Origin of the sequence: Virgibacillus siamensis (genome assembly GCF_039522605.1) — a bacterium.
GTDB lineage: Bacteria > Bacillota > Bacilli > Bacillales > Amphibacillaceae > Lentibacillus > Lentibacillus siamensis.
This window is the reverse complement of the sequence record NZ_BAAADS010000018.1, coordinates 282,135-380,611: the sequence shown is the minus strand read 5'-3', so window position 1 is coordinate 380,611 and position 98,477 is coordinate 282,135. Positions and strand designations below refer to the sequence as shown.

100 protein-coding genes, 4 tRNA genes, 1 other RNA gene, 2 pseudogenes and 1 other annotated feature (1 of these 108 only partly in view) are annotated in these 98,477 nt (G+C 41.2%); of the genes and pseudogenes, 24 read left to right on the top strand and 83 right to left on the bottom strand.

What is annotated here, in order from left to right; translation table 11 throughout:
- Positions 1–628: 628 nt before the first annotated feature.
- From lysS to spoIIE, 18 genes are all read right to left on the bottom strand, one after another.
- A complete protein-coding gene (gene lysS, locus ABD010_RS14305) occupies positions 629–2,110 on the bottom strand; it encodes a lysine--tRNA ligase (protein ID WP_343814476.1) in 1,482 nt (493 codons plus the stop codon).
- Between the two features lie 265 nt (positions 2,111–2,375).
- Positions 2,376–2,597, bottom strand: a complete 222-nt coding sequence (locus ABD010_RS14300) for a helix-turn-helix domain-containing protein (protein ID WP_343814473.1) — start codon at positions 2,595–2,597, stop codon at positions 2,376–2,378.
- On the bottom strand, positions 2,567–3,079 hold the full coding sequence (gene folK / locus ABD010_RS14295) for a 2-amino-4-hydroxy-6-hydroxymethyldihydropteridine diphosphokinase (RefSeq protein ID WP_343814471.1): 513 nt from the start codon (positions 3,077–3,079) through the stop codon (positions 2,567–2,569). Before folK ends, ABD010_RS14300 begins: the two co-directional genes overlap by 31 nt.
- Positions 3,079–3,441: a dihydroneopterin aldolase gene (folB, locus tag ABD010_RS14290; RefSeq protein ID WP_343814469.1), complete on the bottom strand. Its 363-nt coding sequence runs from the start codon at positions 3,439–3,441 to the stop codon at positions 3,079–3,081. Before folB ends, folK begins: the two co-directional genes overlap by 1 nt.
- Positions 3,434–4,267 carry a dihydropteroate synthase gene (folP, locus tag ABD010_RS14285; protein WP_343814466.1) on the bottom strand — a complete coding sequence of 278 codons (834 nt, stop codon included), beginning with the start codon at positions 4,265–4,267 and terminating at the stop codon, positions 3,434–3,436. The genes folB and folP overlap by 8 nt, the downstream gene beginning before the upstream one ends.
- Before the next feature lie 149 nt (positions 4,268–4,416).
- Positions 4,417–5,343 (bottom strand): cysteine synthase A, encoded by a 927-nt coding sequence (gene cysK / locus ABD010_RS14280; protein ID WP_343814519.1) that lies wholly within the window; start codon positions 5,341–5,343, stop codon positions 4,417–4,419.
- A gap of 153 nt (positions 5,344–5,496) precedes the next feature.
- On the bottom strand, positions 5,497–6,396 hold the full coding sequence (locus ABD010_RS14275) for a peptidylprolyl isomerase (RefSeq protein ID WP_343814463.1): 900 nt from the start codon (positions 6,394–6,396) through the stop codon (positions 5,497–5,499).
- A 13-nt stretch (positions 6,397–6,409) separates the two neighbouring features.
- Positions 6,410–7,294 carry an Hsp33 family molecular chaperone HslO gene (hslO, locus tag ABD010_RS14270; RefSeq protein WP_343814516.1) on the bottom strand — a complete coding sequence of 295 codons (885 nt, stop codon included), beginning with the start codon at positions 7,292–7,294 and terminating at the stop codon, positions 6,410–6,412.
- 4 nt (positions 7,295–7,298) lie between these two features.
- The gene (locus ABD010_RS14265) at positions 7,299–8,093 is read right to left on the bottom strand and encodes a type III pantothenate kinase (protein ID WP_343814461.1); all 795 of its coding nucleotides are present in this window, start codon (positions 8,091–8,093) and stop codon (positions 7,299–7,301) included.
- A 244-nt stretch (positions 8,094–8,337) separates the two neighbouring features.
- Positions 8,338–9,264, bottom strand: a complete 927-nt coding sequence (locus tag ABD010_RS14260) for a glycine betaine ABC transporter substrate-binding protein (RefSeq protein WP_343814459.1) — start codon at positions 9,262–9,264, stop codon at positions 8,338–8,340.
- A 39-nt stretch (positions 9,265–9,303) separates the two neighbouring features.
- A complete protein-coding gene (locus ABD010_RS14255) occupies positions 9,304–9,981 on the bottom strand; it encodes a cysteine hydrolase family protein (protein WP_343814458.1) in 678 nt (225 codons plus the stop codon).
- Positions 9,959–10,525, bottom strand: coding sequence for a GbsR/MarR family transcriptional regulator (locus ABD010_RS14250; protein ID WP_343814456.1), 567 nt, complete (start codon positions 10,523–10,525; stop codon positions 9,959–9,961). Before ABD010_RS14250 ends, ABD010_RS14255 begins: the two co-directional genes overlap by 23 nt.
- 271 nt (positions 10,526–10,796) lie before the next feature.
- Positions 10,797–12,848, bottom strand: coding sequence for an ATP-dependent zinc metalloprotease FtsH (ftsH, locus tag ABD010_RS14245; protein WP_343814455.1), 2,052 nt, complete (start codon positions 12,846–12,848; stop codon positions 10,797–10,799).
- 180 nt (positions 12,849–13,028) lie between these two features.
- Complete coding sequence (gene hpt / locus ABD010_RS14240; protein ID WP_343814452.1) at positions 13,029–13,574, bottom strand: hypoxanthine phosphoribosyltransferase; 546 nt, start codon at positions 13,572–13,574, stop codon at positions 13,029–13,031.
- Positions 13,575–13,649: 75 nt separating this feature from the next.
- Entirely contained in the window at positions 13,650–15,035 is a 1,386-nt protein-coding gene (gene tilS / locus ABD010_RS14235) for a tRNA lysidine(34) synthetase TilS (RefSeq protein WP_343814449.1), read from the bottom strand.
- A 216-nt stretch (positions 15,036–15,251) separates the two neighbouring features.
- Positions 15,252–16,172, bottom strand: coding sequence for a protein kinase domain-containing protein (locus ABD010_RS14230; protein ID WP_343814446.1), 921 nt, complete (start codon positions 16,170–16,172; stop codon positions 15,252–15,254).
- A complete protein-coding gene (locus ABD010_RS14225; protein WP_343814443.1) occupies positions 16,135–16,875 on the bottom strand; it encodes a hypothetical protein in 741 nt (246 codons plus the stop codon). The genes ABD010_RS14230 and ABD010_RS14225 overlap by 38 nt, the downstream gene beginning before the upstream one ends.
- A 93-nt stretch (positions 16,876–16,968) precedes the next feature.
- Positions 16,969–19,419: a stage II sporulation protein E gene (gene spoIIE, locus ABD010_RS14220; protein ID WP_343814440.1), complete on the bottom strand. Its 2,451-nt coding sequence runs from the start codon at positions 19,417–19,419 to the stop codon at positions 16,969–16,971.
- A 255-nt stretch (positions 19,420–19,674) separates the two neighbouring features.
- Between spoIIE and ABD010_RS14215 the strand changes: the two genes are divergently transcribed.
- A tRNA-Met gene (locus ABD010_RS14215) sits at positions 19,675–19,748 on the top strand.
- Positions 19,749–20,141: 393 nt separating this feature from the next.
- Here the strand turns inward: ABD010_RS14215 and ABD010_RS14210 are convergent.
- The 27 genes from ABD010_RS14210 to metG form a co-directional block, all read right to left on the bottom strand.
- On the bottom strand, positions 20,142–20,525 hold the full coding sequence (locus ABD010_RS14210) for a S1 domain-containing RNA-binding protein (RefSeq protein ID WP_343814437.1): 384 nt from the start codon (positions 20,523–20,525) through the stop codon (positions 20,142–20,144).
- A gap of 73 nt (positions 20,526–20,598) precedes the next feature.
- Entirely contained in the window at positions 20,599–20,979 is a 381-nt protein-coding gene (locus tag ABD010_RS14205; RefSeq protein ID WP_343814434.1) for an FtsB family cell division protein, read from the bottom strand.
- A gap of 6 nt (positions 20,980–20,985) precedes the next feature.
- Positions 20,986–21,585: a spore cortex biosynthesis protein YabQ gene (gene yabQ, locus ABD010_RS14200; protein ID WP_343814431.1), complete on the bottom strand. Its 600-nt coding sequence runs from the start codon at positions 21,583–21,585 to the stop codon at positions 20,986–20,988.
- A complete protein-coding gene (yabP, locus tag ABD010_RS14195; protein WP_343814427.1) occupies positions 21,582–21,884 on the bottom strand; it encodes a sporulation protein YabP in 303 nt (100 codons plus the stop codon). Before yabP ends, yabQ begins: the two co-directional genes overlap by 4 nt.
- 56 nt (positions 21,885–21,940) lie before the next feature.
- Entirely contained in the window at positions 21,941–22,201 is a 261-nt protein-coding gene (locus ABD010_RS14190) for an RNA-binding S4 domain-containing protein (RefSeq protein WP_343814424.1), read from the bottom strand.
- A 4-nt stretch (positions 22,202–22,205) separates the two neighbouring features.
- Positions 22,206–23,654, bottom strand: a complete 1,449-nt coding sequence (gene yabN, locus ABD010_RS14185; protein ID WP_343814422.1) for a bifunctional methyltransferase/pyrophosphohydrolase YabN — start codon at positions 23,652–23,654, stop codon at positions 22,206–22,208.
- Positions 23,651–25,231 carry a putative polysaccharide biosynthesis protein gene (locus ABD010_RS14180; protein WP_343814420.1) on the bottom strand — a complete coding sequence of 527 codons (1,581 nt, stop codon included), beginning with the start codon at positions 25,229–25,231 and terminating at the stop codon, positions 23,651–23,653. The genes yabN and ABD010_RS14180 overlap by 4 nt, the downstream gene beginning before the upstream one ends.
- 52 nt (positions 25,232–25,283) lie before the next feature.
- Positions 25,284–25,655: a hypothetical protein gene (locus ABD010_RS14175; RefSeq protein WP_343814417.1), complete on the bottom strand. Its 372-nt coding sequence runs from the start codon at positions 25,653–25,655 to the stop codon at positions 25,284–25,286.
- 11 nt (positions 25,656–25,666) lie between these two features.
- Positions 25,667–26,203: a stage V sporulation protein T gene (gene spoVT, locus ABD010_RS14170; RefSeq protein WP_343814414.1), complete on the bottom strand. Its 537-nt coding sequence runs from the start codon at positions 26,201–26,203 to the stop codon at positions 25,667–25,669.
- Between the two features lie 131 nt (positions 26,204–26,334).
- A complete protein-coding gene (gene mfd, locus ABD010_RS14165; RefSeq protein ID WP_343814412.1) occupies positions 26,335–29,859 on the bottom strand; it encodes a transcription-repair coupling factor in 3,525 nt (1,174 codons plus the stop codon).
- Between the two features lie 116 nt (positions 29,860–29,975).
- Positions 29,976–30,206: an anti-sigma-F factor Fin gene (fin, locus tag ABD010_RS14160; RefSeq protein ID WP_343814410.1), complete on the bottom strand. Its 231-nt coding sequence runs from the start codon at positions 30,204–30,206 to the stop codon at positions 29,976–29,978.
- A gap of 76 nt (positions 30,207–30,282) precedes the next feature.
- Positions 30,283–30,846, bottom strand: coding sequence for an aminoacyl-tRNA hydrolase (gene pth / locus ABD010_RS14155; RefSeq protein WP_343814407.1), 564 nt, complete (start codon positions 30,844–30,846; stop codon positions 30,283–30,285).
- A gap of 128 nt (positions 30,847–30,974) precedes the next feature.
- On the bottom strand, positions 30,975–31,610 hold the full coding sequence (locus tag ABD010_RS14150; RefSeq protein WP_343814404.1) for a 50S ribosomal protein L25/general stress protein Ctc: 636 nt from the start codon (positions 31,608–31,610) through the stop codon (positions 30,975–30,977).
- A 331-nt stretch (positions 31,611–31,941) separates the two neighbouring features.
- A complete protein-coding gene (locus tag ABD010_RS14145) occupies positions 31,942–32,895 on the bottom strand; it encodes a ribose-phosphate diphosphokinase (protein ID WP_343814402.1) in 954 nt (317 codons plus the stop codon).
- Between the two features lie 19 nt (positions 32,896–32,914).
- The gene (gene glmU / locus ABD010_RS14140; protein WP_343814400.1) at positions 32,915–34,288 is read right to left on the bottom strand and encodes a bifunctional UDP-N-acetylglucosamine diphosphorylase/glucosamine-1-phosphate N-acetyltransferase GlmU; all 1,374 of its coding nucleotides are present in this window, start codon (positions 34,286–34,288) and stop codon (positions 32,915–32,917) included.
- Between the two features lie 92 nt (positions 34,289–34,380).
- A complete protein-coding gene (locus ABD010_RS14135; RefSeq protein ID WP_343814398.1) occupies positions 34,381–34,734 on the bottom strand; it encodes a hypothetical protein in 354 nt (117 codons plus the stop codon).
- A gap of 68 nt (positions 34,735–34,802) precedes the next feature.
- The gene (spoVG, locus tag ABD010_RS14130) at positions 34,803–35,093 is read right to left on the bottom strand and encodes a septation regulator SpoVG (protein ID WP_174615338.1); all 291 of its coding nucleotides are present in this window, start codon (positions 35,091–35,093) and stop codon (positions 34,803–34,805) included.
- 132 nt (positions 35,094–35,225) lie between these two features.
- Entirely contained in the window at positions 35,226–36,038 is an 813-nt protein-coding gene (purR, locus tag ABD010_RS14125; RefSeq protein WP_343814393.1) for a pur operon repressor, read from the bottom strand.
- Positions 36,039–36,103: 65 nt separating this feature from the next.
- Complete coding sequence (gene ispE / locus ABD010_RS14120) at positions 36,104–36,961, bottom strand: 4-(cytidine 5'-diphospho)-2-C-methyl-D-erythritol kinase (RefSeq protein ID WP_343814390.1); 858 nt, start codon at positions 36,959–36,961, stop codon at positions 36,104–36,106.
- Positions 36,962–37,099: 138 nt separating this feature from the next.
- A complete protein-coding gene (locus tag ABD010_RS14115; RefSeq protein WP_343814387.1) occupies positions 37,100–37,276 on the bottom strand; it encodes a small, acid-soluble spore protein, alpha/beta type in 177 nt (58 codons plus the stop codon).
- Positions 37,277–37,468: 192 nt separating this feature from the next.
- Positions 37,469–37,726, bottom strand: a complete 258-nt coding sequence (gene veg, locus ABD010_RS14110; protein WP_174615334.1) for a biofilm formation stimulator Veg — start codon at positions 37,724–37,726, stop codon at positions 37,469–37,471.
- Positions 37,727–37,908: 182 nt separating this feature from the next.
- Positions 37,909–38,787, bottom strand: coding sequence for a sporulation peptidase YabG (yabG, locus tag ABD010_RS14105; protein WP_343814383.1), 879 nt, complete (start codon positions 38,785–38,787; stop codon positions 37,909–37,911).
- Between the two features lie 219 nt (positions 38,788–39,006).
- Entirely contained in the window at positions 39,007–39,888 is an 882-nt protein-coding gene (gene rsmA, locus ABD010_RS14100) for a 16S rRNA (adenine(1518)-N(6)/adenine(1519)-N(6))-dimethyltransferase RsmA (RefSeq protein WP_343814379.1), read from the bottom strand.
- Positions 39,878–40,447 carry a ribonuclease M5 gene (rnmV, locus tag ABD010_RS14095; RefSeq protein WP_343814377.1) on the bottom strand — a complete coding sequence of 190 codons (570 nt, stop codon included), beginning with the start codon at positions 40,445–40,447 and terminating at the stop codon, positions 39,878–39,880. The genes rsmA and rnmV overlap by 11 nt, the downstream gene beginning before the upstream one ends.
- An 89-nt stretch (positions 40,448–40,536) precedes the next feature.
- On the bottom strand, positions 40,537–41,811 hold the full coding sequence (locus tag ABD010_RS14090; protein WP_343814375.1) for a resuscitation-promoting factor: 1,275 nt from the start codon (positions 41,809–41,811) through the stop codon (positions 40,537–40,539).
- A gap of 249 nt (positions 41,812–42,060) precedes the next feature.
- On the bottom strand, positions 42,061–42,828 hold the full coding sequence (locus ABD010_RS14085; protein ID WP_343814372.1) for a TatD family hydrolase: 768 nt from the start codon (positions 42,826–42,828) through the stop codon (positions 42,061–42,063).
- A gap of 66 nt (positions 42,829–42,894) precedes the next feature.
- Complete coding sequence (metG, locus tag ABD010_RS14080; RefSeq protein ID WP_343814368.1) at positions 42,895–44,856, bottom strand: methionine--tRNA ligase; 1,962 nt, start codon at positions 44,854–44,856, stop codon at positions 42,895–42,897.
- Between the two features lie 301 nt (positions 44,857–45,157).
- Between metG and abrB the strand changes: the two genes are divergently transcribed.
- Positions 45,158–45,442, top strand: coding sequence for a transition state genes transcriptional regulator AbrB (abrB, locus tag ABD010_RS14075; protein ID WP_343814366.1), 285 nt, complete (start codon positions 45,158–45,160; stop codon positions 45,440–45,442).
- A gap of 220 nt (positions 45,443–45,662) precedes the next feature.
- On the opposite strand, the gene rsmI is transcribed toward abrB, so the two are convergent.
- The 17 genes and pseudogenes from rsmI to tadA form a co-directional block, all read right to left on the bottom strand.
- Complete coding sequence (gene rsmI / locus ABD010_RS14070; RefSeq protein WP_343814365.1) at positions 45,663–46,538, bottom strand: 16S rRNA (cytidine(1402)-2'-O)-methyltransferase; 876 nt, start codon at positions 46,536–46,538, stop codon at positions 45,663–45,665.
- On the bottom strand, positions 46,516–46,809 hold the full coding sequence (locus ABD010_RS14065) for a GIY-YIG nuclease family protein (protein WP_343814363.1): 294 nt from the start codon (positions 46,807–46,809) through the stop codon (positions 46,516–46,518). The genes rsmI and ABD010_RS14065 overlap by 23 nt, the downstream gene beginning before the upstream one ends.
- Positions 46,799–47,542: a tRNA1(Val) (adenine(37)-N6)-methyltransferase gene (locus tag ABD010_RS14060; RefSeq protein WP_343814362.1), complete on the bottom strand. Its 744-nt coding sequence runs from the start codon at positions 47,540–47,542 to the stop codon at positions 46,799–46,801. The genes ABD010_RS14065 and ABD010_RS14060 overlap by 11 nt, the downstream gene beginning before the upstream one ends.
- Before the next feature lie 374 nt (positions 47,543–47,916).
- Complete coding sequence (yabA, locus tag ABD010_RS14055) at positions 47,917–48,261, bottom strand: DNA replication initiation control protein YabA (protein WP_343814360.1); 345 nt, start codon at positions 48,259–48,261, stop codon at positions 47,917–47,919.
- Positions 48,262–48,275: 14 nt separating this feature from the next.
- Positions 48,276–49,103, bottom strand: a complete 828-nt coding sequence (locus tag ABD010_RS14050; protein ID WP_343814358.1) for a PSP1 domain-containing protein — start codon at positions 49,101–49,103, stop codon at positions 48,276–48,278.
- Between the two features lie 5 nt (positions 49,104–49,108).
- The gene (gene holB / locus ABD010_RS14045) at positions 49,109–50,104 is read right to left on the bottom strand and encodes a DNA polymerase III subunit delta' (protein ID WP_343814356.1); all 996 of its coding nucleotides are present in this window, start codon (positions 50,102–50,104) and stop codon (positions 49,109–49,111) included.
- Positions 50,105–50,392: 288 nt separating this feature from the next.
- A complete protein-coding gene (locus tag ABD010_RS14040; protein ID WP_077329907.1) occupies positions 50,393–50,722 on the bottom strand; it encodes a cyclic-di-AMP receptor in 330 nt (109 codons plus the stop codon).
- Positions 50,709–51,372, bottom strand: a pseudogene (tmk, locus tag ABD010_RS14035) (dTMP kinase); the annotation flags it as partial. The gene ABD010_RS14040 and the pseudogene tmk, both read right to left, overlap by 14 nt.
- 14 nt (positions 51,373–51,386) lie before the next feature.
- The gene (locus tag ABD010_RS14030; protein ID WP_343814352.1) at positions 51,387–52,805 is read right to left on the bottom strand and encodes an aminotransferase class I/II-fold pyridoxal phosphate-dependent enzyme; all 1,419 of its coding nucleotides are present in this window, start codon (positions 52,803–52,805) and stop codon (positions 51,387–51,389) included.
- A 215-nt stretch (positions 52,806–53,020) separates the two neighbouring features.
- Entirely contained in the window at positions 53,021–53,212 is a 192-nt protein-coding gene (locus ABD010_RS14025) for a sigma factor G inhibitor Gin (RefSeq protein WP_174615319.1), read from the bottom strand.
- 246 nt (positions 53,213–53,458) lie between these two features.
- Positions 53,459–53,722 (bottom strand): pro-sigmaK processing inhibitor BofA family protein, encoded by a 264-nt coding sequence (locus tag ABD010_RS14020; protein ID WP_343814347.1) that lies wholly within the window; start codon positions 53,720–53,722, stop codon positions 53,459–53,461.
- 70 nt (positions 53,723–53,792) lie between these two features.
- A complete protein-coding gene (locus ABD010_RS14015; RefSeq protein ID WP_343814345.1) occupies positions 53,793–54,011 on the bottom strand; it encodes a YaaL family protein in 219 nt (72 codons plus the stop codon).
- A 224-nt stretch (positions 54,012–54,235) separates the two neighbouring features.
- On the bottom strand, positions 54,236–54,832 hold the full coding sequence (gene recR / locus ABD010_RS14010; protein WP_343814342.1) for a recombination mediator RecR: 597 nt from the start codon (positions 54,830–54,832) through the stop codon (positions 54,236–54,238).
- 102 nt (positions 54,833–54,934) lie between these two features.
- Positions 54,935–55,255: a YbaB/EbfC family nucleoid-associated protein gene (locus ABD010_RS14005; RefSeq protein WP_343814339.1), complete on the bottom strand. Its 321-nt coding sequence runs from the start codon at positions 55,253–55,255 to the stop codon at positions 54,935–54,937.
- 30 nt (positions 55,256–55,285) lie between these two features.
- Positions 55,286–56,977 (bottom strand): DNA polymerase III subunit gamma/tau, encoded by a 1,692-nt coding sequence (gene dnaX, locus ABD010_RS14000; protein ID WP_343814336.1) that lies wholly within the window; start codon positions 56,975–56,977, stop codon positions 55,286–55,288.
- 199 nt (positions 56,978–57,176) lie between these two features.
- An RNA gene (gene ffs, locus ABD010_RS13995) (signal recognition particle sRNA large type) lies at positions 57,177–57,442 on the bottom strand.
- A gap of 66 nt (positions 57,443–57,508) precedes the next feature.
- The gene (gene tadA, locus ABD010_RS13990) at positions 57,509–57,973 is read right to left on the bottom strand and encodes a tRNA adenosine(34) deaminase TadA (protein WP_343814333.1); all 465 of its coding nucleotides are present in this window, start codon (positions 57,971–57,973) and stop codon (positions 57,509–57,511) included.
- Positions 57,974–58,043: 70 nt separating this feature from the next.
- On the opposite strand from tadA, the gene ABD010_RS13985 reads away from it, so the two are divergent.
- Complete coding sequence (locus tag ABD010_RS13985) at positions 58,044–58,577, top strand: cysteine hydrolase family protein (RefSeq protein ID WP_343814330.1); 534 nt, start codon at positions 58,044–58,046, stop codon at positions 58,575–58,577.
- Positions 58,578–58,690: 113 nt separating this feature from the next.
- Here ABD010_RS13985 and ABD010_RS13980 read toward each other — a convergent pair whose 3' ends face one another.
- Positions 58,691–59,209, bottom strand: coding sequence for a type 1 glutamine amidotransferase domain-containing protein (locus ABD010_RS13980; RefSeq protein WP_343814327.1), 519 nt, complete (start codon positions 59,207–59,209; stop codon positions 58,691–58,693).
- Between the two features lie 234 nt (positions 59,210–59,443).
- Here ABD010_RS13980 and hmpA point away from each other — a divergent pair, with 234 nt between their 5' ends.
- Positions 59,444–60,679, top strand: coding sequence for an NO-inducible flavohemoprotein (gene hmpA / locus ABD010_RS13975; protein ID WP_343814324.1), 1,236 nt, complete (start codon positions 59,444–59,446; stop codon positions 60,677–60,679).
- A 51-nt stretch (positions 60,680–60,730) separates the two neighbouring features.
- On the opposite strand, the gene acsA is transcribed toward hmpA, so the two are convergent.
- Positions 60,731–62,446: an acetate--CoA ligase gene (gene acsA, locus ABD010_RS13970; protein WP_343814321.1), complete on the bottom strand. Its 1,716-nt coding sequence runs from the start codon at positions 62,444–62,446 to the stop codon at positions 60,731–60,733.
- A 363-nt stretch (positions 62,447–62,809) separates the two neighbouring features.
- Here acsA and ABD010_RS13965 point away from each other — a divergent pair, with 363 nt between their 5' ends.
- Positions 62,810–64,306, top strand: a complete 1,497-nt coding sequence (locus ABD010_RS13965; RefSeq protein ID WP_343814318.1) for an MFS transporter — start codon at positions 62,810–62,812, stop codon at positions 64,304–64,306.
- A gap of 130 nt (positions 64,307–64,436) precedes the next feature.
- On the opposite strand, the gene ABD010_RS13960 is transcribed toward ABD010_RS13965, so the two are convergent.
- Positions 64,437–64,538, bottom strand: a tRNA-OTHER gene (locus ABD010_RS13960).
- 315 nt (positions 64,539–64,853) lie between these two features.
- Here ABD010_RS13960 and ABD010_RS13955 point away from each other — a divergent pair.
- Positions 64,854–65,921: a protein kinase family protein gene (locus ABD010_RS13955; protein WP_343814315.1), complete on the top strand. Its 1,068-nt coding sequence runs from the start codon at positions 64,854–64,856 to the stop codon at positions 65,919–65,921.
- Between the two features lie 148 nt (positions 65,922–66,069).
- Here the strand turns inward: ABD010_RS13955 and arr are convergent, their stop codons facing one another.
- Positions 66,070–66,486, bottom strand: coding sequence for an NAD(+)--rifampin ADP-ribosyltransferase (gene arr, locus ABD010_RS13950; RefSeq protein ID WP_343814312.1), 417 nt, complete (start codon positions 66,484–66,486; stop codon positions 66,070–66,072).
- A 277-nt stretch (positions 66,487–66,763) separates the two neighbouring features.
- Here arr and ABD010_RS13945 point away from each other — a divergent pair, with 277 nt between their 5' ends.
- Both ABD010_RS13945 and ABD010_RS13940 read left to right on the top strand, forming a co-directional pair.
- Positions 66,764–67,240: a putative immunity protein gene (locus ABD010_RS13945; protein WP_343814309.1), complete on the top strand. Its 477-nt coding sequence runs from the start codon at positions 66,764–66,766 to the stop codon at positions 67,238–67,240.
- 112 nt (positions 67,241–67,352) lie between these two features.
- Complete coding sequence (locus tag ABD010_RS13940; protein WP_343814307.1) at positions 67,353–67,715, top strand: hypothetical protein; 363 nt, start codon at positions 67,353–67,355, stop codon at positions 67,713–67,715.
- 162 nt (positions 67,716–67,877) lie between these two features.
- On the opposite strand, the gene ABD010_RS13935 is transcribed toward ABD010_RS13940, so the two are convergent.
- On the bottom strand, positions 67,878–68,237 hold the full coding sequence (locus ABD010_RS13935; RefSeq protein WP_343814305.1) for a MerR family transcriptional regulator: 360 nt from the start codon (positions 68,235–68,237) through the stop codon (positions 67,878–67,880).
- 1,008 nt (positions 68,238–69,245) lie between these two features.
- On the opposite strand from ABD010_RS13935, the gene ABD010_RS13930 reads away from it, so the two are divergent.
- Both ABD010_RS13930 and ABD010_RS13925 read left to right on the top strand, forming a co-directional pair.
- Positions 69,246–70,988 (top strand): IS1634 family transposase, encoded by a 1,743-nt coding sequence (locus ABD010_RS13930; protein WP_343814302.1) that lies wholly within the window; start codon positions 69,246–69,248, stop codon positions 70,986–70,988.
- Between the two features lie 282 nt (positions 70,989–71,270).
- Entirely contained in the window at positions 71,271–71,597 is a 327-nt protein-coding gene (locus ABD010_RS13925; protein ID WP_343814300.1) for a YflT domain-containing protein, read from the top strand.
- A gap of 97 nt (positions 71,598–71,694) precedes the next feature.
- Here ABD010_RS13925 and ABD010_RS13920 read toward each other — a convergent pair whose 3' ends face one another.
- Positions 71,695–72,117: an anti-sigma regulatory factor gene (locus ABD010_RS13920; RefSeq protein ID WP_343814297.1), complete on the bottom strand. Its 423-nt coding sequence runs from the start codon at positions 72,115–72,117 to the stop codon at positions 71,695–71,697.
- A 220-nt stretch (positions 72,118–72,337) separates the two neighbouring features.
- On the bottom strand, positions 72,338–72,529 hold the full coding sequence (locus ABD010_RS18395; protein WP_390351385.1) for a YrhK family protein: 192 nt from the start codon (positions 72,527–72,529) through the stop codon (positions 72,338–72,340).
- A gap of 199 nt (positions 72,530–72,728) precedes the next feature.
- On the opposite strand from ABD010_RS18395, the gene ABD010_RS13915 reads away from it, so the two are divergent.
- From ABD010_RS13915 to ABD010_RS18390, 7 genes and pseudogenes are all read left to right on the top strand, one after another.
- Positions 72,729–72,875, top strand: coding sequence for a lmo0937 family membrane protein (locus ABD010_RS13915; RefSeq protein WP_343814294.1), 147 nt, complete (start codon positions 72,729–72,731; stop codon positions 72,873–72,875).
- Positions 72,876–72,896: 21 nt separating this feature from the next.
- Entirely contained in the window at positions 72,897–74,936 is a 2,040-nt protein-coding gene (locus ABD010_RS13910; RefSeq protein WP_343814291.1) for a catalase, read from the top strand.
- 31 nt (positions 74,937–74,967) lie between these two features.
- Positions 74,968–75,219 (top strand): hypothetical protein, encoded by a 252-nt coding sequence (locus ABD010_RS13905; protein WP_343814288.1) that lies wholly within the window; start codon positions 74,968–74,970, stop codon positions 75,217–75,219.
- Positions 75,188–76,126, top strand: a complete 939-nt coding sequence (locus ABD010_RS13900; RefSeq protein ID WP_343814286.1) for a hypothetical protein — start codon at positions 75,188–75,190, stop codon at positions 76,124–76,126. Before ABD010_RS13905 ends, ABD010_RS13900 begins: the two co-directional genes overlap by 32 nt.
- Positions 76,127–76,221: 95 nt before the next feature.
- The gene (locus ABD010_RS13895; RefSeq protein WP_343814283.1) at positions 76,222–77,940 is read left to right on the top strand and encodes a pyruvate oxidase; all 1,719 of its coding nucleotides are present in this window, start codon (positions 76,222–76,224) and stop codon (positions 77,938–77,940) included.
- A 28-nt stretch (positions 77,941–77,968) separates the two neighbouring features.
- Positions 77,969–78,169: a pyrimidine dimer DNA glycosylase/endonuclease V gene (locus ABD010_RS13890; protein ID WP_343814280.1), complete on the top strand. Its 201-nt coding sequence runs from the start codon at positions 77,969–77,971 to the stop codon at positions 78,167–78,169.
- Between the two features lie 338 nt (positions 78,170–78,507).
- Positions 78,508–79,571, top strand: a pseudogene (locus tag ABD010_RS18390) (AI-2E family transporter).
- A 124-nt stretch (positions 79,572–79,695) separates the two neighbouring features.
- Here the strand turns inward: ABD010_RS18390 and ABD010_RS13875 are convergent.
- The 3 genes from ABD010_RS13875 to ABD010_RS13865 form a co-directional block, all read right to left on the bottom strand.
- Positions 79,696–80,583, bottom strand: a complete 888-nt coding sequence (locus ABD010_RS13875; protein WP_343814272.1) for a diacylglycerol/lipid kinase family protein — start codon at positions 80,581–80,583, stop codon at positions 79,696–79,698.
- Between the two features lie 53 nt (positions 80,584–80,636).
- The gene (cls, locus tag ABD010_RS13870) at positions 80,637–82,139 is read right to left on the bottom strand and encodes a cardiolipin synthase (protein WP_343814269.1); all 1,503 of its coding nucleotides are present in this window, start codon (positions 82,137–82,139) and stop codon (positions 80,637–80,639) included.
- 394 nt (positions 82,140–82,533) lie between these two features.
- Positions 82,534–84,102, bottom strand: coding sequence for a BCCT family transporter (locus tag ABD010_RS13865; RefSeq protein WP_343814265.1), 1,569 nt, complete (start codon positions 84,100–84,102; stop codon positions 82,534–82,536).
- A gap of 604 nt (positions 84,103–84,706) precedes the next feature.
- Here ABD010_RS13865 and ABD010_RS13860 point away from each other — a divergent pair.
- The 5 genes from ABD010_RS13860 (at position 84,707) to ABD010_RS13840 (ending at position 87,726) form a co-directional block, all read left to right on the top strand.
- Positions 84,707–84,925, top strand: coding sequence for an NAD(P)H-binding protein (locus ABD010_RS13860; protein WP_343814263.1), 219 nt, complete (start codon positions 84,707–84,709; stop codon positions 84,923–84,925).
- Between the two features lie 126 nt (positions 84,926–85,051).
- The gene (locus ABD010_RS13855) at positions 85,052–85,330 is read left to right on the top strand and encodes an NAD(P)-dependent oxidoreductase (RefSeq protein WP_343814260.1); all 279 of its coding nucleotides are present in this window, start codon (positions 85,052–85,054) and stop codon (positions 85,328–85,330) included.
- A gap of 42 nt (positions 85,331–85,372) precedes the next feature.
- Entirely contained in the window at positions 85,373–85,831 is a 459-nt protein-coding gene (locus ABD010_RS13850) for an antibiotic biosynthesis monooxygenase family protein (RefSeq protein WP_343814257.1), read from the top strand.
- A 269-nt stretch (positions 85,832–86,100) separates the two neighbouring features.
- Positions 86,101–87,267, top strand: a complete 1,167-nt coding sequence (locus ABD010_RS13845) for a hypothetical protein (RefSeq protein WP_343814254.1) — start codon at positions 86,101–86,103, stop codon at positions 87,265–87,267.
- Positions 87,268–87,516: 249 nt separating this feature from the next.
- A complete protein-coding gene (locus ABD010_RS13840; RefSeq protein WP_343814252.1) occupies positions 87,517–87,726 on the top strand; it encodes a hypothetical protein in 210 nt (69 codons plus the stop codon).
- Positions 87,727–87,736: 10 nt separating this feature from the next.
- Here ABD010_RS13840 and ABD010_RS13835 read toward each other — a convergent pair.
- Positions 87,737–87,809 (bottom strand) — tRNA-Arg (locus tag ABD010_RS13835).
- 359 nt (positions 87,810–88,168) lie between these two features.
- On the opposite strand from ABD010_RS13835, the gene ABD010_RS13830 reads away from it, so the two are divergent.
- Positions 88,169–88,813: a deoxynucleoside kinase gene (locus ABD010_RS13830; RefSeq protein WP_343814249.1), complete on the top strand. Its 645-nt coding sequence runs from the start codon at positions 88,169–88,171 to the stop codon at positions 88,811–88,813.
- A gap of 17 nt (positions 88,814–88,830) precedes the next feature.
- Entirely contained in the window at positions 88,831–89,514 is a 684-nt protein-coding gene (locus tag ABD010_RS13825) for a deoxynucleoside kinase (RefSeq protein ID WP_174615243.1), read from the top strand.
- Positions 89,515–89,558: 44 nt separating this feature from the next.
- Here ABD010_RS13825 and ABD010_RS13820 read toward each other — a convergent pair whose 3' ends face one another.
- From ABD010_RS13820 to pdxS, 10 genes are all read right to left on the bottom strand, one after another.
- Entirely contained in the window at positions 89,559–90,494 is a 936-nt protein-coding gene (locus tag ABD010_RS13820) for an aldo/keto reductase (RefSeq protein ID WP_343814244.1), read from the bottom strand.
- A 67-nt stretch (positions 90,495–90,561) separates the two neighbouring features.
- Complete coding sequence (locus ABD010_RS13815; protein ID WP_343814241.1) at positions 90,562–90,750, bottom strand: hypothetical protein; 189 nt, start codon at positions 90,748–90,750, stop codon at positions 90,562–90,564.
- A gap of 444 nt (positions 90,751–91,194) precedes the next feature.
- A complete protein-coding gene (locus tag ABD010_RS13810) occupies positions 91,195–91,917 on the bottom strand; it encodes an amino acid ABC transporter ATP-binding protein (RefSeq protein WP_343814238.1) in 723 nt (240 codons plus the stop codon).
- Complete coding sequence (locus ABD010_RS13805) at positions 91,917–92,576, bottom strand: amino acid ABC transporter permease (protein WP_343814235.1); 660 nt, start codon at positions 92,574–92,576, stop codon at positions 91,917–91,919. The genes ABD010_RS13810 and ABD010_RS13805 overlap by 1 nt, the downstream gene beginning before the upstream one ends.
- A gap of 79 nt (positions 92,577–92,655) precedes the next feature.
- Positions 92,656–93,468: a transporter substrate-binding domain-containing protein gene (locus tag ABD010_RS13800; protein ID WP_343814232.1), complete on the bottom strand. Its 813-nt coding sequence runs from the start codon at positions 93,466–93,468 to the stop codon at positions 92,656–92,658.
- Between the two features lie 495 nt (positions 93,469–93,963).
- Positions 93,964–94,785 carry a pyrroline-5-carboxylate reductase gene (proC, locus tag ABD010_RS13795; RefSeq protein ID WP_390351350.1) on the bottom strand — a complete coding sequence of 274 codons (822 nt, stop codon included), beginning with the start codon at positions 94,783–94,785 and terminating at the stop codon, positions 93,964–93,966.
- 211 nt (positions 94,786–94,996) lie between these two features.
- A tRNA-Ser gene (locus ABD010_RS13790) sits at positions 94,997–95,089 on the bottom strand.
- A 118-nt stretch (positions 95,090–95,207) separates the two neighbouring features.
- The gene (gene serS, locus ABD010_RS13785; protein WP_343814226.1) at positions 95,208–96,482 is read right to left on the bottom strand and encodes a serine--tRNA ligase; all 1,275 of its coding nucleotides are present in this window, start codon (positions 96,480–96,482) and stop codon (positions 95,208–95,210) included.
- 265 nt (positions 96,483–96,747) lie between these two features.
- Positions 96,748–96,967 (bottom strand) — a binding site (T-box leader).
- 31 nt (positions 96,968–96,998) lie between these two features.
- Entirely contained in the window at positions 96,999–97,589 is a 591-nt protein-coding gene (gene pdxT / locus ABD010_RS13780; RefSeq protein WP_343814223.1) for a pyridoxal 5'-phosphate synthase glutaminase subunit PdxT, read from the bottom strand.
- Between the two features lie 15 nt (positions 97,590–97,604).
- Positions 97,605–98,477: the 3' portion of a pyridoxal 5'-phosphate synthase lyase subunit PdxS gene (pdxS, locus tag ABD010_RS13775; protein ID WP_174615234.1), read on the bottom strand. The gene runs 12 nt beyond the window's last position; only the last 873 of its 885 coding nucleotides appear in the window; the start codon falls outside the window, past its right edge; it ends in the stop codon at positions 97,605–97,607.

Sequence of the window (98,477 nt, the reverse complement as noted above, 5' to 3'; positions counted from 1 at the left end):
GCAAATTTGTTGCGCCGCTTCAAAACAGCGACCTAATTAATATACCATCTCCCAAAAATAATGTCAATAACTTTATTGAAATAATTTTTAGAAGGTGTTCGTTGCTGCCTTTGTTAGCGCAACGTTTTCTAATGTACCATGATTATTCCCCGAAATCAATAGAAAATAAACTTAAATTTTTTGGGTATTTTATCCAAATTATCATAGTACATTCTGGATGGTCCTGTTTTAGCATACCCATAGTAAAAGATTCGATTTATATGAATCAAAACGAATCGCTATATTAAACAATATCCATAAAGCGCGACATGCACTCAAGCAAGCTTGCCCAATGTCCTCTCCGCCCCCAGTAAAGAAGACACAGCAAAAGTAATTTTCTTAAGCTGATATCACACTTGCACCGAAAGAAAAAGCAAAGTGTGATTCCAGAGCGTCAGTACACCGCCGTAATACACCGAAATTTATTTCAACCCCTGAACAAAAACTCTATTCACGAACAGCCCAACTTAAAAGCAGACCCCGCACCATTATTAATGTGGCACAGGGTCTGCATACTGGACGGACGCACTCAATCGGGCACGAAGGCCGCCTGAACTTTTTTACGGTTCACGTATTTAACCATAGTCTACTATTTATTACGCATTTGCGGGAATAATAATACATCCCGAATGGACGGTGAATTGGTTAACAGCATGACTAGCCGATCAATGCCGATTCCTAACCCGCCTGTTGGGGGCATACCATATTCCAGTGCTTCGAGAAAGTCCTCATCCATCAATTGGGCTTCATCATTACCCTGTTCCCGTTCTTTAACCTGGAGTTCGAAACGTTCACGCTGATCAATCGGGTCATTCAATTCACTAAATGCATTTGCATGCTCCCGTCCAACAATAAACAATTCAAAACGGTCCGTAAACCGATCATCGTCACTATTCCTTTTGGCAAGCGGCGAAATTTCCACCGGATGTCCGTAAACAAATGTCGGTTGAATTAACTCTTCCTCCACTCTTTGCTCAAAGAATTCATTGACGATATGGCCAAATGTCATCGTATCCTGGATTTCAATATCATGTTCTTCAGCAAGCTTTCTTGCATCCTGATCACTCATAGTTTGCCAGAAATCCACGCCTGTATATTCTTTAACTGCATCAACCATGTGCACTCTCTTCCATTCCGGGTCCAGGTTCACTTCATAGTCACCATACGTAACGACGGGACTTCCCAGCACTTCTTGAGCAATATGTGCAATCAGGTTCTCGGTCAGTGTCATGACATCATGAAAATCGGCATATGCTTCATAAAGCTCCATCATCGTAAACTCAGGATTGTGACGGGTAGACACTCCTTCATTTCGGAATACACGGCCAATCTCATAAACCTTTTCCATTCCGCCGACAATAAGCCGCTTCAAATGCAGTTCGATGGCAATTCGCATATACAACGGAATGTCCAGTGCATTGTGATGTGTTTCAAACGGACGAGCCGATGCTCCACCCGGAATGCCGTGCATCATTGGGGTTTCCACTTCAAGAAAGCCAATCTGATCCAAGTAACGGCGCATTGACTGAATAATTTTACTGCGCAGAACAAAGGTTTCTTTACTGTCCATGTTCGTAATCAAATCCAAATAACGCTGACGATAGCGTTGCTCAACATCTTTCAGACCGTGATATTTTTCCGGCAACGGACGAAGCGATTTGCTTAATAAGGTGAATTCAGTCGCTTTAACAGACAGTTCCCCGACCTTCGTCTTGAACATGACACCGGTCACACCGACAATATCCCCCATATCAACGGACTTGAAGATATCATAGGATTCTTCCCCAATCATATCTTTCCGTACGTATATTTGGATTTGCCCGCTCAAATCCTGTAAATGCGCAAATCCGGCTTTGCCTTTTCCCCGTTTCGTCATGACACGTCCGGCGATGGTTACTTTATCTGTTTTTTCCTCCAGCTCCTCTTTGGAAAACTGGTCATATTTTGCAATTAAATCCTCGGCCAGGTGGGTACGATTGAATTTACCGCCGAAAGGATCTATTCCCTGTTCACGGTAATTATCCATTTTCTCCCGACGCACCCGCATATGTTCGTTCAATTCTTCAGACACTTTTATCACTCCATTACTTTTTAAAATGACCGGTCACCGATCCAATTAATCCAATTGTATATCAGTATATAGAAAAATAAACGTTCTTTCATCTAAGAGGGCTTTACATTGTGCAGAAATAAGAAAACTGCCAGCAGCAAACTGGCAGATTCCTGTTTACAGCACCTTATCCCCGGGCGCAAAAAGAAACAAAGCCTCCTCTGATAGTTGATACGTCAGAGGGGGACATTGTTGGATACCTCTGCCATTGGCACCGGAAACACATTTACTGCTTCTCCTTCTCCTCATTCAATGTTAATTCACGTTTGGATATATTTAATTTTTTCGCAATCGCGTCAAGGAGCTGATCAGTAGCCTCTTGTTTACCCCTTTCAACATTACCAAGTGTAATAATAGGGATTTCCAATGAATTAGCCAGTCGTACCTGCGTATATCCTTTCAATTTTCTGAATGCCCTTATTCGTTTTCCAAGTCGTTGTGTGTCCATCGTCTTACATCCTTTATGTCGCTGTCTGGAAGTTCTGCCACCAATTCCGATACAGTTCTGTGTCTGTCCGATAGTGGCATATCTGCTGCAATTTCATTCAATGGAATAAGCACAAATGCACGCTCCTGCATTCGTGGGTGTGGAATAATCAGCCGTTCTGATTTTTTATTTTCTTGATTATACAATAAAATGTCAAGATCAATTGTACGTGGACCAAAACGGATGTCCCGCTTTCTGCCAAGCTGATGTTCAATTGACTGACAAACATCCAGCAATTTTTCCGGCGAAAGTATTGTATTTATCTCTATCACCATATTTAAAAAATCAGCCTGATTGGTATATCCAACAGGGGCAGTCTTATAAATCGATGACTGCTTCACGATTACAAGTTCTTCATGGGAATGCAATCGATGCAATGCCTCTCTCAAATGCTGCTGACGGGGTTCAATGTTGGTTCCCAATCCCAAGAAAGCCTGTTTCATTACTTCCGCTCCCGGTACAGTTCAACACCGACCGAACGATAATGCCCGGGTATTGGCGGATCAGGCTTCGTTACCCTGATTGTACATGCTTCAAGCTGAGTAAATTGTTGAAACAATTCAATTGAAATCTGCTCAGCAACTGCTTCAATCAATTTTCTTGGCGTTCCCTCCATTACGCCCCTGACACATTCGTAGACCTCACCATAGTCAATGGAATCGCCCATTTCGTCGGTTTTAGCGGATTTTGATAAATGAAGCATCAGTTCCGTATCCGCATAAAAACGCTGACCCAGTTTATTTTCTTCCGGGTACAGGCCATGATATCCGTAAAACTCCATCCGGTTGAGCAGAATTTTATCCAACTTCGACCGCTCCCTTCTTCCCGAGGATGGCATCTGTCATTTTTGCCAGCTCCACATTTAATTCCACATTATGAACCCTGATAATTTGTGCACCTTTGGCTATACCCAGACATGTTGTTGCACCTGTGCCATTGTCTCGTTCAGCAGGTGGTACATCAAGAATTTTCCCGATAAACCCTTTCCGTGACGTACCTAACAGAACCGGAAATCCCAAGTCGGCAAATTTCTCCAAGTTATTCATTACGACAAGGTTATCTTCTGCTGTTTTGGCAAAACCCACTCCAGGATCAAGAATGATATTTTTATCATGGACACCTGCCCCCCTCGCAATCGCAATACTTTCCTGAAGATCCTGTTTCATATCATCAATAATTGACTTATAATCTTTATTTGTTCGATTATGCATCAAAATAATCGGAACATTATGTTCTGCCGCGACCTTGGCAATTTCCGGTTCTCGTTTAGCTCCCCATACATCATTAATGATTGCCGCACCAGCCATAACTGCCTGCCTGGCCGTTTCCGCTTTATATGTGTCAACAGAAATGGGTATTCTTACATTTTCTTTCACCTTGCGAATCACCGGCACAATCCGGGCAATTTCTTCTTCCTGTGGTACCGGTTCATGATTCGGGCGGGTGGACTCGCCGCCAATATCGATGATATCTGCACCGGCACGCTCCATGGCAATGGCATGATTCACGGCCTGCTCCAGTGATGAATAATTTCCCCCATCAGAAAAGGAATCCGGCGTCACATTCAGGATTCCCATAATATATGTCCGCTCCAATAGGTCATATGTTTTAGCGTCTGTCACCAGCTTCATTCCGAAACCCTCTTTCATAACCGAATTCGTTCGACTACTATCGTATCACAGCAGCATCGAAAGCGAAAGCGCACGTTTTTGTATGCTATTTTCTACATTAAAACGGACTGGTACCCAAAATGGATACCAGTCCTATGCAGTCACTCCTATTATTGGTCATCCTGCTGGAATAATGGAGTGGACAAGTAACGTTCGCCATTATCAGGAAGAACGGCAAGCACCTTTTTACCTTTACCAAGCTTTTTGGCAACTTTTTTCGCAGCTGCGACAGCGGCTCCTGATGAAATGCCGCCAAGAATTCCATCACGTTTTGCCGTTTCGCGTGTTGCTTCAAATGCTTCATCATTGGTAATCCGGATAACGTCATCATAGATATCGGTGTCAAGGACTTTAGGCACAAAGCCGGCGCCAAGACCCTGAAGCTTGTGCGGACCTGGTGAGCCTCCTGAAAGAACTGCCGAATCTTCCGGCTCAACCGCATAAATTTTTACATCCTTAAAATTATCCTTCAGCACTTCTCCTGCTCCTGTAATCGTACCGCCAGTACCAATGCCGGATACAAATCCATCCAGCCCGTCGCTCATTTGTTTAACAATCTCATTTCCAGTTGTGCGGGCATGTACTTCTGGATTTGCTTCATTGTTAAATTGCTGCGGCATAAAATAACCATTTTCATTTTTTAGTTCCTCTGCCTTTTTGATCGCACCATTCATACCATCTGATCCGGGAGTAAGGACCAGTTCAGCTCCATAAGCCCGTAACAGATTGCGGCGTTCTTTACTCATCGTGTCGGGCATTACCAATACCGCTTTATAACCTTTTGCCGCTGCAACCATTGCCAGGCCAATACCGGTATTTCCGCTTGTCGGTTCAATGATTGTATCGCCGGCTTTGAGCGTGCCTTCCTGTTCAGCTGCCTCAATCATTGCAAGTGCAATCCTGTCTTTTACCGAACTCCCGGGATTCATCGCCTCCAGCTTCAAATAAACATCTGCACTGTCTTTGTCAGCATAACCATTCAATTTGACAATCGGTGTTTCCCCAATCAGCCCAGTAATATTCTCAGCAACTCGCATCATAACTCCTCCTAAATCCCTACTATTTTTATGGGTTTTATCTATAATGTATGTTCATCACCCAAAAATGTCAAGCATTTGCATTTTCAGCATCAGCCGTGTCCAGCCCCAGCGTCCAGTTTATACGTTGCTAAACGGCGCTTCCGCTTTTTCTTATTCGTATACCCATTCTACATCAAGTTTATTCCAAAGCGGTTTTGCATCGAGATTTTTATTGGTTTTTGTAAGCGCCAGTTCTCTTTTTATGTACGGCTTTATCTCTTTATATGAAAACTTAATATCGGGAAGCTTGCGGTGCAGATAAATGATTGCGACATTTTTGCCGCTTTTAAATGGCTCACTGAAGGATCGCTCGTTCATCTTGCTTGCCCGCTTTGCATAGCCATCTGGCAAGAACTTACTGTAATCCACGAAAAAACCAAGATAACCGCCATCTTCTCTTGTTTCTTCATCAATGGAATATTCTTTTGCAAGAAGTGAGAATGTTGCACCATTTTCGAGCTCTTTGGTCACTTTTTCAGCTGTTTTCATATCGGACACCACCATATGGGACAGCTGTATCGATGCCTTGAAATTGTACTGCTCATGGTAGTCTTTGTAGTAATTCCGAATTTTCTTCTCCGGAATGGTGATATCTGCAGTCAATAATGCTCCAAGTCGATACCGGTACAGAATATCCTCACGCCATTTCGCTTCTTTTTTCGCTGTTTCCTCCTGCGTCATTACCCCTTGCATCGTTGTCAGCAGTGCTATTTCCCGGGCAATGACTTTTTCGCTGATTTCAATATTCTGCTCTTCGGCAAGCTGCTGCACGACCTCCCTGTCTATCATGCGCTGCAGCTGCTCCTGTCCCTGATTTGCCCGTAAAGCATTTATCCAGGTTTCATAAGCAATGTTTTCCTCACCAATCGTTGCTACTGGCTCCCTGCTGTCAATTTTTTTATTGCTACTGTCCAGTACAACATTTTCATCATTTCTGTTCCAAAAAATTAATGTGGCAATATTGGTAATGAGCAGAACAACAATAATCCCAAAAAGATAGTTCCTTTTCACAGGGGTCACCCTCTCACTGCTCGTTGGCAGAATCCTTCAGCGCTTCAAGTTCTTCTTCGGTAAACTGATATTTTTCATTACAAAAATGACACGTTGCTTCAGCACCATGATCTTCTTCAATCATTTTCTGGATTTCGTCAGATCCCAGCCCAATAATTGCATTCTCCAATCGTTCTTTCGAGCATTTGCATTTAAATTCCACCGGCAGCGTCTCATGAATCTTCACTTCTTCCTGTCCAAACAAACGCTCCAATATTTGCTCCGGTGAGTTTCCTTCCCTGATCAGATTCGAAATGGCAGGGAAGTTTTGGATCTTATCTTCCAATGCCGCAATCGAATCTTCGGATGCTCCCGGCATTACCTGAACAATAAATCCACCGGAAGAAAGTATCGACTGATCCGGGTTTACAAGTACACCGGCGCCGACTGCAGAAGGTATTTGCTCTGAGTTTGCAAAATAATAAGTGAAATCCTCACCAATTTCTCCGGAAACAATTGGTACAGAACCGGTGAAGTAATCTTTCAGTCCCAAATCTTTAACGACACTGATATTTCCCTCGGTACCAACTGCCCTTGCAACATCGAGCTTACCGTTATCATTCAAATCAAAATCGACATGCGGGTTGGTTACATATCCGCGGACCGTACCGACTGCATTTCCGTCTGCAACAATCGCACCCATCGGCCCGTTCCCCTCAACTTTTACAGTCAGCGTATCATCACCTTTCAACATCGCTCCCATCATGGCAGTGATGGTTACAGCCCGTCCGAGCGCGGCTGACGCGGTCGCCCATGTATCCTGGCGTCTTTGTGTTTCTCCAACTGTATTTGTTGTGGTGGCAGCATAGGCGCGCACCATTCCATTGAGTGCGGTCGCTTTAACAATATAATCATTCACGGTATTATTCATCCTCCTTTTGCTGATTTTCCTGGATATTTTTTTGATATATTAAATATAATCCTTTTAATGTCAAATACTTATCGACATGGTCAATTGTTTCCGAAGCATCGGAAATCAGTGCGGCTAGACCGCCCGTCGCAATGACAACCGGTTCTTTCGATGCCTGTGCTTTTAAACGGTTTACAATACCATCAACCTGGGCGACATACCCGTAGAAAACACCAGATTGCATCGCTTCCACTGTTGAGCTGCCCACTATATTTTCCGGTGCCTGAATTTCTATCTTGGGCAGTTTGGAAGCTTTTTTATACAGTGCTTCCATGGAAATATGGATCCCTGGTGCTATCAGCCCGCCTTGATATTCTTTTCGTTCATTAATATAACAGTATGTCGTCGCTGTGCCAAAGTCGATGATGATAAGCGGTGCATCGTATTCATGCAATGCGCCTACCGCATTTACAATCCTGTCAGCCCCAATTTCTTTCGGGTTCGGATATGCCATTCCCAAATAGGCGTGCACCGATTCCCTTCCGATAACCAGAGCCTCGGTATGGAAGTATTTTTTTGTCATCTTTTCCAATGAAAACATGATTGGCGGCACGACCGATGAAATAATGACTCCGGTAATATCAGCCAACGCTATACCTTCATGTTCAAGCAGTGATTTCAGCAGCATGGCAAACTCATCTTCTGTTTTATACCGGTCTGTCTTGATCCGCCACTCATGAATCAGTTTATCATCATGGAACACACCGAGCACCGTATTCGTATTTCCGACATCAAGCACAAAAAGCATTCTTAACCAAACCTTCCCGCCGTTATATATTTTTCTGTCTCTTAATATACCACAAATGAAATGTGATTAGAAAAGACCCGTTTTGACAGTATCGGAAAGTCTATTAGAAAAACTCGGCATTCGTCTAGTCTTATACCGAGTGCCGAAGTTTTTCTTATAAGGTCAACCAAACTTATACTTTCTGACGTTAAAATTAAAAGAGCATTGCCTGTTTATGCAGACAATGCCCTTTTAATTTTTATAGTTAATTAATCCCTTTTGTCCATTCACTGACGAATTCCTGGTTGTTTTTAACCCACTCTTTTGCCGCGTCAGCTGGATCCATTCCCCTATTTATTTTCACCATGACTTCTCCGATATCCTCTTTTGTCCAACTAAACTGATCCAGAATTTTATATGCCTTTGGAGCATCTTTTTTCAGCCCTTCCCGGACAAGTGTATTGATATTATCAGGGTCACCAAAAATGTTTTTCGGATCTTTGAGGTATTTCAAGTCCCATTTAGAGAATGCCCAATGTGGAGACCAAAGTGTTACTATAATAGGCTCTTTGTTTGCAATAGCATCACCCAAAGATGCAGCCATTGCACCAGATGAGCTGGCCTGTAACTTCCAATCATCCAATCCGTACTTCGGCATAACCTTTTCTTCGGTTAGCTTCATTTGACCTGCTCCAGGTTCAATTCCCGTAATGTTCCATTCCGTTTTATCCCCGATGGAATGCTTATTCCCGGCCAAATCCTTGATAGAGTCAATTTTCATATACTTTGGAACAACAAGTCCAAGCGGTGCACCCTTTAAATTTGGACCAAGATGTACAAGATTTTCCTTGTATTCTTCCCAGTAAGCTGCATCAGTATGTGGCAGCCAAACACTTATCGTTGCATCAGCTGACCCATCAGCTACCCCCGAATACATAGCACCTGAATTAACCTGCATTAGTTCAACATCATAGCCTTTCTGTTCAAGTACAACTTCAATCACATGGTTGCTGGCAATAGCAGACGCCCATGCAACATAAGGTATTTTTAATTCTTTCTGACCAAGATTGTTATTTCCGTTGTCTGAATTCCCACTTTTCTCATTACTGCTTTCATCGCTACCACATGCTGACAACACAACCAAACACATTATTAGGAAAGCTGTTCCAATTCGTTTTAATTTTTTCTGCACTGCTGTGACCTCCTTATCTTGATTATTTAAGATTTACGTTCAAAACGATTTAATATTTAATTTATCGAATATCTGCCGCATATTTTCGGGTGTGAATTGGAGTTGGTCCGGATAATCTGACTGCCAGCAATTATATGGCTCGCCTGAGAGTCTATTTAACATTTCAGCGGTATCATAAATGGCAAGGTCATAAATCCAGTTTGCCATTATTAAAATGGATGATATGTGTGCTCCTTCATTTGTCGCTCCGCATATATCTTTTACTAAATTTACCTGGTAGTCACGGAAATAAGCATCAAAAACAGTAGTCATTAAACAGCCATCTGTAACAAATCCCCCAATTATGAGATGTTTTATTCCCATACTTTTTAACATCAAGTCCAAACTTGTGTCATAAAAGCTGCTCCACCGGTACTTATCAATAACAATATCCTGCTTTCCCGGCTTGATTTTATCAACGATATCCGCTGCATCAGTTCCATTATTGTAAAATATCGGCTTCCCTTCATCAGTTAATGGTTCCCCATTTGACAAACCAATTCTATCTTCACGGTTAATCTGCCTGGTGTAAATAACCGGGATACCCAATTTCCGGCATTGTACAATAAGTTCTTTGGTATTATCTACAGCTTCCTCAATACCCTTAATACCGAATTCACTTTCTTTTTGTACATCAATCAATACTAAGGCTGTTTTAGTCGTTTCCAGTTTCGTCACCCTCTTTACTGTTTATGGGAAAGGATTTAAATATATCTCCTGTCTCCATTGCATTTGCTAACTTAAGTGTCCAATCAAAGTAGACCTTTGTTTGATCAATATCCTCCAGATCCCCCTGGGCCATTTTTCTGGCTTCTTCTGATTGACTATTTGAAGCCACATCCTCAAGAACCCCTTCCACTTGCTGATTTGCCCTTGAAATAATACTTCTTTCCTGTCTCAGCTTTTTAACAAAGAAAGCAAAAAAATTTTTAAAAAAATCCTTTTCAGCAATATAGTGGTCTTTCCGGTTTCCTTTTTTCCATACTTTAATGACCATTTCGGTATCAAGAAGGTCCCGCAATCCCGTGCTTACACTGCCTTTACTCATTGCTACCTGTTCTTTTATTTCATCAAGATTAAGCGGCCTGTCCGCATAATAAAGAACACCGTAAATCCGTCCAACAGAAGGAGTAACCCCGTATATCACCATCGTTTGTGCAATCGCACTAATCAAAATATCCCTTGATTCTTCTACCCTTTGAATATCCTGATTTTTATCCATTCTCCGCCTTCCTTTCCAGCTCAGTTTCAAACACCATTTTGTTCAATTTGTTCAATTAATACTGAACAATTTATTTATATCATATTAACTAAACGAATTTTTGTCAAATGTTTTTTAAGTAGAAAAACAAAAGTGTCCCTTCAAGCAGACTTGGTTTTCCATGCTTGTATTAAGTGGGGGGGTACTGCCAAGTCAACATTCCGCCAAATTTCTGGACAAAATAAAGAGCCCTCCATTTTCATGGAGAGCTCCTATGATACTTCAAAAATAATTATTGTTTTGTGTTATCATCATCGGAATTATCGTCGTTCTGATTCTGCTCTTTGTCTGCTTCTTCCTTCTCTGCTTCACGTTCTTCCTGACGTTTTTCTTCTGCTTTTTGTTTGGCCTCTTCATAGGTTTCTGGCTCGGCGTCAGCATCTTTTTTGGAATTGATGTTGACTTTTACATCGTCTGCGTCATCATCGGAAACGTTTCTTTGTTCCGTTTGATCGACGGCAGGCTCCGGAAGAACACCATCTTCAAATAGACTTCTGATTTGCTTGGCATCCAGCGTTTCCACTTCAAGCAGTGTTTGAGCCATCAGTTCCAGCTTATCTTTATTTTCCGTAAGAATTTTCTTGCCTCGCTCATAACAATAATTAATAAAGTTTTGCATTTCTTTATCAATTTCATAAGCAATGGTATCACTGTAATTCTGGTCATTTTGGATATCACGGCCAAGGAAGACCTCGCCGCCGCCGCTGGTAAACTGCAACGGCCCAATTTTATCACTCATACCAAACTCAGTAATCATTTTACGGGCAATGCCTGTTGAACGCTGGAAGTCATTCGAGGCACCTGTACTTACCTCTCCAAACATGATTTCCTCAGCAATACGACCACCCAGCAGACCGGTGATCTTATCGAAGAGCTCTGGCTTCGTCATAAAGTAACGATCCTCTTTTGGCAGCATGACAGCGTAACCGCCTGCCTGGCCGCGAGGTACAATAGTAACCTTATGTACCATATCAGCTTCCTCAAGAACTAACCCGATAATTGTATGACCACTTTCATGGTGTGCAACAATATTACGCTCTTTCTCGGAAATAACCTTACTTTTCTTAGAAGGACCGGCAATCACGCGGTCAATTGCTTCATCAACGTCCAGCATGTCAATTTTTGTCTTATCAAAACGTGCCGCAACCAGTGCAGCTTCATTCAGCAGGTTTTCCAAATCTGCGCCGGAAAAGCCTGGTGTACGCATTGCGATTGTTTTCAGATCTACTGTATTGTCCAGCGGCTTATCTTGGGCATGGACTTTCAGAACTTCTTGACGACCTTTAACATCAGGCCGGTTAACGGTAATCTGTCTGTCAAAACGTCCCGGACGGAGCAGTGCCGGATCCAGAATATCTGGACGGTTTGTCGCTGCAATCATAATGATACCTTCATTGGCACCAAATCCATCCATTTCAACAAGCAATTGATTCAATGTCTGTTCACGCTCATCGTGGCCGCCGCCAAGACCGGCACCACGCTGACGCCCTACCGCATCAATCTCATCGATAAATACGATACATGGCGCATTCTTTTTCGCATTTTCGAACAGGTCACGCACACGGGAAGCACCTACACCAACAAACATCTCCACAAAGTCAGAACCACTGATGGAGAAAAACGGTGTTCCAGCTTCACCGGCAACTGCACGGGCAAGTAATGTTTTACCTGTTCCGGGTGGTCCTACCAGCAGAACCCCTTTTGGAATACGTGCTCCGACAGAGGAAAATTTACGCGGATCCTTCAGAAATTCAACAACTTCCACAAGTTCCTGCTTCTCCTCATCTGCACCTGCCACATCTTTAAAGCGAACTTTTTTCTTATCATCACTGACCATTTTGGCCTTACTCTTCCCGAAATTCATGACACGGCCGCCACCGCCGCCTTGTGCCTGACTGAGAATAAAGAAGAAAAATAAGCCCAGTATCAGAAATGGAATCATAGTCGTCAGGAACGTGACCCAGCCACTTGGCTGCTCTTCTTCCTTAACATCGAGCACACTTTGTTCCCTTGCTTTATCATATATATTCGATACAACATTCGTATTTTCCGGAACCTGCGTGACAAATGACTTGTCATCTCCCACTTTACCGGTAATACGGATTATTCCATTTGATGGCTGCATCGTCATTTCTTCGATGTCACCATTATTTAAAGCTTGCATGAATTCTTGCACATCATATTGTTCTGCTTCTTCATTTTGTCCATTAAATACTCCAATGACGCCAATTACTACGAGAAAAATGAGTAAATAAAAGACAACATTGCGAAATATACGATTCATTCCTTACCTCCTCCCAAACGGGAAAAACTACAAACATAGTACCATAGAATAGTACCATAGAAAAAAGTGCTAATACAACTAATTCCTCTTACAATTTCGTGATGTTTTCAGACTGTTTAGGCTTTCCCGGATTAATGGGTTTTATTGTGTTTCAAGAATTTATAGATAGGTCTGCTGCTCTTATTCCTCACCGCCGTAGATCTTCGGCTTCAGTACTCCGATATATGGGAGGTTGCGGTATTTTTCCTCATAATCCAGTCCATAACCTACAACAAATTCATTGGGCACTTCAAAACCGACAATGTCCGCCTTAATATGGGCAGTGCGCCCGGATGGCTTATCAAGCAAGGTAACGATTTTGATGGAGTTTGCTTTACGGTATTTGAACAAATCCACCAGATAACTCAGTGTCAGTCCGCTGTCGATAATATCTTCAATGATTAACAAATCACGGCCTTCCACCTTCGTATCCAAGTCTTTTACAATCTTGACCTCACCAGAGGATCGCATTTTGCCACCGTAGCTGGACACATCCATAAAATCCATTTCCAGATGCGTTTCCATACGACGCAGAATATCTGACATGAAAGGCATTGCCCCTTTTAGAACGCCAATCGCCAGTGGGAATCTCCCATCGTATTCCTCCGTTAGCTGCTTGCCAAGTTCCGCACATTTTTGCGCAATCTCTTCCTCTGTAATTAATATTTTTTCAATATCATGATGCATGCTGTCCCTCCTCCGAATTACTTTAGAAACCCGGTTGTAACCAAGGCTTTAGTTGCGGTGATCAGTAAGTAAGTTTTATCTGCCAAAGATTAGCTGGATGTATGTGTCATTATGCTCCATTTTTTGGTCGGGAATTCCTTTTTTCAGTCCGACCAGCCACAGAACTGTTCCGTTATCATCGACAACGACCGGCCAGGTATCCCGTTCTGTAAGCGCTACTTTTGCATCGATAAAGATATCTTTTAATTTCTTACTCCCCTGCAGCCCTTTCCAGCACATTCTGTCTCCATCCCGGCGCGTTCGAATATGTAACGGCAAGGCGACCGCTGCACTGTCACATGCATAATGCATATCAGTTCGGTCATCGGGACTGTCAGTATAAAAAGCTGTTATTGTCCCGCCATACCAGTGTTTCTTTCCCGGGATTTCGATTGTTGCCGGGGTTGGCATCGGTTTCTCGTAATTATCCGCAAAACCGAAAACAAAAGTTTTGTACATTTTCTTCAACTTCAGACTGCAGGGAAAATCAATTTGTGTATTTCCGGATGATTTATGCAGTAAATCGAAAAAACTTTTTTCATGCACATACGACAGATTTTTGGGTAATTTTTCATATAGATAATTTAATATTAGATGATAGGCACGCCTTTGTAAAGAATGGGGAAACGCGGAAAATTCCGTGCTTTGAAACGAGACTTTTTTATTTTCCCTGTCAACATTCACAATATCCTTTACCATCTTTTCTGCCTCATCCATCAAAAACCGCTCATCTTCCTGAAGTGCCTCGCTTAAATGCTGTACAGTATTATGTATATTGCGGTTTTTTTCTTTTAGCAATGGGAGCAGTTTTTTTCGAAAAAAGTTTCTCGTATAAATCGTTTCTTCATTGGAGGGGTCCCTTCTGGGTATGATGCCGTATTGCCCGCAATACACCTCCAGTTCATCCTTCGTCAAACAGAGAAAGGGCCGGATAATCATACCTTCAGCAAAACGGCGCTTAACCGGAATGCCTGCGAATGATGCAGGTTCGGCTGATCTGACAAATGCCATCAACATTGTTTCCACCTGATCGTCACCATGATGACCAAGCGCAAGACAATCCGCGTTATATCGATACATCTGGTCTTCAAAAAATGCGTACCTCAGATTTCTGGCTGCTGTCTGCGTTCCAAGCTGCTCTTCTGATTTATACGATGGAACATCCAATGAGGTTCCAACAAATTCAATATTCCATTTATCACAAACACCCCGGACATATTCAAGATCGCTTAACGATTCCCGGCCACGCAGCTGATGATCAGCTGATACAGCAATAATGGTAAGATTCCACTCTTCCCTGACACTGTTAAAAAAATGAAGCAGGGCCATGGAATCCGGACCGCCTGACACACCAATTAATACAGTTGAATTTTTTTTCAGCAATTGATGCTGCTGCATAAACGCCTGCACTTTTTCAATCATTTTCCTATCCATCTCCATGTTAGAAATCTTGGCATAATGCCATGGCGGGGACCTTAGCTGCACGCATACCATAAGATGTATGTATACTTTTTTATATGCAAAACTATTCCAGATATATTGTCTCTATGGTACCACATATTCAATTCCCAGCAAAAGCGAAACATCAAGTCTGGTTTATCTAATCCACAGCCTGTACATGCTGCAATGATCGATGTACTACAGCAACAATGATGTAAGATAAAATAATGCGGAGACAGCTGCTATTCCTCCTGTTTCCATAAATAATGATTCTTTTCCAGTATGGTTATCGGACCTTGAACTCCGAATATTGTTCAGTATCTTTGTAACATCACTTTTCATTTGTGCACTTGATTGGTATCGTCCCAACGCTGCCTTTTTCAATGGACCTTTATAAACAGCTAACAGCTTTGCATCATCTAGTTTTTTCAGAAGGGTTGCTTGTGGATTTGCTCCTCTTTCAAAACGCTTAGGATAACAGACAGATAAAAACACCATAACAAGTGCAAAAAGGTCATAGCTCGGTTCGGCTTTTCTCGATCCCATACCCCAATAGCCTCGGTCATAAAATTCCGTATACTCCTTGACCGACCTGCCGATTTGAGTGGTTCCACCAACATCAATCCAGCGCACTCTGGGTGGTGATGGGATAACTAGCAGGTTTTCCGTTTTAAAATCACCAAACACCCAACCATTATCATGGAGTTTCTCCAGATCATCAAGCAATTGCAGCAAAAAGACACCAATCCATTCCCTTCCATGTCGAATAATAAAATTTGTCAATAATTCTCCTTGCATGTACTCCATCACATAAAAGGAATGAATAGATCCATTTCTGTACTCAACATCATCAACATCAAGCAAATAAGGCCCAAGGCGGCTTCCCTGGACCTTTTGAAACGCCTTCAGAACGTTTACTTCCATCGTTATCGATGCGCTTTTTTCGCTTATTTTCAGTGCTGCCATATTTCCGTTATACTCACACAAATATACACTGCCAACCGCACCACTGCCAAGCTTTTTTCTGATTGTGTATCGCGTTTTATGCCATTTGCCGGTGATCACTGTCCCCGGCAAAAGATCAGTTCCAGGCTTCTTCTGTGCCTTGTTCATCTTCATCCTCGAAACTCCTTAACACGCTTTTCCGGCTAAACTGATAGATTGCTTCGCGGATAGCCGGTCCTGTCGGGGTAATCCCCCCACTGGTCAATTTGGGAAAAACTGTTGAAATGGAGTCAAGCTTTGGCGACCAGTCAAATACTTTCTGAATTTCCGTGCGTCTGCCCGGAAAACTGTAAATACAAAAGCGATTGCGGCCGATACGTGCATTCAGGCTGACAGACAAATCAATCAGCGCCTCTTTTACTGTCGGCAGCTTGTTATGCATACTTGCACTTGTGTCAACCATTACAAGTACTTCCAAATCACAGGTCTCGCCCATATCCTCAACAACTTCCATAATTTCTCCACGTTTTTCAGGTTCAATATCTTCCATTGACTGTTCGGAGCCCAGTATTTGCTTTAACTCCTTATTGACAAAACCCTGTATCGTCTGGGTCATTGCCTGCTGTGTCACCGTTTGCACTGTTTGTGACAAAGACTGCTTATAAACAATCTGACTGACACCGCCTCCCGACATTGCAATTTCTTCCACTTCCTGAAATCCCTCAGGCTGCTCCGTCTGATCGTCTTCCATAATCCCTATTACATTTACCGAGATTCCCTGCTGATACGCAAGGGCGGCAGTCGCTGCAGGATTTTCTCCTTTGTTTGAACAACCATCCGTAATCAGTAATATTTGCTTTAGCGTGCCTTTTTTCATGCAGCATACCTCCCATCAATTCCACTATCATCATCACCAATAGTTTGGAAGAATATACCTTAACGGACACGCCAGGACGTTATTTTTTGCAAATTACTGCGCTTCGTTTGAATAGTAGGGTATCGTAGCCCATTGTGGTGAGTTCTTAACAATTTTTGCAGCCACAACCGTCATGTCATCGTCAATGTCGCCTGATCTGGTACGGACAACCTCCTCAAGCAGCAAATCAGCTATTTCCTGAGGATCGTCCGTTTTCATTTCCCGTATCTTGCGTTTGATCCAGACATCTGTATTTTCAATATGCTTTGGCCCATCAAATATGCCATCACTCATCATAATCAGGATATCTTCATTCATCAGCTGCTCCCCTACGATATCAACGTCAAACTCCTGTATGATTCCCATTGGCAGGTTGCTTGCTTCCACTTTAATCATTTCATTACCCCGTTTAATGAAGCTTGGTGTCGATCCAATTTTAAGAAAACGAACAAACGCATTGTGCAAATTCACGACAGCTAAATCCAGTGTTGCAAACATCTCATCTGTTGATCGCAAAGCCAGAATAGAATTAATCGATTTAATAGCTACACGTTCCGGTATCCCTGTCTGCAAAATCTGCTGCAGCAGCCGTAGTGTTTCTTTACTCTCCTCGCTCGCCCGCTGACCATTGCCCATCCCGTCACTTATTGCCATCGCATACTTTCCTTCACCAAGTTCAATTGTCTTGAAACTATCCCCCGAAACCAATCCGCCGCCCTTTGCAGCATTGGCAATGCCTGTATCAATTACGAATTCTTTTGCCGAACCAAAAATCAGGTAACAATACCCGTTTGGAAATGGTGATACTTCTTCGTGTTTTACAACAATCATTTCATTTAAAATATCTGACAGTACCGGGGCAATCAATTTTGACCCTTCCCCGTGATAGTCATAAAAGGAAACGGTCATTTCAATATCCACATTTCCTTTGTCCAGCCGGTAAATATCCAGTTTCTCCAGTGTGATCCCCATTTGCTTTAACATATGAACAATTTGCATTTCCTGCTGTTCATGATGCTGCCGTTCCTTCAATATCTCAGATGCAAAGTCCTCCATCACCTCCGATACACCCTGGAGCTGATCCGCTACAAACTGTTTACTTTCCATAACCTGTTTTTTCAAACGCTTATTTGCCTCAAAAAACGATACTTCTTCCTTAATCGTATCGACCACTTTTTTCGATTTAACACAATGATTTTCAAAATCGTTGATAAGTTTCCGGTTTGGTATGTTCCCTTCTGACAATTCATCTTTCAACCCCTCCATTAATGAGTAGGTTCGGTCAAATTGTTTCTGCCAGCAGCGGTCCTTCATAAAGCAGGACTGACACGTCTTTTCTGTCACCTGACTTAAAAAATAATCTGTTTCACGGCTAGAGTTCCGATGATCTTCCGCAGGTTTTTCCGAGATAGCAAAACTTTTTGACAGCGCTTCAAAAACATCCGAAAACTGTTCCACCCGCTTGGCCGTTACGTTTCGCACCTTCTGCAAATATTGTTCCTGTTCATTTGAATGTTCCTCAGTACCCGGGATGTACTTTGACAGCTTTCTGGACCAGCTCGCGGGAGTCAGGAAAAACAACAATGCGGCTATTGATGACTCCATAAGTGAAGGGACAAGTGTATGTAACTCGCCGTAAATACCAACTAAAAACGTGCCGACAAAAAGTCCGATTGCCACGCCAACTTTACTCCCTTCTTTAAGCAATCCGCCCAGAAGTCCGGAGAATGCCAGCAAACTCATCTGGTAGAGATTCGCCACGTTCGCCAGTGACAGAATCAGACCAGCGACAACGCCTACCGTTGATCCGATGGCCGCACCTCCGACAAAAGCAAGCATCATGACAAAATACCGGGAAAAAATCTGCTCAACAGATGCATTATATATTTCCCAGCCGATCGTACCGGTCAAGATCGATGCCAGCAAAATAATCATACATATAATTTCTTCATTCTTTAAAGCCGGTTTATACCGTTTTGGTGATAATAACGGAATGCTCTGCATAAAAATTAATATCAGAACCGTGCCAAGTACTCCTTCGACAAACAGGAGCATCCATTCATACGATGACAATTGGCCTGTTATGGAATAGACACACAGGCGGGGTGCCACTGCGGAAAGAAAAACAAATAGTGGGATGAACACTTGCTGTTTTTTAACCCGTTTGAAAATCCCGGCCAGAAAGATAAAAACAGCCATTGCAAGCGCAATATAAATTGCATGGAAAACGGAATAGGTAAGTGCCCCTGCAATTACTGCCAGCATTACTTTAGCGGCCTTGTCCCGGTGAATGATCCAAATAGTCGCTAAAAATGCCACAGCAAACGGTGACACAGCATCAAGGATGACTGCCCGTCCCAGCAGAAATCCTACTAAATAAAACAACCAGCCCCTTTCAAACAAAAATGATTTAGTCTTTGAAGAAATCTTCATACGCAGTCTGTGCAATTGATTGTTATTAACACCAATCCCCTTAGATTCCGCTCGTGGAATTGAATCCATCATATCCAAATCACTCCTTCTTAAAGACATTAAAACACAATATGCATTCTTTTTTTGTCAAAACAAGCAGACGAAATCAAAAAATCGTTCGACTGCTTTCTGCCTGGACAAGCGATATTCTACAACTGCTACCGTAATCTGTTTACTGATGTCTAACCGTCTAACCGTTAACAATTTTCTCTCGAAGGACTGTATTTTTAAAAATTATTATTGACACTGCCCGTCTGCTGTTGTAATATATCATTTGTGATTAATTTTGGCGGCGTAGCTCAGCTGGCGAGAGCGTACGGTTCATACCCGTGAGGTCGTGGGTTCGATCCCCTCCGCCGCTATATATGATAAAAAACTGTCCCTGAAATAACATCCAAATTGTGAATGTTGTTCCCGGGGCAGTTTTTTGAATTTGACTGTTTTCATTACAAATTGTTGTTTTTGACAATAATCCTAATTTGTAAACCGCGGAATAATATTAAAAAACAAGCGCTATCACACCGCTCCGGAAATACACTTCGCTTTCCTGGGGCGGCTGGTGAGCCCCCCAGGAGTCTACGTGTATTTCCGCCGCTAGTTTACGTTATGCTGGCAGTGAAAGCATCCGCCCGGAGCGATCCTGGACGGCAGGGAGAAAAGCGAATGTACACAAAAAAGCAGGTACCACTTATCAAAAAGTGATACCTGCTTTTTTAATTTATCGTGCATAGAGCATTATTAATAGACAGCAGCTTTTATCCTCTTTTAGCACCTCGACCTCCCCGTTTGGATTCGGTGTGCTTCTTTAATGAGGCTAAACGGTCTTCTGAATCCTTCAGAAACTTATTCATTTTGGATTCAAAAGATTCTCCGCGATCACGATTATTTCTTGAGCGCGCCGGTCTATCCTTGGCCTTTTTGATGGATAAACCAATCTTGCCATCCTTTTCAACATTGATAACCTTTACTGTCACTTCTTCGCCGACGCTCAGGTGATCATTAATGTCTTTAACATAGTTGTCGGCAACCTCACTAATGTGTACCAATCCGGTTTTTCCTTCGCCTATATCAACAAAGGCCCCAAAATTGGTAATACCGGTTACCTTTCCCTGCAGCTTGCTGCCTACTTCGATTGACATAAAAAAAATGCTCCTCCTTAAAAGTTTAAAATATATAGTTCTTATATAGTATAGCTAAGCATATGAAAGCGTGTCAATAAGAGGGTTCTTCATCAGGGAGGTTAAAGATCAATTCCCCTTTTTTGGAGAAGAAATAGTTCGTTCTGGCAATCTCCAATACGTACTCCTCATTATTCAACAATTTAATTTCCTCATGAAGATTCTTTTCCTCTTTTTTCAAAGTGGCAAGCTTGTCCTCAAGCTGCTCATACTGTTCAGTTTTCTCAGCCTGAATGGAACGCTGTTTAAAATGGTATGCTGCCATGCTGCCGAACGTGACCATTACAACAATGGAAAATAACACAAGACGACGAACCAACCGCTGTTTTTTTCTTTTCTGCCTTTCTATGTAGGCATCATACTTATGTTTATAGTTCGTATCCAGATTAGCTAATGTTTTTTTCTTTGCGGACACTGGCATCTACCTCCTCTTAAACAATATCTTTTTTACCCACTTTCTGCATTTATTCTTTATTGTACTATAAAATCCTGCTAATTTGTATAAATTATGCTGAATATTTTTGGGTAAGATGCCAAACAGGGTCCGAAATATCCAAAAAACTGGAGTGAAAATCAATTTACCTGCAAAACTCAAAACCCGCAGGAGGATTTGCAGGATAAATAAAACACATGTCACCACAAATTGGATGATAACCTTAACGGGTGTGATAATCAGAACACTGACCAGGTTTTCAATGAACTGAAAGCATCCCAGTACAATCCGGATGATATGTTCCAGCAGCCATTTATATGCATTTGCCACAAGCACCTGATAGACGGAAAATCCAAGCAGTATGGCAGCAAACACATACAATCTCAATTCCCCGCTGTTCACCCTGAATAACAGATAATAGAGCAGCAATGTCTGTGTAAGCCAAAAACTTATTTCCATAAAATAGGCCAACACCCTGCGTTTTCTCCAATGGATGGAAAAACGACGGAATGTTTCTTGTATTATGCCCAAATAAAGGCCGCCTAAAACCATCGCCATCATCGTTACAAACTGAACGTGGAGCGTCATTTAAAAAGCTTGCTAAAGAATCCTTTAGCTTTCTCCTGGCTGTGTTCATCCACATAGGAAAGCTCGTATATTTTACCCTTAATGATAACATTGCCATCGCCAACATCCAGGTTTTTCAGCTGCAGATTATGCCCCCGTACAATCAGATAGCCCATCACGGTTTCCAGTAAAAACTCTTCATTGTCGAAGCTGTCGACTTCCTTTACACCGGTTATCTCCATGTTTTTCCGGTTATCAATTTTAACAGCATGATCCTGCTGCTGTACACGCTGGACAGGTTCCTTCTCATAATAATTCATATACTTGTCCCTCCTTATCATTATTACATTATGAAAAAAGGGACAGGTATAGAACTTTAATTGGTAACTTTCTCTTCTTTTACAACGTGATAAAGCATTTCTGCCTCATCCTTTTTCACCGCTTCTTTCAGTGCCTTAATCTCAAGGGTCACTACCTTTTGGCCAAACTTAATGACCAGCTCATCACCCACCTCTACAGTTGATGAAGCCTTTGCCTTGCTTCCATTGATAGTAATGCGCCCCTGATCAGCCACTTCTTTTGCCAATGTGCGGCGCTTAATCAGTCTTGATATTTTCAAAAATTTATCTAATCGCAAATAATCACTCTTTTCTTTTTGCTTGATTCCAATAATAGTCCATTTCCTTTAAAGAAGTTTCGTATATATCTTTTTTCTCGTCATTCAGCTGCTCTTCAATATACGTAAAACGGGATCTGAATTTCCTGTTTGCCTGATTCAGGGCAAGTTCCGGATTGACTTTATAATACCTGGATATGTTGACCAGTACAAATAATACATCACCAAGCTCTTCAGCGATATTCGCTTCATCATTGTTGTCAACAGCAGTATGTACCTCGTCCAGCTCTTCACGCAGCTTCTCCCAAATATCGGCTGCATCGTCCCATTCAAACCCGGCTTTTCCTGCCTTGTTCTGAAGCTTTGCTGCTTTAGCCAATGCCGGCAATCCGGCTGGTATCCCATCAAGCAGCGATTTACGGGTATCGCCTTTCTCCTGCTGCTTTAAAGCATCCCATGATTTCACCACTTCATCTGGTGTGTCAGCTGTTGTTTTCCGAAACACGTGTGGGTGACGATGGATCATTTTATCCGTAATGGCACGAATAACGTCATCAATTGCAAAGTATCCGTCATCCTCACCTATTTGGCTGTGGAGCATGACTTGCAGCAGAACATCGCCCAGCTCTTCAATGATTCCCTCATCGTCCTTAAGATCAATCGCTTCAATTAATTCATGCACTTCTTCAATTGCATAGTCACGAAGGCTTTCATGGGTCTGTTTTTTATCCCATGGACAGCCGTCGGGGCCGCGCAATTCAGCAATAACTTCCCGCAGACTGTCAAAGGTATGACGCAGCATGTTTGCCGGGACAGGGGGAACATAAACCGAAGTTAAATTATTGACATCCATTGACCGGTCGAGCTCCTCCAGTGGCACATTCACGACCTTTTCCCGGCTTGTACCAGCCGCTTCAACAATCGTTACCTGATAGTCGACCGGCAAATCCTCCAGCAGTGACAGTTTTACTTCAGATGCAATAAACTGATCATACACCTGACAAAAAACAAGGTGATTCTGATAATTCAGCTGACTACGGACAAACCCAGTTCCGTCTACGAATTGGAACCCCTCAATCGGGTCAATTTGCAATGCGGTAAACACATCGTCCAAATAGCTTTGACCGCCAATAATCTCTATTGGTACCTCCTGTTGTTCCAGCAGAAGCTTAACCGTTTTTTCTGCCAGCATCGGATGACCGGGAACAGCATAAACAATAGTCGAGGCGGAGGCATTGTTCAGCAGTGTTTCACAAATGGTACGGTAAACCTCTTCAAACTGATCGGCAGACTCGTAGATATAATCGAGCGCGTTCCAAGCCACACCTTCTTTTTCCAATCCCTTTACCAGTGGATGGTCAGCCGTCCGGGTAAATACCGGTAAATCCGTATTAATTAATTTTTTATAGATTCCGAATGGCAGCTGGTCCAAATCACCAGCCCCCAAGCCGACAATTTCTATTCTATTGCTCATTTTATCTCCCTTTCTTTATGCAGTCGGATCCAAAAAGCTGCAAATGGCAGCATGGACAGTTCTTTTTCAGTAAATGCCCGAAATCTCAGAAGCAGGATGATATATAATAATGCTCCCGTGATCACGATGAATAATACATATAAAAGTAATTCACTGCGCGTTTCCATAGACGGGGCGAGAAAATCCATCACTGACAAATAAGCGAGCATCCCGAAAGACGCAACAATTAATGCCGTCCATTTAATTCGTCTTTCAACATGCAAACCCGGCAGTATCCGTTTAATGGTCACTAAAAGAAGAAATGCCAGTACCGTCAAACTAAGCACGGTGGCAATGGCCCCTCCGGTAATTCCGAATAACGGGACGAGAAATATGTTGGCTGTCCATTTGATGAGGAAAGCTGTCAGAATAAATCCGGCTGTCCGTTTAATATAGCCGAGTCCCTGCAGAACCGATGCAGCTGTGATTGCAATCGAACTGAGTATAACGGCAAGCGCCAATATCCGCAAACTGTCCGTTCCTTGATTATTTTGAAAAAGTAATGTATTCGTTTCCGGAAAAACTGCAATCAGCCCCAGCGTAGCACCAATTGCCAAATAAAAACTTACAATAATCGCATTTTGTACGTATGTATAAAACGTTTCCGGTGACTTTTCCAGGTTCTCTTTGGAAATTGCCGGTATCAACGCCAGGGCAAAGGAAGAACCCAGCACCGTGCCAAGCTGTATCAGCGGCTGTCCGCGGTCAAACACACCCTTGAGTTTCATTGCCTGCAATTGATTCAGTCCACTGTCGATCAGGCCTGGCACCAGTGTGAAAGCATCTGCCAACTGAATAATAATCAGAATCATGTGATTCAATGCTGCAGCAATCCCAAGAATAAACAGGGTTTTCATGTAATAGCGCCAGGGAATATCAACAAAATGTCCCAGCGCGGGTTTATATTTTTTTATAAACAACAGCAAAATGACAACTGCCGTAACCGAACCCAGCATAGCCGCAACTGCAGCAGCCTGTCCGATGACATACATATTTCCCTCTTGTATATAGATGTATACCGCTGCAGCAATAATCACAAACACCCGGACAAACTGCTCCCCAATCTGCGAATGAGCTGTCGGTTTCATTTGCTGATTGCCCTGGAAAATTCCGCGGAGCAATGCAGAAAACGGAACCAGTAAAAAGGTAAGTGATGCAATTTTATACACCGGTTCCAATCTTTGATCACCTGCAAGATCTGCCAACAAACCCGCATTAAAAAACAGAAGTGCGAACATGGCCAGACAACCGGAAAACAGCAGCAAGAAAACAGGGATATAAAATTGTTTAAACGAGATATTACCACGACTTCGGCATCCCGCAGCCATTTGCGAAACTGCCGACGGAAACCCATACAGTGACAGTACCAGCGCTATACCAAGAATCGGATAAACCTGCTGATAAATATAAAAGCCGACATCACCTGTTAAATTTTGCAAGGGGATCCGGTAACCGGCACTTAACAGCTTGCTGATTACCCCGGCAAGCGTCAGCAGTAATGCACCTTTTACTAATTTATTAGTATCGCTTTCATTCATGACTAACGCCTTTCCCGTAAACTTTTTGTCCATTATAGCATAATTCATTTTATCATACGGCGGGGGTCGGCTTTTTATCGGCGGGGTCAGCTCTTTTATCAGCGGCATCCGGCTTTTTATCGGCGGGGTCGGCTCTTTTATCAGCGGCATCCGGCTTTTTATCAGCGGGTTCGGCTCTTTTATCGGCGGCATCCGGCTTTTTATCAGCGGGCTCGGCTCTTTTATCAGCGGCATCCGGCTTTTTATCAGCGGGTTCGGCTCTTTTATCGGCGGCATCCGGCTTTTTATCAGCGGGGTCGGCTCTTTTATCAGCGGCATCCGGCTTTTTATCAGCGGGTTCGGCTCTTTTATCAGCGGCATCCGGTCTGACTGCGTTTTTTTCACAACGCAAAAAGCCGGTTTTCATCAACCGGCTTTTGCTCATAAGTATTTATTTTATTCCATTTGTTTGGCCAAGAAACCCGATGCTGTTTCCACAGCCTTTTGTTCGACATTACTAAGCTTTTTCCCGTCTTTTGAAAAAATCATGACACAGCCTATCGCGTCTCCATTTGCAATTATAGGACTAATACAATACGAATCAAGTTCGTCTTCTTTGCTCTGAATCAATTCCGCGGTTGCCTTTTCAGTTTCAAAGACCGGCATCCTGTCTTGCATGGTTTTTTCTGGCTGTTGCCCGATGCCTTTGTTTAAGTAGTCTTTTTTTGATTCACCGGCTACCGCGATGATTTCATCCCTGTCGCAAATCAGAACCGGGAATTGAAGAGAGTCGAACAACGCCTCCGCATATTCCTTTGCAAAACTTCCCAGCTCATTGATTGGCGAGTATTTTTTTAAAATAACTTCCCCTTCCCGGTCAACAAATATTTCCAGGGGATCACCTTCACGTATACGCAAGGTCCGTCTGATTTCTTTCGGAATGACTACTCTGCCTAAATCATCAATTCGACGCACAATTCCTGTTGCCTTCATTTGTAAGTTGCCTCACTTTCTTTGATGACTATCTGGTGAATTGCACTTTATTCCTGCGTGTGAAAAAAACACCAGTTGTGGTCTTTAGTATGATTCATCCGGGAATAACTATACATAACAGCATATTTTTTCTATTCAACCCTGTTTATTTGATGCATTTGACCCAAAAACTCTTCCAGAATATTGTAACGCTGAAGCTTTGTATCCGGTGTCCATTTATATACTACTTTCAGTTTATTTCCTTCCGTACCAAGCTGAAACCCTCTTCCAAACGAATTGGCCAGTTCAAAAAGCTTTGAGCCGTCTATTTGCTGACTTCTGTTTTCATCGACAAGCAATTCAAGCTTTTTATTTTTCTCATGAATGCTTTCCACCCGCTGTTCTTTTGCATAACGTTTTAACGAAGAAACGATAAATAAATTTTCCACCTCGGTTGGATAATCTCCAAATCGGTCAATCAATTCATCCCGTAAATCTTCCACATCCCCATCTGAAGTAATGGTCTGAAATTGTTTATACATATCGATCTTCTGTTTTTCATCCTGAATATACGCATCCGGGATATATGCATCAAGCGATAGTGTTAACTCCGGCTCGAACGGTTTAATGTCATCAAGTTCCTTGCCGTGTTTACGAGCATCGATTGCATCTTTAAGCATCTGCGAATACATATCGAAACCGACCGAGTCAATAAATCCATGCTGCTGTGCCCCGAGTAAATTCCCGGCGCCGCGGATCGATAAATCACGCATTGCAATCTTAAATCCGGAGCCAAGCTCGGTGAATTGCTTAATTGCTTCCAGACGCTTCTCGGCAATTTCGGTAAGCACCTTATCACGCTGATAGGTAAAATATGCATAGGCGACCCGATTGGAACGGCCGACACGTCCTCGCAGCTGATAAAGCTGACTTAACCCCATACGGTCCGCATTATTGACAATCAGTGTATTTACATTCGGGATATCAACACCAGTCTCGATAATCGTCGTACTTACCAGCACATCAAATTCGCCTTCGAGAAAAGCAAAAATAATATTTTCGAGCTCTGTTTCATTCATCTGTCCGTGTGCAACGGCGATTCGGGCATTATCAACAAGCATACCCAAATCACGGGCCGCTTTATCAATGTCTTCCACCCTGTTATGCAGGAAAAATACTTGCCCGCCTCTTGCCATTTCCCGATCAATCGCATCCCGCATGAAAATCGGATTATAATCCATAACATACGTTTGAATCGGAAACCGGTTTTCCGGCGGTGTTTCGATAACAGACAAATCCCGGACACCGAGCATTGACATATGCAGTGTACGCGGTATTGGTGTAGCAGTCAGTGTAAGAACATCAACATTTGATTTCAGCTGCTTAATTTTCTCCTTATGCTTAACCCCGAACCGCTGCTCTTCATCTACAACCAGAAGTCCAAGTTCACGATATTGCACATCTTTGGAAAGAATCCGGTGTGTCCCGATAACGATATCGACAAGACCTTTTTTTAATCCTTCAAGCGTTTCTTTCTGCTGTTTTCTCGTCCGGAACCTGCTTAACAGTCCAATATTAACCGCATGATCCTGGAATCGTTCACGAATGGTCTCATAATGCTGCTGGGCCAAAATAGTCGTTGGAACTAAGAATGCCACTTGCTTACCATCTGCAACTGCTTTAAATGCCGCACGTATGGCCACTTCTGTTTTCCCGTAACCAACATCCCCGCATAGAAGACGATCCATTGGGCGTTCGCGCTCCATATCCTGTTTAATCTCTTCAATACAGCGCAATTGATCTTCCGTTTCCTGGTATGGGAAAGCTGCTTCGAACTCCCGCTGCATTTCGGTATCCTCAGAAAAAGCATACCCTTTTCTGGCTTCCCGTTCTGCATACAGCTTTATCAGGTCATCCGCAATATCCTCAACAGATGACTGCACCTTCCGTTTAACTTTTATCCATTCACTGCCGCCCAATTTATAGAGCTTAGGTTCTTTCCCTTCTGATCCGACAAACTTTTGAACAAGATCAATCTGATCAATGGGGACAAATAATTTATCATCACCGGAATATTTTATCAGCATGTAATCCTTATGCAGACCATTGACTTCCAGTGTCTCAATGCCCAGGTATTTACCAATCCCATGACTGGCATGCACAACATAATCGCCGACTTTCAGTTCCTGATAATTTTTAATTCGCTCAGCATTTGAAAGTTTTTGCTTTTTCCGCGGCCGTTTTGTTTTACTTTTAAAAAGTTCATTCTCCGTAATAATAACCAATTTATGCATCGGAAATTCAATTCCTGAACTGAGGTTTCCGGCCGTTATCACGGGCATCGAGGCAGGAAATTCAGGATCCTTCATCACAACAGACTCAATATCATAGTCCAAAAAGATCGAATGGATTTTTTCCGCCCGCTTTTCATTTGGAGCAAGCACAATCACCGAAAAATCGCCTTTCTCCCAACGGTTCAGTTCATTTTTAAACAAGTTCATCTGTCCATGAAACTCCTGCATCGACCTTGCCGACAAATTCACAATATTTTGCGGCTGTGTATTTGGAATATGTCTCAGAAAGACAGACATATACAACCGCTGCTGCTGCATATTTTCCTGCACTTCATTCCAATTGAACGAAAACCGGCTGTTCCGTACCATTTTATTCGTCTCAAGCAGATTGCTGTACCACTCCGCCTCTTCCGTATCCAAATTCAAGGCTGTTTCATGAACTCTGCTCATTTCATCCATGACAATTAATCCATTTTTAGGGAGATAGTCTAGCAAACTGGCAGGATTCTCATAAAGGAATCCGATATATTTGTACATTTCCTGAAAATGCTCGAGATTTTTCATCCGTTCGATATCCTGCTCGATTACATCGATCAATGCCTCTTTTGCCTCATTGCCTTTCAGCTTTTTAAGCGATTCAGCCAATGCTTCTTCAATCCGCTGGGCAGCTGAAACCAAATCTTCTTCGGTTAACAGAAGTTCATCAGCAGGGCCAACGGAAACTTTCGTCTGCTTATCCAGGGAACGTTGTGACTCCACGTCAAAAAAACGTATAGAGTCGATTTCCTCACCAAATAACTCAATACGCACTGGATGTGTTTCCGTAACCGGATAAATATCAATGATCCCGCCTCTCCTGCTGAATTCGCCAGGAGCAGAAACCATTTCTGTTCGTTCATAGCCCATATCAACCAATGATGCCAAATAGTCACCCAGCTGAATTTCTTCACCATACGTAAAGTCCAATTGATAGTTTCCCCAGTATGATGTTGGCGGTAAAATCCGCTTTAATGCAGCAACCGGAGCAATCAGAATCCCCTGTTTCTTCTGTGACCATGCTGTCAGTGCTTCAATCCGCTGACTTTTCAGCTCAGGACTGGCAATTGCTATTTCGGAGGCAATCAATTCATTGACTGGGTATAAATGTACATCTTCCTCCCCTGCCAATTCCACCAAATCATCATATAGCTGTTGTGCCTGTGCCAGCTGATGTGTTACGAGCAATATGGGTTTTTTGACCGATTCATTCAGTACAGAAACCAGTAAACTTCTTGCTGAACCAGATAATCCGGCCACCATTTGTTCATTCAACCCGCCGGAAATCCCGTCAATTATTGATTCAATATCTTCTTTTGACTGTAAAAAATCATGTATACCCTTCATTTCCCCCACCTGCTTACGTGCAAAAATGCCTTGGCCAATTGATCAGCATAAACACCCGTAAGCATTTCCAGGTTCTAACGTTATGATTCTGATTAACCAAAGCTTCTTTGCCTATTTTATTGTATAAAAAAATCAAGCTCATGATATTGCGGGTTACTGTCAAGCGAGTCTTCACAGTTTTCACAGATTGCCTGTATATGAATGTCGCCATTGCGCTGATAATGGACCATTTCCTGTTTATCCTCGCTGGATAGCTGATCCAATCCAAGCATCGTCGAATCAACTGTCCGCTGATCCAATCTTCCAATCGTATTCCCGCAGTGTTTGCATGTATACACAATAGCCATACGTAAACCTCCTCGAATAAACACGGGGTCTCTTCATAAAGTTTATCCGAAAAGAAGCTTTTTATACTGTATGTCATTACTGTGTATTAAATTCGTTCATTACCTGATCAAACGGCTTTTCCAGCCAGGCTTCGCATGCATCGGCTGCAGTTTGAATACTGCCTGTTGCATCCCGCTGCTGTTCTTTAGAAAAGGTACCGATTACATAGTCAATAACAGGCATTCGTGTATCAGGGCGCCCAATACCAATTCGCAACCGCTTAAATTCCTTCGAACCAACATGTTCAATAGTGGAGCGCACCCCATTGTGCCCTCCGTGACCGCCTTTTTGACGCAGCCTTATTTTCCCTGTCGGCAGATCCATATCATCATAAATAACGAGAATATCCGTTGGGTCTATTTGATAAAAATCCATTAATGGTCTGATTGACTGTCCGGATAAATTCATATATGTCTGGGGTTTCAGCAATACAACCTTGTCACCGTGAATATGTTCGACAACTGATTTTCCATGGAACTTATCCGTTTTCAATTTCCAGTCATGGCGCTCCACAAGCTCATCAATAACCATAAAGCCAATATTATGACGCGTTTTCTTAAACTTGCGTCCAGGGTTTCCCAAACCAACGATACATTTCATTCGGTTACTTCCTTTTTCGATTCTTTTTTAATCATTACGTCTGCTTCAATCTATAGCAATGATTGAAAGTATTCTTATTATACATAAAGTAATACCCCCCTATTAGCAGGAGGGTCATTACAAACTTATTATTTTTCCTCGTCTGAATTGTCTTCCGCATCTACCAGTTCCGGTTCAGCGTTCTCGTCTGTATCTTCCTCTTCAGCATCTAGCGTATCCGGTGGAACAACTGTTGCTATTGTCGTATCGGCATCCTCAAGGAATTCGTAGCTGCTGGCTTTTGGTAAATCTGAAACCGAAATGGTATCACCAATCTGAAGTTCTGATACATCTACGGTAATTTCTTCCGGAATATCTGCCGGTTTAGCACGTACCTGCAATTCATACATCGGTTGCTGCAATACGCCGCCTTCTTTTGCACCCGGTGCATCACCTGTCAGATTAAGCGGCACTTCAACATCCATTTCCTCGGACATGTCAACAATGTAAAAGTCGGCATGAATTAACTCATCTTTCAATGGATCCATCTGATAATCATGCAGCATAACATCAACTGGTTTATCATTCTCGACATCAAGTGAAATAATTGCATTTCGACCTTCATCGCGAACTGTTTTCACCAATTCTATGCTGTTAACTGAAATGGATTTTGATTCTTTTTCCTTTCCATATACTACAGATGGAACATGTCCACTTTCTCTAATTTCTTTTGTGGCAGACTTCGTATGATCTTCCCGAAGTGCTGCTTTCAATTTTGCTGCCATCGTTATCACCCTCCATTATTCAAAAACCCGGTTAAACCCAAGTTTACATGGCAATTTCTTTACTGTCTTTTACTATTAAAACATAAAAATTGCTTTTTATAAAATATCACTATCTTTTACCCGCATTTTAGTGGATGTAAACATAGCCTTTAGTTGAAATAAACTGCGATGGAATTTGATGATGTGCTACAGCTCCGGAAATACACTTCGCTTTCACTTCCAGCATAAGTGAAAGCGAGTATATGTCAGTTCCGTGTTCAGAGACACTCAATAGATGAGTTTATTTAACAGTTTATATGTTTATCATCAGCATGCCTTAAAAAAAGTATCCTTAGTCAAACAAAATGCTTACTGACTTCAATTCATGCACACGCGTAATTGCCTCGCCGATTAATGGTGCCACAGACAAGGTTTTAATCTTATCACTCTGCTTTTCTTCTGGGAGCGGAATGGAATTCGTAATAATCAGTTCCTTTATTTTCGAATCATTTATACGGTCAATGGCCGGTCCGGACAATACAGGATGTGTACAGCAAGCGTAAACTTCCTTGGCGCCATTTTCAACGAGTGCATTTGCGGCCAGGGTAATTGTACCTGCAGTATCAATGATGTCATCAATCAGTATTGCTGTTTTACCCTCAATATTACCAACAATATTCATTACTTCCGCGACATTTGGACGCGGGCGGCGTTTATCAATGATTCCAATCGGCGCCTTCAAACGATCCGCCATTTTACGCGCCCGTGTTACACCGCCATGATCAGGGGAAACAACCACTACATCCTCAAAGTTTTTCGCTTCAAAGTAATCCGATAAAATCGGCACACCTTGCAAATGATCAATCGGAACATCAAAGAATCCCTGAATTTGTGGAGCATGAAGATCAAGTGTAATCACACGGTTAGCACCGGCAGTTTCCAGCAAATCAGCCATCAGTTTGGAAGTAATCGGCTCTCTTGAACGTGCTTTTCGATCTTGCCGCGCATAACCATAATATGGCATAACAATATTGATGGATCTTGCTGATGCACGCTTCAACGCATCGATCATAATCAGCAGTTCCATGATGTGGGTATTCACCGGTGAGCATGTTGACTGTACAACATACACATCACAGCCACGAACACTTTCTTCAATATTGATCTGTATTTCACCATCACTGAACGCTGAAACGGTGCATTCGCCCAATGTTGTTCCAATATGATTTGCAATATCTTCTGCCAATTTTCGGTTCGAATTTAATGACAACACTTTCAAATATGGATCTTTGTATCCAGACACCATGACATAACCCTCCGTTTAATTATTTTCTGTTTTTGATCTTTGAAGCGTATCCTTCTTTATTCGTCTGTCTGGCACGTGCTACTGATAACGAATCGTCAGGTACATGCTTTGTAATGGTGGAACCGGCAGCAACGTACGAGCCTTTTCCTACCGTTACTGGAGCTATTAAATTGGAATTACACCCAATAAATGCATCATCTTCAATTGTCGTTAAAGATTTATTTTTACCATCGTAATTGACGGTAATTGTCCCACAACCAATATTAACATTATTTCCTACATCTGCGTCACCGATATAACTTAAATGGGAAACTTTGCTTCCATCTCCAATGTCTGCTTTTTTCACTTCAACAAAGTTGCCGACCTTTGCTTCATTACCAATGGCAGCTTCCGGACGAATATGTGCATATGGACCGATTTTTACCCGCTTGCCAATTGTACTGTCAGTTGCAACACTTTGTTTGACTACTGAATTTTCCCCGATAGAACAGTTACGGATTTCACTGTGCGGACCAATTTCAGCCTCCGATTTGATAACTGATTTGCCTCCTATAATGGAGCCGGGATGGATGATTACATCCTGTTCAATTTTTACATCAGGATCAATGTAAGTATGGTCCGGATCAATTATTGTCACACCATTCCGCATATGGTTTTCATTAATCCGTTTTTTCATTGATTTTTCGGCTTGTGCCAATGCGACGCGATCATTGATTCCAAGTGTCTCCTCAAAATCTGCCGTCATAAACGCACTGACTTTTTGATTTGCTTTTTTGGCAATTTCAATAACATCCGGCAAGTAGTATTCGCCCTGTGCATTGTCATTTGAAACTTGTTTTAATACCTGGAATAACGTCTTATTATCAAAACAATATGTACCCGTATTTATTTCATCAATCTGACGTTCCTGTTCACTTGCATCTTTATGCTCCACAATCCGCTCCACTTCATTTTTTTCATTACGAATAACCCTGCCGTATCCAGCGGGGGTGGGAGCTTTTGCAGTTAAAATTGTTGCTTTTGCATTTTCCTGTTCATGATGATCAAAAAGCGCCTGATATGTTTCACTCGTAATTAATGGTGTATCTCCGCATACGACGATCGTTGTGCCGTCTTGATTCCCCAGCACATCTTCCGCCTGCATTGCGGCATGACCCGTTCCAAGCTGTTCATCCTGAATAACAAGCCTGCTCTGATCACCAATATGCTCAGCCACTTTCTCAGCACCATGACCCACAATTGTAACCATCTCATCGAGTTGTGCCTGTTCCAGCTGATCGATCACATGCTGTACCATCGGACGGCCCATAACTGGATGAAGTACTTTATATAAATTTGACTTCATTCGGGTCCCTTGTCCGGCTGCAAGGATGATAGCATATCGATTTGCCATGAAATAATCCTCCATTCTTTTATCCAATATGAATATATCTCAAATGGCCAATGATTTCAATAGGAAACAATAGCGAAGGCGAGAGTTACGGGTTATGCAATCTGTTTTGATAGTGTATAGTACGTGAATAGAATCACGGGTTGATGTTTTGCCCTGGGCGGTTGATGTTCCACTTTTGCGGTCGATGTTTTGCCCTGGGCGGTTGATGTTCCACTTTTGCGGTCGATGTTTTGCCCTGGGCGGTTGATGTTCCGCTTTTGCGGTTGATGTTTTGCCCTGGGCGGTTGATGTTTTGCCCTGGGCGGTTGATGTTCCGCTTTTGCGGTCGATGTTTTGCCCTGGGCGGTTGATGTTCCACTTTTGCGGTTGATGTTTTGCCCTGAGCGGTTGATGTTCCGCCCCGGGAAGTCGATGTTTCGCTCCGTACAGTTAATCCACAGAATCAACACATTTCGTCCAGAATAAAAAAAGAAGGCTAATCCATTACAGATTAGACCTCTTGTACTCGTGTGGTTCAGGAAGCACCTGCTTCTTCATATTGTACTTCTGTTTCGCCAGCACGGTGATATTCTTCTAAGACAGCATCCTGGATTTTTGCACGGGTGTTCGAATTTATCGGATGTGCAATATCCCGGAATTCACCGTCCGGAGTGCGTTTGGACGGCATAGCCACAAACAGTCCATTATTCCCATCGATAACGCGGATATCATGGACAACAAACTCCTGATCGAGAGTAATCGATGCGATAGCACGCATTCTTCCTTCTGTGTTTACGCGGCGTAATCTTACGTCAGTCACTTCCATGATGATTCACCACCTTTTCCCTTTTGAACTTATTACCAATATTCAACAAAACTATGAGAATTCCTGCTAATTTTTTAAAAAAATATAAAAAAATAAAAAATCTTTCATCTATCAGAAAGATTTTTAATGCTGTTATCCGTGTAATTTGCCCGGAATAACCTCGATATTTTTTCGTTTTATATCCACATTGGTAATTTTTACAAGTGACGTATATTCTTCCACAACGCGTTCATCTTCTTCATCATCCGCTTCCGCCAAAACACCGATGGCTTTGACATTAGCATCAAATTCATTAAGTAGACTTGTCATGCCATTAATCGTTCCGCCGGCTTTCATAAAATCATCAATGATGCAAACATTGGCGTTCTCCTGTAAACTGCGCTTCGGAAGCACCATCGTCTGTATTTTTCGGGATGAACCGGAAACATAATTTATACTCACCGACGATCCCTCTGTCACCTTTGGATCTCTGCGTACAATCACAACCGGCACATTCAGAACTGATGCAACGGAATATGCAAGCGGAATGCCTTTTGTTGCAACGGTAACGACCACATCGATATCCAAATCGGAAAATGCCGAAGCGAGTACCCGTCCAATCAGCTTCACCATTTTCGGGTTACCTAGTATGTCACTCATATATAAATAACCCCCTGGAAGAATGCGCTCCGGATCTTCCAATGTTTTACAAAGCTCGTGAATAAATGCTGTACTATTTTTTTCTGAAAGATACGGAATATACTTAACGCCGCCAGCTGCACCTGCAGATGTCTGCAAATATCCGATACCTTCCTCTCTTAAAACACGATCCACTATAACCAAATCTTCACTGATGGATGATTTTGCAGCCTGATACCTTTCAGAAAAAAATGGTAATGACGTATGTTGTTTTGGGTTTTCTAAAAAATAATGAGACAACGAAACCAAACGATCGCTTCTTTTCATATCTGCACCTCTAAATCCGAATAATATAGTTTAAATATACCATCATTATACGTGTTTAGCAAATGCTAGCGGCGATCGAGTAATTGTACAACAAAAACTTCGTCACAAAATCCCCTAAGCCCATTATAGATTCGCTTTGCCTTGCTGTAATGTTGAACAAGCCCAACCATGGTTGGTCCTGATCCGCTCATCAGTACCCCATCTGCTCCAGCCTTAAGCATCTTCTCCTTAATGAGCCCCACACTGGGAAATAACGAAAACGTAACACTTTCCAAGGCATTTCCGGCGGCAGCTGCCAATCTGGAAAAATCCTTCTCCCAAAGTGCTGTCATAACCTCATTTATATCCGGATGTGTAATTTCCTCCATTATCACTTTCGGAAATATATTTCTCGTGGAGATGCCGATATTCGGTTTGGCCAAAATCACTAAAAATGGTGGCGGTGCCGGCAATTCCTGAATTTTTTCCCCGTGACCGGTTCCGATTGCTGTCGTTCCATAAACACAAAAAGGCACATCTGAACCAATGCTGGAACCAATCAGGGCCAGTTCACGCTTGTCCGCCCCGACTGACCAAAGCTTATTAAGACCGCGCAGGACAGCTGCTGCGTCGCTGCTCCCTCCACCCAAACCGGCAGAAACAGGGATGTTTTTCGTTATTTTAATCCGGATACCTTTATTGATTTGATATTTATTTTTGAAAGCGAGGGCAGCTTTATACGCAAGATTACGCTCATCATTGGGCACATATTGATTGTCCGCGGCAACATGAATTACATTATCATCTGACGACATCAGTTCAATACGATCGGCCAAATCAATGGAAGTCATCACCATTTCCACTTCATGGAACCCGTCATCACGCTTGCCGAGGACATCCAAAGACAAATTGATTTTAGCTGGCGCCCGTTCAAATACAATCATCTCCGTCACCCACTTTAAATATGTACACAAATTGTACCATATAAGAAATGAGAAGGCGACTGTCCAATGACGAATGTACTGCGTGCTCGGAATGATGATGGCACCTTCCATGGCGTTCCGAAAAAACGACAAACCCAATTAGGGTCTGCCGTTCATGTTTTGTTCAGCTATTTCGATTGCCCGTTTCACCATGTTACCGGCATCTTTTGCTTTAATGCCGCCCCAGCCTTCTTCCTGCACTGTGTCGTAAAAACCTAACTCCTTGGCTATTTCTTCTTTCATTTGGTCTGACATTATTCCGCCACGTCTACCCATGAAAGAGCTCCCCCTTCTGTTAAGAATACGACATTTATAGTATGTGCAGATCATTACACCGTACACCAGTCAGATGTATACAAAAAAGGAAATTATTTATGTAGTGCCGGGGGACATATTTTCCGAAATCAAAGAAAAACTGACTAACACGGGAGAATTTATTTGTCAAAGATAAAAGCAGCAAACTTTAGTTTACTGCTCAACCATTAGCGCTCCATCCTGAAAGCTGATTTGAACTGTCTCTGTTAAGACGTCTGCATAGCTGTATGAAACACGTTCGAATGCATTCTCGTCCTGATCCAATTCAACAATAAAAACAGACGGATATGTTTCCGCTAAAATGCCGCAACGTTCAATTGTTTTTCTTCTGCCGCCATTGGCTTTAAGCTTAAGACGCTTGCCAAGTTGACACTCAAGACCTTGCTTAATTTCGACTAATGTTTTTGCCACTATACTCCACCTCACTATTTATAATAATACCATAAGCTTGTTTAGAAAGTCAAATAAAACTTTATATTATAACAGTATAGCTTTTTTAATGTCAACAACAAAAATCACATTTCTCCATTATTATTTCATATTCTTAACAAATTATGTATGTCCCAGGAAAATAATAGCTGATGTTCCACACATCAGCTATTTTCTTCGGTTTCATTATCAATCGTGTAAGGCATACCAGTTCGTAAAAGTCCTCTTGTTTCCACTCCGCCAAGACCTCTCTCTCCGGTAAGCGTATTTCGCAGTGCATCCCATACACCAACTTTATCCATAAACGGAGTATAAGCGATTTTGGCGGCTATATAAACAGGGTCCAGCGCATGTATATTAATTCGGGATGGAGAGCTTGCAAAATTTGCTCCCGCCCTGATCAACGATTCAAAATGGGACTGGCAGGCTCCGGCAAAGATTATCAATTGATCCAGACTGGTGTTTATCTGCCGCGCCGCACGAACCGTTTCCGCAAAATATTTGGAATGCCGATAAGCACGCAAGTCAGCTTTTCCGCCTTTATTTCTGGAAAATGCGTCGTGACCTGTAATTACGATAATGTCAGGTTGTATGCGTTCCATTAATCCGGCAATTTCAAAGGGCATTTCCTTTTCACTTACATGGATTCCGTGAACTTGCAATCCAAGCCGATTATACAGCTCAATACACTTTCTTAAATAGGAGGGATCACCATCAATATGAAGTACTTTTGCAGGCAGTTGAAAATAACTTATATTGTTATGGTATCCATTACTTGCCTGGTACTCACGCTTTTCCCGCATTAACTGGTAATCCTGACGAAAAAGCCGATAGGAGGATTCCTCCTGTTCTTTTCCTTTCCGTTTCCGCTTTGCCAGATCCCTGTCTTCAACATGTGTCAGATCATACAGCGGGGCATCAGCTGCCAGACGAATATCCTCTCCGTGCAATGTTGCAGTATCCTTTGTAACCGATGCAATCCGGAATAACAGATCATGCTTATGTGATTTACGTGTCACAAATTCTCCTGTTGAAAAATCCATAAAGCCACCTCACAGCCATCGTTCAAATAAACCTGTTCCTATATAGACTATGAAGCACTGCCCATTCCTGTGCCTGGATTTATGTTTGAGTATTTGAACTAATAGGTTGGAGTATATCAAACGCACTTATGCTCGAAAGTGAAAGCGAAGTATATTTCCGGAGCGGTATTATAGCACTCATCATTTATAAAAAGCCATCGCAGCAGAACTGCAATGACTTTATTTTTCCAATGCATGATAAAATGTGTTGGCAAGACTCGCGAATTCCTGCATATTCAATGATTCGCCGCGCCGTGATCCGTCAATGCCTGCCGATTCAAGCAGCTGGGCGATTTTTTCCTTATCAAACGTGCCCTTAAAATGCCGGGTTAAATTATTTCGCAACGTTTTTCTGCGCTGGGCAAAACTTGCCTGAACCACGCCAAAGAAAAGTTCTTCATTCTCCACATTTACCGGCGGGGTATCCCGAATTGTCAACTGTAATACACTCGAGTCAACATTCGGCGGAGGCATAAACACACTTTTTGGGACATTCATAATTACTTCGGCATGGGTATAATACTGAACAGCGATGGAAAGGGATCCATAACTTTTATTGTTCGGGACAGCTGCCATCCGCTCAGCGACTTCTTTTTGAATCATGATCGTAATGCTAGAAACGGGAAGATTCTCCCGGAGTAACTTCATTAAAATCGGCGTTGTAATGTAATACGGAAGATTTGCCACGATATGCACCGGCTGTTCCGGTTTAAAATATGTATCAATCGTCTTCCTTATATCTGCTTCCAGGATATCCCGGTGCAGCACTTGAACATTCTCGTAACCTTGTAACGTATCCTCGAGGATAGGCAGCAGACGTTGATCAATTTCAAAAGCCAGTACCTTGTCTGCATGAATTGCCAACTGTTCCGTCAATGCACCAATACCTGGACCAATTTCAATTGCTGCGGCCTGCTTATCAATACCTGCATGGTTCATAATATTTTCCAGGATGTTTACATCAATCAAAAAGTTTTGACCGAGACTTTTTTTAAAATGAAATCCGTATTTATCTAAAATTTCACGGGTCCGCTTTGGCGTTGCGATTTTTTTAGTTGTCATTGTTCTCCTCCTGAAGTACCTGGGCTGCCGCCTCTTCAAATTGTTTTCTGGTTATTTGGAACATCGTCAGGCGTTTCAACAGTTGTTTCCCATTCGTATGCCCTATTTGGAGCAATTCTCCCAGACGATCCCGCCTGACACTCGCCTTTGCACTTCCAATCAGCCCAAAGGATAAAAGATCTTGTTTCATAATATCACCGGATACCGCTTCCTTCAGTCCATAAACACCTTCCAATGCATGCTGGATTGCCGCCGCGGAAGCATGTTCAATTCCAAGACTTTTCGTTGCGGGATGTTTAGCGCGTGCATCCTCCCGTTTCAAAAATGCATGCTTGCAGCCGGGTACCGCCTGATCGACAATATGGCGAATGCGTTCCCCGGGGTAATCCGGATCGGTAAAAATAATCACACCCCGTTTTTCCTTTGCATGCCGTATTTGTTTTAGAATTGTGTTATCTACCGCTGATCCATTCGTCTCAATTGTATCGGCATCAACCACCTGACGAATTTTCGCAGTATCGTCACGACCTTCCACAACAATGATTTCCTTTATTTTCAATGATTTGTCCTCTTTTCACTCGAAAACTTAGCCTTACCGCAAAAAATTGCTCTTACCACTTTATCGCGGTAAGAGCATTGTATCATATATTAATCAAGAACCTTTACAGTAACATTATACCTTGTTCCAAATGCATGTGCATCGGCTTTACTTGGTACGTGGACGTCAACATGATGACCATTTACACCACCGCCAACATCTGCTGCTACTGCATATCCGTAGCCTTCCACCCACACTCTAGTGCCGAGTGGAATAACATTCGGGTCGACGGCAACTACCTTTTTATTCGGATTGGCGTTCAAATCAATTCCTGTAGCGGTAACGCCTGAGCAACCGCCGCAGTCAGCACTGTAGGCCGTTACTGTCATGGAATAAACGTCTCCTGAGTCATTATTTGATGACCCTGTATCCTCACTTTTGTTTGAACCGCCGCTTGAACTGGAATCAGAATTTGAGTTGGAACTGGAATTTGAGCTGGAGCTTGACAGTGTGACAAGATCCTGTTCCTCTTTCGTGCCAAATGCAACAACCCGTTTCTCGCTTTTACGCTTTACTTCTTTATTCATAAGTTCACGATTAACCACGTCGCCATTTTCCTTGGTGATTTCGTACTTTTTCACAACAAGACCTTCTGAGCCTTCAGCAATTACCCGCTTTTTCCCTTTGTCAAGGTTGCTGTCTTTCCGCTCTTCCGTTTCATAGGCAATTTTTTCTTTAACTGTTTTCGTATCCTTTTTGACCCGTGTAATTTTTATCGGCGTGTCTTTCGTTACCTTTTCTTTTTTGGCCGGTTTTACTTTATCCAATTTTCCCAATGAAATATCGTTCTGTTTCAGCAGTTCACCAACCGTTCCACCGGTAAACCAGAGTTTTTCTTTTTTACCGCCGTTATGAACCGCTACCTTAAATGCTTTATTGATGGTGAGCGTCAGGCCATTTTTAATGGGCTCAGATGCCTTGTGGGAAGTTTCATCACGCTTTGAAACATCCATTTCATTGGCTTTCAAAAATTCGCCGACCGTATCTTTAGTTGTGTAATAAACCTGTTCATTTCCGTCTACCGTAACAATCACTTTGCTGGCTTTCTTGTATGTAATGTGCATTCCATTTTTAATTTCTGCGTTGACCTGATGTGAAAGCGAATCATGCTCTCCCACTGTTATGTTTAATTCTGTAAGCAGTTCTTTAACTGTGCTTGCGTGAGTCTGGACTGTTTGTTTTTCTCCATTTTCCGTAACGGCCACTTCAGCTTTCGTTGCTTCAAACAGAACAAAACCAGAAAAAACAACCAGCGCCATAACACCAATACAAGATAAAATCAATTTTAATTTCGACGCCGGCAATAGCCTTGAAAATAATTTCATGCCCTTTGCCTCCTTTACGCGACTCTGATTATATATAACAAATGTATGTGATTTCAACGGATTTCCGTTTACGGTTTGTTTACAATTAAATTACATAAGGTAACCATCGTATGACACAACTCACCAAGTTACTGACATGACTGGTTTTATGGACATTAAAAAGAGACCGGAAAATGTTCCGATCTCCTTAAAATGACCTATATTTTGCCTTGTTTTTGTTATCAGAAATCGTGACAAAATACCCGATTTTTACTCAAAATGAAACAATTGAAAAGCGTTTTCTGTCGTAATTTTGCTGAGTTGTTCGAAAGATGTCTCCCTTAGTTCAGCCACTTTTTCAGCAACAAGTTTTACATATGCAGGTTCATTTCGTTTCCCCCGATTTGGGTGTGGTGCCAGAAACGGGGCATCTGTCTCCACCAACAGCCGGTCTTCCGGCACCTGTACCGCTACTTCCTTTGGCAGCGTTGCATTTTTAAATGTTACCGGACCACCCAGTGAGATATAAAAATTCATATCGAGACACGCCTGTACATAATCCGGTGAATCATTGTAACAATGCATGATTCCACCGACCTCCTGTGCATTTTCCTCCTGCATAACTTCAATAATATCTTCCGTTGCTTCACGATTGTGAATAATGATTGGCATCTTCACCTTTTTGGCCAGGTTAATCTGTTTGCGAAAAACTTCCTTTTGGATTTCCTTTGGTGACTTATCCCAATGATAATCCAGCCCCATCTCACCAATAGCAACCACTTTTGGATGTGCTGACAGTTTTTCAATCCAGTCAAGATCTTCCTGCGTCATATCAATTGCGTCAACCGGATGCCAGCCAACCGCAGCATAAATGGTTTCATACTGTTCTGCTATTTCTATTGCCAGCGGAATCGTCTCCCGGTCAAACCCGACAACAACCATATACGTTACACCAGCGTCAAATGCCCGCTGGATTGTCTCCTCACGATCCTCGAAAAACTGTTCTGCATTCAAATGTACATGTGTATCGACTAACATACTAAACGCTCCTATCGTACAGAAAAAGGCCAACACCTCCCATGAGGGTGACCTTGTTTCTGATTGTTATTTTACAACCGAACCATTTGGCAATGATTGCTCAACAGATGCCAGGGTTAAGTTTCCTGTCTCATCCTCACCGCAAAGAATCATTCCTTCTGACTTTTCGCCGCGCAGTTTTACAGGTTTCAGGTTGGTAACACAAATTACTTTCCTGCCTACCAGATCATCCGGCTGATAATACTCAGCAATGCCTGATACAACCTGCCGTTTATCTGTACCGACATCAAGCTGAAGCTTCAATAACTTATCAGCTTTTTTCACAGGTTCAGCCTTCAAAACTTCTGCAACACGCATATCGACTTTCATAAATTCATCGAAGGTAACTTCTTCTTTTTGTTCCGGCGCCTTTTTAGCAGCAGGATTTTTCTTTTCCGGTGCAGGCTTTGTCATCATTGCTTTGATGGCTGCAACTTCTTTTTCCACATCAAGCCGCGGGAATAACGGCGTACCTTTTGTTACGGAAGTGCCTGCTTCAATCCGACCATTATCACGGATGGAGTCCCACGCCTGCAATTTTTCATCCCTAACTCCAAGCTGTTTGAAAATTTCGCCGGGTGACTCAGTCAAAAACGGCTGCAGCATAATCGCCGTTTTACGTAATGACTCTGCCAGATGAGCCATCACATTTCCAAGCCGCTCTTTATTCGCATCATCTTTTGCCAGAATCCAAGGCTCTGTTTCATCAATATATTTATTGGTCCTGCTGATCATCTTCCACAACGAGGAAAGCGCGACCGAGAACTGCATGTTATCCATCGAATCTTCCACTTTATCCACCGTTTCTTCCTGCAAGGACTCGAGTGACGCCTCAAAATCTGTTTCGGAAGCGATATACGCAGGAATTTTGCCATCAAAGTACTTGTGAATCATGGCAACAGTCCGGTTTAGCAGGTTGCCAAGATCATTGGCCAAATCATAGTTTGTACGCTCCACAAAGCCTTCAGGTGTAAATACCCCGTCAGAACCGAACGGCACTTCACGAAGCAGGTAATAGCGCAATGCATCCAAACCATATTGATCTGTCAATTGAATAGGATCGACAACATTTCCTTTCGATTTGGACATTTTACCATCCTTCATCAAAATCCATCCATGTGCAAACACTTTTTTCGGCAGCGGCAAATCAAGCGCCATTAAAATAATCGGCCAATAAATAGTATGGAAACGGACAATTTCTTTACTCATCAGGTGCACATCTGCTGGCCAGAATTTCTGATACAGTTCATCCTGATCCGTTCCATAACCAAGAGCTGTAATATAGTTTGTCAGTGCATCAATCCAAACATAAATAACGTGTTTTGGATCACCGGGAACTTTGATACCCCAGTCAAACGTGGTCCGTGAAACCGCAAGATCCTCCAAACCCGGTTTGATAAAGTTGTTCAGCATTTCATTTTTACGGCTTTCCGGCTGAATGAATTCCGGATTCGCTTCATAAAATTCGACAAGTCGATCCACATATTTACTCATTTTAAAGAAGTATGATTCCTCTTTCACTTTCTCAACCGGCCCGCCGCAATCCGGGCAATGACCATCATCCAACTGCCGCTCGGTAAAGAAAGACTCACAAGACGTACAATACCATCCTTCATATTCATCCAAGTAAATATCACCTTGTTTTACAAGCTGATCAAATATTTTTTCGACAATTCGTTTATGACGATTCTCGGTTGTGCGGATAAAGTCATTATTTGTTATTTTCAACTTTTTCCATAAATCCTGGATACCACTGACTATTTCATCGACATATTCCTGTGGTTCCATCCCTTTTTCAGTCGCTTTGCGCTGTATTTTTTGACCATGTTCATCCGTGCCGGTCAAATACATTACATCATATCCACGCAAACGCTTATATCGGGCAATCGCATCACCGGCAACCGTGGAATACGCGTGCCCAATGTGTAAATTGCCGCTCGGATAATAGATTGGTGTCGTTATATAAAACGTATTTTTCTCTTTTGGCATTACCTTTACCTCCCTCAATCACTATTTCCATTGTAGCGATTTTATCACAAGATTTCCATTAACGGATAACTATCAATCATCTTTCACAGTATTTCCGGATTACCTTATCTGCTAACCGCACAACTATTTTATACAATTTTCGCATTAATTTTATCTTTCGGTAAAAATTTATTGACACTTTTAGTAATGATTGGTACTATATGTCATAAGCAGATGTCGAAACATGACGAAAAATTTTTGTAAGCAATGAAAAAACAATGATCGAATTGTTTTTTCCATCCTTCAGAGGGGAGTTAGGAAAATGAAGTCTACTGGAATTGTACGTAAAGTCGATGAACTTGGACGAGTTGTGTTGCCAATCGAATTGCGACGTAACCTTGACATCAAGGAGAAAGATACGTTGGAAATTTTCGTTGATAAAGAGAGAGTTATCTTACAGAAATTCAAACCTGCCATGACCTGTCAGATTACCGGGGAAACATCCGATGAGAATTTGGTGCTGGCAAACGGCAAACTTGTTCTCAGCCCTGAAGGTGCAGAGGAATTAATCAATGAAATCCAGACCCGGCTGGTAAAAGAAGAATAGTAGCAGAAAAATTTGAATAATGTGTTAAAAGTGGCTGACGCGCACCACCTTTCCCTTTTTTCGTCAGCTGCTTTTTTTATTGGTTCATTTCAACCCGGCAAACACCAGTATTTCGTAATCCGTGTATGAACGCCTTCTTTACTGGTAAACAAGGCTGTTAAATCCAACATATTTCATGATTTACGGTATAAGAAATTCACGTTTAATTAACTGCATACGCTTACCGGTTCACATGGTATGCCTGATAAACATCCCGTTTCGCCATATCCCGATCCGATGCAACCTGTTTAATGGCTTCCTTACTTCCCATATTTGCTTCTTCCATATAATGGCTCACATGTTCCGCAACGGATAGATGACTCCACCACAAATAATCTTTCTGAAGGTCGGATGTATCCGTTCCTTCGACAACAAGGCAAAATTCTCCCTTCAGCTCATGCTCATTTGACCAATCAAGAAGCTCTTCCAATGTACCACGGACATACTCCTCAAACTTTTTGGTAAGTTCCCGCGCTGCAACTGCCCGGCGATTTCCGAACTGTTCTCTTATGGCTTTAATCGTATCCTTCAGCCGATATGGGGATTCATAGAACAGAATGGTCGCGTTGGCCGATTGAAGCCGCTCCAGCTCAACCATCTTCTCCTTCTTTTTACGGGGTAAAAACCCATAAAATAAAAACTCATCAGCAGGCAGTCCAGATCCAACCAGTGCACATAAGGCGGCATTTGCACCTGGCAGCACAACAACCGGCTTCCCAAATTCAATCGCGGCCTGTACCAGTTCATATCCGGGATCGGAAATCGATGGCATGCCCGCATCACTTACTACCGCAACAGTCTCCCCATTTTCCAGGTGTTCAAACAGCTCTTTTTCCCTGGATTTTTTATTATGTTCATGATAGCTGACCAAACGGGTTGAGATCTCAAAATGATTCAGCAATTTTCTTGTATTTCGCGTATCCTCTGCTGCAATCACGGATACAGATTCCAATACCTTTAACGCACGGTATGTAATGTCTTCCAGGTTGCCGATCGGAGTCGGGACAACATAAACGGTTCCGTTATTTTCATCATCAAAGCTTTTTTGAATCTTCATAGTGCATCACTTCCTTCAACTTATCCCGAATTAATTGAAATTTTCCCTTTCGTGTCAGCTGTTTAATCTGATATTCCCGCTGCAGGGCCTCCGATTTTTCTGGAAACTTTTCCACGAACAATACCTGAAATGGGCCCCGGCCTTTCGTATATTTTGCGCCTTTTCCCTCTTCGTGCATGGCCAGCCGATGTTCCAGATCATTGGTATAGCCAGTGTATAGTGTATTATCACTGCATCTTAAAATGTAAACGATATGTTCATTATTTTCCATAAATGATATCCTCAGCTTCCTTTGTGTACGTATTGTCATCATGATAAATATATAATGGCGGCAAAATTTTCAGATCTGCTTTCCCATCCCGAACCCCTTCAATCAAAATCATATTTGCATCCCGTCCATGCTTCGGGTAAATGAATTGAAGGCGCTTCGGTTCCAGCCGGTATTTGCGGAACAATGTTATGATATCAATCAATCTGCCGGGCCGGTGAACCATTCCGACTTTTCCGCCAGGACGCACATGCAGTTTACATGCTTTCACAACATCCTCAAGCGTACAATAAACTTCATGCCGGGCAATGGTCAGGTGTTCATTCTTATTGTGCTCTGTTTTTTCCGATGTCCGGAAATATGGCGGATTGCATGTGACCACATCAAATGCACTGTGATTCAATGTTGCCTTCATGTCTTTCAAATCACCATGAATGACTGATATTTGTTCATCCAGTTCATTCAATTTAATGCTTCGCGCTGCCATATCAGCAAGTCGTTCCTGTATTTCAACTCCGATCAGTTCGGCATTGGTACGGCGTGAAAGTAACAACGGAATAGCACCATTACCAGTACACAAGTCCAGGATTTTTCCTTTCCTGATTGGCACATAAGCAAAATGCGCCAACAGCACCGCATCAAGGGAAAATGCAAATACAGAAGGACTCTGAATAATGTGCATATGTTCTTCAGCGAGCAAGTAATCCATTCGTTCATCATTGTAAAGTGGTACCATTTTAAAAACCTTTCTGCAGTATTTGGTGCATATAACTCGCTCCGGAAATATACTTCGCTTTCACTTTCGAGCATAAGTGCGACATCAGCTCAAGAAAATCACTTTCGCTGTGTCTTCTTTACCGCGGGCGGCTGATGAGCCTCTTCGTGCATGGTGCTCGCCGTGTTGCAAGCATATTCGGAGAAGCAGCACTCCTCGCAACTCGTAGCATATTCGGTAGAAGTAATGCTCGTCGCACTACGAGTCTCACCTAGGCCTTTCCTCCCGCTGGAGTCTACGTATATTTCCTACGCTTAAAATTAAACATTATAATTATATCCCAGCCTATTAAAAAGACTGTCCCCCAAACAATAGAGACAGCCACCGATATTTCCCTATTTCGTTTTATTTAAAAACAATAGACAGAACAGGCAATCCTCATCCTGACGGGGGGTGCCGAAATGGACGTTGCAAATATGAAATCCCTCTTCATACAACCGTGCAAGATTATCATAGCCCTCACCCGGAACATCCTTGGCGGGGTTAACAATCTCATCATCTTTAAAATCCTCATCGGAGTCATTCAAGCGATTACGCAAATGATGATTTTCCATTTCCAGACGGTGATTTTCCTCGAGGAGATCACTTAATTTCCCCTTTAAATCACCAAGCTGTTCATATAATTCGCCTATTTGTTCTTCCATATCTGATACCTGATCAAAAATTTGTCTCTTTTTCACGCCCGATCACCCCACTACTCTGTGGCTTGTGCAGTAATAATTCCTTCATCAATCAGTTCATCTAACGTATATTCAATTACCCGTTCTTTTTCAGGTATTTCTATGTGTATAATCCTCTCCAGCATATTCAAGCCAACTACTTTTCCATCACCATATGGCGTTGTAATTTTCTCACCCATATCAGGCAATTCACGCTTGGCTGTCTCATAATCATCGTTTTCATATTTGAGGCAGCACATAAGCCGGCCACACAATCCGGAAATTTTGGCTGGATTGAGTGAAAGGTTCTGATCTTTGGCCATTTTGATGGATACCGGTTCAAAATCACCGAGGAACGTTGAGCAGCAAAGCATTCTTCCGCAAGGACCTATGCCTCCAAGCATTTTTGCTTCATCCCGTACTCCAATTTGTCTAAGTTCAATACGGGTTTTAAATTGCGAAGCCAAATCCTTTACCAGGTTACGGAAGTCCACACGCCCGTCGGCAGTAAAATAAAAGATTAATTTATTGCGGTCAAATGTGTATTCCACTTCCACCAGATTCATGTCCAGCTGATGGTCGGCAATTTTGTTTGCACAGGTGGCAAAAGCACGTTCGGCATGCTGCTGATTTTCAGTTACGGTCAGCTTATCTTTCTCATCAGCAATCCGAAGCACTTTTTTCAATGGAAGCACAACATCTTCCTCATCAACCTGTTTATTCCTAATAACCACCTTGCCAAATTCCACACCCCGAACCGTTTCAACAACAACATATTTGTCTACTTCTATATCATTGTCTCCAGGATCAAAATAATATATTTTACCCGCTTTTTTAAAACGGACACCAATTACTTCAATCATGTATATCACCTCTGTATTTGAACGGCAAGCTGCTCCATCACGAGCGTCGGGTTGACATTCTGCTTCAGCTTCCGTTTGGCTTCCAGAAGTTTGTTCAGAATGTCCAGCAGTTGTACCTGTGAAAAAAACATCGAGAGGTTCTCTATTTGATCACCATCCTGTTGGAAAACTGCCATTCCCTCCTGCTTACCGATATGAAAGTATAGTATATCTTTAAATGCAAGAAGCAATAAATCAAGTCCTTGCTCCTGCTGTTTCCGATCCTTGAAATGAGGCATCCACTGATTGTGAACAAACAAAAAAATCTCATTTGGATTCCGCGAAAACATTTCTATCAATTGTATCATTAACTTTCGTGACTGCGCAAACCACTCATCTGCAGTCCATGAAAACGCATCATCCAAATTATTTGTAAGTGCACTCATTAGCCAAGCATCCCGTTCTGACATGCCTGATTCAATAAGCTGCTTGCGGAAAGCATTCGGATTCAGCGGTTTCAAATCAATAATCTGACAGCGCGAACGGATAGTAGGAATAATCGACTGGCTGTTATCCGTCAGCATGATTGCAGTTGTTTCCTTACCTGGTTCCTCCAAAAATTTCAGAATGCGATTCGCCGCATTCATCGTTAATGTATCGGCATCCGAAATAACATAGACCTTTTTGTTGGATTCCATGCCGGAGTAATTAAATTCCTTTTGCAAATGGTCAATTTGTTCCTTTCGAATGGATTGCCTGTCCGGATCCGGTTCAATCCAATGTAAATCGGGATGGTTTCCGGACTCAATGCGTTTGCAGGCATTGCATTCCAAGCAAGGTTCTGAATCTGTTTTATTCGTGCAGAAAACGGTCTTGGCAAGCAGCAGGGCGATTGTTTTTTTCCCGGTTCCCCGTGCGCCTTGGATTAAGTACGCATGTGATATACGGTCCTTTATTATGCTGTTTGTAATGATCCTGCTTGCCAGTGGCTGTATTTCAGCAACCTCAGACCACGTTTTCATAGTTACCAGTCCTTAGAATATTATATATGTGAATTGGTGCATATAATCCGCTCCGGAAATATACTTCGCTTTCACTGCCAGCATAAGTGCGACATCAGCTCAAGAAAAACACTTTCGCTGTGTCTTCTTTACCGCGGGCGGCTGGTGAGCCTCCTCGTGCATACGCACTTCGGAGTCTCACCTATGCCTTTCCTCCCGCTGGAGTCTACGTATATTTCCTCCGCTAAAATAGTAAATTGAAGGTTTAGCTGTATTCCAGCCTCATGTTGCACAGTCTTCACTTTTGTATTAAAACTGCATAAATTGTTCAATTGGCAGGATAAATACGGTTGCGCCGCCTACTTCGACTTTGACAGGCTTTGGTATATAGGAGTCTGCATTTCCGCCCATCGGCGAGATTGGTGCTACCATTTGTTCGCGCTGTGAGCAGTTATCCCGAATAATATTCAGCGCTTCATCAACATATTCGTCCTCACAGCCAATCATCAGGGTGGTATTGCCTTCTTTTAAAAATCCGCCTGTTGTTGCAAGCTTCGTTGTTTTGAAATTCTCCCCGCCCAACGCATCTGTCAGGCGATTGGTGTCTTTGTCCTGAACAACAGCAATAATCAGCTTCATTTTTCTTACCTCCCTTACGCTTTATTGGTAAAACAGGAAATAATGGTATCCACAGCATCCTTTTCAACCTGGTCAAAGCCCTGGTCCGCATTGATAACATGAATACGATCCGGAAATTGAGAAACAAGTAACTGGTACGCTTCGTAAACATATTCATGAAACGGAAGTTTTTCGAGATCCAGTCTGTTTTGTTCTCTTTCTTTATTCGCCGTAATACGTGCTAACCCTTTTTTTGGTTCAATATCAAAAAAAAGTGTCATGTCCGGCATACAATCCTGAATGGCAAATTGATTGATTGATAACACTTCATCCACATTCAAACCTCTCGCATACCCCTGATACGCCAGACTGCTGTCGATAAAGCGGTCACACAGTACCAGTTTTCCCTGTTCAAGAGCGGGCAATACCTTTTCAACCAAATGCTGTCGGCGTGCAGCTGCATACAAAAGCGCTTCCGTTCGGCTATCCATTGCTGTATTTTGCGGGTCAAGGATGATATGCCGGATTTTTTCAGCGATTTCAATTCCACCGGGCTCCCGGGTTGCTAATATATCGTATCCCAATTCTGACAGTTTTTGTGCGGCAGCCTGAAGAATGGATGATTTACCGGCACCCTCGCCACCTTCAAATGTTACAAAGTATCCGTTCACTTAAGTTTGCTCCTTTATTTAAAAACGCTGACTCCCTGAGTGACATTATCATGTTGTATGGCTGCACCCTGATGAATCAGTTGTTTGATAATACTGATGTGTGTTTCTGTAATCCGCTCACCTTTCAGGATAAAAGGTATTCCGGGCGGATAAGGTGTTATTGCCTCTGCCGCTATACAGCCAGCCGACTGACTGAGCGGAATTTTCGTGGTGTATCGTTGTGGCATCGTCTGATAGGGCATCGCAAGTTCCTGAATCTGCTTTGTAAATAGATTTCCTATCTCTATTGTAGCATGATTCCGGATATTTTTTAATTGTTCTCTAACACGGATTATCCCATTTTTCAGTTCTTTGTAATGTTTAAATGGGGTGAGCCCGTGAATCAGCAAAATCTGATTATGTGTGGCAAGCTCCGGATAAACCCCTTCCTTTTCAAACAAACCAGACACCTCATGTGCAGAAATACCGTGGTGCATCTGCAACGTTATTTTCAATGGATCATCTGCCGAAAGCACGTGCCACGCATCATTCTCATTCAGAATTTCTTTTACACGACTGGCACTTTTCATAACGTCCTCCATTTCATCCGTTGACAAACTGGCAAGAAAATACCGAGCAATATCCAGCGACGCCATTATTGGATAGGAAGGACTGCTTGACTGAAGCATCTGCAGATAATGTGTCACCCGGTTGCCGTCAATCCTGCTGGAATTCACATGCAGGAAGGATCCCATCGTCATGGCAGGTGCCATTTTATGTGCAGACTGGACAACCGCATCCGCTCCCAGATCAAGTGACGATGCCGGAAAATTATTATCCGTGGAAAAATGGACACCATGTGCTTCATCAACAAGCACTGGTATATTATATTCATGTGCATGGTCAATCATTTCTTTTACAGCAAAAGTTTGACCAAAATAATCCGGGTAGGTCAGCACCACCGCTTTTGCATCCGGGTGTTGTGCCAACGATTTTTTTAATGTATCCAAATCAGGTGCCGTATACCGATTAACTGAATGGTTAAATTCCGGGGCTATAAAAACAGGACTGGCACCGCTCAACTCCAAACCGTTGAAAATGGATTTATGGCTGTTGCGCTGCACAATTATCTTTTCCCCCGCAGAACAGACGGCCAATATCATGGCCATGTTTCCCGCGGTACTGCCACCAACCAGAAAATGGGTCTGTTCCGCCCCAAAATAAGCTGCGGCCAGATCCTGTGCTTCCTTAATAACATCATGTGGAGCATGAAGGTCATCCAGCCCTGATAATTCAGTCATATCAAGCGGTAAAACAGACTGGTAATATTCACGGGCCAACCGTGGAAAAAGCTCTCCGTTTTTATGTCCAGGGACGTGAAAAGAAATCGGGTCATGATTTGCAAATTGTTTCAATGCATTAAATAACGGGGTTGCCTGCTGATTGTGTTTCATTGTAATCTTTCCTCTTTGTTTGTATGTATTACTTATAAGGTTACCATAATGGATACGCCCGAATGTTACAAGAAGCAATCGCGCAAACACCCGGCACATTTATCTGGTGAAAACCCCTGCCCGCCGTACTTTGACCAAAAGTCGCCGAATAAAACCACCATCAATCAAACTATCTCTCAAACAGAAAAAAAGCCTTTGCAGAAAACCGCAAAAGCTTATGAGTGTAAAGTTGGCTGATTCATATTTTTTAATTTTTGAAGATAATAGTGATATTTTTCCTCACGTGGTTCCGTGTGAATCATGTTTCGTTCACATTCACAACAGATAAACAGTTTGTATAAATGGATTCCTCGTTCTTTCTCCTCTTCGCAAATACCGCACCGTTCATGTGAAATTACTTGTTTCATCTCCCCACCTCCGTTAGTTAGCATCTCCTAATCTAACGAATTTTATACAAGAAATCTTGGAATCATTGAAACTTTTTCTTCAGTATATGCTGCGCAGGCTTATCTCTTTACACATTTTCTTCAATCTCTGAAATAGGTGACAGCCATCGTTGCACTTACTGCAGTAAGAATGGCTTTTATGCTTTCTTAACTGCCAAAAAAGTGCATGGAAATCCATCATCGATTTCACATGCATGAGACACTTGCTTATAACAGGATTACGTGAATGGCCGCAAGTGACCCCAGCCCAAACAATCCGAGAAATCCGGATACAGATACGGTAAACAGATTGATCGGGATATGCAACCCGATAGCCCCTCCGAACACATTAAAGAAAAATAAGAATAAAATACCAATCCCAAGCTTAATCGTACTATGTGCGATAAAACGCATTGGTTTAACAGGAGCACCTACGAACAATAGAATAACGATTAATCCGACAATAACCGAGATAACCAGTGTTGAGCTCAAGTTAAATCACTCCTTTTCCTTGTCCCTTTCTAGTTATATATGAAAAGGAATGAAGAAAAAGAACATTATTCTATTTACTGTATCGTACAGCACTTATTTTTCGCCGCCGTGCCTCCCGAAGCAGATACAAATATTTTTCCCGCGCGAGTTTCTCCGTGAACATCCCGTCATAGGATGATTCCACACTCTTTCCCAGGATAGCCTGAATCTGCTTCCACTCCCTTTCCAACGCAAAAATAGATTGTAATAATTGCTCATCCACCGTTCTTTTTTTTACCTTTTTAGCCATGTTGTCACCCAACTTTTAGAAAAACTTGGTGTTCGCCCGACAGCAAGTGCCTTCATTTTTCTTATAAGGCCATCCATAAATCTAAAATGGATGACGTTATATTAGAAAACTTGGTTGTCACCAAGCCTTTAGGTGACAGCCATAGTTGCACTTATGCAGTAAGAAAGGATTTTATACTTTCTTAACTGCTAAAAAACTTACAATCCACCGTGTAGAAGAAAAGGCTATACATCCCTTCTTCCCTCTAACGCTTTCGAGAGTGTAACCTCATCCGCATACTCCAGGTCACCGCCAACAGGAAGACCATGCGCAATTCGGGTCGTTTTTATCCCTGATGGTTTAACAAGTTTTGAAATATACATTGCCGTTGCTTCCCCTTCAATGTTCGGGTTTGTAGCCAGAATCAATTCTTCCACTTCCTCATCTTTCAAACGGTTGATGAGGTCAGGCACATTAATATCCTCAGGTCCTATCCCGTCCATAGGTGAAATGGCTCCATGCAAAACGTGATATTTCCCGTAGAATTCTTTCATCTTTTCCATCGCAATGACATCTTTCGGATCCTGCACAACACAGATGATGGACTGATCCCTCGATGTGTCCTGACAAATGGAACATGGATCTTGATCAGTTATATGACCACAGGTGGAGCAATGAGTCAATTCACGTTTCGCATTCACTAATGATTTCGCAAAATCCAGTACATCATCTTCTTCCATATTTAACACAAAAAATGCCAGTCGAACAGCGGTTTTCGGTCCAATCCCCGGCAATTTTGTAAAGCTGTCTATCAATCTGGAAATCGGCTCAGGATAATACATACAATATGCCTCCAATTAGAAAAACTCAGGCATAGTCCCACACGTGATGTGAGTGCCGAAGTTTTTCTTAATTCGGTCAATCATCATGTTGATGTTCTGAAATTAGAACATTCCACCAGGCATATTTAATCCTTTCGTGAATTGTCCCATCGTATCATTTGTTTTATCATCAATTTGTTTAATCACATCGTTTGTCGCGGTCAAAATAAGGTCCTGCAGCATTTCCACATCATCCGGATCAACTACTTCTTCCTTGATTTGCACATCGGTAATTTCTTTTTTACCATTTGCCACTACGGTAACCATGCCACCGCCCGCGGATGCTTCAAACGTCATTTCATGCAGTTCATCCTGCGCTTTCATCATTTTCTTTTGCATTTTTTGCATCTGTTTCATCATGTTACCCATATTTCCACCTTTCATGGAAATCGCCTCCTTGTAATTTAAATTATGCTAATCATGTATTTCCAGTAAATCGTCACCAACAAGTTTTCTTGCTTCAGAAATGAGCGGGTCTTCCTCCTGATCATCCTGTTTACTTGCTGACTGTTCCTGTCTGCTAATATATTCATTGCGCAATTCCTGCCAATTATTCGCCGGAATCGGAATGACCGGCAATTTCTTGCCTGTCACACTGGTCAGTACGGATTCAACTGTTTCCCGATGTTCGAGAAAAAGCGAACAATGAATCTCATATTTAAACTGTACCACAAGCGCCTGTTGCGATGCAGCTGCTGGTTTGCTGTCCTGAATTGTTGCATGTGCCGGGGCACTTGCGGACTTCAGTTTATTTAAAAATGCCGCCCATTGTGACTGCACTTCCTTCAGCGCGGGTTTTTCCGCTTCCTGCAGCACATTGCGGATTTTTTCATATGGAATTTTATAACTGTTTCGTGTTGCCCTTGCCTGTGGCCGTCTCGGTTCCGCAGCAGGTGCCTGACGGGGGGCACTTGCAGGTGCGTCTTTCAATGCAGTGAGCTCTTTTTCCAAATGTTCCAGTCTGCTTAAAAGACCGGTAACTGCTTCTGATTCTGCAGCACTACCGGATTCATGTGCCGCCGATTCTTTATTTGTTATGGTAAGCAGTGCAATCTCAATAAACACTTTTGGACTATTCGTCCACTTTATTTCCTGCTGACATTGGTTCAGGTGCATAATTGCATCCTGAATCCAGTCCACTGATACCGTATCGGCAAGCTGTTTAAAGCTTTCATCGATAATCGCCCGCTCCAGAATTCCTTCAAGTGACGGGGCACTTTTATATAATAACAAATCACGGGAGAAATAAATAAGATCATACACAAAGCGAGCTGGATCTTTCCCGTTTTGAATCATTTCATCAAGCAGTGATAAGGCTTGCTGTACATCCTTTTCATACATCGCTCCAACAATTTCTGTCAGGATTTTCTGGGATACGCCTCCTGTTACAGCAAGAACATCATCCAGTTCCACACCTTCATCACTGTAAGAGACTGCCTGATCGAGAATACTCAAAGCATCACGCATCCCGCCCTCTGCGGCTAGCGCAATCGTATCCAATGCTTCAGATGACACGCTGATTTCCTCTTTTTCAATAATCGTCTTTATTCGCTCCACAATCGACTGACTGGAGATTGGTTTGAAATCAAAGCGCTGACACCTGGATAAAATCGTCAGTGGTATTTTATGTGGTTCAGTCGTGGCCAAAATAAATACAACATGTTTCGGCGGCTCTTCCAGCGTTTTTAAGAGCGCATTGAATGCATTAACCGAAATCATGTGAACCTCATCGATAATATAAACTTTATATGGGACAACACTTGAGGCATATTTTACCTTATCACGGATATCGCGAATATCTTCAACACTCGTATGGGATGCCGCATCCATTTCAATTACATCGGAAATCGAGCCATCCTGAATGCCTCTGCATGCATCACATTCATTACACGGTTCTTTCACAGGGGCTTTTTCACAGTTAATCGTCTTGGCAAAAATTTTGGCCGCACTTGTTTTACCGGTTCCACGCGGGCCGGAAAAAATGTATGCATGCGAAAATTTCTCCTGAACAATCGCATTTTGCAGTGTTCGTGTTATCTGTGATTGTCCAACCACATCCTGAAAATTTCTAGGACGCCAGACACGATATAAAGCCTGATAACTCATAATATACGTTCCCCTTTGTGAAGTCTACCTAAATTATACTCGATTTCAGGGGTAAATGTGAACCATTAAGCGAACAAATTATCCGAATGAATTCGACATTTTTCGACAAAATTTGGGTGGTACAGGCACCTAAGCGCCTGCGACCAAAAAAAGCTGCACCACCTCATATTGAGAGCAATGCAGCCTTCTGCTATGTATACCGTGCACCCATTGTCGATAAGATGTTCCTAAGCGTTACCCAAGTTCATGGCTCTGCCCAGGCTTCCCCGCGGCACACAGAGATGACCACTTACTGCTGCTTCCTTCCGGACCTGACAGAATTCATGGGTCTCTGTTGCGCAGGACCTGAACGTCAACACCAATCCCTTGAGGCAGACCTTAAAATCACCCTACCTCGAATGGGGATTCAGTCTCGCTCTAGCGGATTGCGAGTACAGGGCACCGCTACCTCCCCACTTAGCACGGCACTACCCATTATAACCATTTTGCTTAAATAATGCAATTCAAATTCGATGAAAGAATATGGAAACGTTAATTTTTTTTTCGTTGTTGCCGAAGCTCTTTAAAAAAATCAGTCAAAAGTTGTCCGCATTCTTCACCCAGGACGCCACTTGTTACTTCCACCTGATGATTAAACCGCTCCTCATTCAACAGATTCATCAGAGTTCCGGCACAACCTGCTTTCCGATCAGGTGCACCATAGACAACCCGTTTGATCCTTGATTGCACAATCGCACCGGCACACATCGGACACGGCTCAAGCGTTACATACAAGGTGCAATCTTCCAACCGCCAGCTTCCAATTGTTTCATTTGCTTCTTTGATGGCAATCAGTTCAGCATGGGATAATGTTGTCTGGGAAGTTTCACGCACATTGTAACCGGAGCCAATTACTTTACCTTTGAAAAGAATCACCGCACCAATGGGCACTTCACCAATTTCCTTCGCTTTCAACGCCTGATCTATTGCGTCGCGCATATGTATGTTATCATCCACGGATTACCACCCCATAAGTTTGAAATATGAAATTCAGGAAATAAATAAAGAACAGGAAAGGAGTCCAAACATGAACGATTCAATTGAAAACAGTGCTATTATATTTATTGATATAATAAATGACTTTAATTTTAATGGCAGCGAAAAACTGCTCACACATACTAAACCGATTTTACCACATCTGAAAAAATTACGGGAATTCGGCAAGAAAAATAATATTCCCATCATCTATGTAAATGATCATTATGGTTATTGGCAGGCAGATTTTCAAAAAATCATTGCTCATTGTGAAAATGAGTACAGCCAAGAGATTATTTCCGAGTTGAAACCGGATGACAATGATTATTTTTTAATCAAACCGCAGCATTCAGCTTTTTTTCAAACACCATTACACTCACTGCTGAACGAGCTGAACCGGACGCATATAATTATGGCAGGCATTGCGGGCGACATTTGCATTTTGTTTACCGCAAAGGATGCTTATATGTACCGGTATTCCATGCATGTTCCGGAAAATTGCATGGCCTCTGAAGAGCAGGATGGTAATGACTATGCTCTGTACCTGATGCGAACGGTAATGGAAGCGAAAACCGATCCGATTTGACCCGCTGTAGAACATTATTTTAACTTCTATCGGGAACTTTTACCTTTCTATCAGGATTTGAAATAAAAATACCCCCTTAACTTAAAAAAAGGGGGGGTTGCGGAATCCATATACTATTTATCAAGAATCTTCAATGCTTCACGGTTAAATGCTGGAATATCATCCGGCTGTCTGCTTGTAACAAGCTGGTTGCAGCAAACAACGACTTCCTCATCCTGCACATTTGCACCAGCATACTCCATATCGACTTGGATGGATGTAAACCCGGTTGCCTTGCGTCCTTCCAACGCTTTTGCTGTTATCAGCAGCTGTGGTCCATGACAAATGGCAAAGACTGGTTTATCCGCATCCATAAATTGTTTGGCAAACTTCACAAAACGCTCATCAGCGCGAAGCTGATCCGGTGAAAAGCCACCCGGAATGAATAAGGCATCAAAATCTTCCGCCTTCACGTTATCGATTGATTCATCGATCGTAACTTCCGCTTCCTTATTTTTGCCTGTTACAGCAGCTCCTTTTTCCTTTTCAATCGTTACAACTTCATGTCCGGCATCCTTAAACGCCTTGGCCGGATCTGTATATTCAACATCTTCAAACATATTTGTAATAACAGTTGCTATTTTTTTACTCATCTTAATTCCACTCCTTTACGAAGATGATTCATCAAGAATTCTTCCCGTATGATTCAAAATAAAACATCCATCCCAATTTGTGAACATTTTTAGGTAAAAAGACCTATAATATGTGACAACTTCACAAAGCTTTAACACTTAAACCAACCTTTTACTCATAGTGACCATGTCTTCTACAGGAATAAAATAAAGTAGTGGGGATATTTTATTTTAGGATAAAAGGAGTGTTTTGTTTTGACTACACAAGCTACAGTGGAGTTGGATAAACAGACAAGGGATATTGTAAAAGCTACCGTACCTGTATTACAGGAGCGAGGGGATGACATTACAAGCAGGTTTTATCAGCTCATGTTTGAAAATCATCCTGAACTGAAAAATATTTTTAATCAGACGAACCAGCGCAAAGGGAATCAGTCAAAGGCACTGGCAAATACAGTCTATGCGGCGGCAGCCAATATTGATCAGCTTGGCGATATCCTGCCGCAAGTAAAACAAATTGCCCAAAAACATAAGAGCCTGAACATTAAGCCGGAGCATTATCCAATCGTCGGAAAATATTTATTGCTTGCTATGAAAGATGTGTTGGGGGACACAGCAAGTGACGATGTAATCAATGCATGGGAAAAAGCATATGGTGTTATTTCCGGTGTATTTATTGATACCGAAAAGGAAATGTATCAGGAACTGAAGAATACAACTGGCGGATGGATTGATTTCCGCAACTTCAAAGTCGTGGATAAAGTGGCGGAAAGTGATGTCATCACATCATTTTACCTGGAACCTGCCGATGGAAATCCGTTTCCGATTTATCAGCCGGGCCAATATATTACAGTAAAAGCAGAAATAGCCGGACAACCATATACCCATTTGCGGCAATACAGTCTATCAGCCGCTCCCGGTGAAGGATATTACCGGATCAGTGTTAAACGGGAGGACGCCCTGAATGGATTGCCGGCAGGGATTGTATCCAATTATCTGCACACACAAATCGAAAAAGGAAGTATGCTGCCAATCAGCGCGCCATCCGGTGATTTTAAGCTGGATCAGGAAGATACACGACCACTGGTACTAATGAGCGGCGGTGTTGGCCTGACCCCCATGATGAGCATGCTGGACACAACGATTAAACAAAATCCGGATCGGGAAATTTATTTTATCCATGCAGCACATAACGGAAATGTTCATGCGATGAAAGATTACGTCCGGAAATTGAATGATGCACATCAACAGCTGCATGCATATACCGTTTATGCGGATCCGGCAGCAGAAGATGAAGGAGCATATCACAAAGCAGGATATGTCGACCTGGAATGGCTGTCATCCATTCTTCCGACAAATGACAGTGCATTTTATTTTTGCGGACCAGAAGGATTCATGAAAGCAATGTATCAAAACCTGAAAAAATACAATGTGGCGGAAAAAGATATCCATTTTGAATTTTTCGGACCAGCAAAAGCAATAACTGCTTAAAACTCATTCAAGAAAGGGTGCCTGCAAGATAGGCACCCTTTTTTGTATCTATTATTCTTCCAATGTTGATGTATCACCTGTTGGAAGACCGAGCTCCCATGATTTCAGGAGACGGCGCATGATTTTACCACTGCGCGTTTTTGGAATGGAATCTTTTACTTCCAATTCCCTTGGGGCAGCATGTGCACTCAGACCCGTTTTAATAAATTGACGGATTTCCTCAAGCAATTCATCAGATTCTTTATAGCCATCATTCAGCGTAATAAACGCTTTGATGATTTCACCGCGCTCCGGATCCGGCTTACCGATAACACCAGCCTCCGCAACGGCTTCATGCTCAATCAATTTACTTTCAACTTCAAATGGTCCGACACGTTCACCGGATGTGTTGATCACATCGTCAAGACGACCCTGGAACCAGAAGTACCCATCTTCATCCTTATATGCACTGTCACCGGAGACGTACCAGCCGTTGATAAAATAGCTTTCAAATTTCTCCGGACGTTTCCAGATTTTACGCATCATCGATGGCCATCCTTTTTTGATCGCCAGGTTGCCCATCTGGTTTGGCGGAAGTTCATTTCCTTCATTATCCACGATCGATGCTTCAATTCCAGGAAGCGGCTTACCCATTGAACCGGATCGGATTTCCATGGAAGGAATGTTGACAATAAGCTGTGCTCCTGTCTCCGTCATCCACCATGTATCATGAATTCTTAAATCAAATGCTTCCAGTCCCCATGAAACCACTTCAGGATTCAGCGGCTCCCCGACACTCATAATATGGCGCAATGAAGAAAGATCGTGTTTCTTCGGTATTTCTGAACCTGCACTTACCAATTTCCGCAGGGCGGTCGGCGCTGTATACCATACCGTTACATTATATTTATCAAGTGTCCCGTACCATGCATCCGGACTGAATCTGCCACCACGGACAACGTTGGTCACTCCATACAGCCATGGGGCAAATATACCGTAGCTTGTTCCGGTAACCCAGCCCGGGTCAGCTGTACACCAGTATACGTCATCTTTCTTCAGATCAAGCACCCATTCCGCGGTTGCATAATGCTGAATCATTGCATTATGGACATGATATACACCTTTTGGTTTACCTGTGGAACCAGATGTATAATGAATGACCATGCCATCTTCCAAATCAACCCATTCCATCTCAAAATCGGTTGATGCATCTTTCATTTCCTTATCGTAATCAATGTATTTGTCAGATGTTTCCTTACTGTCGCCGACCAGAACAATCTTTTTCAAATCAGGCAAATCATCCTGCGGCACCCGCTCAAGCAAATCCGGTGTCGTAATCAGCATGCTTGCTTCACTGTCCTGCAGACGGTCACGTACTGCCTGTTCCATGAATGCTTCAAATAGCGGACCGGCAATTGCCCCCACTTTGAGAATCCCTAAAAATGCCGCATAAAACTCAGGGCTTCTAGGGAGAAACAGGAAGATTCGTTCGCCTTTTTCCACATTGTATTTTTTTAACACATTGGCAAACTGGTTACTGCTTTTTTTCAAATCATCGAAAGTCAATGATTCTTCCCGATCCGGTGAGGAGTAATGCAGCGCAATTTTGTCCTTCGTATCCGGATTTTCGGCATGGCGGTCAATTGCCTCATATGCCATATTTACTTTACCAGTTTCATTCCAGCTGAAGTTCTTTTTCATATCATCCCATGAAAAAGTCTTCCGCATTTTTTCATAGTCCTGTAGATTATGATTACCTTCGCGTGCAGGTATTTTTTCCGTATGCATCCTATCACCTCATCCTGAAAATTTTGAAACCGTTTGCAATCCTTTTTAATAAAGGAATACGATACAATTGCATCAAATATGCAATTATATATAATTGTTAAAACATTTTGGTAACTAATTTCTATTTTAGAACATTTGGTGACAATTGAAAAGTAATATACACACAGCAAAAATTTTTAACTGAAATTCTCCCGGAATCCCGATTGTTTCATCGCTATTCTTCATGGTTTAATTTAAAAATATTACGGGAATGCGCTTACATATAAACTTCACTAATCATAATTTTATGGCAATGGTGTTAAATATACTGTCCATATTGGTGAAACAAACCACAATGATTGGTTATGAATGGGGATGATTTCCATGAAGCGGGGAAAGGAAAACAAACCTGAAAAGAAGTTAAAGCGGAAAAAGAAGAATGAATTGACGGAAAATGATGTTACGGTTGTCGATAAGGACGTTGCCAAAAAAGCAGTGGTTGCAACAGGTATCGGCAATGCCATGGAATGGTTTGATTTCGGGATTTATTCATACCTGGCAGCAACAATCGGCAAAATTTTCTTTCCGGAAATGGAAGGGTCGACACAGTTAGTGTTCAGTTTTGCAACATTTTCCATTGCATTTCTTGTACGGCCTCTTGGGGGAATGTTTTTCGGTTCGCTTGGTGATAAGATCGGACGCAAAAAAGTTCTGGCGATTACGCTGATTATGATGGCATTTGCGACATTGAGCATTGGTCTGATACCAACGTATGCTTCAATCGGTCTGACAGCACCAATTTTACTGCTGGTAGCACGGCTGATTCAAGGCTTCTCAACCGGCGGGGAATATTCCGGAGCCATGACATTTATTTCCGAATCCACCCCGGACAGCAGACGCGGGGTTATGTCCAGCGGTCTTGAGGTTGGGACATTGATTGGTTATATCGGCGGTTCCGGTATTGTGACACTTCTAACCTTCGTGCTTGGATCTGACACGATGTTGGATTGGGGCTGGCGCATTCCATTTCTAATCGCTGCACCAATCGGTATTATCGGTTTTTATTTGCGAACACATCTGGAAGAAACACCAGCATTTGAAAAGATGGAGGAACAAAAAGAAGAGTCAGAGGAAAAATCCCGTCATGTTCCACTGAAAGATCTTGTTCTGTATCACCGAAAAGCATTATTAATGGGATTGATTCTGGTTCTGTTCTACAATGTGATTGATTATACAATTTTGACCTATATGCCTTCCCACCTAACCGCAGTACTCGGATACGGACAAACAAAAGGGTTGCTGTTAATTCTGATTGTCATGTTTATTATGATTCCAATCGTGTTGCTGATGGGTTATTTTGGTGACCGCATCGGTAATAAACGAATCATTCAGTCAAGTTTAATCGGGTTTATTTTACTTGCGGTTCCATCATTTATGCTGATTGATACCAATACTACGATTCTTGTTTTTATTGGAATTATGATAATGGCCATTCTCCTGGCAGCATTAATGGGAACCATGCCATCACAGCTGCCGTCATTGTTTTTTACAGAGGTAAGGTACGGCGGATTGGCATTAACGTATAATATTTCCGTTTCCTTATTCGGCGGAACAGCACCACTTGTGGTTTCCTGGATGGTGAACATATCCGGAAGTCATCTTGCACCGGCATTTTATGTGATTTTTGTTTCGCTGATAGGAATTGTAGTGGTCTCCCTGTTCCTCAAGAAAACATCCGGAAAACCATTGAGAGGATCCCCGCCAGCTATTGCAGAAGAAGAAAATCTGCAGGAGACAATCAGTAATGACAACGATGAACTTTGGTGGACCAAAGAGAAAGACCGGATTGACAGACAAAAAAGGGATCATAATAGTCATTAAATTGAAAACACCGATACATCCAGAAAATAGGGATGTAACGGTGTTTTTACTGTGGAAAAAAATGAATTGGCATATTCGTTTTCATACACGAAAACCGAACCCATTCATAACATTTAATAGTTGAAACCTACGCCCCCGGCAGGATTCGAACCTGCGACACATGGTTTAGGAAACACATAGAAAGCGTTTCACGACATTCCAATCATTTTTAATTTGTTAATTTGTCGGGGGCTGCCGACTAAATTGGTCAAAAACATTTTAATTTATTCTGATTCATTGCGACCTGTACTTACCAAATGTGTGACCAGAATATGAGCTTTTAGTTCCACTCCTGGAATGACTATCCATGAAAAAATTGATTTGATTGTATATGCTATTAATGCCCTGCAATAAATGGATATAGCTTAAAAATAGAATTTTTGTTAAATTATAAAAAGTTGTTTAAAATTTATGTACTTACGTGAAAAATATGGTACTGTTTTAGTAATTGGTTATTCCAGAATACGATTGGGCCTATTATGTGGAATAAGAATATGGGGTAAAAACAATGCAAAAACGAAACCACTATGTACAAGAGAAGAAGGCTAAAATAAAGAAAGTACGCCAACTAGAACATTATCTGGATCATGGCATTTATGAGTTTAATAACGAATTAAGAGTTCTGTTTAATAAGACGGAAAGTAATTCCCCCATTCTCGACAGTTCATTTGACACTCATGACTTTGATCAAAAATGGTCACCCCAGTTAGAAGAAGGAGAGTTGGAGAGCTGGCAAAAACCCTTAGAGGTTAAAAATAACAAACACAAACTTTTTCGAGGAAACATGATGTGGTTTTGCAGCAATGGAGACATTAAAGTATTTTCTAAAACTGAAACATTGACCATTTGTAATAACAAAGAAAATTATTTGAATAGGGTTGGGAACTATGCGTATTTTTCAAGATATTTTAAACTTCCAGAACTGATATACCAAGATGATGATAAATATCAACTGGTAGAAAGGTATATTGATTGTCAAAGGAAAAGTAATCAAGACATTCCATTCATATTGAAAAATATTTATGATGACTATACGAGTTACTTTTCCACTATGAAACGTGAATCAAGACTAGCTTATTATACGTTGAACGATCTTTTAAAAACCAGTTCTAATGCTATTCAAGTTGAGCATGTTAAGTACATGTTTGACAATATAAACACCCAATTATTTGAAATAAAATTTCCCTTTATCAGACTTCATGGGGATCTATGGACAGCAAATATTCTTTTGGAAAAAGAAAAAAATGAACCTTTAGGAATGTGGTACATTGACTGGGATGAATCAGGAGATTATATTTTCTTTTATGACTTTTTCAAGTTCATGTGGAATGAATTAGATGTGAATGGTCATAGTGAATATTACGAGTGCTATCTAAATGGTGAATTTGATAACCATTTCAAGAAAGTATTTGATATTTTTCAACTTGAGTTTCACCCCGAATTTAAAAAGGATTATTTTTGTATGTTTATTTTAAACTTTCTCCTAGATGATTCTGGGCGGATGCCATACGAATTAAAGCTAAAAGAAGCAACTGATTTTCAACAAAAGATATTGCTAAATGATAATTATTCATGACGTTAGCCTATGCCGCTATCGGGCGCATTTCATTAATAAGGGAGAGCGCCAATATTGCATTAGGCCCAGTTTGTTGAAAGTTGCCCCTCAAGGATTGAGGGGCTTGATTTTTGGTTTTATTAAGTCATGATTTTATAGATTTTAAGGATTAATCGTATATTATAGCTTTTCCTTGTTCACGTAACTTTTTTAAAGATGTAAGCATATGATTTATTTCTTTATCGGAATGTCTTTCCCATGAACCTAATTCAGCTATTATTTTTAAAGGAGATTTAGACCTATAAGAACGTGTTGGATTTCCAGGAAACCTTTTGTCAGTTACGTTCGGATCATTTTCAAATTCACCTAATGGTTCTACAATATAAACTCTTTCTTTTGATTTAGATGTTGCTAATTCAGCACCCCATTTAGCAGCATCTAATGTTGCAGTAAAATATATATAGTTGGATTTTTTGTCTTGGTAATTTGATAAGCGTTGAGTTTCTAATAAATCTCCAATTTTTAGTTCTGCTTTAGTACCATGAAAGAAAGGACCACTATCTAAGGCATCTTTTTTGTCACCCATATTTATACACCTCTCATATTTTTAGATTTGTATATAACAGTATAGTATGCGAATCTTAGAAAGAGTAGTCTATAAATAATTTATGAATAATAGTACAATGAAAGTAGAGAGAATAATATCGAACGATAATTACCAATTATTAGTTTTTAATTAGCAGTCAACATTTTTCGTTGCTGGGGTTTTTATGGACTGACATATGGTGTGTATTTAAATACAAGGCCCATTTTGCGGTATAAATAAAGGTATCTCATTTTAGAGTATGGGAGGTTCTTTTCCTATGGTAAATAGGCCTAAAATCAAAATTGTTGATGATGCGGATTTGAGACAAAAGATTGAGAAAAATGCTGATCTTATTAGTCAAGTTGACCTTGCAAAGTGGGCAATTATTGTAGCAAAGCACATACTTCCGTATCTTGAAAAGGAATTTCCCAACAGCGACAAAATAACAAACGGATTTGAAACCAACGAACTCTGGCAAAGAGGAAAAGCAACTGTTCATCAGGTTAGACAGGCTGGTTTTAAGGTTCATGAAGTTGCTAGGGAGTGTAAGAGCGAAACAGCGAAGTCAGCAGCAAGAGCCGTTGGTCAGGCTGTTGGCGTGGGACATATGAGAGGTCATGCGATGATGGCTACGGATTATGCAATTAAAGTAATTAATCTTGCCTTTAACAATGACATTATGAAGGTGACGGAAGAAAGAGATTGGCAACTGTATGAACTGAATAAGTATATCAAAGGTGAAATATCTGGGTGATCACCTTGTTTCCCCCTCGCTTAATAGGTTACTTCATTGATACTGTACAAAAGGGCATATTTCCATAAACTGTTGGGTTATATAAATCTTAAAACGAAAGAGAGGTTAGTAGATGGAGACTGTTAACGAAGAAACGCAGGATTTTTCGCTTGAATCCTTGGAATCGACCTTTAATAAACTTTCAAATGCTTATAAAAGCATGACAGAGAAAGGTTCAAATACAACCCTTGTCAAAAAGAGACAAAACGCTGTAAAAATTGGTTTAGAAAGCCTTAAAAATACTTGGAATGGGAGAAAATTTTCTCATGACGAGGAAACTGCATTGACTTCTAAAGACGTTCTACGAGGTATGATTCCTTCCATCGAAAAACAGATAGCAAAGGCAAAAGAAGGTAGTTCCCAAAAAACATTAAATGAGCGTCGCTTAACTGCCCTTAAACTGGCAATTGAATCCTTAGAGGACCGTCTTAAATAATTTTGTTTGTTCATTTTAACAGTTCCAGAAACGGGCGCCATTCTTGAATAAGTTGAGCTTTTCATTCAAGGATTGGACATTTAGCAGATTCGCGGATGAATATACAAAGTCAGTGAGTTTTTAAAATGGCGGCCCCGCGTGTTGATGGGGCCACTATTTAATTTAGACCTGGATTTGCTGGAGTTCTTTAATCGTTTCTTCAAGATTAATACGCCTTTTGTGCAGCTGCTGTTCTTCATCAATAATGGATGCCAAATGTTCCTTGAGTTGTGCTTTCACGCTCTTGATCAACTCAGGTGATCGACATCCTAAGCTTTGTTTCATCTGAAAAATGAGTTGGATGTCCTTTAGGGTCATCCCCATCTCTTTCATGTCGGTAACTGCTTGGAAGTCCATCACTTCTTTTTCACTGTACTCTTTATATGTGCCGTCTTGCTTGGGGCTTAGTAGATGAAGCTTTTCATAATGCCTAACTGTATCCTTTGTAGTGTTGAGGTTTGTAATAAATTCGCCGATTTTCATTCTTCTATCTCCTCCATTCATTTGTCATCCGCGTCAATGTTCAATTGACGTCATTGTAAAGATGACATGTTGCCTTGTTAAAAAGGCTTTCCCTTATTAAACAATGCGGGGTGTACCCCGTGTCAACAGGAAATGTTAAAAAGTTTCAATTAGGAATAAAACACATGATATAATGTTTGAAACAAAGTGGGACGAAAAAATTGTGTTTGTTTAATGATTGCACATTTGATATAAGTGTGTTGCTTTCCAAAAAAGTAACATTTAATAATACCGCAAACGGACGTTTTCCGGAATAAAGAACAGCCCCAAAATTGCCGTGTTAAGGCGCTAATGTCTAATATGGGTTAACGCTGATATTGCATCATAAGGCACAATTATGGAATATGAAAAACCTTAAAATCAGAATATAGAATGTGTACATTCATGTTATTCGTGGTATAATGTATGTAGAAAGTTCATAAAATAATAAAGACCGCCCATGCTGTTACATGAGGCGGCCAATAGACCAAACCCCATCAAGAGGGGCTAGGTAGCATAAGGAAAAAATAATCCCTCCGCTACACCCAACGCATGTGAGGGGTTATTTTTTTTGGTTTTTGTCAGACATAATAATAGCCACCAGTACCCCGAAGGATATCATGACCGATAATATACCAACAATGTCCATGGTAAGCACCTCCCTCCCCGGGAAGTCTCCCAAAGAAGACTAACGGCGAACGACAATGCTACCATACCCCTCATGCGAAGCCAGTCTATTGTATTTAATTGTAACATATTGCTATCATTTACATCTTAATTCTATGCTTATTTTGTATAAATCATTGTTCCTACGGTATTGCGCCTTATCCGTGTCTTTATAATAACTCGGGAGTTTGACACTTATATATTCAGAATTTGCCTTTAAAGCTTATGATGGCTTTATTTTTTTTCAAATTTTTAATTAAATTATTGAGTACTGTTTAGTACTATATTATAATAGGGGTATCTAAAAAGATTTGAGGGATATCCATGCGCATTAAAAAAAGTGTATCCAAGAATTCTGTCTCCTATTCTGTTATTGAAAATGTTAGAGATATTAATGGGAAATCAACTACGAAAGTCATTGAAGCTTTAGGTAACGAACAGGAAATTCGTGAAAGACATCCTGGTGTTGACCCCGAAGCATGGGCGCGTGCCTATGCAAAAAAATTAAGTGAAGAAAAAAAGCTAAAGTCAGAAACGATTATCATCAAGCACAATCCAACGAAGCCGATACCAAAAGGGGAAAAACGATCTTTTAACGTTGGTTATCTTTTCTTGAAGTCGATTTATCATCAACTAAAACTAGATAAAATATGTAAAGATATTTCTGACCGACACAACTTTACATACGATTTAAACAAGATTCTAGCTCTCCTCATATACATGCGTGTTATTTACCCAACTTCAAAAAAAGGAACACTAGAGAGGGCGGATGATTTACTGGAGTCCCATTCAGTAGATACACAGCATATATACCGGGCATTAGATATCTTAGCTGAGGAATCCGATACGATCGAAAAGACAGTATACAAAAATAGCACAGCTATCGTTGAACGAAAGACTGAGCTCCTTTACTATGACTGTACAAATTTCTATTTCGAGATTGAAGAAGAAGAAGGCCTGAAACAATATGGGATGTCGAAAGAAAACCGCCCGAATCCAATCGTTCAAATGGGATTATTTATGGATGGCAGTGGTCTTCCACTCGCCTTTGTAATCAACCGTGGGAGTCAAAATGAGCAGCCAACATTAAAGCCTCTGGAGAAAAGGATCTTGAAAGATTTTCACCTATCTAAATTTGTCGTCTGTACAGATGCCGGGCTTTCTTCCCATGAAAACCGATTGTACAATTCCATGAATAAACGGGCTTATGTCACCACACAATCCATCAAAAAATTAAAAAAGCATTTGAAAGAGTGGGCTTTGGATCCTTCAGGGTGGGAGATGGTGGATTCTACTCAGAAAGTGGCCGCCAAGAAAAGAAAACAAACAATCAACCTGAATGATCTTGATCTTAAAAAGGATAAGCACGTATACCATAAAGAACGCTGGATCAATGAAAATGGATTAGAACAAAAATTGGTCGTTACCTTTTCGCCGAAACATAAACGCTATCAAGCAGGTATTCGTGAAAAACAAATAGATAGCGCACTAAAAAAGCTCGATAATCCTTCTCGGATGGAGAAAAAGCGGACCAACTCACCAGATCGTTTTATACAGTCCACACATGTCACAGAAGATGGAGAGATTGCTGGAAAGAGTAAGTACACCATTAATTCAGCACTCGTTGATGAAGAAGCGAAATTTGATGGCTTTTATGGTGTATGTACAAACTTGGAAAGCACACCAGGAGAAATCGTTAAAATCAACCAACGACGCTGGGAGATTGAAGAGACCTTCCGCATCTTAAAAAGTGAAATGCGAACGCGACCGGTCTTCCTCCAAAAAGATGAGCGTATCAAGGCCCACTTTTTAGTATGCTTTTTGTCATTATTGACTTACCGCTTAATTGAAAAGAAAATGGACGAGTCAGCTACCTGTTTTGAAATCATTCAAACATTACGGGAAATGCGTGTATTGAAAGCTACAAACGAAGGCTACATTCCTACTTATACCAGAACTGATCTAACAGACAAATTGCACGACGTTTTCGGATTTCGAACAGACACGGAAATCGTGCCAATACAAAAAATGAAAAAAACTTTAAAAGAGGTAAAAAAACATAAATAGTACTCACTTTTTAGCACTAAAAAAATCACAGATGCGCCTAGTATAAAGACGTTTCTGTGATTTTTACTGTCAAACATGAGATTTTGGTAACTAATTTCTATTTTAGAACATTTGGTGACAATTGAAAAGTAATTTCTTTCTGCAAAAGGTTAAAGCGAAAAAAGAAGAGTGAATTTAAACGGTCCTTTCCATTACGCTTTTAACTTGAACAATTAGTTTAAAAGTAACAGAGATCGGGTAACGAATTAAATAAGTGAACAAAATTCCGTAGGAGGGTTAAAATTGAAACCAACCGTAAAAGAATTTCAGGATGACACGGCATTAATGAAAGAAGTAAAGTCACAGGCAGGAAAAGGAGTATCCAAGGATAACATGTACGTAATGTCTCATGATGATGATCGAACTGACCGGGTCGCTGGAAATGTTGATGCCAACAAGGTTGGAATCCAAGAAGAAGGGTTGGACACCGCAGTAAATAATATCTTTCGGAAAAAAGGGGATGAACTCAGAACTAAGTTTAATGAACTCGGTTTTTCAAAAGATGAAGCAAGTGAGTTGGAAGAGAAGTTGGACCATGGTGAAATTTTACTCGTAATTACGAATGAATAAACATTTCAAAAATATGTACCCTTTGCACCTGTGCAAAATGGTTGGTTAACTACCAACCATTTTTTAATAACTTATAAGCTGGCTGAGTCAAATATAATTACCCGTATTTCTCAAGCCATTTAACTGTACTAATTTCAGTACCACATTCCGATGATTTAATTGAAAACTCATCCATGATATTTCTGACACCGGGCAATCCTACTCCCAAACCATTTGACGATGAAGTGTAAGGTCGCAAAGCCCGTTGTATCTCCCCAATCCCTGGCCCGTTATCAACCGCGGATAAACTAATGCCTATTTTACAAGCCCGTTCCACTGACATGGCGTTAATCACACCGCAATGGGCAAATAAGAAAATATTTCGTGCCAATTCAGAAACGACAGTTGTTATTTTTGCCTGGTCAAGCTTTCCGAACCCAAGTTCAATTGTCAGTGCTCTTACTATTTTTCTGGCACGAATTATATCTTTATCGCTGTTTATTTCAATCACATGAACTATTTGATTATCTTCTGCTGGCATCAGAAACGTTACCCCCTCTATAAAAATTTTATAGAGGTTAATAAACTTTTAACAAGTAGGCACTTTTTAGTTTGATAGTTACCAAAGTATACTAATAGTTAGATGGTCTGCAGATAAAAAAGCAAATAATCTTAAGGACTGAAATCATTGCAGACCTTATTATCCCTATGGTAACTAATCTTCTGCTCCGGTGGTGTATTGTTTGTAATTAAGATTGTAGTTATGAATGGGAGTGACCATTGTAATTTGAGGGAGTGTCTGTCAGCTTTGTTTCAATTTCTTTTTTATGAATTTTATGTGCTAAGCGAATAATGAGACCAATAGCCATTTGAGCACTTCCAATTATAAATAAAGTTATGGCAAGCTCTTCTAACGACTTGTAATAAAACAAAAAACTGCCAACAAAGTATATTCCAGTAAGTGAATTACAGAAAAGTGTGTACTTGTCAATCTACTTTTACTATCTTTACACTTTTATTAAATAGATTTCTTTACACCTTTTCACCTTCCAACTGGAGATATTATCAAATTGTTAATTTTCACAATGTGTTTATATCTTTAAATTCGGGTAGATAAATTTAAATGGACAGCTGCATATTGGAGGTGACAACATGTTTTGGACAATTATCGCCGTCTTATTAATCCTATGGCTGTTAGGCTTTTCCTTCCACATACTTGGAGGATTAATTCACATTCTATTGATTGTTGCGGTGATTGTAATCATTATCAAGCTAATTCGTTCCGTGACAAATAGTTAATTTTACAGGAGGGATCCTTAAATGAGTAATGAAGAAAAGAATGATAAACAACAACAGTTAGACCAATTTCGGGCGTATGACCATGGAAAGAAACTTACCACCAACCAAGGTCTGAAAATGGCTGAGGATGAGTTCTCACTTAAAGCTGGTGAGCGTGGACCGACACTCATGGAAGACTTTCATTTCCGTGAGAAGATGACGCACTTCGATCATGAACGTATTCCCGAACGTGTTGTACATGCCAGAGGTTATGCTGCACACGGTGAATTTCAAGTTTATGAATCAATGAAAGAATACACAAAAGCAGGATTTTTACAGGATCCATCCATTAAAACGCCAGTATTTGTGAGATTTTCAACTGTAGCAGGATCCAAGGGTTCTTTCGATACGGCACGGGATATCCGGGGTTTCGCAACCAAATTTTATACAGAAGAAGGTAATTACGATTTGGTTGGAAATAACGCTCCGGTATTTTTCGTTCAAGATGGCATTAAATTTCCCGATTTTGTTCATGCGGTAAAACCGGAACCGCATAATGAAATGCCGCAAGCTCAATCTGCACATGATACTTTTTGGGACTTTGTAGCAAATAATCAAGAAACAGCCCATGCCGTTATGTGGCATATATCAGATCGGGCCATCCCACGAAGTTATCGAATGATGGAGGGATTTGGTGTTCATACATTTCGCTTTATTAATGAGCAAGGCAAAATAAGTTTCGTCAAGTTCCACTGGAAACCTGTTCTTGGAGTGCATTCACTGGTCTGGGATGAGGCTCAAAAAATAGGCGGTAAAAACCCTGATTTCCATCGTCAGGATTTATATGACTCTATTGAAAATGGTGATTATCCTGAATTTGAATTGGGCGTTCAAATTATCGATGAAGAAGATGAATTTAATTTTGACTTTGATATATTGGACCCAACCAAGCTTTGGCCGGAAGAGGATGTCCCGGTAAAATTAATAGGCAAAATGACGTTAAACCGCAATGTCGATAATGTATTTGCTGAAACAGAACAAGTTGCTTTTCATCCTGGACATGTTGTACCTGGTATTGACTTTTCCAATGATCCTTTATTACAAGGAAGACTATTCTCATATACGGACACCCAGTTAATTCGGCTGGGAGGGCCAAATTTTCATGAACTTCCTATCAATCGACCTGTTTGTCCTTTCCACAACAATCAGAGGGATGGTTACGGACGACAAACAATCAATCAAGGCCAGACCAGTTACTACAAAAACTACCTTGCTAACAATACTCCAACCCCTGCTTCTCCAGAGGAAGGTGGATATGAGCATGTACATGAGAAAGTGGAGGGGCGTAAAGTTCGATCAAGGAGTGAAAGCTTTAAGGAGCATTTTTCCCAGGCAACTTTATTCTGGAACAGTATGAGTGAGCCTGAGAAGCAACATATTATAGATGCATTCAGTTTTGAATTAGGTAAAGTGCAAAACAAATCAATCCGTCAGCAAATCGTCGATATGTTTTCCAATGTCAGCATGAGTCTGGCGAAAGAATTCGCAAAAAATATAGGTGCTGACATACCGTCCGGTGAGGACACGTTGATTACAAAATCCTCCCCTGCATTAAGTCAAGAAAATTCTATAAAAACGCCAGCAACCAGGAAAACCGGTGTTATTTTAATGGATGGGTTTGAGGAGGATGTGAAACGAATTATCGATTCACTAAATAGTGAAGGTGTCCAAACGGAAATTATTAGTAATCGGTTAGGATTGAAAAGAGGCGTTAACGGCATCGAACTAGAAGCAGACCATACGTTTGAAACTGCTGACCCCGTATTATTCGATGCACTTTACGTTGCAGGAGGTAAGGATATCAATGAAGCTTCATTAAAAAAGATACAATATTATACCGATGAGACTTTTGCACATTATAAGACAATCGGTGCAACACACGAAGGCAAAGAATGGTTGGACAAACACAAATTGAGCGGAAACAGCGGTGTCATAACGGAAGACGATTGGAAGGTCTTCACTCGCCAATTCATAGAAGCCATTACTGAACATCGCCACTGGAGCCGAAAACTGACTGGATAAACATGTCATAATAAAAATGGAGGTGAGGTAATTGTCGCAATTAACCGTCGGACTTATTCCATGTCCCGATGCACCAGAAAAGTTAGCAGATAACTTCAAAAAGAAATTACCTGACTTCTTAACAAAAAATGTTTCAAAACAAGTGGAGTGGTCTATTGAAGTTACAACAGATCCTCTTATTGGCTCAGCTGAAGATACGCAGGAATTGATGGACGAAACGGATGCTGTGAAGAAGGAAAAGAATTGGGATATTGCCATGCTTAACAGACTTGCCTTTGTTTGACGATAAAGATTTAGTAGTCGCTGATGGTGACTATAATCGGCAAATAGGACAAATTTCAATTCCAGCGTTCGGGTCATTTCCTTTAAACATTCGCGTTAGGAAAGTATTGCTACAAGTTGTAAGGGAGTTATACCAACATAAGGTACAAAACGATAGGAATGAAACGGCCGCAACAACAGAAGACGGTATGACGGAAAGTGAAAGGGGCACTGTGTCCAGACAATTTTTGTTTTCTTTGATTCGCCGGGAACACTCCACTCCTACAGGTGAAAAAATGGATCTCCATCTCATCATTCGTCCCCGCATTCAAGCGAGGCTGCGTGTTCTGTCCGGAATGACATACGCAAATCGCCCGTGGGGGATTATTCCGGCATTTAAACCCGTTGTGGCAGCCGGCTTTGCAACAGGGGCTTACGGCCTTATTTTCCCGACCTTATGGAAATTGAGCGGAGCATTTGAACTCTTACGCTTTTTAGGATTAATGATTGCAGCAATCTTCAGTATTATTGTGTGGATAATCGTTTCCCATAATTTATGGGAAAGGCCAGCGAAAAGTAACGATAAATTTGTTAGAAAATTATACAACCGAACAACAATAGCTACTTTAACAGTGGCGGTATTATGTTATTATATTACGCTTTTTGTATTATTCCTGCTGACGGTCCTTTTGTTTGTTCCACCGAGTCTGTTTCAATCATTGGGGGGATTAAAATCATCCGTTGAATTTTGGAATTATACGAAGCTAGCTTGGCTTGCAACTTCAATTGCAACTTTTGCAGGGTCAATTGGTGTTGGTCTCGAAAATCAAGAAATGGTTCGTAATATTATGTATGGATACAGGCAAAATCAGCGCTCCAAATACTATCGTGACCAGCAAGAAGAAAACAGTAACCAAAAGAGTAATTAAAATACTTTAGGCAACAGCCTGTATCACAGGTACAGGTTTTCCTTGCCCCAAAGTTGGTTATAGAATATTGGAGTACCTAGACGAGGAGTGGTGTTATGAAGGAGAAGCGTACCGGAGAAATCATGACAGAACAATTAATAGAATGGGGAGTAGACCATATCTACGGTCTTCCTGGGGATTCGATTAACGAATTTGTTGATGATTTACGGCATAAGGAAGATAAAATCCGTTTTATACAAGTACGACATGAAGAAGTTGGAGCGCTATCAGCAAGTGCATATTCGAAATTGACCGGTAAACTTGGCGTTTGCCTATCTATTACTGGCCCCGGTGCCATTCACATGCTAAATGGATTATATGATGCAAAACAGGACGGGGCACCCGTGCTGGCAATTGTTGGGCAGGTTACGAGCAGCATGGTTGGTACCGACGCTTTCCAAGAGGTTAATTTGGAACGATTATTTGATGATGTAGCAGTTTTCAACCGGCGTGCAGAATCCGCTGAACAACTACCCGACTTGCTTAATAAAGCAATCCGATCTGCTTACACGGAAAGTGGGGTTTCCGTCTTGGTTGTTCCTGATAATTTATTTGCTGTTAAGCATGAAAAAGATGAATTTATAACAGCCCCTACTTACGTTAAATCTCAATACGAACCTAATCAGGAATCTATTCAGGAAGCGGCAAACCTTATTAACCAGGCTGAAAAACCAATCATTCTCGCTGGACGTGGAACGCGCGAATCAAGAAAAGAGCTCATTGATTTTGCCGAAAAAATCAATGCACCAATTGTGTTAAGTTTGCTTGGAAAAGGCACTATTCCGGATTACCACGAACTGAATCTTGGCCAGCATGGTCAAATCGGGACCAAACCCGCTTATGAGGCAATAATGGAAACAGATTTATTGCTGCTGATTGGTACATCGTTTCCATATAGGGAATATTTGCCTGACCATACAAATGCCGTTCAAATCGACTTGAAATCCAAAAAGATTGGCAGCCTCTACCCAATTACGACGGGATTATGCGGGGATGTCAGACAGATTTTGCCTTCATTAACGGAAAAAGTGAAGGCAAACGAACATACGGCGTATCTGAAAAAGTATCAGGAAAAGATGAAGAAGTGGCACATTAACATGATCAAAGAAAAGAAGGAGGAACAGAATCCAATTCAAGCACCACAGCTGATGTATGCACTGGAACAAGAAGTAGAAAATGATGCAATAATTTCCTGTGATGTCGGAAATGTAACCGTTTGGACCACCCGATTCTTCCCGTTTACAAATCAGCAGTTTATCATTTCCGGCCGACTGGCATCGATGGGAATCGGTCTTCCCGGGGCGATTGCAGGAAAAGTTGCCAACCCTGACAAACAAGTAGTAGCAATCTGCGGGGATGGCGGCTTTTCCATGGTGATGCACGATTTTGTGACTGCTGTTAAATATGATTTACCTATTAAAGTGGTTGTACTGAACAATAGTCGCCTCGCTATGATCAAATATGAACAACAGGAAATGGGGAACCTGAATTACAAAACGGGTCTTGGTGAAATAAATTTTGCCAAATTCGCTGAATCATGTGGTGGTGAAGGGTATCGTATTGAAAAATCGGAGGATCTATCCAATGATTTAAAACGTGCATTTGAATCTTCCAAACCGGCTGTGATTGATGTCGCAATAGAAGATATGGCTCCGCTTCCAGGCAAAATCCATTTTGATCAGGCAGTCAAATACGGGGAATATTTAATAAAAGAGTTTTTCACCAATAATAAAATGGAGTTTCCAGAAGTGAAAAAGTCGTTGAAACGTTTATAAAAGAAATTATCAGACAAACAGAGGCCAAATGATGCGGTTACGGCATGAACAGCTGCTATCTGACTTACCCCAGCAGCAATTACTTGGCCAGCATAGAGAGTGTTGTGCATTACGAGGGAACCGTTGTGGAAAAAATCATGCAACCGTTAATTATGTATTCAGCTTTTCCCCATATAAATTTTATATGTACCACATGATTGTAATAAATGAAATGAAACGGAGAGGCTAGCACAATAATCCAGTGTGGGAGAACGCATTATTGGGGAGAAGCTTGCCCGCCATATAAGGATCAACAGTTAAAAGATGATGCAATAACCATCAAGGAGATGCACCTATTTATCCGGAACACAATGACGAGTATTTGCAAGAATGCATGAACAACCTGAAGGAAAAGGGTGTACAATTGTATTATTTACATTGTCCTCCAAAAGACACTGGATGATAAAATTTTGTCCGGTGTCTACATTATTTTATTGATCATTATATAATTTGAACATCCTGATGTCCTAGAGGAATTAAATTAATCAATTGTTAAACTATTAACGAAAGACAAGGTGATTAAAGCAAATGTGGATCCGCCATCCTTTTTTTAAATACATGACAGGTGCCATACTAGTCGTAATTTTTATCTTTTTTCTGGGGCAAATAGATTTCTTTCTTGCTCCATTCAAAAAAGTAGTGGCTACTTTACTTTTTCCAATTATTATTGCAGGACTTCTCTATTATATTTTAAACCCTGCAGTTAAATTATTATCAAAACCGAAATATATACCTAAACCAGTTGCTATCTTACTAGTTTATGCGATTATTGGAATGCTAGTATTCCTTGCCGGACATTTTGCAGGAGGTGTCATCAGCCAACAATTTGAACAGTTCTCTAAACAAATTCCGAATAAAATTGAACAATTGGCAAATGAAACAAAACATTTAGTGAACAGTTCCCAGTTCGGTTCTTTTTCTTTTCAAGAACTAAAACAAAAAGCAGTTTCTTACTCTAGTAATTTGTTAAGTGGAATAGGCAGTAATATTTCCCAAATTATTTCCCTAATCGCAGGCATTGCCACTACATTAGTAATTGTGCCTTTCATTTTGTTTTATTTTCTTAAAGAAGATCACAAGTTTGCTTCTCTGATGGAAAAACTTATCCCGGATAACCATTATGAAGAAGGGAAAAAATTTTAAATGATATTGATCGTACACTTTCTGCTTACATTATCGGTCAACTTACGGTGGCTTTCGTTGATGGGATTTTAATGTATATTGGATATCTGATAATAGGAATTCCTTATGCCGCTGTTCTGGGAATATTCGTTATGGTTACCGCTATTATTCCATTAATCGGACCCATATTAGGTATATTACCAGCCATTATGGTAAGTTTATTATTAAATCCAGTGAAGGTAATTTACATTTTAATTTTAACGATCGTTGTACAACAATTGGAAGGTAATCTTATTTCTCCACAAGTGTTAGGCAAACGATTAGACCTACATCCATTGACTGTTATTTTATTGCTGGTTGTTGCAGGTGCCTTATATGGATTTATTGGGGTTTTGCTAGCGATTCCTTTATATGCCGTTTTAAAGGTTACCAGCAAAAACCTTTATAAAATTTACCAGCTTCGTGAATAAATTCAGCACTCCTACGAGTGTATACCAAATAAACAACAATTTCTTAAAATTTGGGGTAATATCAGAACCACAAAATAAAAAGTTTTCTTCTGTTGCCACCCAGTATTATGATTATTTAATTTTATTATCTATCTGTCCCTACAATCATTTTTAAATGTCCGGGTAGCACGGAAATTTCCGAGGGGGTGGTATGTTGACGTTCTCCATCACAATCAATGGTTTGTTTAGGATCGGTTGAAACACGAAGTTTATTCGTCTGAAAATAGATTATACCTTCTTCATTTGACATTTCAGGAGTCATTTTTGATTGAACCATAGACCAAAAAATTTGCAGTGAAGTTTCCTTGATTATTAAAACATCCAGTAAACCATCTTGGATATTACCATTTGGAAAAAAGGCCTGAACGCCTCCCGTAAAAGTACCATTACCGACAATGAGCATAACCGATTCGCCATCAAATTGACATTCGCTTGATTCCATTTGCAAATGAAATGGTTCTACTTCTCCTAAATTTTGTGCCGTACGTAAATAGTAAGCAAGCCGCCCTAAAGTCGCTTTAGAACCTGTATCAACTGCCGCAGATACTTTGGAAATCAAACCTATCCCCCAAAAATTCAGGAAGTATTGTTGATCTGCTTTTCCAACATCAATTGTCATGACCCGTTGTTCTAAAATCTGATCCGCTGCTTTTACTTGATTCTGATTCATCCCAATTTCACGGGAAAAATCATTACTTGTCCCCCCTGGGATTATTGAAAAGACCGGTCGTCTTTCCAATGCACAAAGCGCATTTATGATTTCGTTAACTGTTCCATCCCCTCCCGCGGCAATTAACAAATCCACTTTCTCAGCAAATTTACTAACATAAGCTGCACTATCACCCGAATTTTGTGTTTGATATACAGTGACCTCCCCGAACTTTTGAAGAAGCTTCTGTGTAATTAGGCCAATTGATTGACTCAATTTGCCTTTTCCAGCATTTGGATTATAGATAATGATAACTTTCTCCATAATTAATTCTCCTTTCTGATAAAAAGTACATAGACAGTCCGTAAAAACATATTTTATAAAACGGGAGAGAACAGGCGTGCTAATGATTCTTTAGATTGAACGATGAATCCTCGATTATGATACGTTTCGGATTCTACTTTCCGACAGTGTCTGATATCCTCTGTAAAGTTCTCAACAAGGTTTGTCACACTTTTGGTATGAAACAAAAATACATTTACCTCAAAATTTAAATTTAAGCTTCTGAAATCTACATTAGCTGTTCCTGTAGTAGCAAATTGACCATCAACAATCATAATTTTTTGATGCATAAATCCCTTCTGATACAAATACACATCAATTCCATTATCAAGCAGTTCACCAAAGTAAGATCGGGTAGCATATTGCGTTAAGAAGCCATCATTAATTGCAGGCACCATCAGTTTGACATCAATTCCCTTTTTTGCTGCCATTGACAAGGCTGTTCGAATGTCCTTGTTTGGTACAAAATAAGGCGTTGCAATCCATAAAGAACGCTTAGCAGAAACAATCATATTGAAATAAAGTTCACTCATAATTCCTTGATTTGCGTCTGGACCACTCCCCAGCACCTGTACTCCTCCAAGGTCATTCTTGTTAAGAGGTTGGGTTGGGTATGTTTTAATATCTAAGACTTCATTGGTCAAATAGGTCCAATCTCCAAGAAAAATAGTATGAAGACTTCGAATGGCTTCTCCTTTCAACTTTACATGTGTATCTCGCCAAAATCCTATTTTTGAATCCCTGCTCAAATATTCATCACCTATGTTCAATCCTCCGACAAAAGCTATTTCACCATCAACAACGATGATTTTACGGTGATTTCTAAAATTTATTTTTTGATTAAATAAACCAGATTTCAAAGGCAAAAAACAAGCTATCTCAACCCCGGCTGCTTTCAATTTTCGAATTACTCCTTTTGACAACGAAGCACTGCCAACACCATCATAAATCACTTTAACCTCAAGACCAAGCATGGACTTATTTACCAAAATATTTATAATTTCCATACCAATCTGATCATCTCGTAAGGTGTAATATTCTAAATGTATATATTGCTTTGCATGTATTAGTTGATTTTTAATAGCAGCAAAAGTCTCTTCACCATCTTTCAATACTGTTGTATCAGACGAAAAATTAATGGGAAATTTGGACTCTTTTGCAATCATATTTGAAATAAATTTTTCATCACCATCCATACTTATCCAAGAATCAAAAGAGTTTTTTTTACTAACCTGCTTCAAATACATTTGATTACTCTTTCGTTTTCTTTGAAATAAATGACCTCTTACCTGTAATTGTCCCGAATAAATAAAAAATGCATATCCGAATACTGGAACAAACACTATCAAATATATCCATAGAAGCGTTTTATAAGGTGAGCGATTTTCTAACATTAACGCATAAGATATACAAAACACGAGCAATAGATAAGCAACGAATGCACCTATCCTAATTAAGGAAGTTGCTTCACTCAAAAATGCCAGATAGAATGTAATAGTCAATAATATAATGAAAAACAATTGTCGTTTTTGTTTCATAATGTATGTTTCTCCTTTTTACATCTACTTATAATAAACGCGCAAAATTTTCTCTACCAAGGATTTGTACTTGTTTCCTATTTAAAAAGACTAAAAGAGAACCTCCACGTTCAAAGGAAGTGTAATTTGACAGAAAACACTTCAATACAGTAGAAGTCCCCCTATGCAGAGGCATATTAACGCATTATTGGCACTTACAAATGCCAAACAGCTCTAAAAAATACCCATTAGAAAAATAACGGATTCCCTTTATAGGTGGTAACTGGCATGTTATTACACAACTCGTAACATATGCGATAGAAGCATTGCGCGATTCCCAAGATAAAAAGGTTGCTTTTGTCATGGAAATAGGAAGCTCTCACTTCTTTAGTGGTGAGTAGTTCACTTGTTAAAATTACTGTTTCCTTGCTTTGTTAGTCCTTACATTATTTATCCATGCTTTATCCTCGTCCATCATTTTCTTTGCAGCATAAATGAGTAATAATTGTACAATTATTATTGATATCCCCATTAATCCTGAAACAACTTCCAAGGGAGCCAGTCCACCAATTCGCATTAATAAAAGTGCAAAAATAGTAATTACTCCTGCAACAATGAGCCGAAGATTTTTAGAGGGTTCTGATTTACTCATGTTTTTTGTTCCTGCATATGTGGCAATCGTATATGTTGTCGAATCCAGTGTAGTAATCATAAAAATCATGGCGATAATAATGAAACCCGCCAGTGCAACAATGGGCAATGGCAGTGTCCTTAATATTGCTGGGATTGCAGCCATTGCATCATCTTTTACAATGTCCAATACAGCCACCTTCTCGCTCAGATAGCTTTTTACTCCAACCCCCCCAAGAACGGCCGTCGCAACCCAAGAAATAAGCAATGGGGCACATAAATACGTTAACAACATCTCTTTAATCGTTCTACCTTTTGAAATGGCTGCAGCAAATATACTATGCAACATGGCCCACGTGGCATTATATGCAAAAAAGAAAACCGTATTACTTTGTATATGCGTATCCTTTCCTGCGACAGCATTCGTGCTGAGGGACATATCCACATAATGTGTAAATAAAAAACCGACAGTATCACTGAAATAATTAAGTATAAACACACCAGGACCTGCAATCATGATAAATATTGCAAATGCAACTGCAAGATACATGTTTAAGGTACTTAATTTCTTAATCCCTTTGTCAATTCCTAAGTACGCACTAACCGAGAAGAATATGACCCACACAATTGTCACAATAGCAGTTAATGTAAATGTGATCTCAATATTAAACAGTTCTGCTATGCTATAAGTAACGATAGGTGTACCAAGTCCCAAGGTAACAGCAGCACCCGAAAGAATACTCACTAAAAAAAGCACATCCAATACTTTACCGCCAATACCATCTGTAAATCTATCTCCAAAAATAGTACGGCATGCTTCTGAAATTCTCATTTGTGGTTTCTTACGAACATGTACAAGATATCCCATCGCTGGTGCAGCCATTACAAAAATGGCAAAGGTTTGAAAGCTCCATAAAAACATACTATAAGCATTTCCCCACATCAACGCTTGTGCAGATCCTGCTTCCACACCAATTGGAGGATCTATTGCAACATTCGCCCACTCTGTCATTCCAGTTCGCATAATGGTGGAACCCAAACCCATTGCAATAATAATCGATGCATACTCAAACAATTTAAATCGTGGTGGTTCCATTGGGTCACCTAAAACAACATTTCCATATTTTGAAAATGCCAAGTAGAAACCTGTTACAACCATTAAAATGGCATACCATAAATATCCCCAGTTAAACATTTCAACAACTTGATTAAAAATACTATTTAAAAGTTCCAATGATTGACTCTCATACAACGCAAACGGTATGCAGATTGCAATCATAATTAACAGAGCAGGGATAAAAATCCTGTAATCAATTAATTTCTCAGTCATCCCTTTCTTATTACCAAAACTCATTTAAAACCCTCCGTGAAATTAATGGACATAGATAGAGTGGATATCCTCATTACTTTTAATTATTTTCCCTGCCGTACAATACCCAAATTGGAAACAATATAACCTTTTCATTACACATATCTTTTAATTGCTGAAAGTATATAAAATTATAAACAAGATTACATTCTTTACCATATAATTTCTCCTGAAGTTTTTGTTTGCTAAAACATTTTACACATTGATAATTTATTGTACAATGTTTAGGTCTGAATAGATGATTTATAGCAATTTTACACCTTATTTATATTAAATTGTATAATGATGTGTTACATTAAGAGCATATTTGTAAAAGGATGGTTGTTATTATGTAAGGTTTGCAGAAAAACGGTATTATATCAAAGGAGTTACTAATTTAGCATACAAATTGCTTGACCGGTACTTTTCTGAATTAAAGCAAGCAAATGATATCCTTTTTCAGCCGGCAACTGCTTTTTAAACATAACCTACTAAGGGCGTTAACGATTTGCGGTAGATTATCACTTGGGAATCTTTGCATTGCGGCCGAATATCATCTCTTTCAGCGGTTCATACGCAGCATTGATGGTTTTTATATCCGATCGCAGATTTGCCTTATGATAATACTGTTGGAGTAAAGTTAAACGATATATCCATTTTGAAAAAGGCGATAGCTGGTCAACATCAGGTAACCGCTCTCGTCCGTTCACCGGAGAAATTACAAGTATCGCCTGATTATTTTACAGTTTACAAGGGGAACGTACTGGACGAAAAAGCAGTGCATGACTCGATGAAGGGAGCTTCTACGGTGAGCCTTGAACACCGATAAAAACCAAACATTGTCCAAATGTATGCCTTACATTGTGTCAGCTATGCGGGAATATGGACTCCACCGTATCGTAACAATTTAACAATTGGAACTGCCGGTATTCTTAACAGCAGGATACAACGCAGAATGTATCGCTTTCAAACGAACGAATCAAAACGCAAATCAACTGCTGCGGCAGAAGATCACTTAGCTGCTTTTCAACAATTGGAGAAGACGGATTTGACGTGGACCATTGCTTGCCCAACTTATCTGCCTGACGGTGAAGAGACTGGCAAATACCGCACAGGCAAAAACGTTTTGCCGGAAAATGGCATAAAAATTTCAGTCCGTGACACGGCTGCATTTGCTTATAAAGAGTTTACTGAACAAACCTGTGTTCATAACCGTGTCGGACTTGCTTATTGAATCAGAACAACACATTATTTTAACAATTATTGGAAAATGGTGGTGATTATAATTAACCTTACACTCACAGATTTACATAATTCAGAAGCTTTAACCCTTCAGGAAAAAGACATAAATTGTATAATAAACAACGAAAACTATCAAATTATCGATCATGCCGGAACACTTCAGCCAAATGGAGTTATCATCCTAAATTACGTGCCGATTACGCTGGAAGGACGCATGAAATTTGAGGAACGGTTTCAAAACAGACCAAAGAAAATAGAAAATGAAGATGGGTTTTGGGCTATTCGGACACTGCGACCCTTGAGTGGCAATATGTACGTCATTCTTTCTCAATGGGATTCGATAAATTCATTCAAAAACTGGCAGAATTCCTCAGCCTATTCGCACGCCCACAAGAATCGTGGAACTAAGGAAGGAATTGATCAGGAAAAGGGTGTGTTGGGCGGAAAGCCCTCGCATCGAATCTATCAGGTGTCTACAATTTACAAAATTTAACATTACATGTACAGATGGGAGATGGACTTTAAACTGCAACCGCCTATTTCAGACGGTGACTTAAATGTCCATCTCTCTATAATTGCTCACATAAAAGTTGTTACATTTAATTATTGTTCGGTTGCAAAATCCACCGAAATCTATCAAACTGGGGAATGAATAGACTGGAAACGACATAATTTTTATCATAGGATTTTCTATGATAGTTCAGTAGTATATGCTAAGTTACACATCATTCAGAAACACAATTGAAAAGGAAGTGGCAAACGGTGAGGAAACCTAATTTTATTTTTCCAATTTTCTTAGGGTCATTATTATTGACAGCCGGATGCGGTGATACGGCTGCCACCGCAAATTCGGATGAAGCAGAAGGGGAGCAGACATCCGCAGAAGAGTCAGCCGACAAGGTTACGGAGAAGACACAAGCTGAAAACGCAGAAGCTGACAAAAAAGAAAAGGCAGCGAAAGACCCATCGGACAAAACTGAAGCAACAAAACAAGAGAGACCGTTTTCTCCTGTTCCTCCGCCAAAAAATGCGAAACCTTTAAAAACAAAATACCCGGACAAGGTGAAGAAGAAAATGCCATCGGAAGAGGCACACGGCAAGAATCCGGCTAGGACAGTACCTCTGGGTCAAACCCTTTTAGAAAAAAAAGATCTAACAGACGGGCCGCTTCAGCATTACAGACTAGTAACATATTACGGTAACCCACTTTCCAGCAAGATGGGCATCCTGGGAAGGTATCCCCCAAAAAAGATTATGAAGAAACTCAAAAAACAAGCCAGTGTCTATTCAAAACTGGATCCTGCCCATCCCGCAGTACCAACAATTGAGTTGATTGCAACCGTGGCCCAGGGGAGTCCGGGACCGGATGGAAACTATGTATTAAAAACTCCGGATGACGTGATTCAACGCTATGTCAAACTCGCGAAAAAAAATGATGCATTATTGATGTTAGATGTTCAACTGGGAAATGCCCCGGTTATGCATGGTGTGAAAGCCGTCGAAAAGTATCTTAAACTTCCATTCGTACATTTAGCAATCGATACGGAATATTCCGTTGAGGAGGGGGAAGTTCCAGGGGAGGATCTTGGTCATGTGGACGGTGCTGAGATTCAAAAAGCAATCCAATACGTCACTGAAATGGTTGAAAAATATCAGCTCCCTGACAAAATTGTCCTGGTCCATCAGTTTGGGAATGGCATTATTACGCATAAACAGCGGATTCACCCGACCAAAAACGTTGAAATTGTCCTCAATAGTGATGGTTTCGGCAAGGATGCCATCAAAATGGCTGCATACGGAAAATTGGTTAAAGAACAACCGATTCAATATGGAGGATTCAAGCTTTTCTATAAAATAGACAAACCGCTTCTCACCCCGAAACAAGTGTTGAAACTGGATCCAGCTCCGGCAGTAGTGAATTATCAATAACGACAGCCATAAAGTTTTCAGACCGGATCTCACACCCGGTCTGTTTGTTGTACAAAAATCACACTGTGTATTAGTAACAAATTGATTAAATACGGACAAACAAAAGCTGTCTTCTATTTGTTTTTTATTGATCCGGTTTAAGTTTGAGACGGTGAACGGAAAAGCCCCATGACCCTCAAAACCAGCTATTCGCTTTACAAAAAGATAAATATAGAAAATGAGTGAAAAAATTATAAAAAAAGTTTGCTAATGCATCCGACACAGTTGGATAATAAGTTTGTTGGACAGCAGGATCAATTGTATGGGAGGGAATATAGTGAATTAGTAGGAGATGGAATTCTGCACTCTTCCCCTACAGATTTAGGCAGCGTTTTTATAGCTGGTTATTTGGCTGCTTTTGAGATTCGTAATTTGAAGCGGGATTGTATTGACTTCCATAATAAGACAATCAATGTTTGATTAAAGCCTACGCCCCCGGCAGGATTCGAACCTGCGACACATGGTTTAGGAAACCATTGCTCTATCCCCTGAGCTACGGGGGCAAAATGTGGTACGTTAAAACGCAACAATCACTATTATACAAAACAGACGGCATCTTGAAAAGTACTTCATCTTCTTTCATTAACAGGAAAGAAAATATATAACGTGATCCAGTCATTTTTTGGGATTGTATTTTTTCATGAAGGATTGATTTTTTCTCTGAAGGTCTGTATTTCTCCCTGAAGGATCGATTTTTCTTCTGAAGGTCTGTATTTCTTCCTGAAGGATCGATTTTTCTTTTGAGGAATCATATATTAGCACCAGTTAAGATAAAATACCTCACCGGAATGAAGTTTGATTGTATATATGCTAAAATAGAGTTCATCTGTCGAATTTTGTTACATAGATTGGAGGGATCGTTATGACAGAAGTCCCGTTTATTGCAATTGAGGGTCCGATTGGGATTGGTAAGACATCACTTGCAAAAAAACTTTCTGTCCATTTTAATTTTCATCTATTAAGGGAGATTGTCGAGGAAAATCCATTTCTCGGTAAATTTTATAATGATATTGATGAGTGGAGCTTTCAAACGGAAATGTTCTTTTTATGCAATCGCTATAAACAACTGGAAGATATTGAAAAAAAGTATCTCGACAAAAACCGGGCAGTCATTGCCGATTATCATATATCGAAAAACATGATTTTTGCGAAACGAACACTGCAGGACGACAAATTTAAAAAATATGAACAGATTTATCACATTTTGACGAAGGATATGCCTGTACCAAATATGATGATTTATCTGCATGCCAGCCTTGATACCATTCTAAAGCGAATACGCATGCGCGGCAGGGATATTGAGCAGAATATCAAACCATCCTACCTGGCACAGCTGGCAAAGGATTATGAGGATTATATGAATGAATTTGAAGTGCTTCATCCGGATATCCCAGTCATTCGCATCAATGGGGATGAAACAGACTTTGTAAAGCATCAGGATGACCTGGACACAATTATACAACATGTCGGACGGCAGTTGAACAACCATCAGGTGATATCGAAATGAAAAAAGGGGAACCAAATATGAAATTACGTGATAAATACCAGATTCCGCATGACAGTATCATAACAATCGCCGGTACTGTGGGGGTTGGGAAATCAACCATGACCAGGGCATTGGCAAATGCATTGAATTTTAAAACGTCACTGGAAAAAGTTGATGCAAATCCGTACCTCGGCAAATTTTATGAGGATTTTGAACGGTGGAGTTTCCATTTACAAATTTATTTTCTGGCTGAACGTTTTAAAGAACAGAAAAAAATTTTTGAGTATGGTGGTGGATTCATCCAGGACCGCTCCATCTATGAGGACACAGGTATTTTTGCTAAAATGCATTATGAAAATGGTACAATGTCCAAAACAGATTATGAAACCTATACAAACCTTTTTGAGGCAATGGTCATGACGCCGTATTTCCCGCATCCAGATCTTTTAATTTATCTGGAAGGTTCATTTGATGAAGTACTGGAGCGAATTCAAGTGCGCGGCAGAGAAATGGAAAAGAATACGCCAATTTCATATTGGGAAGAAATGTATAACCGTTATGAAAACTGGATTAACAATTTTAACTCCTGTCCGATTCTGCGGGTGAATATTTCCGACTATGACCTGATCAATAAAGAAGATACCATCGAACCGATTCTGGAAAAAGTCGGACACTTCATCCAGCAATCACGAAAATGGAAAACGAGAGAACTTATACGATAATTCAGATGAAAGCGGTGCTCTCGTATTGGAGCACCGCTTCTTTATTATTCCTGTACAGGAAATACCTTTTCAATTGTTTGTACATCTTCTTCCGATAAATGAACTTCGGCAGCTTTCAAATTATCCGTGACCTGTTCAACATTGCGCGCCCCCGGAATAACCGCGTCAATCGGAGCAAGGTTTAAATAGTAGGCAAGTACCACATGTGCCGGTGCCACACTGTGCTTATCCGCAATCTGATGCAGAATGTCCACTTTTTCCAGGTTTCTTAGATACGTTTCCCCTTGAAATGGTGGTCTTTTCTTTAATCGATCAGAAAGTACCGTATCTTTCGTATATTTACCAGCCAGTAAGCCTGATGCAAAAGGGAAATACGGGATAAATGAAATTTCATTTTCAAGTAAGTATGGAAACAATTCCTTTTCCGCCGAACGTTCCAGCAAGTTATAATGTCCCTGTACTACATCCAGATAGCCATCCTGATTGGCTTCTATCAACTGATCCATGGAAAAGTTAGAAACCCCGATGGCACGGATTTTTCCTGCCTCCCGCAAACGCTGCAGTGCCCCGACAGCCTCATATTTTGGTGTATCCTCATCCGGAAAATGGATATAAAACAAATCAATCACATCAGTATTAAGACGTTTCAGGCTTTCATCCACTGTTTTATTCAGAAATGAAGGGGTATTATCATGAACGATTTTATCACCCTCATTACGATTTGATCCTTTCGTTGCCAACACAACATTGCTTCGATTTCCTGCATCTTTCAGTGTCTTGCCAATAATTTCCTCAGAAAGTCCATTTCCGTACATGAGCGCTGTATCAATGAAATTCAGTCCATGCTCCATTGCTTCTGTAATAATTTTTCCGCCATATTCTGTATTCGTTTCCTTGTTTTCATATCCTATTTTATTGGCACCAAGCCCAATTGGATGGATATATAGTCCGGTTTTGCCTAGTTCCACTTTATTTGCCATGCTATCCCACCTTTCTCATATCATATGTTGTATAATTCAGGTTTTCAAGAATCCGATACAAAAATAGTTATTTGCTTCCGATGATTTTGAAATAGGTGTGGTAAAACATAAGTTCATCTTCTTTATAAAAGGGAAATAACCACGTCTCTTTACCACCGGACAATTCATTCTTTAAATCTTCCACTATTCTAGAACTGGTTTCATCATCCGTTTTCGTCAATGTCAACCAATCCTTAACACTTTTTTCTACTTGCAAAGCTTCACACGCAAGAATGTTTATACTCACCTTCTTTGAACGTTTTAGCCTTTACAATTTAACTTAATAATCCTAGCGCACGCGGAAATAATTCGCCATACCCGGTTCGCCCAAAGATTTTTGAAAACAAAAAAGGAGCATAATCACTCCTTATCGATTTTTTATTATGCGTTTAAAGTCTTTTATTTCATTTGTTGACAGTTTAAGATTATTTTATTGGTGCGAAAGTTGAGTAAGTTATCAAAGTGTTTTTCAAAACCATCCATTCTTTGATTGACATTTTGAAGTTCGCTGAGTATTTGCTTCAACGTCTTTTCCATTAAAATCACTCCGATTTCTTTTTTTTATATAACACGGTTAGGTTAAGAAAAAATGGTTTACTCTTTTTTCACAACAAAAAAGCTACCGGTCCACTCAATAGCTGGGCCAATAGCTTTATTGGTTCTACAATATCTTATTCAAAAACTCTTTCGTCCGCTCTGATTCAGGATTGGTAAAGATCTGTTCCGGATCGCCTTCCTCCATAATAATTCCTTCATCCATGAAGAGAACGCGATCCCCGACTTCTCTAGCAAATCCCATCTCATGTGTCACAACTACCATGGTCATTCCTTCATAGGCTAGCTGTTTCATAACCGCAAGCACTTCACCGACTAGCTCCGGATCCAGTGCGGAAGTCGGCTCATCGAACAGCATCACCTTTGGCTCCATGGCAAGTGCACGGGCAATGGCCACCCGTTGCTGCTGACCACCGGATAACTGATTGGGATACTGTTCCGCCTTATCACTTAATCCGACCTTTTCCAGTAATTTTTGTGCACGTTCCTTTGCTTCATCCTTAGCAACTCCGCGTGCTTTCATTGGAGCGAGCATAACATTTTCGATAACGGATTTGTGCGGGAACAGATTAAACTGCTGAAAAACCATCCCGACTTCTTTTCGGACTTCATTAATATTGGTTTTTGGATCGTTCAAATGGGCACCGTCAACGCTAACGTCACCACTTGTTATTTCCTCAAGCAGATTCAGGCACCGCAAAAAAGTACTTTTTCCGGAGCCACTCGGACCGATGACACAAACAACCTCTTTTTGTTCAACTTTACAATCGATCCCTTTCAGCACCTCTAATTTTCCGAAGCTTTTATGCAAATCTTCAACTGTTATCATTATACATCCAGCCTCCTTTCGGCAATGCTTAAGACGAAGGATAATGTTAGCGTGATGGCCAGATAGAATACGGCGACGGTCGTATAAATTTCAACAGCATTAAAGTTGTTAGCCGCAATCAGCCGTCCTTGGAAAATCAATTCCGGAACGAGGATAACGGATAAGAGCGATGTATCCTTAATACTGATAATAAACTGGTTGCCAAGCGGCGGAATCATCCGTTTGAACGCCTGTGGCCAAATAATGTGACGCATCGTCTGTCGATGACTCAAACCAAGTGAACGGCCTGCCTCCATTTGACCTTTTTCAATTGATACGACGGCACCACGCACAATTTCTGCGATATATGCACCGGAGTTTAAAGCGATAACAATAATACCAGCCGTAACGGATTCAAAATTATACTGAATAATCAGCGGCAGTGCATAGAAAATCCATATAGCCTGAACCAGAACCGGGGTACCGCGTAAAATTTCAATATAAATACTAGAAATCCAATAAACAATTTTAAATCTTGATATACGCCCCAATCCAAAAATAGCACCAAGAACAAAACCTATCAAAAGACCAACCACTGAGATCAGCAGCGTATAATAAAGACCGGTCATGAGTTGTGGTAAAAATTCAACCACACCGGCAAAATTAAATCTGTCCAGCATACTTTCACCTCTCTTGTTGTCTCTCCAAAAGTGTAAAAGGGTGTAACAACCGGATGGTTACACCCTTCAACTGCATTTATTATTCTTTTGGTGGTTTTTCTCCAAACCATTCTTTATAAATGTCAGCATATGTTCCATTTTCTTTGAGTGTTGCCAAGGCATCGTTAATAGCTTTCACCAGTTCGTCCTGCCCCTTTGAAATGGCAATACCGTAGTTTTCAGCTTTATATAAGTCACCAACTAATTTCAGTTTGTCACTGCCTTTTGTCTTGATATAATAGGCAACGTTTGGCGCATCGTACAGAACAGCGTCAGCACTGCCGTTTTCCACTGCCAGATACACCTGACTCATTTGCTGATATTCATTAGGTGTTGCACCTTCAATGTTTTCTTTAATAAATGCCGAACTTGTTGAGCCCAGTCTGGTTGCAACTGTTTTTCCTTCCAGATCCTCAAGACCTTTGATTGATGTGTTATCTTTTGGAACACCAATACGCAGTCCCGATTTATAATATGGATCACTGTAGTCAATCTTCTTAGCACGTTTTTCGGTAATGCCGATACCTGCAACAGCAATATCAAATTTACCAGTCTGCAGCCCCGGAATGATACCATCGAAGTTTGTTGGTGCCAAATCTATTTCAAAACCTACTTCATCAGCTATAGCTCTAATCAGTTCAATATCAAAACCGGTATACTCACCGTTCTTTTTAAATTCAAACGGAACAAATCCGGTATCGGTGGCAACGGTATATTTATCTTTTAATCCACCATCATCCCCTGAGCCATCAGAGCTGCTTGTCTCATCACCGCCTCCACATGCTGCCAGTCCAAACAGGAGACAGACGGAAAACAGAATAAGCCCTAAAAACCTCCAATTATTCTTTTTCATTGTTGTGTACCCCCTTCGATTTTTTAAGCAATACATACAATTAATACTATCAAAGATTCACTTTTTAGAAAAATATGATTTTAAACCAAAATTGGGTATATGGTGGCATCTGCCTTCCCTACAATCATCACATTATCCATATTCCGGTATTTAATGCCAATAACTCCGAAATAATGCTGATAACTGAAAATATGCCGAAAGTGATAGAAATCACCGATATGCAAACCGTATAAAGATAGAGAAGAATTTTGATGGAGAAGATGAAATTCATGGCTGCCATTCGTATGGAAAATGAGAAAGACATAGTTGTCGAAGCCGATTTATCCGATATTCAAACATTTACTGATGAGGAGGAGTAAAAACTTTGATGGAATGATCACCGCCCTGCATACACAAGGGCAACATACGAAAGTGCTTGATGCATAATATCATACATTAAAAAACGCTTTTTCAGTGGACTGAAAGAGCGTTTTTATATATTAATTTTGTTACACACTAATTCTTTTCCCCGAGCTCAACCGATCGCTTGCGGGCATTTTTAACGCACTCCTGAACAGTTTCCTGAAATCCGCCGGCAGCCAGTGCTTCAAGCCCTGCCTGTGTGGTTCCGCCGGGGCTCGTAACCTTCTCTCGTAACGATGCAGCCGTTTCACCTGACTGTTTTAACATTTCACCGGCTCCGACAACTGTTTGTGCAATCAATTCCATTGCGGTTTTTTTATCCAGTCCGGCTTCAACAGCCGCCTTTTCCATAGCCTCGACAAAATAATACATATACGCGGGACCGCTCCCGGAAATTCCTGTTACGGTGTGCATATCATCTTCGGCAACAATTGCTGTCGTCCCGATTGTGTCAAATAATGCCTTTGCTTCCACCACATGTTCTTCTCCAGCATACTTCCCTGCAGATAGCGCCGTCGCAGAATAACCAATGGAAGCTGATGTATTCGGCATCGCGCGGATTACAGGTGATTGATTCCCGATTAATGCTGTTATATCATCCGTTGAAATGCCTGCAATAACGGAAATAATCAGCTGATTGGGGTTCAAATATTCCTTAATCGATTGTACAGCAGGTTCCAGGTCATACGGTTTTGTAGCCAAAACAACAATGTCAGCATCAACGGCAACTTTTTCCTTGTCCTGAATACTTTGTATCTGATACCGGCGCTCAAGCCGATCAATTCGTTCTTTATTATTTCTGTTTGTAACAACAATCTGTTCATTTTGCAGAATCTCTGCATGAACAATACCGGAAATGACTGCTTCAGCCATCGACCCGGCTCCGATAAAAGCAACTTTTTTATCCATTGACATAACCTCCTTTAAATCATTATCGTAATAAAGCGTGCACCTGACAGTATTCCATATATCATGCCAAATGAATGCATTTTTTTCAAGGGAAAAGAGTGGAGCTATGTATACAGAAAATGAATTCGGAAAAATGCCGGCACTTTATCAAAAGTAAAAAAACCGCTGCAAAAGCAACGATTTTTAAATATCTCCAATTTATGCGCTTATTGTTAAATGGAGGAGGTAGAGGGATTCGAACCCCCGCGCGGTTTGACCCGCCTGTCGGTTTTCAAGACCGATCCCTTCAGCCAGACTTGGGTATACCTCCGTGTGCGACAAGATTTAATATACCATGCTGTACAACCATTGTCAAACATAATTCCACAAAAAGTTCACCCGTGTAAAAAGGGTTTCGGACCACACCAGGTGGCCCGACACATCCATTTCTATTTCATTACCTGTTTACCGCCCATATACGGCTGCAGTACTTCCGGAACAGCAACAGATCCATCCTCCTGTTGATAATTTTCCAGGATAGCGGCTACTGTACGGCCAACCGCCAACCCGGATCCATTCAGTGTGTGAACAAATTCAGGTTTTCCTTTTTCTTCGCGGCGGAAACGAATACCAGCGCGTCTTGCCTGGAAGTCCTCAAAATTAGAGCAGGAAGAAATTTCGCGGTATGTTTCCTGGGTTGGAATCCATACCTCAATGTCATATTTCTTGGCGGCAGTGAATCCCAGATCACCGGTACACATACTCATCACACGGTATGGAAGTTCCAGCAGCTGCAGCACTTTTTCAGCATGACCGGTTAATTCCTCCAATGTTTCATAGGATTCTTCCGGCTTTGTGAAATGGACAAGTTCCACTTTGTTGAATTGATGCTGTCGGATCAAACCGCGTGTATCCCGTCCGGCAGAACCTGCTTCAGAACGGAAATTGGCGCTGTACGCTGCATATCGTTTCGGCAGGTCATCGTTGGACAAAATCTCATCACGATGGAAATTCGTCACCGGCACTTCAGCGGTCGGAATCAGAAAATAATCCCATTCTTCCAGTTTAAAAACATCTTCCGCAAATTTCGGCAGCTGGCCGGTTCCAGTCAAGCTTCCGCGGTTCACAATCTGCGGCGGCATCATCTCTGTATATCCATGTTCATCGGCATGTAAATCCATCATGAAGCTGATTAAAGCACGTTCCAGTCTTGTACCCAACCCTTTGTAAAATACAAAGCGGCTGCCGGTTACTTTGGCTGCACGTTCAAAATCGAGAATATCCAGATCAGTTGCAATGTCCCAGTGTGGCTTTGCTTCAAAATCAAAAGCCGGGGTCTCGCCCCATTTACGTGCTTCGACATTGTCATCTTCGTCTTCACCAACCGGCACCGTTTCATGCGGGATGTTCGGAATGGAAAGCATCATATGATTCAGCTTTTCCTGGATTTCCTTCAATTCTTTATCCAGTGCAGAAATTTGTTCACCTACTTCACGCATTTCTTTAATGGCCGGTTCCGCATCTTTTTTTTCCTTTTTCAGAGCCGAAATCTGTTTGGAAGCCTCATTCTTTTTCGCCTTCATTTTTTCCGTCTCGGCAATCAACTCACGGCGTCGCGCATCCAACTCACCGAATTTGTCCAGTTCGGATAAGTCCTCACCACGATGAGCCAACTTTTCCTTAACTAATTCAAAATTATTACGCAAATACTTCATATCCAGCATAATTCGTTCCTCCTTTGTATTAGAGAGCCTTTTTGCACTTATGCAAGGCTAAAACATCCTTTGAAAACTAAGGATAATGCATAGAACCCGCTTCGGAAATATACTTCGCTTTCACTTTTGAGCATAAGTGCGACATCAGCTCAAGAAAATCACTTTCGCTGTGTCTTCTTTACCGCGGGCGGCTGGTGAGCCTCCTCGTGCATAGTTGGTCGGTTTTACCGATAAAAATACTATTACCAAATAAAAAACTCCCGCCCCTGTATAAAACAGGGACGAGAGTGTTGATTCCCGCGTTGCCACCCTAATTGAAGAGATATACTCTTCCGGCTCGAACACACATAACGGCTGCTAACCGGGTTTGCCTACTATATTGTTCAGCAAACCAGTTTAAGGATGGATTCTCTGCAATGCCTATATCGGTTTTCAGCTGCCACCGACTCTCTGGGATAAGCATTTCAGATACTATTTCCTTGCATAACTGATCATATATTATGATATATCATACCCAATTACCTGCTAAGATGCAAGTGTTTTTAAAGATTGTTCCACCATTTGGGCAAAATATTCAATAAAACGATTATCATCGGTCAATTCAGGGTGAAATGCTGTACACAAAAAATTCTTCTGTTGTGCCGCAACAATACGATCCTGATACGAAGCAAGCACTTCCACCTCAGATCCGGGATCCACTATATATGGTGCCCGAATAAATACTGCACTAAAATGGTCACCAATATTTTTTACCGACAAATCCGCTTCAAAACTGGCTATCTGCCGGCCAAATGCATTACGGGCAACCTTCATATTCATCAAGCCTAAATGGGCATCAACTTGTCCTTCAATATCACTGGCCATCAAAATCAAACCGGCACACGTGCCAAATACTGGTTTGCCCTGTTTGCCAAATTCCCGGATGGCATCAAAAAAATCATAACTGTCGATCAGGCGGCGCATTGTCGTACTTTCACCGCCGGGAAGAATCAGCCCGTCAATTGCATCAAGCTGCTCCTTCCGCTTGATTTCGACACCTTTTGCACCTGCTTCTTCTATTGAACGGATATGTTCACGCACAGCTCCTTGTAATGCGAGTACACCGATTGTAGTCATCTTGATTCCTTCTTTCTATTCGCTGCGGTCCTGCATGCGGTCATGAGGTTCCAATGTGCTCATTTCCAGACCCTTCATGGCAGTACCCAAGCCTTTGGAAAGTTCGCCAATCAATTGATAATCAGTATAATGGGTTGTCGCTTCAACAATTGCTTTTGCAAATTTTTCAGGATTATTTGATTTAAAAATACCGGAACCGACAAATACACCGTCAGCACCCAGCTGCATCATTAATGCCGCATCAGCTGGTGTCGCTACACCGCCGGCAGCAAAATTAACCACTGGCAGACGGCCTTCTTCTTTTATTTCCAGTAACAGATTGTATGGTGCACCGATTTCTTTTGCAAATGTCATTACTTCATCTTCCGACATCGAGGTCAGTTTTCTGATTTCTGATTGTACCTGACGCATATGGCGTACCGCTTCCACAATATTTCCTGTACCCGGTTCACCTTTTGTGCGCAGCATCGAAGCACCTTCACCAATACGGCGGGCAGCTTCACCCAGGTTACGGCATCCACAAACAAATGGAACCGTATAATCAGATTTTTTTAAATGAAATTCTTCATCAGCAGGCGTTAACACTTCACTTTCATCAATATAATCAACACCCATTGCTTCCAGTACACGGGCTTCAACGATATGACCGATTCGTGCTTTTGCCATCACCGGAATGGATACCGCATTCAGTACTTCCTCGGTAACTTCCGGACTTGCCATACGGGCTACCCCGCCGGCTGCGCGAATATCGGATGGAACCCGCTCCAACGCCATTACGGCCACTGCTCCGGCTTCCTCAGCAATTTTAGCCTGTTCCGCATTGACAACATCCATAATGACGCCGCCCTTTTGCATTTCTGCCATACCGCGTTTAACGCGATCCGTTCC

Coding starts and splice junctions, on each gene's coding strand:
- ABD010_RS14300 (WP_343814473.1), bottom strand. CDS start 2,597: ATGGACACACAACGACTTGGAAAACGAATAAGGGCATTCAGAAAATTG.
- folK (WP_343814471.1), bottom strand. CDS start 3,079: ATGAAACAGGCTTTCTTGGGATTGGGAACCAACATTGAACCCCGTCAG.
- folP (WP_343814466.1), bottom strand. CDS start 4,267: ATGAAGCTGGTGACAGACGCTAAAACATATGACCTATTGGAGCGGACA.
- cysK (WP_343814519.1), bottom strand. CDS start 5,343: ATGCGAGTTGCTGAGAATATTACTGGGCTGATTGGGGAAACACCGATT.
- ABD010_RS14265 (WP_343814461.1), bottom strand. CDS start 8,093: ATGCTTTTTGTGCTTGATGTCGGAAATACGAATACGGTGCTCGGTGTG.
- ABD010_RS14250 (WP_343814456.1), bottom strand. CDS start 10,525: ATGGATAAAAATCAGGATATTCAAAGGGTAGAAGAATCAAGGGATATT.
- ftsH (WP_343814455.1), bottom strand. CDS start 12,848: ATGAATCGTATATTTCGCAATGTTGTCTTTTATTTACTCATTTTTCTC.
- hpt (WP_343814452.1), bottom strand. CDS start 13,574: ATGCATCATGATATTGAAAAAATATTAATTACAGAGGAAGAGATTGCG.
- tilS (WP_343814449.1), bottom strand. CDS start 15,035: ATGATTGAAAAAGTGCAGGCGTTTATGCAGCAGCATCAATTGCTGAAA.
- ABD010_RS14230 (WP_343814446.1), bottom strand. CDS start 16,172: ATGAAGATGAACAAGGCACAGAAGAAGCCTGGAACTGATCTTTTGCCG.
- ABD010_RS14225 (WP_343814443.1), bottom strand. CDS start 16,875: ATGAAAAAAGGCACGCTAAAGCAAATATTACTGATTACGGATGGTTGT.
- spoIIE (WP_343814440.1), bottom strand. CDS start 19,419: ATGATGGATTCAATTCCACGAGCGGAATCTAAGGGGATTGGTGTTAAT.
- ABD010_RS14210 (WP_343814437.1), bottom strand. CDS start 20,525: ATGTCAATCGAAGTAGGCAGCAAGCTGCAGGGAAAGGTAACCGGTATT.
- yabQ (WP_343814431.1), bottom strand. CDS start 21,585: ATGACGCTCCACGTTCAGTTTGTAACGATGATGGCGATGGTTTTAGGC.
- yabP (WP_343814427.1), bottom strand. CDS start 21,884: ATGAATTATTATGAGAAGGAACCTGTCCAGCGTGTACAGCAGCAGGAT.
- yabN (WP_343814422.1), bottom strand. CDS start 23,654: ATGAGCAATAGAATAGAAATTGTCGGCTTGGGGGCTGGTGATTTGGAC.
- ABD010_RS14180 (WP_343814420.1), bottom strand. CDS start 25,231: ATGAATGAAAGCGATACTAATAAATTAGTAAAAGGTGCATTACTGCTG.
- ABD010_RS14175 (WP_343814417.1), bottom strand. CDS start 25,655: ATGAGCAAAAGCCGGTTGATGAAAACCGGCTTTTTGCGTTGTGAAAAA.
- spoVT (WP_343814414.1), bottom strand. CDS start 26,203: ATGAAGGCAACAGGAATTGTGCGTCGAATTGATGATTTAGGCAGAGTA.
- mfd (WP_343814412.1), bottom strand. CDS start 29,859: ATGAAGGGTATACATGATTTTTTACAGTCAAAAGAAGATATTGAATCA.
- fin (WP_343814410.1), bottom strand. CDS start 30,206: ATGGCTATTGTGTATACATGCAAACACTGCGGGAATACGATTGGAAGA.
- pth (WP_343814407.1), bottom strand. CDS start 30,846: ATGAAATGTATCGTTGGTTTGGGAAACCCTGGACGCAAGTTTAAGAAA.
- ABD010_RS14150 (WP_343814404.1), bottom strand. CDS start 31,610: ATGGCAGCAAAATTGAAAGCAGCACTTCGGGAAGATCATACGAAGTCT.
- ABD010_RS14145 (WP_343814402.1), bottom strand. CDS start 32,895: ATGGTGTCTGGATACAAAGATCCATATTTGAAAGTGTTGTCATTAAAT.
- glmU (WP_343814400.1), bottom strand. CDS start 34,288: ATGGCAAATCGATATGCTATCATCCTTGCAGCCGGACAAGGGACCCGA.
- spoVG (WP_174615338.1), bottom strand. CDS start 35,093: ATGGAAGTGACTGACGTAAGATTACGCCGCGTAAACACAGAAGGAAGA.
- purR (WP_343814393.1), bottom strand. CDS start 36,038: ATGAAAAGAAGCGATCGTTTGGTTTCGTTGTCTCATTATTTTTTAGAA.
- ispE (WP_343814390.1), bottom strand. CDS start 36,961: ATGATTGTATTTGAACGGGCGCCAGCTAAAATCAATTTGTCTTTGGAT.
- ABD010_RS14115 (WP_343814387.1), bottom strand. CDS start 37,276: ATGGGTAGACGTGGCGGAATAATGTCAGACCAAATGAAAGAAGAAATA.
- yabG (WP_343814383.1), bottom strand. CDS start 38,787: ATGGATTTTTCAACAGGAGAATTTGTGACACGTAAATCACATAAGCAT.
- rsmA (WP_343814379.1), bottom strand. CDS start 39,888: ATGACAACTAAAAAAATCGCAACGCCAAAGCGGACCCGTGAAATTTTA.
- ABD010_RS14090 (WP_343814375.1), bottom strand. CDS start 41,811: ATGAAATTATTTTCAAGGCTATTGCCGGCGTCGAAATTAAAATTGATT.
- ABD010_RS14085 (WP_343814372.1), bottom strand. CDS start 42,828: ATGTTAGTCGATACACATGTACATTTGAATGCAGAACAGTTTTTCGAG.
- metG (WP_343814368.1), bottom strand. CDS start 44,856: ATGCCAAAAGAGAAAAATACGTTTTATATAACGACACCAATCTATTAT.
- abrB (WP_343814366.1), top strand. CDS start 45,158: ATGAAGTCTACTGGAATTGTACGTAAAGTCGATGAACTTGGACGAGTT.
- rsmI (WP_343814365.1), bottom strand. CDS start 46,538: ATGAAGATTCAAAAAAGCTTTGATGATGAAAATAACGGAACCGTTTAT.
- ABD010_RS14065 (WP_343814363.1), bottom strand. CDS start 46,809: ATGGAAAATAATGAACATATCGTTTACATTTTAAGATGCAGTGATAAT.
- ABD010_RS14060 (WP_343814362.1), bottom strand. CDS start 47,542: ATGGTACCACTTTACAATGATGAACGAATGGATTACTTGCTCGCTGAA.
- ABD010_RS14050 (WP_343814358.1), bottom strand. CDS start 49,103: ATGATTGAAGTAATTGGTGTCCGTTTTAAAAAAGCGGGTAAAATATAT.
- holB (WP_343814356.1), bottom strand. CDS start 50,104: ATGAAAACGTGGTCTGAGGTTGCTGAAATACAGCCACTGGCAAGCAGG.
- ABD010_RS14040 (WP_077329907.1), bottom strand. CDS start 50,722: ATGAAGCTGATTATTGCTGTTGTTCAGGACAAAGACACCAATCGCCTG.
- ABD010_RS14030 (WP_343814352.1), bottom strand. CDS start 52,805: ATGAAACACAATCAGCAGGCAACCCCGTTATTTAATGCATTGAAACAA.
- ABD010_RS14025 (WP_174615319.1), bottom strand. CDS start 53,212: ATGAAACAAGTAATTTCACATGAACGGTGCGGTATTTGCGAAGAGGAG.
- ABD010_RS14015 (WP_343814345.1), bottom strand. CDS start 54,011: ATGGCTAAAAAGGTAAAAAAAAGAACGGTGGATGAGCAATTATTACAA.
- recR (WP_343814342.1), bottom strand. CDS start 54,832: ATGTATTATCCTGAGCCGATTTCCAGATTGATAGACAGCTTTACAAAA.
- ABD010_RS14005 (WP_343814339.1), bottom strand. CDS start 55,255: ATGAAAGGTGGAAATATGGGTAACATGATGAAACAGATGCAAAAAATG.
- dnaX (WP_343814336.1), bottom strand. CDS start 56,977: ATGAGTTATCAGGCTTTATATCGTGTCTGGCGTCCTAGAAATTTTCAG.
- ABD010_RS13985 (WP_343814330.1), top strand. CDS start 58,044: ATGAACGATTCAATTGAAAACAGTGCTATTATATTTATTGATATAATA.
- ABD010_RS13980 (WP_343814327.1), bottom strand. CDS start 59,209: ATGAGTAAAAAAATAGCAACTGTTATTACAAATATGTTTGAAGATGTT.
- acsA (WP_343814321.1), bottom strand. CDS start 62,446: ATGCATACGGAAAAAATACCTGCACGCGAAGGTAATCATAATCTACAG.
- ABD010_RS13965 (WP_343814318.1), top strand. CDS start 62,810: ATGAAGCGGGGAAAGGAAAACAAACCTGAAAAGAAGTTAAAGCGGAAA.
- ABD010_RS13955 (WP_343814315.1), top strand. CDS start 64,854: ATGCAAAAACGAAACCACTATGTACAAGAGAAGAAGGCTAAAATAAAG.
- arr (WP_343814312.1), bottom strand. CDS start 66,486: ATGGGTGACAAAAAAGATGCCTTAGATAGTGGTCCTTTCTTTCATGGT.
- ABD010_RS13945 (WP_343814309.1), top strand. CDS start 66,764: ATGGTAAATAGGCCTAAAATCAAAATTGTTGATGATGCGGATTTGAGA.
- ABD010_RS13940 (WP_343814307.1), top strand. CDS start 67,353: ATGGAGACTGTTAACGAAGAAACGCAGGATTTTTCGCTTGAATCCTTG.
- ABD010_RS13935 (WP_343814305.1), bottom strand. CDS start 68,237: ATGAAAATCGGCGAATTTATTACAAACCTCAACACTACAAAGGATACA.
- ABD010_RS13930 (WP_343814302.1), top strand. CDS start 69,246: ATGCGCATTAAAAAAAGTGTATCCAAGAATTCTGTCTCCTATTCTGTT.
- ABD010_RS13920 (WP_343814297.1), bottom strand. CDS start 72,117: ATGCCAGCAGAAGATAATCAAATAGTTCATGTGATTGAAATAAACAGC.
- ABD010_RS13915 (WP_343814294.1), top strand. CDS start 72,729: ATGTTTTGGACAATTATCGCCGTCTTATTAATCCTATGGCTGTTAGGC.
- ABD010_RS13910 (WP_343814291.1), top strand. CDS start 72,897: ATGAGTAATGAAGAAAAGAATGATAAACAACAACAGTTAGACCAATTT.
- ABD010_RS13895 (WP_343814283.1), top strand. CDS start 76,222: ATGAAGGAGAAGCGTACCGGAGAAATCATGACAGAACAATTAATAGAA.
- ABD010_RS13890 (WP_343814280.1), top strand. CDS start 77,969: ATGATGCGGTTACGGCATGAACAGCTGCTATCTGACTTACCCCAGCAG.
- ABD010_RS13875 (WP_343814272.1), bottom strand. CDS start 80,583: ATGGAGAAAGTTATCATTATCTATAATCCAAATGCTGGAAAAGGCAAA.
- cls (WP_343814269.1), bottom strand. CDS start 82,139: ATGAAACAAAAACGACAATTGTTTTTCATTATATTATTGACTATTACA.
- ABD010_RS13865 (WP_343814265.1), bottom strand. CDS start 84,102: ATGAGTTTTGGTAATAAGAAAGGGATGACTGAGAAATTAATTGATTAC.
- ABD010_RS13855 (WP_343814260.1), top strand. CDS start 85,052: ATGTATCGCTTTCAAACGAACGAATCAAAACGCAAATCAACTGCTGCG.
- ABD010_RS13840 (WP_343814252.1), top strand. CDS start 87,517: ATGCATCCGACACAGTTGGATAATAAGTTTGTTGGACAGCAGGATCAA.
- ABD010_RS13830 (WP_343814249.1), top strand. CDS start 88,169: ATGACAGAAGTCCCGTTTATTGCAATTGAGGGTCCGATTGGGATTGGT.
- ABD010_RS13825 (WP_174615243.1), top strand. CDS start 88,831: ATGAAATTACGTGATAAATACCAGATTCCGCATGACAGTATCATAACA.
- ABD010_RS13820 (WP_343814244.1), bottom strand. CDS start 90,494: ATGGCAAATAAAGTGGAACTAGGCAAAACCGGACTATATATCCATCCA.
- ABD010_RS13810 (WP_343814238.1), bottom strand. CDS start 91,917: ATGATAACAGTTGAAGATTTGCATAAAAGCTTCGGAAAATTAGAGGTG.
- ABD010_RS13805 (WP_343814235.1), bottom strand. CDS start 92,576: ATGCTGGACAGATTTAATTTTGCCGGTGTGGTTGAATTTTTACCACAA.
- ABD010_RS13800 (WP_343814232.1), bottom strand. CDS start 93,468: ATGAAAAAGAATAATTGGAGGTTTTTAGGGCTTATTCTGTTTTCCGTC.
- proC (WP_390351350.1), bottom strand. CDS start 94,785: ATGTCAATGGATAAAAAAGTTGCTTTTATCGGAGCCGGGTCGATGGCT.
- serS (WP_343814226.1), bottom strand. CDS start 96,482: ATGCTGGATATGAAGTATTTGCGTAATAATTTTGAATTAGTTAAGGAA.
- pdxT (WP_343814223.1), bottom strand. CDS start 97,589: ATGACTACAATCGGTGTACTCGCATTACAAGGAGCTGTGCGTGAACAT.